At 58.3% G+C, this 115,343-nt stretch carries 105 protein-coding genes and 2 tRNA genes (1 of these 107 only partly in view); 48 read left to right on the top strand and 59 right to left on the bottom strand.

All coding sequences use genetic code 11. The features are described from left to right. From ectB to GRX64_RS15970, 7 genes are all read right to left on the bottom strand, one after another. Positions 1–617: the 5' portion of a diaminobutyrate--2-oxoglutarate transaminase gene (ectB, locus tag GRX64_RS16000; RefSeq protein WP_166268739.1), read on the bottom strand. Its footprint begins 655 nt before the window's first position; only the first 617 of its 1,272 coding nucleotides appear in the window; it begins with the start codon at positions 615–617; its stop codon lies off the left edge, out of view. Positions 618–727: 110 nt separating this feature from the next. Continuing rightward, the gene (ectA, locus tag GRX64_RS15995; RefSeq protein ID WP_166268738.1) at positions 728–1,249 is read right to left on the bottom strand and encodes a diaminobutyrate acetyltransferase; all 522 of its coding nucleotides are present in this window, start codon (positions 1,247–1,249) and stop codon (positions 728–730) included. A 140-nt stretch (positions 1,250–1,389) separates the two neighbouring features. Then, positions 1,390–2,343, bottom strand: coding sequence for a hypothetical protein (locus GRX64_RS15990; protein WP_166268737.1), 954 nt, complete (start codon positions 2,341–2,343; stop codon positions 1,390–1,392). An 8-nt stretch (positions 2,344–2,351) separates the two neighbouring features. Then, positions 2,352–3,761, bottom strand: coding sequence for a sodium:solute symporter family transporter (locus tag GRX64_RS15985; RefSeq protein WP_166268736.1), 1,410 nt, complete (start codon positions 3,759–3,761; stop codon positions 2,352–2,354). Positions 3,762–3,788: 27 nt separating this feature from the next. Further along, on the bottom strand, positions 3,789–4,751 hold the full coding sequence (locus tag GRX64_RS15980) for a radical SAM protein (RefSeq protein WP_166268735.1): 963 nt from the start codon (positions 4,749–4,751) through the stop codon (positions 3,789–3,791). A gap of 2 nt (positions 4,752–4,753) precedes the next feature. After that, positions 4,754–5,593, bottom strand: coding sequence for a DUF547 domain-containing protein (locus tag GRX64_RS15975; protein WP_207308821.1), 840 nt, complete (start codon positions 5,591–5,593; stop codon positions 4,754–4,756). Continuing rightward, positions 5,590–7,782, bottom strand: a complete 2,193-nt coding sequence (locus GRX64_RS15970) for an FAD-dependent oxidoreductase (protein ID WP_166268734.1) — start codon at positions 7,780–7,782, stop codon at positions 5,590–5,592. The genes GRX64_RS15975 and GRX64_RS15970 overlap by 4 nt, the downstream gene beginning before the upstream one ends. An 86-nt stretch (positions 7,783–7,868) precedes the next feature. On the opposite strand from GRX64_RS15970, the gene GRX64_RS15965 reads away from it, so the two are divergent. The 3 genes from GRX64_RS15965 (at position 7,869) to GRX64_RS15955 (ending at position 9,281) form a co-directional block, all read left to right on the top strand. Then, positions 7,869–8,582, top strand: coding sequence for an RNA polymerase sigma factor (locus GRX64_RS15965; protein WP_235937714.1), 714 nt, complete (start codon positions 7,869–7,871; stop codon positions 8,580–8,582). Then, positions 8,576–8,836 carry a zf-HC2 domain-containing protein gene (locus GRX64_RS15960; protein ID WP_166268733.1) on the top strand — a complete coding sequence of 87 codons (261 nt, stop codon included), beginning with the start codon at positions 8,576–8,578 and terminating at the stop codon, positions 8,834–8,836. The genes GRX64_RS15965 and GRX64_RS15960 overlap by 7 nt, the downstream gene beginning before the upstream one ends. Positions 8,837–8,969: 133 nt before the next feature. Further along, positions 8,970–9,281, top strand: a complete 312-nt coding sequence (locus tag GRX64_RS15955; RefSeq protein WP_166268732.1) for an EthD family reductase — start codon at positions 8,970–8,972, stop codon at positions 9,279–9,281. 140 nt (positions 9,282–9,421) lie between these two features. Here GRX64_RS15955 and GRX64_RS15950 read toward each other — a convergent pair whose 3' ends face one another. Beyond that, positions 9,422–10,114, bottom strand: a complete 693-nt coding sequence (locus GRX64_RS15950; RefSeq protein ID WP_166268731.1) for a TVP38/TMEM64 family protein — start codon at positions 10,112–10,114, stop codon at positions 9,422–9,424. A 498-nt stretch (positions 10,115–10,612) separates the two neighbouring features. Here GRX64_RS15950 and GRX64_RS15945 point away from each other — a divergent pair, with 498 nt between their 5' ends. The 4 genes from GRX64_RS15945 (at position 10,613) to GRX64_RS15930 (ending at position 14,827) form a co-directional block, all read left to right on the top strand. Next, on the top strand, positions 10,613–11,635 hold the full coding sequence (locus tag GRX64_RS15945; RefSeq protein WP_166268730.1) for an amino acid ABC transporter substrate-binding protein: 1,023 nt from the start codon (positions 10,613–10,615) through the stop codon (positions 11,633–11,635). A gap of 97 nt (positions 11,636–11,732) precedes the next feature. Beyond that, positions 11,733–12,920, top strand: a complete 1,188-nt coding sequence (locus GRX64_RS15940; protein ID WP_166268729.1) for an amino acid ABC transporter permease — start codon at positions 11,733–11,735, stop codon at positions 12,918–12,920. Then, the gene (locus GRX64_RS15935) at positions 12,920–14,005 is read left to right on the top strand and encodes an amino acid ABC transporter permease (protein WP_166268728.1); all 1,086 of its coding nucleotides are present in this window, start codon (positions 12,920–12,922) and stop codon (positions 14,003–14,005) included. Before GRX64_RS15940 ends, GRX64_RS15935 begins: the two co-directional genes overlap by 1 nt. 111 nt (positions 14,006–14,116) lie before the next feature. Further along, positions 14,117–14,827, top strand: a complete 711-nt coding sequence (locus GRX64_RS15930) for an amino acid ABC transporter ATP-binding protein (protein WP_235937728.1) — start codon at positions 14,117–14,119, stop codon at positions 14,825–14,827. 179 nt (positions 14,828–15,006) lie between these two features. On the opposite strand, the gene GRX64_RS15925 is transcribed toward GRX64_RS15930, so the two are convergent. Next, the gene (locus GRX64_RS15925) at positions 15,007–15,630 is read right to left on the bottom strand and encodes a YbhB/YbcL family Raf kinase inhibitor-like protein (RefSeq protein ID WP_166268726.1); all 624 of its coding nucleotides are present in this window, start codon (positions 15,628–15,630) and stop codon (positions 15,007–15,009) included. A 303-nt stretch (positions 15,631–15,933) separates the two neighbouring features. Here GRX64_RS15925 and GRX64_RS15920 point away from each other — a divergent pair, with 303 nt between their 5' ends. Together GRX64_RS15920 and GRX64_RS15915 are read left to right on the top strand one after the other, a co-directional pair. After that, positions 15,934–17,244: an NAD(P)/FAD-dependent oxidoreductase gene (locus tag GRX64_RS15920; protein ID WP_166268725.1), complete on the top strand. Its 1,311-nt coding sequence runs from the start codon at positions 15,934–15,936 to the stop codon at positions 17,242–17,244. Positions 17,245–17,388: 144 nt separating this feature from the next. Further along, on the top strand, positions 17,389–18,354 hold the full coding sequence (locus GRX64_RS15915) for a sterol desaturase family protein (protein ID WP_166268724.1): 966 nt from the start codon (positions 17,389–17,391) through the stop codon (positions 18,352–18,354). A gap of 2 nt (positions 18,355–18,356) precedes the next feature. Here the strand turns inward: GRX64_RS15915 and GRX64_RS15910 are convergent. After that, positions 18,357–18,430: transfer RNA gene (locus GRX64_RS15910), tRNA-Gly, on the bottom strand. A gap of 142 nt (positions 18,431–18,572) precedes the next feature. Between GRX64_RS15910 and GRX64_RS15905 the strand changes: the two genes are divergently transcribed. The 4 genes from GRX64_RS15905 to GRX64_RS15890 all read left to right on the top strand — a co-directional run bounded on the left by GRX64_RS15905 (position 18,573) and on the right by GRX64_RS15890 (position 22,418). Continuing rightward, on the top strand, positions 18,573–20,300 hold the full coding sequence (locus GRX64_RS15905) for a potassium/proton antiporter (protein WP_166268723.1): 1,728 nt from the start codon (positions 18,573–18,575) through the stop codon (positions 20,298–20,300). Beyond that, positions 20,297–21,301, top strand: a complete 1,005-nt coding sequence (locus GRX64_RS15900) for a CobW family GTP-binding protein (RefSeq protein ID WP_166268722.1) — start codon at positions 20,297–20,299, stop codon at positions 21,299–21,301. Before GRX64_RS15905 ends, GRX64_RS15900 begins: the two co-directional genes overlap by 4 nt. A 149-nt stretch (positions 21,302–21,450) precedes the next feature. Then, on the top strand, positions 21,451–21,924 hold the full coding sequence (locus GRX64_RS15895) for a L,D-transpeptidase family protein (protein WP_235937727.1): 474 nt from the start codon (positions 21,451–21,453) through the stop codon (positions 21,922–21,924). A gap of 212 nt (positions 21,925–22,136) precedes the next feature. Next, positions 22,137–22,418 (top strand): Lpp/OprI family alanine-zipper lipoprotein, encoded by a 282-nt coding sequence (locus tag GRX64_RS15890; protein ID WP_166268720.1) that lies wholly within the window; start codon positions 22,137–22,139, stop codon positions 22,416–22,418. A 78-nt stretch (positions 22,419–22,496) separates the two neighbouring features. Here the strand turns inward: GRX64_RS15890 and GRX64_RS15885 are convergent, their stop codons facing one another. The 7 genes from GRX64_RS15885 to GRX64_RS15855 all read right to left on the bottom strand — a co-directional run bounded on the left by GRX64_RS15885 (position 22,497) and on the right by GRX64_RS15855 (position 30,164). Further along, positions 22,497–23,252, bottom strand: coding sequence for a slipin family protein (locus GRX64_RS15885; protein WP_166268719.1), 756 nt, complete (start codon positions 23,250–23,252; stop codon positions 22,497–22,499). A 79-nt stretch (positions 23,253–23,331) separates the two neighbouring features. After that, positions 23,332–24,747 (bottom strand): NfeD family protein, encoded by a 1,416-nt coding sequence (locus GRX64_RS15880; protein WP_166268848.1) that lies wholly within the window; start codon positions 24,745–24,747, stop codon positions 23,332–23,334. A gap of 145 nt (positions 24,748–24,892) precedes the next feature. Beyond that, entirely contained in the window at positions 24,893–25,951 is a 1,059-nt protein-coding gene (locus GRX64_RS15875) for a L,D-transpeptidase family protein (RefSeq protein WP_235937713.1), read from the bottom strand. A gap of 39 nt (positions 25,952–25,990) precedes the next feature. Next, a complete protein-coding gene (locus GRX64_RS15870; protein WP_166268718.1) occupies positions 25,991–26,560 on the bottom strand; it encodes a TMEM165/GDT1 family protein in 570 nt (189 codons plus the stop codon). A gap of 236 nt (positions 26,561–26,796) precedes the next feature. Further along, positions 26,797–28,188: a DHA2 family efflux MFS transporter permease subunit gene (locus tag GRX64_RS15865; RefSeq protein WP_166268846.1), complete on the bottom strand. Its 1,392-nt coding sequence runs from the start codon at positions 28,186–28,188 to the stop codon at positions 26,797–26,799. Positions 28,189–28,216: 28 nt separating this feature from the next. Further along, on the bottom strand, positions 28,217–28,642 hold the full coding sequence (gene slyA / locus GRX64_RS15860) for a transcriptional regulator SlyA (protein WP_166268717.1): 426 nt from the start codon (positions 28,640–28,642) through the stop codon (positions 28,217–28,219). A 220-nt stretch (positions 28,643–28,862) separates the two neighbouring features. Next, positions 28,863–30,164, bottom strand: coding sequence for an MFS transporter (locus GRX64_RS15855; protein ID WP_166268716.1), 1,302 nt, complete (start codon positions 30,162–30,164; stop codon positions 28,863–28,865). Positions 30,165–30,456: 292 nt separating this feature from the next. Between GRX64_RS15855 and GRX64_RS15850 the strand changes: the two genes are divergently transcribed. The 3 genes from GRX64_RS15850 to GRX64_RS15840 all read left to right on the top strand — a co-directional run bounded on the left by GRX64_RS15850 (position 30,457) and on the right by GRX64_RS15840 (position 34,445). After that, positions 30,457–31,362 (top strand): helix-turn-helix transcriptional regulator, encoded by a 906-nt coding sequence (locus GRX64_RS15850; protein ID WP_166268715.1) that lies wholly within the window; start codon positions 30,457–30,459, stop codon positions 31,360–31,362. A 50-nt stretch (positions 31,363–31,412) separates the two neighbouring features. Further along, positions 31,413–33,173: an ExeM/NucH family extracellular endonuclease gene (locus GRX64_RS15845; protein WP_166268714.1), complete on the top strand. Its 1,761-nt coding sequence runs from the start codon at positions 31,413–31,415 to the stop codon at positions 33,171–33,173. Between the two features lie 192 nt (positions 33,174–33,365). Then, positions 33,366–34,445 (top strand): AraC family transcriptional regulator, encoded by a 1,080-nt coding sequence (locus tag GRX64_RS15840; RefSeq protein ID WP_166268713.1) that lies wholly within the window; start codon positions 33,366–33,368, stop codon positions 34,443–34,445. A gap of 103 nt (positions 34,446–34,548) precedes the next feature. Here the strand turns inward: GRX64_RS15840 and queE are convergent, their stop codons facing one another. Next, the gene (gene queE, locus GRX64_RS15835; RefSeq protein WP_166268712.1) at positions 34,549–35,205 is read right to left on the bottom strand and encodes a 7-carboxy-7-deazaguanine synthase; all 657 of its coding nucleotides are present in this window, start codon (positions 35,203–35,205) and stop codon (positions 34,549–34,551) included. Between the two features lies 1 nt (position 35,206). Beyond that, positions 35,207–35,872: a 7-cyano-7-deazaguanine synthase QueC gene (queC, locus tag GRX64_RS15830; protein ID WP_166268711.1), complete on the bottom strand. Its 666-nt coding sequence runs from the start codon at positions 35,870–35,872 to the stop codon at positions 35,207–35,209. Positions 35,873–36,047: 175 nt separating this feature from the next. On the opposite strand from queC, the gene GRX64_RS15825 reads away from it, so the two are divergent. Next, a complete protein-coding gene (locus GRX64_RS15825) occupies positions 36,048–36,572 on the top strand; it encodes a 3'-5' exonuclease (RefSeq protein WP_166268710.1) in 525 nt (174 codons plus the stop codon). A 63-nt stretch (positions 36,573–36,635) separates the two neighbouring features. Here GRX64_RS15825 and GRX64_RS15820 read toward each other — a convergent pair whose 3' ends face one another. Next, on the bottom strand, positions 36,636–36,866 hold the full coding sequence (locus GRX64_RS15820; RefSeq protein ID WP_166268709.1) for a hypothetical protein: 231 nt from the start codon (positions 36,864–36,866) through the stop codon (positions 36,636–36,638). Positions 36,867–37,623: 757 nt separating this feature from the next. Between GRX64_RS15820 and GRX64_RS15815 the strand changes: the two genes are divergently transcribed. Next, the gene (locus GRX64_RS15815) at positions 37,624–37,896 is read left to right on the top strand and encodes a hypothetical protein (RefSeq protein WP_166268708.1); all 273 of its coding nucleotides are present in this window, start codon (positions 37,624–37,626) and stop codon (positions 37,894–37,896) included. Between the two features lie 26 nt (positions 37,897–37,922). Here GRX64_RS15815 and GRX64_RS15810 read toward each other — a convergent pair whose 3' ends face one another. The 3 genes from GRX64_RS15810 to GRX64_RS15800 form a co-directional block, all read right to left on the bottom strand. Beyond that, positions 37,923–38,336 carry a response regulator gene (locus GRX64_RS15810; protein ID WP_166268707.1) on the bottom strand — a complete coding sequence of 138 codons (414 nt, stop codon included), beginning with the start codon at positions 38,334–38,336 and terminating at the stop codon, positions 37,923–37,925. 45 nt (positions 38,337–38,381) lie between these two features. Next, complete coding sequence (locus tag GRX64_RS15805; RefSeq protein ID WP_166268706.1) at positions 38,382–38,933, bottom strand: hypothetical protein; 552 nt, start codon at positions 38,931–38,933, stop codon at positions 38,382–38,384. Positions 38,934–39,010: 77 nt separating this feature from the next. Continuing rightward, positions 39,011–42,526 carry a hybrid sensor histidine kinase/response regulator gene (locus tag GRX64_RS15800; protein WP_235937712.1) on the bottom strand — a complete coding sequence of 1,172 codons (3,516 nt, stop codon included), beginning with the start codon at positions 42,524–42,526 and terminating at the stop codon, positions 39,011–39,013. Between the two features lie 149 nt (positions 42,527–42,675). Here GRX64_RS15800 and GRX64_RS15795 point away from each other — a divergent pair, with 149 nt between their 5' ends. Beyond that, a complete protein-coding gene (locus GRX64_RS15795) occupies positions 42,676–43,704 on the top strand; it encodes a hypothetical protein (RefSeq protein WP_166268705.1) in 1,029 nt (342 codons plus the stop codon). A 6-nt stretch (positions 43,705–43,710) separates the two neighbouring features. Here GRX64_RS15795 and GRX64_RS15790 read toward each other — a convergent pair whose 3' ends face one another. Beyond that, positions 43,711–43,959, bottom strand: a complete 249-nt coding sequence (locus GRX64_RS15790) for a hypothetical protein (RefSeq protein ID WP_166268704.1) — start codon at positions 43,957–43,959, stop codon at positions 43,711–43,713. 212 nt (positions 43,960–44,171) lie between these two features. Here GRX64_RS15790 and GRX64_RS15785 point away from each other — a divergent pair, with 212 nt between their 5' ends. Continuing rightward, on the top strand, positions 44,172–44,516 hold the full coding sequence (locus GRX64_RS15785) for a hypothetical protein (protein WP_166268703.1): 345 nt from the start codon (positions 44,172–44,174) through the stop codon (positions 44,514–44,516). On the opposite strand, the gene GRX64_RS15780 is transcribed toward GRX64_RS15785, so the two are convergent. After that, the gene (locus GRX64_RS15780; RefSeq protein WP_166268702.1) at positions 44,490–45,803 is read right to left on the bottom strand and encodes a serine hydrolase domain-containing protein; all 1,314 of its coding nucleotides are present in this window, start codon (positions 45,801–45,803) and stop codon (positions 44,490–44,492) included. The two genes, GRX64_RS15785 and GRX64_RS15780, sit on opposite strands and share 27 nt — an antisense overlap. Before the next feature lie 277 nt (positions 45,804–46,080). On the opposite strand from GRX64_RS15780, the gene GRX64_RS15775 reads away from it, so the two are divergent. Beyond that, complete coding sequence (locus GRX64_RS15775) at positions 46,081–46,899, top strand: M90 family metallopeptidase (RefSeq protein ID WP_166268701.1); 819 nt, start codon at positions 46,081–46,083, stop codon at positions 46,897–46,899. On the opposite strand, the gene GRX64_RS15770 is transcribed toward GRX64_RS15775, so the two are convergent. Next, the gene (locus tag GRX64_RS15770) at positions 46,860–48,425 is read right to left on the bottom strand and encodes a sensor domain-containing diguanylate cyclase (protein WP_166268700.1); all 1,566 of its coding nucleotides are present in this window, start codon (positions 48,423–48,425) and stop codon (positions 46,860–46,862) included. The genes GRX64_RS15775 and GRX64_RS15770 overlap by 40 nt on opposite strands. A gap of 212 nt (positions 48,426–48,637) precedes the next feature. Here GRX64_RS15770 and ybaK point away from each other — a divergent pair, with 212 nt between their 5' ends. Beyond that, the gene (ybaK, locus tag GRX64_RS15765) at positions 48,638–49,108 is read left to right on the top strand and encodes a Cys-tRNA(Pro) deacylase (RefSeq protein ID WP_166268699.1); all 471 of its coding nucleotides are present in this window, start codon (positions 48,638–48,640) and stop codon (positions 49,106–49,108) included. Positions 49,109–49,175: 67 nt separating this feature from the next. On the opposite strand, the gene GRX64_RS15760 is transcribed toward ybaK, so the two are convergent. From GRX64_RS15760 to GRX64_RS15720, 9 genes are all read right to left on the bottom strand, one after another. After that, on the bottom strand, positions 49,176–51,419 hold the full coding sequence (locus GRX64_RS15760) for an NADP-dependent isocitrate dehydrogenase (protein WP_166268698.1): 2,244 nt from the start codon (positions 51,417–51,419) through the stop codon (positions 49,176–49,178). Positions 51,420–51,743: 324 nt separating this feature from the next. Beyond that, a complete protein-coding gene (locus tag GRX64_RS15755) occupies positions 51,744–53,735 on the bottom strand; it encodes an acetoacetate--CoA ligase (RefSeq protein ID WP_166268697.1) in 1,992 nt (663 codons plus the stop codon). Positions 53,736–53,743: 8 nt separating this feature from the next. Continuing rightward, positions 53,744–54,523: a 3-hydroxybutyrate dehydrogenase gene (locus GRX64_RS15750; protein ID WP_166268696.1), complete on the bottom strand. Its 780-nt coding sequence runs from the start codon at positions 54,521–54,523 to the stop codon at positions 53,744–53,746. 14 nt (positions 54,524–54,537) lie between these two features. Beyond that, complete coding sequence (locus GRX64_RS15745; RefSeq protein ID WP_166268695.1) at positions 54,538–55,902, bottom strand: TRAP transporter large permease; 1,365 nt, start codon at positions 55,900–55,902, stop codon at positions 54,538–54,540. Then, entirely contained in the window at positions 55,902–56,534 is a 633-nt protein-coding gene (locus GRX64_RS15740) for a TRAP transporter small permease subunit (protein WP_166268694.1), read from the bottom strand. Before GRX64_RS15740 ends, GRX64_RS15745 begins: the two co-directional genes overlap by 1 nt. Positions 56,535–56,640: 106 nt before the next feature. Beyond that, positions 56,641–57,708 (bottom strand): TRAP transporter substrate-binding protein, encoded by a 1,068-nt coding sequence (locus GRX64_RS15735; RefSeq protein WP_166268693.1) that lies wholly within the window; start codon positions 57,706–57,708, stop codon positions 56,641–56,643. A 461-nt stretch (positions 57,709–58,169) separates the two neighbouring features. Continuing rightward, positions 58,170–59,618, bottom strand: a complete 1,449-nt coding sequence (locus GRX64_RS15730) for a sigma-54 interaction domain-containing protein (protein WP_282433954.1) — start codon at positions 59,616–59,618, stop codon at positions 58,170–58,172. Positions 59,619–59,859: 241 nt separating this feature from the next. Next, positions 59,860–61,986 carry a 3-hydroxybutyrate oligomer hydrolase family protein gene (locus tag GRX64_RS15725; RefSeq protein WP_166268692.1) on the bottom strand — a complete coding sequence of 709 codons (2,127 nt, stop codon included), beginning with the start codon at positions 61,984–61,986 and terminating at the stop codon, positions 59,860–59,862. A gap of 318 nt (positions 61,987–62,304) precedes the next feature. Then, entirely contained in the window at positions 62,305–62,970 is a 666-nt protein-coding gene (locus GRX64_RS15720) for a hypothetical protein (RefSeq protein WP_166268691.1), read from the bottom strand. Positions 62,971–63,481: 511 nt separating this feature from the next. Between GRX64_RS15720 and GRX64_RS15715 the strand changes: the two genes are divergently transcribed. Then, positions 63,482–64,180: a Crp/Fnr family transcriptional regulator gene (locus GRX64_RS15715; RefSeq protein ID WP_166268690.1), complete on the top strand. Its 699-nt coding sequence runs from the start codon at positions 63,482–63,484 to the stop codon at positions 64,178–64,180. Between the two features lie 241 nt (positions 64,181–64,421). Here the strand turns inward: GRX64_RS15715 and GRX64_RS15710 are convergent, their stop codons facing one another. After that, on the bottom strand, positions 64,422–64,781 hold the full coding sequence (locus GRX64_RS15710) for a DUF6164 family protein (protein ID WP_166268689.1): 360 nt from the start codon (positions 64,779–64,781) through the stop codon (positions 64,422–64,424). A gap of 121 nt (positions 64,782–64,902) precedes the next feature. On the opposite strand from GRX64_RS15710, the gene GRX64_RS15705 reads away from it, so the two are divergent. From GRX64_RS15705 to GRX64_RS15690, 4 genes are read left to right on the top strand one after another with little or no spacing between them, the layout of a single operon-like run. Further along, positions 64,903–66,354 (top strand): DUF2868 domain-containing protein, encoded by a 1,452-nt coding sequence (locus tag GRX64_RS15705; protein WP_166268688.1) that lies wholly within the window; start codon positions 64,903–64,905, stop codon positions 66,352–66,354. Then, entirely contained in the window at positions 66,351–67,781 is a 1,431-nt protein-coding gene (locus GRX64_RS15700) for a GTPase/DUF3482 domain-containing protein (RefSeq protein WP_166268687.1), read from the top strand. The genes GRX64_RS15705 and GRX64_RS15700 overlap by 4 nt, the downstream gene beginning before the upstream one ends. Before the next feature lie 50 nt (positions 67,782–67,831). Further along, positions 67,832–68,221, top strand: coding sequence for an ectoine synthase (locus GRX64_RS15695; RefSeq protein ID WP_166268686.1), 390 nt, complete (start codon positions 67,832–67,834; stop codon positions 68,219–68,221). Between the two features lie 42 nt (positions 68,222–68,263). Then, the gene (locus tag GRX64_RS15690; protein ID WP_235937711.1) at positions 68,264–69,505 is read left to right on the top strand and encodes an MFS transporter; all 1,242 of its coding nucleotides are present in this window, start codon (positions 68,264–68,266) and stop codon (positions 69,503–69,505) included. A gap of 173 nt (positions 69,506–69,678) precedes the next feature. Here GRX64_RS15690 and GRX64_RS15685 read toward each other — a convergent pair whose 3' ends face one another. The 8 genes from GRX64_RS15685 to GRX64_RS15650 form a co-directional block, all read right to left on the bottom strand. After that, on the bottom strand, positions 69,679–70,854 hold the full coding sequence (locus tag GRX64_RS15685; RefSeq protein ID WP_166268685.1) for a type III PLP-dependent enzyme: 1,176 nt from the start codon (positions 70,852–70,854) through the stop codon (positions 69,679–69,681). Positions 70,855–71,201: 347 nt separating this feature from the next. Next, entirely contained in the window at positions 71,202–72,068 is an 867-nt protein-coding gene (locus GRX64_RS15680; RefSeq protein WP_166268684.1) for a substrate-binding periplasmic protein, read from the bottom strand. Between the two features lie 155 nt (positions 72,069–72,223). Next, positions 72,224–74,701: an ATP-dependent helicase HrpB gene (gene hrpB, locus GRX64_RS15675; RefSeq protein ID WP_166268683.1), complete on the bottom strand. Its 2,478-nt coding sequence runs from the start codon at positions 74,699–74,701 to the stop codon at positions 72,224–72,226. Between the two features lie 108 nt (positions 74,702–74,809). After that, complete coding sequence (locus GRX64_RS15670; protein ID WP_166268682.1) at positions 74,810–75,472, bottom strand: SCO family protein; 663 nt, start codon at positions 75,470–75,472, stop codon at positions 74,810–74,812. Positions 75,473–75,483: 11 nt separating this feature from the next. Then, positions 75,484–76,395 carry a heme o synthase gene (gene cyoE, locus GRX64_RS15665; RefSeq protein ID WP_166268681.1) on the bottom strand — a complete coding sequence of 304 codons (912 nt, stop codon included), beginning with the start codon at positions 76,393–76,395 and terminating at the stop codon, positions 75,484–75,486. Then, on the bottom strand, positions 76,392–77,438 hold the full coding sequence (locus GRX64_RS15660; RefSeq protein ID WP_166268842.1) for a COX15/CtaA family protein: 1,047 nt from the start codon (positions 77,436–77,438) through the stop codon (positions 76,392–76,394). The genes cyoE and GRX64_RS15660 overlap by 4 nt, the downstream gene beginning before the upstream one ends. 67 nt (positions 77,439–77,505) lie before the next feature. Next, positions 77,506–78,126: a hypothetical protein gene (locus GRX64_RS15655; RefSeq protein WP_166268680.1), complete on the bottom strand. Its 621-nt coding sequence runs from the start codon at positions 78,124–78,126 to the stop codon at positions 77,506–77,508. A gap of 15 nt (positions 78,127–78,141) precedes the next feature. Beyond that, positions 78,142–78,858: an SURF1 family protein gene (locus tag GRX64_RS15650; protein ID WP_166268679.1), complete on the bottom strand. Its 717-nt coding sequence runs from the start codon at positions 78,856–78,858 to the stop codon at positions 78,142–78,144. A 51-nt stretch (positions 78,859–78,909) separates the two neighbouring features. On the opposite strand from GRX64_RS15650, the gene GRX64_RS15645 reads away from it, so the two are divergent. Next, complete coding sequence (locus GRX64_RS15645) at positions 78,910–79,113, top strand: twin transmembrane helix small protein (protein ID WP_166268678.1); 204 nt, start codon at positions 78,910–78,912, stop codon at positions 79,111–79,113. 9 nt (positions 79,114–79,122) lie between these two features. Here GRX64_RS15645 and GRX64_RS15640 read toward each other — a convergent pair whose 3' ends face one another. The 4 genes from GRX64_RS15640 to coxB all read right to left on the bottom strand — a co-directional run bounded on the left by GRX64_RS15640 (position 79,123) and on the right by coxB (position 83,435). After that, positions 79,123–80,010, bottom strand: a complete 888-nt coding sequence (locus tag GRX64_RS15640) for a cytochrome c oxidase subunit 3 (RefSeq protein WP_166268677.1) — start codon at positions 80,008–80,010, stop codon at positions 79,123–79,125. Positions 80,011–80,026: 16 nt separating this feature from the next. Then, on the bottom strand, positions 80,027–80,608 hold the full coding sequence (locus GRX64_RS15635) for a cytochrome c oxidase assembly protein (RefSeq protein WP_166268676.1): 582 nt from the start codon (positions 80,606–80,608) through the stop codon (positions 80,027–80,029). 14 nt (positions 80,609–80,622) lie between these two features. Next, positions 80,623–82,206, bottom strand: a complete 1,584-nt coding sequence (gene ctaD, locus GRX64_RS15630) for a cytochrome c oxidase subunit I (RefSeq protein ID WP_166268675.1) — start codon at positions 82,204–82,206, stop codon at positions 80,623–80,625. Between the two features lie 104 nt (positions 82,207–82,310). After that, positions 82,311–83,435 carry a cytochrome c oxidase subunit II gene (gene coxB / locus GRX64_RS15625; protein ID WP_166268674.1) on the bottom strand — a complete coding sequence of 375 codons (1,125 nt, stop codon included), beginning with the start codon at positions 83,433–83,435 and terminating at the stop codon, positions 82,311–82,313. Positions 83,436–83,786: 351 nt separating this feature from the next. On the opposite strand from coxB, the gene GRX64_RS15620 reads away from it, so the two are divergent. The 7 genes from GRX64_RS15620 (at position 83,787) to GRX64_RS15590 (ending at position 90,877) form a co-directional block, all read left to right on the top strand. Then, positions 83,787–85,121, top strand: a complete 1,335-nt coding sequence (locus GRX64_RS15620; protein ID WP_235937710.1) for an MATE family efflux transporter — start codon at positions 83,787–83,789, stop codon at positions 85,119–85,121. A 163-nt stretch (positions 85,122–85,284) separates the two neighbouring features. Next, positions 85,285–85,932: a hypothetical protein gene (locus GRX64_RS15615; RefSeq protein WP_166268673.1), complete on the top strand. Its 648-nt coding sequence runs from the start codon at positions 85,285–85,287 to the stop codon at positions 85,930–85,932. A gap of 126 nt (positions 85,933–86,058) precedes the next feature. Next, positions 86,059–86,724, top strand: coding sequence for a cupredoxin domain-containing protein (locus GRX64_RS15610; protein WP_166268672.1), 666 nt, complete (start codon positions 86,059–86,061; stop codon positions 86,722–86,724). Between the two features lie 41 nt (positions 86,725–86,765). Then, positions 86,766–89,093, top strand: a complete 2,328-nt coding sequence (locus GRX64_RS15605; RefSeq protein WP_166268671.1) for a putative bifunctional diguanylate cyclase/phosphodiesterase — start codon at positions 86,766–86,768, stop codon at positions 89,091–89,093. Between the two features lie 17 nt (positions 89,094–89,110). Further along, positions 89,111–89,968, top strand: a complete 858-nt coding sequence (locus GRX64_RS15600; protein WP_166268670.1) for a DUF3034 family protein — start codon at positions 89,111–89,113, stop codon at positions 89,966–89,968. 20 nt (positions 89,969–89,988) lie between these two features. Next, positions 89,989–90,423 (top strand): group I truncated hemoglobin, encoded by a 435-nt coding sequence (locus GRX64_RS15595; protein WP_166268669.1) that lies wholly within the window; start codon positions 89,989–89,991, stop codon positions 90,421–90,423. A gap of 67 nt (positions 90,424–90,490) precedes the next feature. Next, on the top strand, positions 90,491–90,877 hold the full coding sequence (locus GRX64_RS15590; RefSeq protein WP_166268668.1) for a DoxX family protein: 387 nt from the start codon (positions 90,491–90,493) through the stop codon (positions 90,875–90,877). On the opposite strand, the gene GRX64_RS15585 is transcribed toward GRX64_RS15590, so the two are convergent. Continuing rightward, positions 90,874–92,721: a sensor domain-containing diguanylate cyclase gene (locus tag GRX64_RS15585; RefSeq protein WP_166268667.1), complete on the bottom strand. Its 1,848-nt coding sequence runs from the start codon at positions 92,719–92,721 to the stop codon at positions 90,874–90,876. The genes GRX64_RS15590 and GRX64_RS15585 overlap by 4 nt on opposite strands. Positions 92,722–92,887: 166 nt before the next feature. Between GRX64_RS15585 and GRX64_RS15580 the strand changes: the two genes are divergently transcribed. After that, complete coding sequence (locus GRX64_RS15580; protein ID WP_166268666.1) at positions 92,888–93,109, top strand: DUF1653 domain-containing protein; 222 nt, start codon at positions 92,888–92,890, stop codon at positions 93,107–93,109. Positions 93,110–93,399: 290 nt separating this feature from the next. On the opposite strand, the gene GRX64_RS15575 is transcribed toward GRX64_RS15580, so the two are convergent. Further along, on the bottom strand, positions 93,400–93,660 hold the full coding sequence (locus GRX64_RS15575; protein ID WP_166268665.1) for a YheV family putative zinc ribbon protein: 261 nt from the start codon (positions 93,658–93,660) through the stop codon (positions 93,400–93,402). Between the two features lie 70 nt (positions 93,661–93,730). Then, the gene (prlC, locus tag GRX64_RS15570; RefSeq protein ID WP_166268664.1) at positions 93,731–95,776 is read right to left on the bottom strand and encodes an oligopeptidase A; all 2,046 of its coding nucleotides are present in this window, start codon (positions 95,774–95,776) and stop codon (positions 93,731–93,733) included. A 151-nt stretch (positions 95,777–95,927) separates the two neighbouring features. Here prlC and GRX64_RS15565 point away from each other — a divergent pair, with 151 nt between their 5' ends. The 3 genes from GRX64_RS15565 (at position 95,928) to GRX64_RS15555 (ending at position 97,903) form a co-directional block, all read left to right on the top strand. Continuing rightward, positions 95,928–96,461 carry a gamma carbonic anhydrase family protein gene (locus GRX64_RS15565; protein WP_166268663.1) on the top strand — a complete coding sequence of 178 codons (534 nt, stop codon included), beginning with the start codon at positions 95,928–95,930 and terminating at the stop codon, positions 96,459–96,461. Positions 96,462–96,483: 22 nt separating this feature from the next. Beyond that, positions 96,484–97,251: a TerC family protein gene (locus GRX64_RS15560; protein ID WP_166268662.1), complete on the top strand. Its 768-nt coding sequence runs from the start codon at positions 96,484–96,486 to the stop codon at positions 97,249–97,251. Between the two features lie 196 nt (positions 97,252–97,447). Next, on the top strand, positions 97,448–97,903 hold the full coding sequence (locus tag GRX64_RS15555; RefSeq protein WP_166268661.1) for an Hsp20/alpha crystallin family protein: 456 nt from the start codon (positions 97,448–97,450) through the stop codon (positions 97,901–97,903). Positions 97,904–97,928: 25 nt separating this feature from the next. Here GRX64_RS15555 and GRX64_RS15550 read toward each other — a convergent pair whose 3' ends face one another. The 8 genes from GRX64_RS15550 to GRX64_RS15515 form a co-directional block, all read right to left on the bottom strand. Continuing rightward, positions 97,929–98,246: a PA4642 family protein gene (locus GRX64_RS15550; RefSeq protein WP_166268660.1), complete on the bottom strand. Its 318-nt coding sequence runs from the start codon at positions 98,244–98,246 to the stop codon at positions 97,929–97,931. A 117-nt stretch (positions 98,247–98,363) separates the two neighbouring features. Next, complete coding sequence (locus tag GRX64_RS15545) at positions 98,364–99,197, bottom strand: flagellar motor protein MotB (RefSeq protein ID WP_166268659.1); 834 nt, start codon at positions 99,195–99,197, stop codon at positions 98,364–98,366. A 4-nt stretch (positions 99,198–99,201) separates the two neighbouring features. After that, entirely contained in the window at positions 99,202–99,975 is a 774-nt protein-coding gene (locus tag GRX64_RS15540) for a MotA/TolQ/ExbB proton channel family protein (RefSeq protein WP_166268658.1), read from the bottom strand. A gap of 59 nt (positions 99,976–100,034) precedes the next feature. Further along, a complete protein-coding gene (gene aroE, locus GRX64_RS15535) occupies positions 100,035–100,868 on the bottom strand; it encodes a shikimate dehydrogenase (protein ID WP_166268657.1) in 834 nt (277 codons plus the stop codon). Then, positions 100,858–101,784: an oxygen-dependent coproporphyrinogen oxidase gene (gene hemF / locus GRX64_RS15530; protein WP_166268656.1), complete on the bottom strand. Its 927-nt coding sequence runs from the start codon at positions 101,782–101,784 to the stop codon at positions 100,858–100,860. The genes aroE and hemF overlap by 11 nt, the downstream gene beginning before the upstream one ends. 10 nt (positions 101,785–101,794) lie before the next feature. Further along, entirely contained in the window at positions 101,795–102,370 is a 576-nt protein-coding gene (gene tsaC / locus GRX64_RS15525) for an L-threonylcarbamoyladenylate synthase type 1 TsaC (protein WP_166268840.1), read from the bottom strand. A gap of 30 nt (positions 102,371–102,400) precedes the next feature. Further along, positions 102,401–103,714 carry a DNA-processing protein DprA gene (gene dprA / locus GRX64_RS15520; RefSeq protein WP_166268655.1) on the bottom strand — a complete coding sequence of 438 codons (1,314 nt, stop codon included), beginning with the start codon at positions 103,712–103,714 and terminating at the stop codon, positions 102,401–102,403. Positions 103,715–103,853: 139 nt separating this feature from the next. Continuing rightward, the gene (locus GRX64_RS15515) at positions 103,854–104,873 is read right to left on the bottom strand and encodes a LysM peptidoglycan-binding domain-containing protein (RefSeq protein ID WP_166268654.1); all 1,020 of its coding nucleotides are present in this window, start codon (positions 104,871–104,873) and stop codon (positions 103,854–103,856) included. A gap of 318 nt (positions 104,874–105,191) precedes the next feature. Here GRX64_RS15515 and def point away from each other — a divergent pair, with 318 nt between their 5' ends. The 9 genes from def to GRX64_RS15470 all read left to right on the top strand — a co-directional run bounded on the left by def (position 105,192) and on the right by GRX64_RS15470 (position 114,849). Further along, positions 105,192–105,695: a peptide deformylase gene (def, locus tag GRX64_RS15510; protein ID WP_166268653.1), complete on the top strand. Its 504-nt coding sequence runs from the start codon at positions 105,192–105,194 to the stop codon at positions 105,693–105,695. Positions 105,696–105,839: 144 nt separating this feature from the next. Then, complete coding sequence (fmt, locus tag GRX64_RS15505; RefSeq protein ID WP_166268652.1) at positions 105,840–106,775, top strand: methionyl-tRNA formyltransferase; 936 nt, start codon at positions 105,840–105,842, stop codon at positions 106,773–106,775. A gap of 2 nt (positions 106,776–106,777) precedes the next feature. Then, positions 106,778–108,079 carry a 16S rRNA (cytosine(967)-C(5))-methyltransferase RsmB gene (gene rsmB / locus GRX64_RS15500; protein WP_166268651.1) on the top strand — a complete coding sequence of 434 codons (1,302 nt, stop codon included), beginning with the start codon at positions 106,778–106,780 and terminating at the stop codon, positions 108,077–108,079. Between the two features lie 40 nt (positions 108,080–108,119). Then, positions 108,120–109,493 carry a Trk system potassium transporter TrkA gene (gene trkA / locus GRX64_RS15495; RefSeq protein WP_166268650.1) on the top strand — a complete coding sequence of 458 codons (1,374 nt, stop codon included), beginning with the start codon at positions 108,120–108,122 and terminating at the stop codon, positions 109,491–109,493. A 17-nt stretch (positions 109,494–109,510) separates the two neighbouring features. After that, positions 109,511–110,959: a TrkH family potassium uptake protein gene (locus tag GRX64_RS15490; RefSeq protein ID WP_166268649.1), complete on the top strand. Its 1,449-nt coding sequence runs from the start codon at positions 109,511–109,513 to the stop codon at positions 110,957–110,959. Positions 110,960–111,100: 141 nt separating this feature from the next. Then, the gene (glyQ, locus tag GRX64_RS15485) at positions 111,101–112,069 is read left to right on the top strand and encodes a glycine--tRNA ligase subunit alpha (RefSeq protein ID WP_166268648.1); all 969 of its coding nucleotides are present in this window, start codon (positions 111,101–111,103) and stop codon (positions 112,067–112,069) included. Between the two features lie 2 nt (positions 112,070–112,071). Further along, positions 112,072–114,153, top strand: a complete 2,082-nt coding sequence (glyS, locus tag GRX64_RS15480) for a glycine--tRNA ligase subunit beta (RefSeq protein ID WP_166268647.1) — start codon at positions 112,072–112,074, stop codon at positions 114,151–114,153. 8 nt (positions 114,154–114,161) lie between these two features. Beyond that, on the top strand, positions 114,162–114,701 hold the full coding sequence (gene gmhB / locus GRX64_RS15475; protein ID WP_166268646.1) for a D-glycero-beta-D-manno-heptose 1,7-bisphosphate 7-phosphatase: 540 nt from the start codon (positions 114,162–114,164) through the stop codon (positions 114,699–114,701). A gap of 71 nt (positions 114,702–114,772) precedes the next feature. After that, a tRNA-Pro gene (locus GRX64_RS15470) sits at positions 114,773–114,849 on the top strand. Positions 114,850–115,343: the final 494 nt, after the last annotated feature.

Raw genomic sequence — 115,343 nt, 5'->3', positions numbered from 1 at the left:
CCCTGTACCGCTTCTACAATCACGGCCGCTGGCAAATCGCTGCCCGATGAATTGTCGGATAACAGCTTGTCCATCATCTGGACGGTGTCCACGGCGTCGCCGTAGTAGCCACAGTAAGGCATAAACTCAACACTGCTCAATGGCACACCGGCACCACCACGGTGGTTTTTATTGCCAGTGGTGGCGACCGCGCCCAGAGAGACGCCGTGAAAGCCATTGGTAAAGGAAATAATGCCATCCCGGCCTTTCACTTTCCGGGCCAGCTTCAGGGCGGCTTCGACACAGTTGGTGCCGGTCGGTCCGGTGAACTGCATTTTATAGTCCAGCCCACGGGGGTCAAGAATGTGCTTCTTGTAGGCTGTCATAAAGTCATGCTTGGCGGTGGTCCACAGATCCAGACCCTGGCTCACGCCATCGTTCTCGATGTATTCCAACAACGCTTTTTTCAGCACATCGTTGTTGTGCCCGTAGTTCAGCGACCCGGCGCCTGCCAGGAAATCGAGATATTCTTTACCATCGTCGGTATACAAGTGGGCGTTCTTGGCCCGGTTAAAGATGGTCGGAAACGCTCGTGAATAGACGCGTACCTGGGATTCGTTTGATCTAAGAAATTCCATTGTCTTGCCTCTTAGCATAATAGGTTCGAGGTGAATACGCGGGGCCAGACCGGTATCGGTCGCAGTCTGGACTCCGCGCGTTTAAAAAAGCCGTCGGTGCGGGCCGCGTCTCAGCGGCTGGCCGGCTTGGTGAAAGGCCCGATTCGGAGCAGGAACTCGGAGTCATGAATGCCCCCAAAATGGGTGCCTTTCTCAAAGTGTTCGTGGTATTTCAACTCGGCGCCCATGTCCCGGGCAAAAGAGCGAAACAGGGCCCAGGACGCTTCGTTGTCTTCCGTGATCGTGGTTTCCATGTGCGTGACATCCTGGCACGCCTGGCGACCCACAATTTCTTTCAGCATCCGTTTGGCCAGACCCTGGCCACGACCTTTCTCGTGCACAGCAACCTGCCAGACAAAAACGGTGTCGGATTGTTGGGGAGGGATATATCCGGAAATGAAGCCGACCATGTCGCCTTCTTTTTCCGCGGCCACGCCGGTGTCGGCGAAATGACTGCACTGCAGAAGGTTGCAGTAAATCGAGTTAGGGTCCAGCGGGGGGCATTCAGCCACTAGCTGGTGAAGTCTGAAGCCATCATCCTTATTCGGTACGCGGAGGGTGATGGCGGTGGTATTCGAGCCTTCATTTGTCATGTTGTGATCATTGCGCCTTAAAAAGTTAGGGCCAAATTATATAGACCTCAAAATAAAAATCAAATGGCAAGGTCTGAACAGGACGCCCAACCGAGCCAAGCCGCCCCTTAATCATAGCCGCTGTCCAAAAAAGGTCCAAATCAAAAACAGAGCCCGGACGGGCTCAGGTCAGCACCCGCAAGAATGCGCTCCCGGTAGGATATCGCCGCGTCGGAGTGTGCTGGCCACAGCTGGTCAAAACGCTCCAGCCAGGCCGACTGGTCGTACGCCACTGGCACCAGCGCCAGCGACATCGCACCGCCCGAAAGGCTCGCGACGCAGTCTTCGGGAGGACCGGACCAGGCCAGCCGGGTTATTAAACCTCGGTAATCTCCGGCCAGGTTGGCCATGCCAGCGGCACCATTGTTCAGCACCCAACGGGGGCGGCCCGCCACATTACCGGACCAGATCAGCGGCAGGCAGGTATGACTGCAAACCATCACATCGGCGTCGGTTTGACGGAACCATTCCGCCACTTGCGCCTGATTGCCCGCGCGGAAGGACTCCTGGGACAGCCCCCAACCGGCCAGCGACTCCGGATCGCCATGCAACGCCAAAACCTTTAGGCCACCAAACATCAGGCAACGCCAGCGGGCCAGGCTTGCCAGCCGCCTCTGAATTTCAGGGTGGCCAGCGGCCACCGCTTGTAACCGCAGCATGATTCGGTTCGATCGCTCGACCACAGCGTTGTCGACCGATTCGGGATAAGCACAGCCGCAACCGGCACCGTCACTGGGGTGGGCCAGCTCGTACTCAACATTGCCCAGCATGGCGTCATGGTCAAGAACCCGCCGGTTGATAACCTGAAACAGTTCGTCGTCGGCGTTGAACCAGTTAAAATCACCATTAAACAACAGCTTCACCCGACGCCCGATGGCCTGCTCTGCGGCGGCCATCCGTTCAACCTCATCAAGCGCGAAAGGGTTGCCATACAAACCTCCGATGACATACAGCACATCGTGGTCGCATGTCTCCGGCTGGCTACAGAGCTGGCCAGGCCGGTAACGGTAATGAAGCGGACAGGTGCGCCCCTCAGTCGTTGCAGTGTCGGTCATCGCCGGCCTCAGTGGGTGGACTCCGACGGCTGCGGCACCTGGCCGACCAACCGGCGAACAATCAGGGGGAGGAAGAACCCGGCCGTACACAGCAGGAAACCGTAGGCATTAACGCCCAGCAGTGTGCCGTATTTACCTTCCCCGACGGCCCAACTCGCGGGAATCAGCCCGGTTGCGAGCAACAGGCCCAACGCAATGCCGGTCCAGAAGCTCAAATGAAAACTCCAGGGCGACCATCGGGTAAACCCGTAGAACAGGAACACCGGCGCCAGGCCCATCACCATGGTGCCGGAGATAGTGGTGGCTTTCAGGATGTCGGTACCGGCAAACATCGGCACATTGCCCAGGATCGAAAACAACACCATCACCACCGCACCGACACGCATACTGGGCAACCGGTCCGCCGTCCCCCGAACCAGTTTGGGCAGGTCCACCGCCAGCGATTTGGCCAGCGAGGTAAAGGTGGAGTCCAGTGTTGAGCCCGCCGAAGTCATCATCACCACACTCATGAAAAACAGCGCCGTCAGCCCCATCGCCTGACCGACCGCCGCCGGGGCATTGCCGGCCGACTCAATGCCGTTGAGCTGGGCGTGCACGCCCACCAGGCTGAATACAAACACCGCCACAAAGCCTAATAGTCCGGCCACGACAAAGCTTTTCAGCATGGTTTTTTCGTTGTTCACAAACCCCCGGTCGGTCATTACAGGGTCGTGAAACGGGTAGCTGAAGATTTGCAGCCCGGCCACCAACAGCAAGTCCATGCCGGCATTGAGCTTGAACTCACCGGTGGTCAATAAGGTACTGGTGTCGTTAGCGGGAATGATGAGGAACAACACCGCACCGACAAAAAATACGAACACCACAGCCTGAATGACGTCGGTGAAAATCGAGCTGCGCAATCCGCCTTTCAAGCTGTAAGCAAGGGTGAATAACGTGAACACCATGGCGGCGGTGTAATATTCCCAATCACCGGGCAGACCAAAGTAGCCGCCGACAACCGCGGTGTTGCTCCAGACTTCGTTGTAGAGGCGAATCAGAATCGCAACAGCAAAACTAAGGGAAGCCAAGCGACCGAAGCGGGACGTCAGGAAGTCCTGCAAGCTGGTGGCCCCGGTCTGGGTCCGGATCAGGTAGATAACGTAGCCGGCGACTGGAATCGAGAGCCAGTAAGTGGCATAGGCGAGCCCCCCTACCACGCCATAGGCGGCGCCCAGATTGGCCGCATTGGTGACCGATTTGGCGAAGATCCAACTGATAAAAATACTGGCCGTCAGTGACCACTGACCGACCGGGTTGCCATGGTCGTCGGCGCCTTTGTAAAAAGACGCCGCGTTTTTACTGCGTGGTGACAGCCAGTACATGATGATGCCGTAGACCAGCAGGAACCCCCAAAACAGGCTGGCTTCTGAAAATGACATTGTCTTTATTCTCCTCGGTATAAAAATCTAGACGGGTGCAGAGCAACTCGCGCCAAATCGATAGCAGGAAAAGCAGCGGTGATGCCGCAGCATAATGCGTTCGTCCATACTTTCCCTCAAGGTGCCCCCGAGATCGTATTCCGGGTCGTCATCCACCAGCGTGCAGGCGTAAACCCGGACCTTATTGCCTTTTTTCACCAGCATGCGCGTGTAGGTACACATGAAGTGCGCGCGACTTTCCCTGGTCGGGTACTTGTCCATGCAGCTTTCGGTGATTTCGGGGCTGCCATCTTCCGAGCCGGGCGTGCCCAGGTCGGGAAACGCGGTAAACGCCAGATTTTCAGGAATACCCCAGGCCCGGAATATCGTCCGGAAGGCCGCTTCGACATCCGCCACGACTTCGTTGTCGTCCGTCTGGCGAGCGATCGATACCTTAAAGCCTTGCTCATGCAGCCAACGGATGCCCTCCAATGCTTTATCGAAACTGCCCTCGCCCCGATCAATGTCGTGACGGACAGCGTCGGGGTAGTCCAGACTGACCCGGAAATGAATAGGAAATGGGTTAGCCAGCAACGGCAACACTTGATGAGTGCGTTTCAGCAGCGGGTCGGTGGCGTTGGTCAGCACGAAACAGGGCCGGTGCTGGCTGGCGTAATCCAGGATGTTGACGAAGTCCTTGATCACGAAGGGCTCGCCACCGGTAAATGAAAACTGCTCCACGCCCATTTCCAGCGCTTCGTGAACAAACGGCTTCACATCGTCCAGCTTCATCCCGGGTATGCGGCCATCACCGGGGTGGGAGCCCTCCAGACAAAACGGGCAAGCCAGATTGCAGGCGGTTCCGGTGTGGATCCACAGCTCTTTGAGCCTGTCCGCATCAATATAGCCCCGTGAGTCGCCGTTTTTTGTGTGCGTCCAACTATCCACGGCGCGAGGCGCGACCACCTCAGCCGCTGGAATCCGACGCGCGGTACTGTCATTAAAAGCCATACTTACTCCGTCGCTTGAGATACATCGTTTAACGCCCAGTCATAATCCAGGTACTCGATATCCGCGCCCTTGACCACCAGTGCCGGCGGTGTCGCGCCGGCGCTCAGGCGCTCCAGGTGGGCCATCAGAAACTCTCGTACGCCGCCGGGGTAGCCACTGCGCGCATTCCAGTCATCGCCGTACCACTTGAAAATGGACGATACTTCAAAGGTTTTTGCCGCACCGACATACCGGTTTCGGCTTTGATCCGCCATAAACCGGTTGACCGCCCGGGTCAGCTGGGCGTCCAGTTGGTCTGCCACATAGGCGCTATCCGCCAATGCCGGGCAACCTATGGATGCGCAGTTAACGGCCATGTGGATGCGCGGTTCCACGAACTCCACGCGGATCATGTCATGTTCCACCTCATCGAGTGACCGCTGCTGGCCACGCAACGAAAAGAACGTATTACGCCACGGTGAGCTGAACAGCCCCCCCAGGTCCTTGATGGACTCAAGGTCCGGGTAGGCGTCAAGAATCAAGTCAACGGTGAAGGCATTGTAAGCGTTGATCAGAAACGCAAGTCGCTGACTGGCACTCCATGCCTGGTACTCGGCCTCGGTGACTCCGGATAGTGTGTCGAGATAAGCCGCCAACTTGCTTCGATCGGCGACGAAGTCGGCGTAATTCACCTCTGACGCCACACCGCCACGGACCCACACGACGTGGGCCTGCAACAGCGCATTCCAGGCCGCATGCTGATGATCAAAGTCCTCGGCGCGGACCAGGCTGGCGAGCAGGGCCAGGCTCAGGCCCATCACCCACCGCCTGACGGTTACCGCCCTGATGTTGATGAGACTCACAGTTCACCTCGTACCGCCTGAGCGGTGTCTGATGAGTCCTTACCACGCCGCCAGCCATGCAATTTTTCCAGCAGCCGCAGAATACCCTGCGGGGCGTTGGCTTGTTTCCACTGACCCGCAGTTGCCTTGGCCGCTTCGTTCCAGGTCGGGTAGGGGTGGATGGTGCCGAGAATCTTGTTCAGGCCCAGGCCATGCTTCATGGCCAGGGTGAATTCGCACAGAATTTCGCCAGCCTGGGGGCCGACCACAACGGCACCCAAAATTTTGTCTTTCCCCTTCGCCGTCAGCACCTTGATAAAGCCCCCGGTCCGACTTTCGGCGATGGCACGATCCAGTTCGCCCAGATCATAGCGGGTGACGTCCACCGCAACGCCCTGGGTTTTTGCTTCGGCCTCGCTCAAGCCAACACGGGCCACTTCAGGCGCCGTAAATGTCACCCAGGGCATCACCCGGTAATCCACCCGGAAGCGTTTAAACTGACCGAACAGGCCATTCACCGCGGCGTACCACGCCTGGTGAGCGGCAGCGTGGGTAAACTGGTACGGTCCCGCAACATCACCACAGGCAAACACGTTGGGGTAAACCACACTGAGGTCCTCTCCCACCGGTACGGTGCCATTGGGCTCCGGCTCAATGCCCAGTGCCTGCAGGTTGAGCCCTGCAGTGTTACCGGCCCGGCCCACCGCCACAATGACCTCATCGAACGGGATACGTACCCGGTTACCGTTGTGCTCACAGTAGGCAACCTTTTCGCCGTCCTCGATGGCGAATTCAGCGGCCTTATGAGACAGCAGTACCTCAACGCCATCCGCTTTGAACGCCTGTAACACAAACTCCGACACATCGGTGTCTTCCTTGGCCAGCAGACGATCAAACATCTCGACCTGGACAACGTGGCTGCCGAGCCGGGCAAAGGCCTGACTCAGCTCACTGCCAATGGGACCGCCACCCAACACCAGCAAGCGCTCGGGCTGGGTCTCCAGCTCCCACAGCGAGTCCGACGTCAACGGGCTCATGTCCGCCAGGCCTGGAATCGGTGGCACCGCTGGCTGGCCACCGGTCGCAATGATAATACTGCGGGAGGTCAGTCGCAGTGTATTGCCGTCCGAGGTCGTGACCTCCACTTCCCAGGGGGATACGAACCGCGCTTCACCGGAGATGCACTCGACCCCCAGTTTGCGATAACGCTCGGGCGAATCGTGCGGCTCCACTTCCGCAATCACCCGCTTGACCCTGCTCATGATCTTGGCAAAGGAGCCCTTCACCGGCACCGCCTCCAGGCCATAACGCTCGGCATGACGCAGGGTATCCGCGGTTTTGGCGCTCTGGATCAGAGCCTTGGAGGGAACGCAACCGGTATTGAGGCAGTCGCCGCCCATTTTGTGTTTTTCAATCAACACCACTTTCGCTTTCACGGCCGCGGCGATGTAAGCCGACACCAAGCCCGCTGAGCCACCACCAATGACCAACAGGTTGTAATCAAACGACGTCGGCCGGTCGAAGTTGCGATACACGCGGCGCCGACGAATCAGCCCGATAACCACTTTCGCAATCAACGGGAACAGCCCCAACAGTGCAAACGAAATCAAGACACTGGGGGAGGCCACGTCACCGACTGATTTGATTTGCGCGAGTTGGGTGCCGGCATTCACATAGACAAAGGTGCCCGGCATCATCGCGACCCAGCTCACCAGCGCGTAGGTACGCAGCTTCATGCCGGTGAGGCCCATGGCCAGATTGATCAGGAAAAACGGAAACACCGGCACCAGACGCAAGGTTGCCAGATAGAAAGGGCCGTCCTTTTCGATGCCTTTATCCATGCGGTCGATGGTGTCCGCGTAGCGACGCTTGAGGGTATCCCTGAACAGGAACCTTGCCGCCAGAAACGCCAGCGAAGCGCCGATGGTGGAGGCCACCGATGCCGCACCCAGGCCGTAAAGGTTGCCGAAAAAGGCGCCCGCCGCCAGTGTAAGGATGGTCGCGCCCGGCAGCGACAACGCGGTCACTGCGATGTAGACAACGATGAATCCGAGCAGCGCCCCCAGCGTGTGACTGGCGATCCATTGATTGATCTCGGCCTGGTGGCGCTGGAGATTCTCAAGGGTCAACAGATTGTGGCCATCAAACGCTATAAACACGGCAATCAACGCTACAATGACCGTAAGGATCGTTATTTTCTTCTGATTCATGGGCTCACCTGGACGAATAAATAGGTCTACGGTTGCCATCATAGACACTTGCGCTACCCGAGCGTTACAGCTACGGGTCAAACTTTATGAAATCGTTACAACTGAGTGACGGAACTTTTACCAACAAATACGGACAAAATCCCGAATCGAATCAATCGCCTCCAAAAAAGGTTCGGCGCATGGAGCAGGCCGCGGATATCACAGAAGAGTCTCAACTGATTGAGCGTCTGCAGCGCGGTGATCCCGCCGCGTACCGAGCCGCTGTGCGGGCCTACACCCCAGCCATGCTGGCCGTGGCGCGGTTTTATCTCGACCGTGACAGCGCGGAAGATGTGGTGCAGGACAGCTGGGTCGCCGTGGTCGGTGCCATCAAGAAGTTTGAACGCCGCTCCGGTTTGAAAACCTGGCTCCATCGCATTGTGGCCAATCGCGCTAAAAACCAGTTACGGCACTCGCAGCGGGAAATCAGCACCGACTTCGGTGACGCGCTGGAGCCCGCACTCGCGGCCCGATTCGCCCGCAATGGGCGCTGGGCCACGCCACCACCCCTGACCACCATTGCATCGGCCGAGGCACTGATGGAAAACGGCGCACTCAGTGACTGCCTGGACAAACACCTGGCCGACCTGCCCGAAAAGCAACGCTCCGCCTTGATGCTGTATGAAGCCCACCGGCACAAATCCGACGATGTCTGTAACATTCTGGATGTCAGTGCCTCTAATCTCCGAGTCCTGTTACACCGAGCCCGACAACGGATATTTCTTATGATTGAGACCTTTCAGGAGACCGGCGAATGTTGATGTGTCGCGATCTGGCGATCGTTGCCAGCGATTACATCGATGGCAACCTGGGCGCCGTCGACAACCTGTCCGTTCGTATGCACTTATTGATGTGCCGGCATTGTCGCTCGTTTATTGGCAATTTACGCAGCAGTATCCAGTTGATGCGGGGTCACTCTGACAACGTTCTGGATGACCGCCTGGCCCGCCGCCTTGACCGGGAAATCGACAAGGCTCTGCAAAGTAAGAGCAAGGGGGGGCCGGACAAGGACTGAGGCAGGCAATCGACAGGGGCGTTGATCAACCAAAGTTGAAAGCACCCAAGCCCAATAAGCACCAAAGTCGCATGTTTATTTTGGGCGCACCCGTGCCTCATGAACATCATCTCAAGCCAACAGGATTGTCGTCATGATCAAAGTCAGTGTTCTCTATCCCAAAACCGATTTCTGCTCGTTCAACATGGATTATTATCGCGACACCCACATGCCGCTGGTGGAGCAGAAACTGGGCGCGGCCTGCACCCGTGTCGCCATCGAACAGGGCCTGACCGGCGCGGCACCGGACCAAAGCCCGGCCTACGCGGCCATGGGGCATCTGTACTTCGACACTGTGACCGCGTTTCAGCAAGCCTTCGCACCCCATGCCGATGCGATCATGGCGGACCTGCCCAACTTCACGAATATTGAACCGGTGATCCAGATCAGTGAGGTTATTCGCTAACGCGAACACCCGATAGTGGAGACTTCGACGCGTCGTCTTAGGGTCACATCTACCCACCGACGCTAACGGTGCCTTTCGATGGCCTCCCCATTGCCTGGGAAGCCACAGGAACCTAGCACATCAGGTGGTGATCCCGCGGATCATGGTTCGGACTTACCCAGCCAACGCGCGAGCAACGCGCTGTGCCGCTTTTGCAGGTAATAGGGCGCAAGCGACATGGTGAGCAACAATACGCCAGCGGCCAGCGCGGTGATCAGGGGGTGGAACTCGAAGGTCTGACCCAGTCCTGCAAAAACGAAGGTCATGGGCAGCATGCCAATCAGCGACGCCAGCAAAAATCGTGTCAGGGTAATGGCCGTCAGACCCGCCGCGTAACTGATCAACGCAAAGGAAAACAACGGAATCAGGCGGGTCACCAGTACGGCCCAGAACAGCATCGGTTGAGAGACCCCGGGTGAGAACACTGGGTTGTGGCGCAAGCGGTCGCTGCAATAGTCCCGGCCCAATAAGCGACTGGCACCAAACGCCAGGGCCGCTCCGATCAGCGCCCCGACAACCGCGATCGCGGTGCCTTCCAGTGCACCAAACGCCAGACCCGATGCCGCACTGATCGGCAGCGTTGGAATCGGCCCGACAATCACCGCGATCACCATCATGGTCACCAGCAGCGCCGGACCCCATGGCCCCTGGCCTGACAACCAGCTGGCAATTTTGCCGGGGGACAGCGTCTCCGGCATACCCAACCGGGCAAGGATCAGCCACAGGACCGCGACAGCGGCCGCGAGCCCGGCCACAAACACAAGATTAAGGCGCCAGTTAGTAGGAGATTTCATCGCCAGAACATAACACGCAGACCCGCCAGTCCCCAGTCCAAAATAACAAACTATCGGCTGGACACGGTTGAGCGGCCAGTGTCAGACCAAGAGTATTGAGTCCCTCTGTTTTGCCTGCAACGGTGGCCGGGCTGTCACGTCCCATCGTGCTTAAAAAACCCGGCTAAGCCTTTGAATTTGGAACCGCACCGCAAGACTCTGAGACTTAAGTATTAATTTTCCTGCAATTATTTAAACCTCGACTAATATATTCCAGAGGTCCTTAGAAAAGGCATGTTTTGCTTCTGTTGTTGCTCAAGTATCGAACCGAGGCGTCAGTAAGCCTGAATTAGCGCACCATCAAGGGTCGGTTTCTCAGGTACGATGCAGCGGATTCATGCTCAGGTAGCAAAACAGAATTTTTCTTCCTATAATAATCAAGGGCTTACTAGGCTTGGCTTGAGCCTTGCTACGACGCATGTGTTTTTGCACACAATCGAATCTCGGAGACTTACTATAATGAAGAAAAGAACATCACTCGCTGCAATTACCGCATTGACCGGCGCCATGCTGGCAAGCAACGCCATGGCCGCAACGACGCTGGAAAGCGTCAAAGAGAAAGGCCATGTGCAATGTGGTGTTACCTCCGGCCTGCCGGGCTTCTCACAGCCTGACGAAAAAGGCAGCTGGACCGGTATCGACGTTGACACCTGTCGTGCCGTAGCCGCCGCCGTGTTTGGCAGTGGCCAAAGCGCTGAATTCACTCCGCTGACCGCCAAAGAGCGCTTTACCGCGCTGCAGTCCGGTGAAATCGACGTGTTGACTCGGAACACGACCTGGACGCTGACTCGCGATACCTCTCTGGGTTTGAACTTTACCGGCGTTAACTACTACGACGGTCAGGGTTTCCTGGTTAACAAGAAGCTTGGAGTCGATATGGCCTCTCAGCTTGATGGAGCTACCGTATGTATCCAGGCAGGTACAACCACGGAGCTGAACCTGGCGGATTACTTCCGCACCAAGGGCATGAAGTTCAACCCAATCGTATTCGATACGTCTGAGCAGACGGTGCAAGGCTTTGCCGCGGGTCGCTGTGACATGCTGACCTCGGATCGCTCACAGCTGGCCGCCTTGCGAAGCAAGCTGAACGATCCTTCAAGCGCCAAGATTCTGCCTGAAACCATTTCCAAGGAGCCGTTGGGTCCTGTGGTACGTCAGGGTGACGACCAGTGGTTCAACGTCGTCAAGTGGGCACTGTTTGTTCAGATCAACGCCGAAGAGCTGGGTATTACCCAGGCCAACGTTGACGATATGAAGAAATCAGACAACCCATCAATCCAGCGCCTGTTGGGCACCACCGGTGACATGGGCGAAAAATTGGGTCTGTCGGCAGACTTCGGTTACAACATCATCAAGCAGGTAGGCAACTACGGCGAGATGTACAACCGCAATGTTGGCCCAGGTACGCCGTTGGATCTGGAGCGTGGCATCAACGCACTCTGGACTGAAGGCGGCATCATGTATGCGCCACCAGTACGTTAAGACCCGAGAGTAAAAACTGAGCTCCAATCCTCTCAGCGGGGGTTGGAGCTTTTGATCTCAAGAATCTCCCAAAAGAGATGCATTTCGGGTTTATTGTATGACGAACTCTAAAATGAACGTTGAACACCCCCGAAGTCGGCCCTGGAATGACCCAAAGGTTCGGACGCTGGCGTTCCAGACGATCGCCATCGCCGCCGTTTTTTGGTTCGGCTGGGCACTGTTTCAGAATACCCTGAACAATATGGAAAGCCGGGGCATTAGCACCGGCTTTGGCTTCCTTGATCAATCCGCGGGCTTTGGCATCATCATGAGCCTGATCCCTTACGATGCCACCATGTCCTATGGCCGCACGTTCTGGGTTGGCCTGCTCAATACCTTGCTGGTGTCTGCCATGGGCGTGGTTACCGCCACCGTGCTGGGCTTCATCATCGGGGTTGCCCGGCTGTCCAGTAACTGGGTTGTTTCCAAACTGGCGCTGGTTTATGTCGAAACCATTCGCAACATCCCGCTGCTGCTGCAGATATTCTTCTGGTACTTCGCTGTATTGCGGAGTTTGCCGTCGCCCCGCATGAGTGTGGACATGGGCGGCCTGGTGTTCCTGAACAACCGCGGTCTGTACTTGCCCGACCCCATTGCGGAACCGGGCTTTGGCTGGGTGACCGCCGCCGCCGTTATCGCAATTACCGCAACGGTGGTGATGCAACGCTGGGCCAAGAAGCGACAACTCAAAACCGGCCAGTTATTTCCAAGCTTCCGGGTTGGGCTGGCCGTGGTGGTTGGCTTGCCGTTATTGGCCTACCTGGCCACAGGCGGACCGGTATCCTGGGAAATTCCGGCCCTGCAAGGCTTCAACTTTGGCGGTGGTATTACCATCATTCCAGAGCTGGCAGCGCTGTGGGTAGCCCTCTCCCTCTACACGGCCAGCTTCATCGCCGAGATTGTCCGCTCCGGTATCCTGTCGGTCAGTCATGGCCAGACGGAAGCGGCCGGCGCCCTGGGCCTTCGGTCTGGGTTGACCCTTCGTTTGGTGGTTATCCCCCAGGCGATGCGAGTCATCATTCCGCCGCTCACCAGTCAGTACCTCAATCTGGTCAAGAACTCGTCATTGGCCACGGCCATCGGCTACCCGGACCTGGTCGCGGTCTTCATGGGTACAACCCTGAACCAGACGGGACAAGCGGTTGAAGTAGTGGCCATTACCATGGCGGTCTACCTGACCATCAGTCTGGTGATTTCGTTCTTTATGAACATCTACAACCGCGCAGTAGCGCTGCAGGAGCGATAATGCCCCGTCCATCGGAATTACCGCCCATCAAGGAAATCGGCGCCATCGGCTGGATGCGAAAACACCTGTTTTCGAGCTGGTACAACACCGTCCTGACCCTCGTGTCCGTGTATCTGATTGTCACGCTGATCGGTCCATTACTGAACTGGGTCGTCTTTGAGGCGACCTTTGCCGGGTCGTCGTCATCGGACTGCAAAGGCGAGGGCGCTTGCTGGCTGTTCATTGGCCAGCGCCTGAACTTCTTCATTTACGGCTTCTACCCCGACGCACTGCAATGGCGCGTGGACGTCATGTTCGGTTTGCTGGCCGTGGCATTCGCACCGCAATTCATGGAGCGTTTCCCTGCCCGCAAATACTTTGGCCTGTTCGGTATGACCGGCCTGCCCCTCATTGGCTATTTTCTGATTCCTGGCGGCTGGTTTGGCCTGGAAGAAGTGCAAAGCAGCAAATGGGGTGGCTTGATGCTCACGCTGATCCTGGCCTATGTCGGTATTTTGGCGGCATTGCCACTGGGCACCGTGCTGGCGCTGGGCCGACGCTCCGACATGCCGGTGATACGCGGCATCTGTGTCGTGTTCATTGAAGTCTGGCGCGCCGTGCCCCTGATCACCGTGCTGTTCATGGCCTCGGTCATGCTGCCGCTGTTCCTGCCTGAGGGCATGAACTTCGAAAAGTTGATGCGGGCTCTGATCGGCATCATTCTCTGGCAATCAGCGTATATGGCCGAGGTGGTGCGTGGCGGCTTGCAAGCGATTCCCAAGGGCCAGTACGAAGCCGCCAGTGCGCTGGGGTTGGGCTACTGGAAGAAGATGGGGCTGATCGTGCTGCCACAAGCGCTGACGCTGGTCATTCCCGGCATCGTGAACACCTTTATTGCCCTGTTCAAGGACACCACCCTGGTTCTCATTATTGGCCTGTTCGATATTTTGGGTGCCGTGCAGTCCACCATCACCGACCCGGCCTGGCAAAACGTTGCCATTGAGGGGTATGTGTTCGTGGCATTCTGCTTCTGGGTCTTCTGCTTCGGCATGTCCCGATACAGTCAAAATCTTGAACGTAAACTCGACACCGGTCACAAAACCTGACGGAAGATCACCATGATCGAATCTACTCTTAACACTGACGACAAGGCGCCGAAGAGCCAGTCTCTTGACTCAACCAAGCGCCCCGAATCGACCGTCATCAAGGTCGAGGACATGCACAAGTGGTACGGCAAGTTTCACGTACTGAAAGGCCTAAACCTGGACGTTGCCCAAGGCGAACGGATCGTCATTTGCGGTCCCTCCGGCTCAGGTAAATCCACCTTCATCCGGTGCATTAACCGGCTCGAAGAGCATCAGAGGGGCAAGATAATCGTTGACGGCGTCGAGCTTACTGATGACCTGAAGCAGATCGATAGCGTGCGACGGGAAGTGGGCATGGTGTTCCAACACTTTAACCTGTTCCCTCACCTGACGGTGCTCGAGAATTGCTGCCTGGCGCCGCTGTGGGTTCGCAAGATTCCACGTCGCGAGGCCGAGGCGATTGCGATGGAATATCTGGAACGGGTCAAGATCCCGGAACAGGCGCATAAATTCCCGGGCCAATTATCGGGTGGTCAGCAACAGCGCGTCGCCATTGCACGATCGCTGTGCATGAAGCCCAAAATCATGCTGTTCGACGAACCCACCTCCGCGCTGGACCCGGAGATGATCAAGGAAGTGCTCGACGTCATGGTTGAACTGGCGGGCAGTGGCATGACCATGATCTGCGTAACCCACGAAATGGGCTTCGCCAAGACCGTGGCCGATCGGGTAATTTTCATGGATCAGGGTGAGATCGTCGAAGTGGCGCCACCCCATGAGTTCTTCGAAAACCCGCAGGAAGCCCGGACACAACAGTTCCTCAAGCAGATCCTGCACCACTGAGGATGGCGGCCGCGCGATCCGCTTGCCTAGCCGCCGATGTTGGGGCGCGGTTAACGGGCGCAGAGGGCCATGCGCCGATACCCCGGCTGGGACTCAAACCCGAGCGCCTTGCCCCTGACCTGAGTGAGGGGCAAGGCGCTCGAATCAGGTAATGCAGCGCCTGACACCCCAGGGCCGTATTATCGCAACGCCGGGTTGAGGGTATAGGTGCCGGTTGTTCGGGCACTGGCTAATACATGACCGGACATGGCCTGCCGCACGGCTTGGCCATCAAACTCATCCCCCAGCCCAAGTGTGGGCACATCCAGGGCATACACTTCAAAATGGTAATGATGGATCAGCTCATCGTTCCAGGGCGGACAGGGGCCGTCATAGCCGCTGTAGGTACCGGCCATATCGGGGTTGCCCGCCAGAAACTGCGTAAAATTATTGATCCCCCGGCGCCCCAGTGGAGCACTTTGGGCGTGCTTCCCTTTTGGAATCACGCCGTCGCTGTCCTCGCCTTCGGGAATACGGGTGATATTGGCGGGTATGTCCACCAGCAGCCAGTGGAAGAAATCGACACGCGGAATCTCTTTCGAGACCACTTCCCCTTCCTGATTTACAGTGTCGGCGATACTGGGTACATCGGGGTCAAACATTAATACGACAAAACTTTGGGTGCCCTCGGGGGCGTCGGTCCATTCAACTTCCGGGTTCCGGTTGGGCCCGAAATGCATGTGACTGTCCGGGTTGAAGACCCCGAAGGCAAACCGTTCCGGAATGGGCTGGCTTTCTGAGATACCCTTTACGTTGATGTTCACTTCAGACTCCTTTTCAAATGTTGGCAGCGGGCGGTTGCTACTGGCTGTTTTTTTTTAACAAGCCCGTGACGACGATGTCCAGTACCGTGACCGGATTGTTCGAACCCTCCCATCACGATACGATAGCCCGGCCCTTTGTGGATGAGGCCCCGTTGTCCGCCGGCATGTGCCCACCGGTCACGGGAGCCACGTCTGGCATCGCCGATGGCTGCAATACAAGCATTCACAGCGTCTCAAGTCGAGAGAGCCAAAAACTTTGCACAACCAGAGCTTTTGCCTGTCTTTACTTACAGGATAGCTGTTATGGAAACGTTGCATCACATTGTGGTGGTCGGCGGTGGCGCTGGCGGCCTGGAACTTGCGACCCGTCTTGGCAACAAACTCGGGAAAAAACAAAAGGCCCGAATCACGCTGGTTGACGCTGTGTTGACCCATGTGTGGAAACCCTTGCTGCACGAGGTTGCGGCCGGGTCCCTGGATGCCAACGCCAACGAAATCAATTTTCGCGCCCACGCCCGCCAGCACCACTACGAATTTCAACTGGGCCGTATGTCGGGGCTGGATCGAGACGCCCGTGAGCTCACCCTGGAGCCCTTTTACGATGAAGACGGTACTGAGGTAGTACCTGAGCGTTGCCTGCCCTATGACACCCTGGTGATCGCCGTAGGCAGCACAGCGAACGACTTTGGCACACCTGGCGCTCAGGATCACTGCCTGTTTATCGATAGCCTCGCCCAGGCCCGGCGTTTTCACAACCTGATGCTGAACGCCTTTCTGCGTAAAAATTACGACGCCCGAAACGGCGACAACCATGAGCTGCCGATCACCATCATCGGCGCCGGGGCCACTGGAGTGGAACTGGCCGCCGAGCTCCGGCTGGCATCACGGGAACTACCGGTTTACGGTATGAGCAAACTGCAGCCTTCGGATGTGACCATTACGGTGATCGAGGCGGCCGACCGTATTTTGCCAGCGCTACCACCCCGACTGTCCAAGGCCGCTTCACGGGAATTAGAGCACCAGAATGTGCGGGTGCTGACGGGTCAGCCGGTCAGCGAAGTGAAGCCCCAGACCGTGGTGTTGCGGGACGGCACTGAACTCGACTCCACCATGACGATCTGGGCAGCGGGCATCAAGGCACCGGCATTTCTGGCCAACCTGACGGGCCTGGAAACCAATCGCAGCAACCAGTTGCAGGTGGAGCAAACCCTGCAGACCACGGTCGATTCAAACGTCTTTGCCTTTGGCGACTGTGCCGCGTGCCCACAGCCAGATTCGGACCGGCCGGTGCCACCCCGAGCGCAAGCCGCCCACCAGCAAGCCGATACCCTCTTCAAGACACTGGTCAATCGACTCGACAATAAAGCTGCGGTGCCTTTTGTCTACAGCGATTACGGCTCACTGATCAACTTCAGCCGTTACACCACGGTCGGAAACCTGATGGGCAACCTGTCCGGCCGCAGCATGTACATTGAGGGCCGCGTGGCGCGGTTGTTCTACCTCTCGCTGTACCGCATGCACCAGGTCGCCCTGCACGGGTTGCTCCGTACCGGCGTCATCTGGCTGATGGACCGAATCAGCCGCGCCATGCACCCGCGCCTCAAACTGCACTAATGCCACGCGGTGAATCGTGCCGTTAACCCGACGAGACACTGGCTCCGTGGCGGGATTGGTCAGGCAATTGGTCGGAATCGGTCAACGCAAAAACGCGAATTGAGTGCGATACTGGGTGTCATGAGTCGTTTCCGAGTCTGATCTATGACACCCACACCGCTGACCGACATACTCGGTTTTGACCCTCACCTGGTCACACTGGCGCTGGCGCCGGCCTTTCTATTGGCCATGGCTGCCGAGTTCTGGCACTTGCGTAATCACCGCCGCAAGTCGCCCGCCAATCCGACATCCGTCCACCATTCATCCGCTGACTATTCGTCCGCTCACTACACCTGGGCCGACACCCTCAGCAACATCACCCTGGCGGGGCTTTATCAAGCCAGCGACGTGCTGGCCGCCTTGCTGACCGTTGTGGTCTACAATGCTTTTTTCGATATCCGCCTGTTTGATATTCCGTTCAATGCCTGGACCGTTGCCCTGTTGTTCGTGGTGCAGGATTTCTTCTACTACTGGTTCCATCGCGCGCACCACCGCGTTCGGCTGTTCTGGTGCTCGCACGTAGTGCACCATTCCTCGGAAAAACTCAACCTCTCTACCGCGTTTCGACAGAGCATCACCTACCCAATTACCGGCATGTGGCTGTTCTGGCTACCCATTGTGCTGATCGGATTCCCCCCGGAAACCGTTATCTTCACGGTCGCCATCAGTCTGGCTTACCAGTTCTTCATCCACACCCAAACCGTCGGAAAACTGGGGCCACTGGAATGGCTGCTGAACACGCCTTCCCATCACCGGGCCCACCACGGCCGCAACGGCGAGTACATTGATCGTAACTACGGCGGCATCCTGATCCTCTGGGATCGACTGTTCGGCACCTTCGTCGAGGAGGAGGCACGCCCGGACTATGGCATTCCACGACCCATCCGCACCCATAACCCATTGGTGCTGAATTTCCATGAATGGAAGGCTATGTTTGCGGACCTGAGCCGGCCAGGCCTGAGTTTGAAACAGCGCGTGTTGATGGTCTGCGGGCCACCGGAATTGAGCCACAGCCACCAGGATCTGGACAGTACGGAGGTGGAATCGAAGGGGCAGCAGGCACAAGCCTGATTTGGAGCGGGTGAAGGGAATCGAACCCTCGTCTTAAGCTTGGGAAGCTTCTGCTCTACCATTGAGCTACACCCGCCGCTCACTGCCACCACACTATAGGCCTGCCCGGATTATCCAACAAGCGCAGACCAAGATCTTTTTTATGGGGCCACAACGAAGACACCATGACCCGGCGAATCAAGCTGTTATGATGAGGTGACGACGCAACCGGAGCCCCCATGCCTACCACCGTGATTCTTCTCGGCGCCCTCATGTTGGTGATGAGTATTTTGCTCAGCCCGCTCTCCAGTCGGCTGGGATTGCCGGTGCTGCTGATTTTCCTGGTTGTCGGCATGCTGATGGGGGAGGACGGCGCCGGTGGCATTCGTTTTGATGATTTCAATCTCGCCTTTCTGATCGCCAATCTGGCGCTGGCGGTGATCCTGCTTGATGGCGGCATGCGCACCCGGGCGGAAACCTTCCGCGTTGGCCTCAAGCCAGCCCTGGTGCTGGCCACCATTGGGGTACTCATTACCGCCTTGCTGGCCGGACTGACGGCCTACTGGTTGTTTGATCTGCACTGGCTGACGGCGCTGCTGATCGGGGCCATTGTGTCGTCCACCGATGCGGCGGCAGTGTTCTCGCTGTTGCAAGGCCATGGCCTGCACCTGAACGAGCGGGTCAGTGCCACCCTGGAAATTGAGTCCGGTAGCAACGACCCGATGGCCATTTTCCTAACCCTGATGCTGTTAATGATCATCGAGAGCCAGGGCGTCGGATCGTTGTGGAACAGCTTGCTGTTACTGGTGCTGCAGTTTGGTATTGGCAGTGCCGTCGGGGTGCTTGGGGGCTTGGTGATTGTCGCAATGGCCAACCGGATGCGCCTGACCCCCTCACTGTACCCATTGCTGGTGGTCGCCGCCGGCATGTGCGTGTTTGCCGGCGCCAACGAAATGGGCGGCAGTGGCTTTCTTGCCATCTATCTGGCCGGGGTCGTGATCGGTAACCGCTCGGTGCGCATGATGCCGATGATTTTACAGGTGCACGATGGCCTGGCCTGGCTGGCCCAGCTGTGCCTGTTCCTGATGTTGGGACTGCTGGTGAGCCCCAGCGAGCTCTTGCCACTGATCGGCGGCGGGCTGGTGCTGGCCCTGGTACTGATTTTTGTCGCCCGACCGCTGGCGGTGCTGATGACGCTCTGGCCCTTTGGATTCAACCGGCGCGAGCTGGCCTTTATCAGCTGGGTTGGCCTACGCGGGGCGGTGCCGATCGTGCTGGCACTGTTTCCGGTGATTGCGGAATTACCCGAAGCCCGCCATATTTTCCACATTGCCTTCTTCGTGGTGCTGGTGTCGCTGGTGGTGCAGGGCATGTCCCTGGCGCCGCTGGCCCGCATGCTGAAGCTGGAGGTCCCCGCCGGCAACGAGCCCTTCCGCCGTCTGCCGCTGGATGTGGCGGCCGCGGGCGATCATGAATTAATGCTGTTTCCGCTGCGCGGAGAGCCATGGCAGAGGGCGCGGCCACTGAGCCAGCTGAATTTGCCGGACAACACAGCCATTGCCGGGGTCTTCCGAGACCGTACCTGTCACCAGCCGGAGCCAGACATGACGGTGTCCAGCGGTGATGTGGTCGCAGTCTTCGCGACACCTTCTGTTCTCGGTGAGTTGGGCAAATCCCTGTCTGGCCGCCACGTGCCCAAGCACCTCGCGGAACGGGCGTTCTTTGGCGACTTTGTACTCAATGGCGACGCGTTGCTGGGGGATGTCGAGCAAGTGTACGGTATTGAATTCGATGAACTGCCACCGGAACTCTCACTGGCCGCCTGCTTTGCCCGCCGGACCAAGGGCCACCCGGTGGTGGGCGACAAGGTGGTCGTTGGTCCGGTCACTCTGGTGGCAAGAGCCACCGAGGCCGACCAGGTGACCAAGGTTGGGCTTAAAATGATAGAAGAGAAACGTACCCCATGATTCGATCCGCCATCCCCACTCACCTGGTACTTGGCTTTCTCGGCGCCGGCAAAACCACCAGCATTCTGCATTTGCTGAGCCAAAAGCCCGAGCATGAGACCTGGGCCGTGCTGGTCAACGAATTTGGCGAGGTCGGCATCGACGGTGCGTTACTGGCAGGCCAGGGCGCGGTAATCAGCGAAATCCCCGGCGGTTGCATGTGTTGTGTCGCAGGAGTGCCCATGCAAGTGGGCCTCAACCGCCTGATCGCCGAGGCGAAACCCGATCGTCTGTTCATAGAACCCACGGGGCTCGGTCATCCGGCCCAAGTCATTAACACCCTGACCGGAGAGTTTTACGCTGGCGTACTGGCGTTAAAAACGGCCGTGTGCCTAGTGGATCCGAGGCGTCTGGACGACCCCAGGGTGCGGGAAAACCGCCAGTTCCAGGATCAGGTAGCGGTCGCGGACCTGTTGATTGCGAATAAGACAGACGTAGCCAGCCCCGTGCAACTGCGCGCATTTGATGATTGGGCCGCAACCTGGCAGCCAGCGAAGCGCTTGGTCGCTCATACCCACCATGGGCAAGTGGATTTGGCTTGGCTGCTGGATGATTTTGGCAAGCGTGCCAGCCGTTTTCCTCTCAGCCACCAGCACCCGGCCGCCGCCTCTGCCATGACCAAAGAAGCTCTATCCGTGGAATTGAAACCCTGGCAGTGCATCGCCAGTCAAGGGGAAGGCTATACCAGTGTGGGCTGGCGCATTCACCCGGCTCGGGTCTTCGATGCTGAGCGGCTGTTTAACCTGGCCCACGATGCTCGCCTGGAACGAGTGAAAGGTGTCGTTCGCACCACGGTAGGCTGGCTCTCAGTGAACGCCGTTGATGGCGCCGTGACACTACTTGATGCGCCTGCGGGCAGCGAATCCCGACTGGAGATCATCAGTCCGGCGCTGGACGTCTCGGTGCTGGATAAACATCTTTACGCCAGTCTTGTCAGCACAACAAACGGACAACATCCGTAACAAAGACCCAGTTCGCGAAACTCGGCGACTGTGCTATAAACTGTCGTAATCTTTAAATTAACTATTGGTAAGTTATGCTTTCAATTCCCCACCTCCCAAGGTTCTCTGGTGCGTGCCTGGCCGCGCTGCTGATTGGCTTGATGCTGTCAATGCCGGCTGCCGCCTCGGAACTCAATGTCAGTGCCATGCAAGACGGCACATCGGTGAACCAGGTACTGATTCGCAAGCAAGAAAGGCGTCTGTACCTGATGTCCGGGGAAGACGTAGTACGCAGCTATCGAATTGGTCTCGGGGACAATCCGACCGGACACAAGTTGTTCGAGGGTGATGAGCGCACACCAGAGGGCCAGTACACGCTGGACTGGCGCAATTCCAACAGTGATTACTACAAATCCATTCACGTGTCCTACCCCAATCAACAGGACCGGGCACTGGCCGAGGCCTGGGGCCTGGACCCCGGTGGATCCATCATGATTCACGGCCTGCCGAACGATGCCGGCGACCTGGCTTTTGCGTTTGTCGGCCTGGACTGGACGGATGGTTGTATTGCAGTCAGCAACGAAGAAATGGATGAGATCTGGCAACTTGTCGCCGATGGCACTCCCATCAAAATTTTGCCGTAATTTTAATCTGTTAATGAATCCGCTTTAAGTTTCCTTACGTTTATGTAATTGGATACGAACTTTTACGTATCCGCGGTTAACATTTCATTGCAGAGTGCTCTACACTGTTGTTCGATTCCGGTAACGTTTGTTGGCCGGACCGTCGACAGGACGTTGGCACACAAAGACTTCTGCGTCACAGGAAGTAAAACGACTAACTAGGGGATTTGAACATGCGTAAATTGACGATCGCTGGAATTGCACTGGCTACAGCACTGACTGCTGGCTGTGCCACCACAGACCAAGGCGCGCTGGACGAAGCAACCGCTTCTGCCAACTCTGCTGAGCAAACTGCGGACAACGCACTGAACACCGCGAACAGCGCCCAAAGCCGCGCCAATGCAGCAATGCAGAAAGCTGAACAGGCTCTGGCCGCTGCGATGGCAGCTCAGAAAGCTGCTGACGAAGCAAATGAGCGCGCCAAGCGCATGCTCGAGCGTTCAAGCCAGAAGTAATCTGGTGGGTAATGCAAAAAGGCCGGTTATCACCGGCCTTTTTTTATGCCTGCGCCCCCACATGATCAGAGCTTGCCGCTAGGATTTTTGGTCTTTCACCAGACTGCCGATCATATCGATGGGCAGCGGGAATACGACCGTCGATGTATTACCGGTACTCATATCGGCCAGTGTCTGAAGATAACGCAGCTTCATCGCTCCTGAATTCTCGGACATGACCTTTGCCGCCTCCAGCAGTTTATGAGAGGCCTGCAACTCGCCTTCGGCGTGAATCACCTTTGCCCGGCGCTCACGTTCGGCTTCAGCCTGACGGGCAATAGCCCGAATCATCGACTCGTTCAGGTCCACGTGTTTAATTTCCACATTGGAAACCTTGATACCCCACTCTTCCGTTTGAGTGTCAATGATCTCCTGGATATCCTCATTCAGCTTGTCGCGTTCCGATAGCATTTCATCCAGGTCGTGTTTACCCAACACCGACCGCAAGGTTGTTTGCGACAGCTGACTGGTTGCAGAACCAAAGTCTTCGACCCGAATGATGGCACGCTCCGGATCCACAACACGGAAATACAAAACCGCGTTTACCCGCACTGTGACATTGTCCTTTGAAATTAAGTCCTGACTGGGTACATCCAGGGTAATCACCCGTAAATCCACCCGCGTCATTTGCTGGATACCTGGAATCACGATAATGAGCCCCGGTCCTTTGACACCCTGAAAGCGTCCGAGAAAAAACACCACGCCGCGTTGATACTCCGGCAGGATTCGAATCGCCGATCCAAGAATCAGCAGCACAATCATGATTGGTGCGAGATACGGAAACAGACTGCCCATAGCGAGACCTCCTTTGTTGAGACATCATCGGCCTCGTTCCGATCAGGGGGGGGGGTTGCGGGCTTGCCCGTTGGCGCCCTTACCGTGATCGAGCCGTTGTGTCAGGTACAACCCGAGCTGTCAGCCCGTCGATGGAATCCACCTTTAATCGCTGGCCATTCGAGACGGGCCCGGGACTGACCGCTTTCCAGCGCTCGCCGGACAAAAGCACATGGCCAACGTAATACTCATCCTTTGGCGTAAACGACTCCAGGGCCGTGGCGGACTGGTGCAACGTATGCTCCACACCACTGACCGGATGGTGCCTTCGAAGGCCCACAAAACGGGTGATCGTCCATAACATAAAACCACCGGCAACGGCGGCTGTGCCACCTATCACGGGCAATGAAATCTGCTGATTGGTGCCGTCCATGAGAATAATGGACCCGACAATGAACGCAACGATGCCGCCCACACCCAAGATGCCAAAACTGGGCATGAACGCTTCCCCCACGATAAAGGCCAGGCCCAGAATGATCAGCGCGAGCCCGGCATAGTTGACCGACAGGACCTGGAAGGCAAAGAGCGCCAGCAGTAGGCAGATGGCACCAATAACACCAGGAAACAGATTACCCGGGCTTGAGAGTTCGAACAGGATGCCATAGAAGCCGATGATCATCAGAAAGTAGGCAACATTGGGATCGGTGATTACAGACAGCAGGCGAGTCCGCCAGTCCGCTTCGACACGCGTCAGCACCAGATTCTGGGTTGAGAGCGTTCGACGACCCTGCGCCATCACCACGCGACGCCCATCAAGCTGGCGCAACAAATCGTTTATGTCGGTCGCCACCACATCGATAACGTTTTGCTCCAAAGCTTCACGCGCTCCCAGATTAACGGCCTCGCGCACAGCTTGCTCTGCCCAGTCGGCGTTGCGGCCATGATGGTTCGCCAGTTCGCGGATATAGCTGACAGCGTCCTCAAGCACCTTGCGCTCCATAGGAGAGCCGCCCCGGCGTTTGTCGGGCTTTGAGTCAGTTGATTTGGACGGGTCGGATTGGTCGGTTTGTTGATCTGGCGGTGGTTCGGACTCTTCCTTCGGCGCGCCGGGGAAGCCCCCCATTTGCACCGGTGTTGCCGACCCGAGGTGAGTTGCCGGAGCCATCGCCGCCACGTGGCTGCCATAAAGGATATAGGTCCCGGCACTGGCGGCACGGGCGCCCTGAGGAGAAACATAGGTAACCACGGGGACAGGAGAGGCCAGCATGGCTTTGATGATGGCCCGCATCGACTCCATCAGACCCCCCGGAGTATCAATGCGCAGAATAACCAACTCGGCGTCTTCCTGTTTGGCTCGCTGAATACCGCGAACCACATAATCCATTGTGGCTGGTCCAATGGCCCCGTCAACGGTCAGCACCAAAGCCGTGTGACGAGAACGTTCCTGAGCCAGCAAGGAATACGACAGCAACAGCGCACCCGATAACAAGCATAGGAAAACGGCGGCCAGCCACATCGGGGGTCGGCTTGGGATTGGCCATGATGGAAGTGAAGTCGTCTTCACCGCAACCTCCCTGGAATGTCCCTGCGCCAGGCAGAGACTCCATCAATGATCTGGTACTACCTTTTCAATACGGCGGAAGCCCTCTGTTGGCGCCGCATTAAAACAGCAATTTGACCGGCTGTTCCGCGGTCTCGGCAGGAGACTGGTTGGTGATACGACCATCCGCTGGTGAGATGTCCGCCGCCACCTGCGTCAGGCGTTCACCGATCATCCTGGGGATTCCGTCCGCCTGTTCCACCGCCAGTTCGATCGCATGACGCTGTATTTCAACGCCAGACTGCTTAGCCCTGAAGGCCTCCAGGCGCTCACTGACCTTTCGCCACAATTCATTTTTGACAGCGTCGCTGTAGTCTTCGTCAGGCCGATGAACCTCCAGCCATACCTCTTTGCCTTGCATGCCTATCTTAACGGGCTGATTGATGACCTGAACCGACGTGCCCTTATCTACATCATAGACAAATCTTTTGATATCTTCGTTATACATTCGAAAACAACCGTGACTGACTTGCATCCCGACACCGAACCCTTTGTTGGTGCCGTGAATCAGATAACCCTTCTCACTCAGCAACAGGGCGTGGGAGCCCAACGGATTTTCTGGTCCCGGTGGAATCATCCGGGGCAAATAGTCACCGTCTGCCTCATACTCAGCCCGCACACTGTCCGGCGGGTACCAGGCGGGAGACTCCAGGCGCATCGTCACCCGGGCGTCGGTCAGCGGCGACGGATTGTCATCGGTGCCCACTCCGACCGGATACACACTCACGGTGCCCTTGTTGAAGTAATACAGGCGGTACTCCGCCAGGTTGATCACAATGCCCTCGCGTTTCACATCCGGTAACACGTATTGTCGAGGCAGGGTGATTTGGGTGTCCAGGCCCGGAAGCCAGGGGTCCACCCCGGGATTGGCTTTAACCAACTCCAGATAGCCCATACTGATCTGGCTGCCTATTTCGGCAAAGGTGTCTTCATAGACGGTTCTCATTACCCCCAGGCCACCGACCAAATCACCCTCTACCTTCCAGGACGGCACTCGGCTTTCGAGCGCCTCTGGCTCCGGATTTGGGTTCGGCTCCGCTGTAGCCTCTTCGCCATAGCCTGGCCGGGCGACCACCATGATCACCAATGCCAAAGCCCAGACGCTCTTACTCCAAACCATAGTATCTCTTCCAACCTGTCCCATCTTTGGGCGTGTCCGTCAAAGTGAGCGCAACGCTGCCCATACCGTAAAGATCGCCAGCACCGCGAACAGCACACTTGCACCAATACGCGCTGTTGCCAATGGTAGCCGTTCCATCAACCATTTACCCGCCATAATAACGGGTACGTTTGCTGCCAGCATACCAATGGTTGTACCTACTATCACCCAGAACGTGGCATCGTAACGCGCGGCCAGCACCACCGTGGCAATCTGGGTTTTGTCACCAATCTCGGCCACGAAGAACATGATCGTGGTGGCTGCGAAGGCCCCGAGGCCGAGAAGGCCCGAGTCCTGGGCAGAGTCTTTGTCGGGAATCAGTAACCACAGTGCAATGGCGACGAAACTGGCCGCGACAAACCACAGTAGCCAATGGTCTGGAACCAACTGCGCGAGCCAGGCACCGAACAACGCGGATAGGCCATGGTTAAGCAGGGTTGCCACCAGAATGCCCAGAATAATCGGCGTGCGATGAGGAAACCGGCTGATCAGAAAAAGCGACAGGAGTTGGGTTTTATCACCGATTTCGGCAATAAAGACCGCCGCAGTTGAAGCGAGTAAAGCGTCCATAGTGGATTCCAGGGCGGATAGTCAGACAAGAGGCAACGCCATCCTCCGCCCATGGGAGATGGGGTTACCCCAGGTCTTGTCAGTCCTTGCGCAATCAGCACGCAAACGCACGGGACGTGATGGCCATGGGGATGTGCCCCAAGTGTGTTGACCAGCACCCACTGGCGTATAGCGGCCAGTGGAGACTACTCCCCTGAAGGAAGCCGTATACTAATTAATCGTCACAAAAAACACAATCAGTCACGTATCCGCCACACTGGCCAGACCGCCAGCACGACAAAGCCCGCCACCAACCACCAAGCCGTGTGAAAGGCCCCAATGGTGGGCAAACCGTTGGCATGGTCACCATACTCCAACGTCAGCGCGACAATATTGATGCCATAGGCTCCGCCCAGTTGGCGGGTGAAGTTGATGGTGCTGGAGCCATGCCCCAGCTCGTGCGCTTCCAACGGGTTGAGCGCTCCGGTAGACAGTGCCGGTAACATGAAGCCCAGGCCGATGCGGCCAACAATCGTCCACAGCGCCAGCCAGAAAAAGCCCAGGCTAATGTCCGACATGGCAAACAACAACGCGGAGGCCGCAAACAGGGCCATGCCAAACGTGATCAGCAACCGCGGACTGCGTTTGTCAGCCATGCGACCCGCAATCGGAAACGTCACCCCGAGCGCAATACCCGCTGGCAACATCAGCAAACCGGCATCGGTGGCAGAGAAGTCAAGCGCAGTCTGCACAAACAGCGGAATCAGATAGGTCGACCCAAACAGCGCCAACCCCAGTGCAATGGCGCCGATATTGGCGAAAAGAAAACTTCGGCGCCGCAGCAACTGCAATTGTAAAAGCGGATGTTCTGTCCGGCGCTCTCTCCGTACAAACAAGGTCAGGGCTACCAGCGCAACCGTACCTCCGACCATAATGAACATTAGGTTCCCGGCCGGGGACTGCAGCCGGTTTAACGCATCCAGGCTAGAGACAATGGTGAGCGCCAGCAGCAGAAACCCTTTCAAGTCAAACGGGTAAGACAGCAAGGGGGCAACAGGACGGGGTAAAAACTTCCACACCATGAACACGCCAAACAGGGTCACCGGCGCGGGCGCGAACATGACGAAACGCCAATCCAGCTGGTCCACCAGCACGCCGCCCAACACCGGCCCCAATGCAGGCGCCAGAATCACACCCATGCCGTAAATGCCCATGGCCTGGCCCCGACGCTCTTTGGGGAAGATGCGAAACACCAGATACATGGCCATGGGCTGCATCAAGCCGGCAAATGCGCCTTGGGCCACACGGGCAGCAATCAGGGTTTCCGGCGTGGGACTGAAACCACCCACCATCGACACCGCACTGAACAACAACATCGCCGTTGCCAAGGTTTTTCGCAGGCCAAAATGGTCCAGCAGCCAGCCCGTGGTCAGCATGGTCGTTGTCATGGCGGCAATAAAGCCGGTCGCCAGCCAGTGCGCCTGACCCTGGCGGATACCAAATTCCGTCATGATGTCCGGTAAGGCAACGTTAACGATGGTGGCGCTCAGCACCGTGGCCATCGTCCCCAGCATGACGGTGGCTACGGCAAACCAGCGCCAGCGTTCACCGTAGCGGGCGCGCAGGGCTTCTAGAGAATGGTCAGACAGGGTCCCCCCCCTGATGAGGGCAACCCGATTATTTCAACCGGTCGCCATTCACCATGATTGTATTAAAGACCTTCAGTGCAACATCAATGTCGTCTTCACTGACGCCTTCGAGCATTTCGTCCCGGAGGCTTTTGGCCCGATCATTGAGGTCGTCCATGAACGATTCGCCCGACTCGGTCAGGTGAAGCCTGCGCGCGCGGCGGTCATTCTGACAGGGGCGGCGTTGAATCAGGCCTTGCTCTTCGAGGCTGTCCAGCAACCGCACCAGGGTAGGGTTTTCGATGGCCATCAAACTGGCCAGCTCACGCTGCGTGAGGCCTTCACCACCACGCTGCAGGTAGACCATCGTGGTCCAGCGCGCCTGGGTGACACCCAGGTCCTTCAAGCGCTCATCGAGCAGTTTTCGCCAGCGGCGCGTTACCCGAGCAACGGCAAACGGGAACTGATCTCTCATGGCTTCGCGCTCCATAAACACTCTCTTTTGCTTAAAACATGATGAAGGATTAATACTAGTAAGCTAATCATTACAATGAAAACAGAAAAGGAAGTGCAAGCTATATCAGGGAATACCGAAAGGCATCCATCCCAATTGCCCGTCCGGGACGGCAGCCAGACAGAAGGTTACGGTCGGACGGCCAGCCGTGACCGTCCGACCCAGGGTATCCAACCACGACCTAACCGGTGCTCCGGAGCCCGTCGTGATACGGCACGTCTCCGGATCCGGGCGCGATCTCGGGTGAGACTCGGAAATGCTCATTACGCGGATCAATTTCCACCAGCACCGTAGATGACTGCGGCATCGCCGCCACAAAATGCTCCTGCGCAGCCACCGGCACATCGTAGGTTGTCTTGATCTTGTAGCTCGTGAACAACGCCAGACCCAGCAGCACCGCAGCGTTGCCAAAAAAGAGCCCCTGGGGACCCACCAGACTCACCACTTTGGCCATGACGATCGGCCCGATCACACTGCCGATGCCATAGCTCAACAACAAGGTCGCACTGGCCGCAACGATGCGATGGTGCTCCATCCGGTCATTGGTAATCGCCACGGCAATGGGGTAGAGCGTGGCCGACATCCCCGTAAAGACACCCACAGCGAGCATCAACAGCCATAGCTGGCCAGGCCCCAACAGCGCGGCGGCAGTACCTGCAATAGCCGCAATCAACGCGACCCAGCACATTACCTTACGGCGATTAAAGCGATCACACACCTGGCCCAGGGGCCAGGCCAGCAGCATGGCGGCGACAATCGCCGTCGCCATGAAGACAGATACCTCTGACACGTCCATCCCGACCAGAGTCGCGTACACCGGACCCAAGGCGTAAAACGAACCGATCAGCACGCCACAAATCAGCGACCCTGCAACCCCTGACGAAGACTCTCGAACCAGGGTGAAAAACGACATGCGCTCGACCGCATCGATAGGCGGCGCGTCCATTCGGGTCAATGACAGTGGAATCAGGGCCAATGTCAGCAGAATGGCCGCCAGCGTAAATGGGGTGAAACTGGCAGGATCACCCAGGTTGACAATCAACTGGCCGCCCGCTGCCGACAGAAAAAACACGATCTGATAAACCGCAAACAGCGCGCCCCGGTTTGCGTTTGTGGCCCGACTGCTGAACCAGCTTTCGATCACCACCAGCACCCCGGCCATGCTGAACCCGGACAACCCGCGTAAAAATGCCCAGAAAACCGCCGACACCGCCAGCGGGTATAGTAGGGCGGCCACCGCAGCCACCGCCGCAAAGACCGCAAAAGCCCGAATGTGACCAACCCGCTCAATCACCCGGTTAACGTACAAAGTACCCAGCACAAAACCGATGGAGTAACACACCAGCACCCAGCCAATGGTGGCCGGATCGATGGATTCAATACTCATCCTGATGCCGAGCAGCGTCATCAGGAAGGCATTACCGCTGACCAGCAATACAATACTGAGCAACAACGCTGACAGGGAGGTGACCATGCGGGTCATCCGACGTACTCCAAGACCGGGCCGATGAAAATTTCTGGACGTCCCACGAACATAGCAGGCAATGGCCGAAACGCCGAACGTCGCATTAAAGCAGCGCCGGTCGTCCGACACCATTACGCACTTGCCGAGACACCGGCCTGGTGCCAGGTCGTGCCTTCTGTGACGATTTATTTAACATTGTTTTACATTAATGGGTCGTAACTCACGACGCCCCGGCAAAGCTGATAATATGGCCTTCCTGATCAAGGATTGTTCAGATTTTCGTCAGCCAACATGAATAGAGCCCATCGTCATGAAGAAAACGGAATGGCCCATCCGCTGGGACCTGCTACTACGCTACCGACTTATTGAGATCATCGCGCTCTGGGAAGGGCGGCTGACCACCAATCACATCTGTCACGGGTTTGGCATCGGACGACAACAGGCGTCCAAGGATATCAACACGTACCTCCGTGAACTGGCGCCCGACAATCTGGTCTACGATCGGCATCTCAAGGGCTATGTGCCCTCGCCCGAATTTGCACCGGTCGTGACCCAGGGCCACTCCGAGGAATATCTTGACTTGCTGGCCCGCAACGATGCCCTGAGCCAGACCTTTGAAACCCTGAATATTGGTCTGCCGAACAGCACCGTTCTGCGAATGCCGCGCCGTCTGGCGGAACCGTCGGTGGTCCGGGCCGTGGTGGCGGCTACTCGCCAGGGCAAGCGCCTGGATGCGGAGTACTTCTCACTGAGCCAGCCCCAGGGCATGCAGCGAATCATTGAGCCCCATACGCTGGTCTACAGTGGCCAGCGCTGGCATGTCCGGGGCTGGTGTGAGCGCTATGGTGAGTATCGGGATTTTGTCTTAAGCCGGTTTCGAGGCACCCCGACCATCCTGAATGAACGCAACCGTCACACGATCCACCAGGACGATGACTGGAATCGCAACGTCACCATAGAGTTACGCCCCGATCGTCGTTTGAGCACGGATCAACAGGCCATCATTGCCAGTGATTACGGTATGGACAACCAAAGGCTCAAGCTGGAAACCCGCGCCGCTCTGGTGCGGTACTTGCTGAGCCTGGCCGGTATTCGACCTCACTGCACGGACCCCGACCCCCTGGTGCAACAACTTGAGCTGGTGAACGTGGACGCGCTTGCACCTTGGCTGAACGTTCGAACGACCTCGCGTGAGGCGCTGGCGGAAAGCTGTTAGGCTGACCGCGATGGTCCGGGCCACCGGACCCCGCTCTCAGGTTGCCCCCTATGCGTGCCATGCGCTATACCCTGGCGTTGTTGATAATGGTGATGACGGCAATAGCGGCGGTACCGCCAGTCCTTGCCGCCGACTGCCACACCCCTGTAACGCCAATTTCCCAAATCCAGGGAAACCGGTCTGAGTCCCCCCTACAGGGAGCCTGGGTCACGGTCCGTGGCGTCATCACCCTGGATACCCGGGCTCAAGGCTTCAAGGGTTTCTATCTGCAACAGGCGGATGGCGAAACCGATGACGATCCCAGCACCTCCGAAGCCCTGTTTGTGTACACCTCACGTCCCACTGGTGCCACCGGCCATCAAGTCGAGGTCACCGGGCGGGTCCGGGAATATTACGGTCTGACGGAGGTGGTCAACGTCAAAATCCTGCGCGACTGTGGCCCGGCGCCGATGCCTACGGCCCAGCCCCTGAGTCTGCCGTGGCCTTCGGCCGAACCTCCTGAACGCTTCGAAAACATGCGCGTGCGTTTCACCCGGGCATTGACCGTGATTGACCACCACAATCTGCACCGCTTTGGCGAACTGACGCTGGCCACTGAGACCCAGTTTGTGCCCACCCAACGCCTGGTCCCGGGCCTGGAGGCCGCAGCGCTCGCGCAGGTGCAGGAACGCCAGCGGATCATCCTGGATGACGGCAGCGGCCAGAAATACCCGAGCCCGATACCCTACCCACTGCCGGCACTCACGATGAGCCGCACCGTTCGCACCGGCGACCGGGCATCCAAACTAACCGGCGTTCTCGATTACCGGTTCGGTGCCTGGCGCCTGCAGCCGGATTCCAGCCCCCGCTTTGAGTCTGCCAACCCGCGTCCGCCGCCACCGCCGCGCCCATCAGAGTCCGCCGTCAGGGTGGTCGCGCTGAACGTGGAAAATTATTTTAATGGCGATGGCAACGGCGGCGGCTTTCCAACCCCCAGAGGAGCCCAGAGCCAGACCGCCCTGAAACACCAAACCGCTCGATTGGTGGCCGCATTGACCGCTCTGGATGCCGACTTGCTGATACTGGCTGAAATTGAAAACGACGGCGACCACCCGGACAGCGCATTGGCGCAGCTGGCCGCCGCTCTGGGACCTGACTGGCAGTGGGTCCGCACAGGTCCGGTCCGGGATCGTCGCCTTATTCGCAGCGCTATGCTGTACCACAGCCGCCGGCTCGCAATCGCCGATCTTACCCGACCGGCGCTCGCACAGCCGTATGATGGACCAGGCCGCCATCCCGTCGTGCAGGACTTCAAAGTGACTGCAAGCGGGGATATCGTGCGGGCCGTAGCGGCCCATTTTAAATCCAAAAGCTGTCGCGGGGCGCAGGCCGCCGACCGTGACCAGAACGATGGCCAGGGTTGTTATGCCTCGACACGGCTAGAGCAGGCCCGGGCCCTGAGTCGGTGGCTGACGCGCTTACCAACGCCGGCCAGATCGTTGGGCACCCTGATCGCCGGAGATCTCAACAGCTATGCCAGGGAAGCGCCCTTACAGCATCTCGCGCGGGCCGGCTATCACGACCTTGTGGGCCAGCGCCAGGGCCTCACCAGCTACAGCTACCGCTTTCGTGGTCGCGCCGGCACACTGGACTACGTCCTCGCCAAAGGCACGGTCAATCAACGCATCATCGGTGCCCGGCTCTGGCACATCAACAGTGATGAGCCCGCCGCATTGGGTTACCAGCGTTGGCAGCCGGACGCCGCCGGGCCGACGCATCTACCCTGGCGTGCCTCCGACCACGACCCCGTGGTGATCGATATGGCGCTCTGAACCGCTCCTGCCCATTACGCCTCCGAAAGGACCACGCGACTGCACTGAATACCTCCCGGTGATTGGCAGCGATTGGCTTTTGCACCCAGCATGCTTGTCAGCGCGGTCATGGGGCGCCTGGCCCTATCGCGTCATACTGCTGTTTTACGATGACGATTTTACGACGACAATAACGGGAACGAGGGTAGGGTCATGGGTACCTCGACATCGCGGCAACAGGACTTGGGGCTACCGGCCATCTACCTGTATTTACTTGCCAAACTACTGCGCACCACCGGCGTTGACGATCGCTTACTGCTGCAACAGGTTAGCCTCGACCCGAATCGGCTGCATTCAACTGAGCGCCGAATTGCACGCTCCCAGGCCAGCGAGTTCATCACCCGCGCGCTGATCGAAAGCGGTGAGCCTGGGCTGGGCATACTGTTGGCGAACGAGCTGCAATTGCCGCTGCACGGCGCACTGGGAAACGCTGTGATGAGCAGCCGCACGCTGGGTGAGGCCCTGGATCTGATGACGCGATTCCTGACCTTACGTGCGCCTCAGTTGAGCATTGTCCGGCAGCAGGAGCCCGACCGGGTTGTATTCCAGGTCAGATGTGGGATTGATCTCGGTCCGCTCCAGGGATTTATGATGGACGCCACGCTGTTCGGTTGCGTGGTGATGGGCACCCAACTACTGGGCACTCCGGTCAGCGGCGCTTACGTCAGACGGCGCGGACGCGAGCCGGGTTACTTTCAACGCTTCCGACACCAGATCCCGGTGCCGGTTGAGTACGGTGCGGATGACGACGCCATCGTCGTTCCGGCCTCGGAGCTGGCGTCGACCCTGCGTTTCAGTGACGAGCAACTGGCGGCGTCATCACGGGCCCAGTGCGAGCAAGCGCTGCAGGCACTGACCGCCGATGCGGGCTTTGGCACCCGCGTACGCCGGGTGATCGAGGCCAGCCATCCATTCCCGCCGAAGCTCGCGCGCGTCGCCAGCACTCTGTTTGTGTCCGAGCGCACATTGAAGCGGCGGCTGCAAGAAGAACACCACAACTTCCAGACCCTGGTCGATCAGGTTCGGCTCGAGCGGGCACAGGAATTACTGGTGGGTACCGGCACGAACCTGGGTCAGATTGCGGAAGCCCTGGGCTACGCCGATGCCGCCAACTTTACCCGCGCCTTCAAACGCTGGACCGACACCAGTCCCAGTCAGTACCGCCATCACCGCCTCAGCAGCGTGAGCCTCGAACCCGGGCCGCCTGCGCGACCGCGTGGTGCCCACGCCTGACGACCGCAACGCCTTGTGGTCTGGCGCCGGATGCTCCATCGGCCGATGCCTTCCTGTGTGCGCAATGAGTGGCCATTAATTAAAGTATGAGGCAGCCAGGACGCTAGTCGATGCCAATCAATTTGTGCATTTGCAACGTCAGGCGCCAGCGAGGGTGCGCCAGGCAGTAGTGGGTCGCTTTCTGGGTATTACTCTGTTTGAGCGGGTCACTGCCGTTCTCCGGTACCGTGGGCGAAGCCATGGGGGAGAGAAAGCGATGTTTGGCTTCAATGTGCTCAAAGGCGTCCGGCGGCGCCAGCCGTTGTGGAAACACCAGCTTGAGTTCATCGCAACGGGTTATCAGCACCTCGGCGTTGGCTTTTGGGCTCACACACAACCAGTCAATACCGTCGGGTGCCGGCAGGGTTCCGTTGGTTTCCACGCCGACTTCAAACCCGCGTTGGTGAAACGAGTCCACCAGCGCTTCATCCAGCTGCAACAGCGGCTCGCCTCCGGTGCAGACCACATAAGGCCGCCCAGGCGCGTCTGGCCAAAGAGCGGCAACGTGGTCCGCAAGGGCTGCGGCGGTGGCAAATACCCCGCCGTTCTGGCCGTCGGTGCCGACGAAATCGGTGTCACAAAAGTCACACACTGCCGAGGCCCGGTCCGCTTCCCGACCATTCCATAGATTGCATTTGCTGAACCGACAAAAGACCGCGGCACGACCGGCCTGCGCACCCTCGCCCTGCAACGTATAAAACGCCTCTTTGACTCGGTACATGTCAGCCGGCTCCTTCGTAAATCAGTGGATCTTCAAGACCGTGCGCCGCAAAAGCTTCCAGCCGTTCGACACAGGACCCGCACCGACCGCAAGCGTTATCGCGACCGTTGTAGCACGTCCAGGTCTGACTGTAATCCAGCGCCATGGCGACGCCGTCGGCCAGAATCTGGGTCTTGTCTGCGCGGATGTATGGCGCTTCTATTCGCACCGGCTGGTAGTTGGCGACCTGGCAGACCGCGTTCATTTTTTCGACAAACTCGGGGCGGCAGTCAGGGTAGATGGCGTGGTCGCCACCGTGGGCGCCGTACCAGACCGCTGCGGCCTTGACAGTGACCGCGTACCCCGTCGCCAGGGACAACAGGATCATGTTTCGATTCGGCACCACCGTCGATTTCATGCTGTCTTCGGCGTAGTGGCCTTCGGGGATGGCAATATCATCGGTCAGGGATGACCCTGCCATGACTTCATGCAGGGCGGTGATATCGATCACCCTGTGGGGGATTGCCAGCGCCTTGCACACCGCCGCGGCACAATCCAGTTCGCGCACGTGGCGTTGGCCGTAATTGAACGACAATGCATGCACGTTGAAGCCGTCGGATAACGCTTTATGAAGCAGGGTAAACGAGTCCATGCCCCCCGAATAAATAACCACCACTGTGTCTGACATACAGGTCAAAAGCTCTCGTTATTTCTGTTCATGGATTCGGCCATTCGTTCGAGACAACCACGCTCGGTTTTAAGCCAATGGACATATTGTAACAGTGCAGTGACAGTATAGGTTCGCGTCCTTTGAACGAGACGGTTACACTTTGCGATTACCGAACCGACAAAAACTGTGTGGTATGACAGCCCTGACCAGCCCAGCCTTTATTGATTTTGAGGCCTCAAGCCTTGACCTGATTGCCAGTTACCCGATTGAAGTGGGGGTTTGCATGCCCGACGGCACTCTACACAGCTGGCTGATTCGCCCCCACGTATTGTGGCTGGACTGGTCGGAAAGTGCCGAGCAGGTTCATGGCATCGCGCGTGCCACGCTCGAGCGGGATGGAACGGAAGTGCGTGAGGTGGCTCAGGCACTGAATGAATTGCTGGAAGGCCAGGTCTTCTGCGATGCGTGGACGTTCGACAGTTTCTGGTTACATCGGCTCTATCGTGCGGCCAACGCCACCCCGACGTTTCAACTGGAATCCATTTCCGTACTTCTGACCGCACCGGAGGTTCAGCACTGGTCCTCGACCCGCCAACAAGTGATCGGGGATCTGGGCCTGCCAATCCATCGCGCTGCCAACGACGCCCTGATACTGCAAAAAACCTGGCACCGGGTCACCATCGCCTCGCAGCAGACCGATCAAGACGTCTCAAGCTGAACCGGCGCTCAATCCACTGGTTATCTGAGGCGGGTGGCAAGAAGCGCACAGCCCAAGCCGTTATTACGCTGCACTGGCTTTATTGGCTAACCATTCCAGACCATCGCGCAGGGTTTGCAGCGTCCAGCAGGTAACCACGACCATCAGGCCGGCACCGACTGCGGTAAAGGCGAAATCAGCGCCCACTTCCTGGCTTTGCGCCAACACCAGATAAGCCATTAATACTGTTACGAGAAATATCTCGATATAAAGGTGATTGCGGAACTTTTGACGGGGTCCGTTGTGTTCAGACATGTGGTGTCAATTAACCTCTCTCAAAATTAGTTAGTAGCCTAATTATCGCTGATTGAGGATACTTTGGCTGTACGAGCTAGCCGCTACGAAGTTTCCGAGATATATTCCAGGGAGCAAAAAAAAAGCGCAACCGAATCCGGAAGCGCCTTATAAAGGAGAGATCCACACAGCAATCGCTGTCGAAGCAGATTGATGTGCTTTGCACAACGTAAAACACGTGACGGGACGGATTATGATTCATTCGTCGAAAGGCCGTCTGTAGGGGTTTGCCGAAACCGGGCCACAATCCGGGCCTACCACCCGATCGGGTCCAATGCCTGGCATCTCCATGGCCCGCCTATTGACCGACTAGGTAACAGTGACCACTTGAAAACCCACACCCAAGCGATACACTGACCCTGACACTAAGTCATCGAAACAGCCGGTGAAGAAAGGCCTGACGGGGCGCATCGAGCGGCTGGCCAAGCCCCAGAGGCGGAATTGAATTCGATGGTCTCTTATGCACACGTTTTACCGGAATCCAGAGCTATGCTGAAAATTCTCAACTGTGCCGACACTCGCCCAGGCACCACTGGTGTTATGGGTTGCGTGACGCCATCTGCCCATCGGGGTGTTTCGGCACGAGTAGTGGATAACTAACGGCTTTCGGTCAGTGCCCGGGAGCCACAGAGCGACCGGGTCAGCTTCTCCGCGATCAGCCCCGGCGCTAAAAGGCCCGGGGTTTTTTATTGCACCCGCAGACAGTAAGGAGAAGGTCATGAAAAGACAACCGAATCAAAGGGCCGCCAACCAGCCCTCGCATCAACGGACCGGACCGATCAAACGCCCGGCAAAACTGCCCCTGCTGGACGCCATCTGTCAAAAGCTGAATCAACGCGTCAATCTGGACGATGAGCAGCGCGTACTCGGGCTCTATGAACGGGGCTGGATCTTCAATGGCGTGCTGGGCAACCTCGACGGTGCCGAGGCCCGCTATGTCAGAGCCCTGGCGAACCGTTATGACTCATGGATAGCGCGCCAGGTTGCCTGAGCACACCCACAAGGGGCTGAACGGGTTTAATGCTGCCGGTTCAGCCCTTTAACCATTTGCATGTCCGTGCCGTGCATCATCACGTAGTTGTTCACCACATCGTGAATTTTTTCCAGTGAGTAGGGTTTCACCACATAACCGTTGGCACCGGCACTGATGGCCTTCTGAATGCTTTCAATCGAGTCGTCCGCCGTCACCAATACGACGTGCTGTTGCGCATTGACCGCTTTAAAGTCCGCCATGAGATCGTGGCCATTACCGTCCGGCAACCCCAGGTCCAGCATCACTATGTGGAAGTGTTCGGCCGCATACTGGGCCTTGCCGCAGGCGGCATCGCCGCACTCGGTTACCTGCGTGGCACCGGCTTTGTAAAGCATGTCTCGCAATAACTCTCGCATGGTGGGTTCATCTTCTACCACCAGCACTCTCAAATCATCCATCACGTTGTCTCCGATTTTGGCTGTCCACTGGAACTGTGCGCTGATTCATAAACCATGGCCACCATTGGATCGACTGGGAATGGCCAGCGGTGCATGCTGAGGCGTGAGCTCCTGGCCACTGCGGGCGCTTGCATCGTGGTCCGGGGTAACCGTGACCTCCTCACCGGCCTGGACCAGCATGTTACTGATGGTGATGGCGGTCGTGTAGAGTGAAATGGCGACGATGAGCAGAATCGGCTGAACAAAGGCCACAAATTGTGGCACCTCCTGATCACCAACGATACTCAGGATAAGAATAATGGCCGGCCCAAGCACCACAAACAGCGTCAGGGCGATGAAGAAGACAATGCGCTCCTTGAAGCGCCCGAGGTCTTTGTCACTCACCAGCCCCAAAACAAATTTACCGATCGCCAGTCCCGCCAGAATCGCGGCGGCAATGCTGAAATCAGGTCGTAGCAACACCTGAGCCAGTTCGCCGTCCCACAGTCGCTGCATGCAGATAACCAGAAACGGAAACATCACGAACAAGACGTCGGCGTAGGTGCCGTACATCATGCTAAGTGATTGGCTTTCGCGGCGGTAATTGTTCTCACTCATTGGCCTGTTTTCCTGTGCTAAAACGGTACGATATGCATCAATCGTGTCGGCGTGATTCACCGGACGGATTGCTGTGACTACTCGGTGGCAATGGGTGCCAAAGCCTGTTCAATTTGTTCGGTTAATAAGGTTAGCTGGGCCCTCACGCTGGCGATGTCTGGCTCGGCGAGCCTGAGACACGCTTCAAGATTGCCGGCCTGCTCCGTCATTTCCGGATAGCCCATGGCGCCGGCGGTGCCCTTGATCTGGTGGGCTTCGGATCGCAGTTGCGGGTAGTCGCCGGCCGCCAAGGCCAGATTCATGCGTTGTTGGCGCTCTCGTAGGCTTCGGCAAAATTGCTCGGTGAGTGGCTGCAAGTCAATCCGCTCCGGAGCAGCGTCAGGCTCTGTGGCCAATACACGCGCCAGCAAGGCCTCCAGATGGCCCTGATCGATGGGCTTGATCAGCACGCCATCACACCCTGCGTGCTTCAGCGCGTCTACTTCCTGCTGATCGCCAGCTGTAAACGCGATGATCGAACGGCGGAATCCTGTTTGCCGCAGCATGCGCGTGGCCACTACCCCATCCATACCCGGCATATGCCGGTCCATCAGAATCAGGTGATGGGTCTCCGATAGCGCCGCCTTAACGGCGGCCTCACCATTGGCAACGCAGGTCACCGTCAAACCGTAGCGGCTCAGCATGCGTTCAACCTGACGGCGATTATCGTCATTGTCTTCGGCGACCAGCACACTGCCATGAAACTGACGTACCTCCGCGGGCGAACCGCGGTTGTCTTCCGGCAGATAACGCGCCAAAACTTCATAGAATCGCTGCTTATCGATTGGTTTGGCCACATGTTCGTTACAACCGGCCATCCGGTAATCATCGATATCCTCCGCCATCACATTGGCCGTCAACGCGATGACCGGCGTGTTGATGCCGGCTTCCCGAAGCGCCGCAGTGGCATCCCGGCCGTTCATTACCGGCATCTGAATATCCATCAGGATCAGGTCATAACGATTGTGGATGGCCGCGTCCAACGCTTCGGCACCATCGGAGACATGCGCCAGTTCGGCACCGGTGCGGGCCACCAGCAGAGAGACCAGTTTGCGGTTCACCTCATTGTCTTCCGCACACAGGATTCGACCCTGCAGTCGAGGTGCCACCACCATGGGAAGCTGGCGCCGGCGCTGAGTCAACTCTGAGGCGTCCCGTAAAAAATGAATCGCGGTGAGGGGCCCTGTGGCAATACTGACCTCAAACTCGCTGCCCTCGCCGTAGGTGCTGTTCACCGCAATCGATCCGCCGAGCAGTTCCGCAAGCCGTCGGGAAATGCTCAACCCGAGCCCGGTCCCGCCGTATTGTCGTGCAATGGCGGCGCTGCCCTGGGCAAAGGGGTCAAACAACCGCCCAATCTGTTCCGGCTTCATACCGATGCCGGTGTCCACCACCCGGGCAATGAGCTGCTCGGCATTGCGCTCGCAACGGATTGTCACGGTAATTGACCCGTTTTCGGTGAATTTAAGCGCATTTCCACACAAATTAATGATGATTTGCCGAAACCGTGTAGGATCGGTGAGGATTTTTTCCGGCAACGGAAAATCGCAGACGATGCTGAATCCTAATCCCTTCTCCCGGGCGCGGGGCACAAAAAATGCCCTCACTTCGTCCAGCAGTTCCGGCAAATTGACGGAGACCACATCGACATCCAGCTTGTTGGCATCGATTTTTGAATGATCGAGGATATCGTTCACCAGGTCGAGCAAATGGCGCCCGCTGCGCACCACCGTTTCGGCGCTGCTGCGCTTTTCATCCGGCGTCAGATCACGGTCCAACAGGGCCTCACCATAGCCGATGATGGCGGCCAACGGCGTACGAATCTCATGGCTCATATTAGCCAGAAACTGACTCTTGGCCTGGGCGGCGTTGCGGGCCAGATCCTTTTCCATGCGCTCATGTTCACGTTCTTTTTCAATTTTCTGGCGCTGATGCCGCTCGGTGGCGTCAATGCAGGTGCCCTCAAGGTGGAGTGGGGCACCGTCGGAATCGTACACGGTATGGAGCGAGATGGTGGCCCAGCATTCCTCGCCCTGATGGTTGTAGTAGCGCGCCTCAATTCCTTTCAGAATGCCCTTGTGCTCTAACTGGTCGACCACCCAGCGCCGCATCCGTTCATCCGCGAAACAGGTGTCCAGCACGTCCAGTTGCTGATCCACCAGCTCCCGGTTGCTGCTGTACCCCATTAATGCCGCCATTGCCGGGTTGGCGGTAATAAAACGGCGGTGCAGTGACATTTGGAACACGCCCTCAACGGCGTTATCGAACAGCGACTGATAGCGCCTCAGGTTGGCCAGTGCTCGCTCGCTCCAGCTCAGGGCTTCGCCCTGCACCTGCTTGATGCGATCCGCGAGGGCAAATGAGAACAGAATGATTTGCGCCGTCAGCCCGATCTGCGGGGCGTAGGTGGTGAACACATTCAGCGGCAAATAGCCGATAACGGTAAGGGCATAGAGCCCGAAACCGCTCAAGGCGGCGGTCCAAGCAAAGAAATAGGCACGGGCGGCAGGGTTGTAATAGGTCCAGGCCAGATAGCTCACCACGATCATGATGGAACACAACATGATCGACCCCAACACGATCCACTCCATCGCAATGTGGTAGGGAATGAACAGGCTGAGCACAAACGTCAGCACGACCGAGTAAAGGCACAACCGGATAATCTGATCGAGATCGGCGGATTTTTCTTTGGTTTCCAGCAGCGACCGCGCCATCAGCAAGCCCCAGAACCAACTCATCAGGATCTGATAATGAAGGTACTGTTTGTGAAGGAAAGCCGGACGCTCATCCAAAAGCTGAATACCATGAACCTGCTCGGTGCCGATCATGACCGTTGCCGATACCAGGTACAGCACGTAGTACACGTTACTGCGTTCACGCACCGACACGGCAACGAACAGGTTGTAGGCCAGTATCGCGAGAATGCTGCCCAGCAATATGCCACGCACGGCCTCATCTACCGAGACCTTTTCAATGTAGCGATCCGGATTCCAGAGCGTCAGGGGCAGCCGGAAGGTGTTGAGCGTATTGACCCGCAAGTAAATCCGGGTTTCCTGGTCGGGGGAGAGCTGCACCTTGAAGGTGGGGTTCGGCAACGCCAGATCACGCTGCTGCCAGTTGTCTTCATAACCGGCCTGACGCTGGTCAATCAACTGGCCATCCCGAAGCACATACAACTCAACCTGATCCACCAGCGGCAGGGTTAACTCCAGAATCCAGTCGGTGCCGGTGTGGGTATTGTCAGAATGAAGGTCGAAGCGCGTCCAATAGGACGAATCGGTGTAGCCGAAATTGAGCATGCCGCCCTGATGCCGGGTGAAAGGGTGGCGCTCTTCGTCGCGAATATCCTCAAGGGTCAGCTCATTCTTCGGGTCTTCCAGATACCATACGCAGGAAGCAAGATCGTAGGAACTGACATTTGGACTGATGACGACGACGGAGTCCTCACAGCGGTCTTTACCGACCACCGCCGAAGCATTCAGACTCAAACCAGCCAGCACGATGTTGGCCACGATCAGCCAGAACAGGCTGAATCGTCGTTCCTGTTGCTGCAAAATGTGATCTCCACGCGGGCAGGTGCCTGAATTATTGGTTATTGTCGTGTCTCGTCAGGCCGGAGCATTATTATTTTGGGTTTCGCCTCGCTCCGTCGCGCCTTACTTTAGCGCGTTATCCTATTGTTCGCATCTCAGGGACGTTTGAAATGAACCACCATCACAGTTTGGCAATTTTTTCTTTGGCGTTCCTCGCGCTAGCCGGTTGTGGCAACGACAGCAACGACAGCGCCTTCAACCCTGCCACCAACGTCGACCTGGTGTTTTCCACGTTTGACATCACCGAACCACTGGAGCAAACCCTGCTGTGGGACTTTTACCGTGGGGTCGAACCGGCGCCGGGCCAGCCCGACCGGGCCTTTGAGTTAGCGGCCGCGCTACGGCAGCAAAGTGGCGAGTTCATTGTTGCAACGCCATCCGACGAAGACCCAACCCGGTACATCCGCGTTCGCAACCCACTGGACCTGATGCATCAGGTCATCGGTGAAAACGCCGTTACCAACTTCAATCAGGGCCGCTCGGAAATCAGCCGCTTGATTGACCAAAGCAAGCCTGGTGAATTCAACACCACCACCAATAACGTTAGCATCCGGTTCACCGACCAGTCGGCGATTGTGACGGAGGCACCCTCGGCGGACGCGGTCTGGCACTATCCGATTCTTAAGTGGAGTTACACCCCTGACAAAGCCGACAACGTCATCCGCGTGATTCAGTACCGAGGCGTGAGTGACGGGGAGACCTCGACGACCTCACCCAGCGCCACCTATGGCTCGGAGTTTACGTCCAGGGATTTCAGTGAATTCGGTTATAACGCGCCGGTGCGGGCGCTCGCAACACTCGTCATCGAAGGTGAGCGGGAGTTGGGACTGACCCAGGAGTTTGCCAATGCCAGCACGGACTTTCTGATCATTGATGGCACGGCGATCGGCAACCGCAATGAAGCGGGTGGCCCGGATTTCGAGTTTGCCGGCGGAACGGTCGACTGCGCACGGGTTGAACTGGACTACGCCGCCCAGACTCTGGTCCTGTACTTATCCCACAATCAGCCACCCAGACTCGATGAAATCCCGGAAGATCCTGCTGATCCCGACGCAACGGTCGCTAATCCTGATTATTGCGCCAATCTCGAGAGCGCTACCGACAGCTACCAGACCGTGGTGATTGGAGACCGGGCCTGAGACAGCTCAGTTGGATCCGTTGCCGGCCATGCCCCAGTTTTTCATGAAGCCTTTCTTACGATCGATCATGCGCTCGTAGGTGGTAATAATAATGGCGGTGTGCGGGGCCTGGATCAGTCGAAGGGTCTCAATACGGCGCTCCAGGCGCTCCACTTCGTCACTTAACCGACGGCAAACATGGGTACGGACGCTGTCATGCTGGTCAAGGTGAACGGGGCGGGCGGCGGACGGCCGGGTATCGAGAGGTGTTTCCATACAATTCTCATCCGTTGAGGTGGCGTGTCTGAGCCGGGACAGCCTTGTCGCCCGGTTTCGATCTTCGATATTCTGCACAACTGTCTAACAAAGCGCAATAAATGTGAATAGATATTCATCTTATCGCAGAGGGCAGCGGCGACCTCACGTTGCAAGCCCTGCTATAGTTCCTGCAACCGGTCCCGAAATACGACTCGTCGGAGCAGATAGCCATGAACCAAACCTCAGTTGCCGATACGCTACGGGAATACCTTTCCCTGCTTGAATTACTTGATGACGCATACTGGGAGGCCGGTAGCATTGCGCACAAGGACATGATTTACGACATCATCAGCATCTTCAGTCAGGAGGTGGCTGAACTCAACAAACTCAGCATCATGGACCATCACTACCCGTACGAAGTCATCACTGAAGGCATTCGTCGAGTGGTGCCAAAACTGGAGCGACTGGATGACTACCGCGAAGATGTCATCCAGCGCACTCAGACGCTCACCGACTTCCGCGATATTTTGTCGTCCGTGCTGGGCATCCTAGAAGCGCAGTTGCGCACCGTCTGATTCCGCCGCCATCAACGGGCGCTGGCTTTCCGGTATCAGCGGAAACTCTTGGCACACGGTGTAAACAAACCGCACCAACGCGGGCAAGTGGTGCGCCACAATGGGCAGGCCGGTGTTCAGCAGGCTGACCGATATATCCCGGGCGGAATCCGCCCAGCAGAGTTTATTGATCAAGCCGACGTGGCCGAATGCGTGGCGGCTCTGTTGCCCCCACAACCCGACCGGATTGCCGCCGAGCATCAAGCCGGCACTGAAGCGCATCGGTATCATCATGGTGCGATCAATCTGCAGCGAACCATATTGCTGAATCGCCCGCCGCACGGTCATCGGATCACAGATGCGCTTGCCCTGCCAGGTGCCGCCGTTCAGCATCATCTGGTAAAACCGGCCCATTTCCTCGGCAGTGCCACACAGGTTGCCCGCAGGAATCACGGCCTCCTGGAACCGCGGATCATTCACGACCCGTTCCACAGTATTGATGTCCCCGCCCAGCGCACGGTTCACGACCCAGGACACCGGAAATCTCGGCGTTGGGCCGGTGGCATAGGTCAGGGCCAAGTCATTCACGTGTGCGGGGTCAATGCCGTAGGTGAACCAACGCATGCCCATGGGCTTACGAATGTGATCGTCCAGAAAGGTTTCGATCGGCTCACCGGTCACGCGCTCCAGCACACGCTGCAACACATATCCCCCGGTAATGGCGTGATAGGCCACTTTCGCGCCGTCCACTTCAACCGGCTGCGCCTCGCACAATAACCGCCAAATTTCATCTTTGTGCCACAGGACGTCAATCGGGGTCTCTCTGGGAATGGCGGGGATGCCGCCACGGTGGGACAGAATCTGATGGATGGTAATGGTGCGCTTTCCGGACTGGGCAAATTCCGGGCAATAATAGGACACCGGGTCCAGCAGGTTGATCCGGCCCTGCTCGGCGAGGATATGGATCAACAACGCAGTCACCGCCTTGGACGCGGAAAAGTAGCAAATGGGGGTGTCCGTGGTCATCCGCACTTGCCTGGCATTTTTATCGTCTTTGGGCCCATTGCCCGCGGCGTGGCCCAGTGCCCGATGCAGTACCTGCTCGCCCCGGTGACGCACCGACAGCTGAATGCCCGGATGGGTCCCGGTCTGGTAGAGACGTTCAACGCTGTGCCAGATCGCGTTAACGGAGTCCTCGCTTACACCCACCGCGCCGGGGTTTTCGCCCGCCACATCCCGGTAGGTGATCGGCGCCAGGTCAGTGGCTACTGCGCAGGTATTCAGAGCCCGACGGGCAATTCGATTCATCAAGTACACCTTGGTTCTGCCATTGTTATGGTTGTGTGCCTATTATTCTAGCGGGTCATCGATGTTACATTGGCTGCAACCCGGGGCAACGACCGTCATTGCCTCAATAGGGCCTGTCGCACGGTCAGAGCATGCCGCCAGCGTCGCAAGCCACCTTTGGCGCACGCTCGACTGACGCGCACCACCGTTCAAGCGCACCACCACGAAGCCTCCCATACCGGGAGTGCCCATGCTGGCGCATTCATGATGGCGTATTCATAACGGAGAGTACCACCGTATGCTTGGTTATGGACTGACCGTTCTGGCGATTCTGGGATTGGCCGTTTACACACTCTTCCTTCACCGTCGCTGGCGCCGTCGTCGCATCAGCCGCCGGTCGTTTCCGGAGCATTGGCGTCAGAAGCTGGACGATAGCATGGCGCTGTATGGCAGACTGCCCGAACAAGAGCGTCAGCAGTTGCACCAGCATACGATGCTGATCCTGGACGAAGTCAAATTTTATGGGTGTGCCGGACTGACCGTCACCGAACCGATGAAATTGCTGATCGCCGCGCACGCGGCCCTGCTGATCAACCGGTTGTCGATGGACTATTACAGCAGCCTGCAAGCCATTCTGGTATACCCCGGCGCCTACCGTGCCCTGGTTGACGTACGGGACGGGCCGATCGCCGGTACAACCGAACAAAGCCGGCTCGGCGAATCCTGGCAACAGGGTCGTGTGATCCTCGCCTGGGAGACCCTGAGCCAGGAAGCCGCCGATCCCACCAGCGCCTCCAATGTGGCGCTGCATGAATTCGCCCATCAGCTCGATCAGGTCGATGGCGCCGCTGATGGTGCCCCACCGCTGTCGTCCGGGCAAGCTGCCGCACACTGGCAAGCGGTCTTCACCGACGCCTGGCAGCGCCTGAGACTTCGCCACAGCAGTGACGGTGTGATTGATCCCTATGGCGCCCAGAATCCGGCGGAGTTTTTTGCCGTCGTCACCGAGGCCTTTTTCCTCAGGGGTCAGCTTTTGCGGGATGAGGAGCCTGAGCTGTACGAGTGCCTGACGCGTTTCTATTGCCTGACGCCCGCCGACTGGGCTCCGCGAACCTGATTGCGACCCGCCTTTTTGGCGTCATACATGGCCTGGTCCGCGGCATGGCACAGCGCATCCGCATTGTCTCCGTGATCGGGGAACACCGCCACGCCGACACTGATCGTTAACGACAGTGTGGTGTCGCCCCCTAAGACAATGGTTTGTTGCGCCACCAGGGCCCGCAACCGCTCAGCGGTCTCCAGCGCCTCCGGCAACTCCATTTCCGGCAACAATACAACGAACTCCTCGCCGCCGTAGCGGCCAATCGCATCGACACTTCTGATGCTGCTGGCCAACCGCTTACAGATGTCTGTCAGCACCTGATCACCCACCGCATGACCGTAGTCATCATTGACCGCTTTAAAATGGTCAATATCGATCCACAGCAGAGCAAGGTGTCGGTGGTAACGAGCCGATCGGCTCACTTCTTCCTGCAGCAGGCGCGTCATCTCCCGGCGGTTGTAAAGTCCGGTCAAGGTGTCGTGGGTGGCCAGCCGGGATAGCTCCTGTTCCAGCGCCTTGCGTTCCGACATATCAAGGATGATGCCTTCCAGCACCAGTTCGCCATTGTCTTCGACGGCCCGGCCCCGCTCCCAAACCCATACCAGCCGGCCGTCCTTGCGGATCAAGCGATACTCCAGTGAAAACGATTCCGCACCCGCAATCGCCTCTTCTACCGCCCGAATCACCTCAGCGTTGTCCTCGCTGAAAATCAAGTCGACAAAGGCTTTGTCCCGATTGTCGAGCAGCTCTTTCGGCTCGTACCCCGTTAACTCAAGGCACCCACTGGAGATGAATTTCATGGTCCAGAACTCATCATACAGGCAGCGATAGGCCATACCTGGCAGATTATCCATCAACGTGGTCAGTTGACGCTCGCGGGCTTTTAGCCCGGACTGGGCTTCATGCTTGTCGGTCACATCCATGCCAATGGCAATGGACCCCACCAGCACCCCCTCTGCGTCAAAAATACATCTCGAATTCCAGGATATAATTCGCGTTAAGCCTTCACGGGTGACGATGCGGGTTTCATAGTCCTCCACCTCCTGATTGTCCGTCAGAATGGCGCCCGCCAGCGCAGTGATTTCGGCGCGATAGGACTCATCGGGGTATAGCCAGGCCCATATATCGTCGCCGCCAATCACTTCATGACTCGGATAACCGCTGATTTTTTCAGCCGCCTTGTTCCACAACAGCACATGCGCCTGCGGGTCGAGCACGTTGATCCAGACACTGGCGTTATCAATAACGTTTTGCTGGAACTGGCTGAGGAGGCGAATTTCCTCGCGCTGATGCTGGTGATTCAAGGAGCGCTTCTGTTCCTGTCTGAACTGGGGCAACAACACAAACAGCAACACCACTGCGGTGGCGACCACGAAGGCCAGCCCTTTATAGGTTTGCACACGAGTGAGTAAGTCCGGGTCGGTAAACCAGGCTTTAACCATTGCGTCGGAGAAAGTGATCCAGATGACGCCGGCAATCAGGTAGGCCAGGACAATCCACATTGATCTTTTCAGTGGCGAGCGATCTTTACTCTTATCCATCCATTGTATTCTCTGAGCACATAAGTTGTTGCCGATGCAGGGCGCGGGGGGGGCTGCAACAGTGAAGTGACGTCATTTCCTAACAGAACCATAGCCAGCAAAAGGGCGTTAGTCGAGCGTAAAGCGCAACCACAGGCTGGCCGGCGGTCGATTCCGGCACTGGCGTTATCGTACTATCCTATTACCGGTCCCACACAACGAGTCGCCTATCCATGACGCCCGCTATCAACGCCGCAAAAAAGGCCCAAATTGCCCACACCGTCCACGAATACCAGCACGATGTCGCCAGCGAATCTTATGGCCTGGAGGCGGCTGAAAAACTGAACCTGGATCCCCGGCAGGTATTCAAAACGCTGGTGGTGTCGGTGGACGGTAGCTCCCTGGTCGTGGCGGTGTTGCCGGTGTCGGCCATGTTAAGCATGAAGCTCATCGCCAAGGCCGTCGGGGGCAAGAAGGCGGTTATGGCGGAAAAGGCTGCCGTTCAGCGCTCATCCGGATATGTATTGGGCGGGATCAGCCCACTGGGGCAAAAGAAACCACTCACGACTGTCATCGACGTGACTGCCCAATCGTTTGACACGGTGTTTGTCAGCGCCGGTCGCCGGGGACTGGAGATCGAACTGGCTCCGGGAGCCTTGGCCAACCTGACGCGAGGGCAATTCGCCGACGTGCAGCAGCCATAACTAACCCACAAAAAAACCCGGAGGGCATGACTGCCACCCGGGTTTTGGGCTCAGGTGAAGAAGCCTGTTACTTCACCTGAGCGCGAGCTTCCGCCAAAATTCTGTTCAGCGTTTTGCTCGGCTGCATCACTTCACAGACCTTTTCCGATGCGGGGTGATAGTAGCCACCAATGTCCGCAGGGCTGCCCTGAATCACGCTCAGCTCTTCCAGGACCTGGTCCTTGTGGCTCTCCAGCTCCTCCGACAACTTGCCGAAGAAGGCCTTCAGGTCCTGGTCTTCGTCCTGGTGAGCCAACTCTTCCGCCCAATAGCGCGCAAGATGGAAGTGACTGCCTCGGTTGTCCAGCTCACCGGTCACCCGCGAAGGCGATTGGTTATTTTCCAGCAGACGGCCGGTCGCGTTATCCAGAGTCTGTCCCAGCAGTCGGGCGCGCAAATTACCCTGTTTCTCACCCAGCTCTTCCAGCGATACCGCAATGGCCAGGAACTCGCCGAGGGAGTCCCAGCGCAGGTGGTTTTCCTGCAACAGCTGCTGTACGTGTTTCGGAGCAGAACCGCCCGCACCGGTTTCATACAGGCCGCCACCGTTCAGCAACGGTACCACGGAAAGCATTTTGGCACTGGTGCCAAGCTCCAGAATCGGGAACAGATCGGTGAGGTAATCCCGCAGCACATTGCCGGTGACGGAGATGGTATCCAAACCGCGAATCAAGCGCTCCATGGTCCAACGGATCGCGCGAACCGGGGACTTGATCAGGATTTCCAGGCCCTCGGTGTCGTGGTCCTTGAGGTACATCTGTACTTTCTTGATCAGTTCGGCATCGTGGGCGCGTTCGTCATCCAGCCAGAACAGCGCGGGCATACCCGATGCACGCGCACGGTTGACCGCCAGCTTGACCCAGTCGCGAATCGGCAGATCCTTGGTCTGGCACGCGCGCCAGATATCGCCTTTCTCCACCTTGTGCTCGGTCAGGGTGCGGCCGTCTGCGTCGAGAATGCGGACGATGCCGTCTTCCGGAATTTCAAAGGTCTTGTCGTGAGAGCCATACTCTTCGGCTTTCTGTGCCATCAGACCGACGTTCGGGACGGTTCCCATCGTGGTGGGATCAAACGCACCGTGGGTTTTGCAGAAGTTGATGACTTCCTGGTAAATGGTGGCGTACGTGCTCTCCGGCATAACCGCTTTGGTGTCTTTTAACTTGCCATCACGCGCCCACATTTTACCGGAGTTGCGGATCATCGCCGGCATCGAGGCATCCACGATCACATCGCTGGGTACGTGCAGGTTGGTGATGCCTTTCACCGAATCCACCATCGCCATTTCGGGGCGGTGTTCGTAACAGGCATGCAGGTCTTCCTGAATTTCTTCCTGTTTCGATTCCGGCAATGCCTTGATTTTCTCCATGACACTGGAGAGGCCGTTGTTGGCATTGACCCCGAGTTCATCGAACAGCTCACCGTACTTGTCAAACAGCTCTTTGTAGAAGATCTTCACTGCATGACCAAACACGATGGGGTGTGAGATCTTCATCATGGTGGCTTTGACGTGCAGCGAGAACATCACACCGGTGTTCTGACAATCTTCCAGGGCGTCTTCAAAGAACTTCCGCAGAGCCTTGCAGCTCATAAACATGCCGTCGAGTACTTCGCCTTCCTGCAGTGGCAGCTCTGATTTCAGAACCGTTTGCTGGCCCTTGGTGTTTTCAAAAACGATACGGGCGTTGGTGGCTTTGTCCAACGTGATGGACTGCTCACTGGAGTAGAAATCCCCGCCCTTCATGTGGGCAACGTGGGTACGCGATGCGGGGCTCCACTCACCCATGGAATGTGGGTACTTGCGCGCAAACGCTTTGACCGCGGCCGGCGCCCTGCGATCGGAGTTGCCTTCGCGCAATACCGGGTTAACCGCACTGCCCAAGGTTTTGGCGTATCGGTCCTTGGCGTCTTTTTCTTTGTCGGTCTCCGGGCTTTCCTTATAGTCAGGAACGTTATAGCCCTGGGACTGCAATTCTTTGATCGCGGCCCGCAATTGAGGAATCGAGGCGCTGATGTTTGGCAACTTAATGATGTTGGCTTCAGGGTTCTTGGTGTATTCACCCAGCTCTGCCAATGAATCGGGAACCCGCTGATTCTCGTCCAGGTATTCCGGGAAAGTCGCCAGAATGCGCGCCGCCAGCGAGATATCACTGGTTTCAAATTCAATACCGGCCGGCTTAGCGTAGGCTTCCAGAATAGGGAGGAGTGACCGGGTCGCCAGTGCCGGCGCCTCATCGGTCAGGGTGTAAATAATTTTGGATTTTGATGTGGTCATTTTCGTCCTCAGGCAAATGTGTCAGTTCAGGACGGTCAGGGCAATCTCTGGCGTCTTGTGAACATCAGAGTAAAGCAAAGACTGATTACGAACTTATGAGAAGGCTGTAAAGATACCAGTTTTTGAATCCTTTTGATTAGGATTTTAGTCTAATCAGCGTGGAATGTTACGAATCCCACCACCAAACAAACGTCGGCGGCCCAATTGTGCGGCCCTCAACCGAGCGGGCGAACGGCACCTCCATGACCGCCGGCCCCGAGGTTGGCGGGAGGAGATCAGCGGGTGGCAAAAAGTCTGCGGGATTGGTTATGCCACCCCCTTCCGTCATTGGCTGGCCGGCAACAAGCCCGTCTCCGCCAACCGGTCGCGAATGGCGTCGAGCGCTTCCGGGTTGGCCAGCGCATCACGGTTATCGCTGCGGGCAGCGCCATTCAGCAGCCGTGCCACGGCGAGTTCAACTTTTTTGCCACTTCGGGTGTAGGGAATATCGGTTACGGCCACGATATGGCGCGGCACATGCCGCGGACTCGCCCCTTCACGAATACGGGTTTTCAGACGTTTGATTACGTCGTCGCTCAAGTCGTCGCCGTTTGCAGGGACGACCAGCAACACCACCTCAACGTCGCCTTCGATCTGACGCCCTACCACCAGACTGTCCTTCACGGCCGCTTCGGTTTCGACCTGACGGTAGATTTCCGCGGTGCCAATACGGACGCCGCCGGGGTTCAACGTGGCATCGGACCGGCCATAGATGATGGCGCCGCCATGTTCGGTGAATTCAATGAAGTCGCCGTGGGCCCATACCCCCGGGAAGGTATCAAAATAGGCCTCGTGGTAACGGGTGCCCTCCGGGTCATCCCAGAAACCGACCGGCATTGACGGCAATGGTTGGCGACACACCAACTCGCCACGACCGTGGTCCAGGGCATGGCCGTCCTCGCTGTAGGCAACCGCATCCACGCCCAGCAACCGGCACTGGATTTCACCACGGCGCACCGGCAGCAGGGGCGTACAGCCCACAAAGCAGCCACAGATATCGGTGCCGCCCGCAATGGAGCCGAGCAGGACCTTCGGGGCTCCCTGGCGGTAGACCCAGTCGTAGTCTTCCGGCAATAGCGGCGAACCGGTCGAGAACAGTACCCGCAGAGGGGACAGATCCAGGTCCGTTGCCGGCGCCAGCTCGGCCTTACGGCAACCCGCCAGGAATCGGGCGCTGGTGCCAAAGTGGGTGACCCGCTCATCGGCCACCCGCTGCCACAGACTGCTCAGGTCCGGGTATCCCGGTGAGCCGTCGACCGTCACCACGGTGGCGCCGGTCAACAGCGCAGACGCCTGCCAGTTCCACATCATCCAGCCACAGGTGGTGAAGTAGAGAAACCGATCGCCAGGGCCGACATCACCATGCAGCATCAGCTCTTTGGCGTGGTTGACCAGCAGGCCCGCCGCGCCGTGAACAATGCACTTGGGTTTGCCGGTGGTGCCCGAGGAATACAGGATGTACACCGGGTGGTCCGGCGGCAGCGGGGTGAACGACGGTTGATCACCGTCACCCTGAGCCAGTGCGGCTTCCCAGGTCGTTACCTTGGCCCCGGCGAGCGGCGGCTGTGCCGGCAACTGCTGGATGCTGACCACGCATTTCAGGCTGTCCAGACCCGCAACCAGATCGGCAAACTCATCCTGCCGCGCAAACACCTTGCCGCCGTAGCCGTAGCCATTCACCACGATCAACGCCGTCGGCTCGATCTGGCCAAAACGGTCCAGAATGGCGCCCACGCCGAAATCCGGTGATGCCGAACTCCAGATCGCACCCAGGCTCGTCGTCGCCAGCATGCCGACCATGGCTTCGTAACCGTTGGTCACCACACCGGCGACACGATCTCCGGTCACCACGCCCTGCGCCCGCAAGAAGGATTCCAGCGCGCCGACGTCGGCCTTGAGCTGCCGGTAGCTGCGCCGCAATACCGGGCGTGTCTCACAATGGGCGACCACGGCTTCCTGATCCGCCTGCTCGCCGTCGGCCAATCGCAGCAGGTTTGCCGCAAAATTAAGCCGCATACCCGGAAACCACTCTGCACCGGGCATGCCACGCTTGCCCAGAACACGCTGGGCGGGGGTATCGCAGCGCAGTTGGCAATAGTCCCAAATGCTCTGCCAGAACAACTCCAGCTCGCTGACAGACCAGGCATGAAGGGCGTGGAAATCGGCAAATGAGCCATAACCCTGCTGCTCCAGCCATGCCATATACTGTCCCATCTGGCAGTGCTTCAGGGTGGTCTCTGTGGGTGTCCAGACCACCTGGCTTTGTGCGTTGTCCATGAAAACTCCTATTGCATGTGCCAGCCGTGGCTGACCACGACGGACTGCCCGGTCAGTGCTGCCGACGGAAACGCGGCCAGGTGGACGGCCAGCTCTGCGACATCGTCGAGTGTCGTAAATTCACCATCAACCGTGTGTTTCAGCATCACGTCGCGGATCACAGCGTCTTCAGAAATGCCCAGTTCCCGCGCCTGCTCTGGAATCTGCTTTTCCACCAGCGGGGTGCGGACAAAACCGGGACAAATGATGTTGCTCGTCACCCGGTGTTCCGCACCCTCTTTTGCCACCGCCCGGCACAGGCCGAGCAGGCCATGCTTGGCCGTTACATAAGGTGACTTTAAAGGCGATGCTTCCATGGAGTGGACCGAGCCCATATACAGCATACTACCCCCGCCGCGTTGATACATCTGACCAAGCGCGGCACGGGTCAGCAGAAAGGCGCCGTTCAGGTGCACGTCGAGCACCTTGCGCCAATCGCTGTAGGCCAGCTTATGGACCGGGTCAATGTGCTGGACCCCGGCGTTGGCCAGAGCAATATCGAGACCTCCCCAGTTGTTCACAACGGACGCCACTCCGGCCTCCACCGCCTGTTCATCCGTGACATCCATGACCACAGCCATGGCCGTGCCGCCGGTGGCTTGGATAGCCGCCACGGCGTCATCGGCGCTGGCCCGGTCCAGGTCTGCGACTGCCACCAGAGCGCCCTCGCGGGCGTAACGTTCGGCAATGGCCCGGCCAATGCCCCGGCCGGCGCCGGTGATCAGTGCAATGCGATTTTCAAGACGCATGATATTTAGTCTCCTCAGTCATACGCAACGCTGGGCAGCCAGGTTGCGATCTCTGGTATCAGAAACACCGTCACAAGTGCGACCAGCTGAATAATGATGAATGGCACAACGCCCCGGTAGATATCGGTCACCTTGATTTCGGGCGGCGCCACACCTTTGATGTAGAACAACGCAAAACCGACCGGAGGTGTCAGGAAAGACGTTTGCAGGCACATGGCAAACAGAATCGTAAACCACACCAGGTCAAAGCCAAGTTGCTGCACCACTGGCGCCACCAGTGGCAGGATAATCAGGGTGATTTCCACCCAATCCAGGAAGAAACCCAGGAAAAACACCGCCAGCAAGATAGTCAGGACGACTCCGTATGGGCCGAAGGGCAGTCCCAACAGGGCACCCTCAATGACCTGATCGCCGCCCAGCCCCCGCAGGACCACGGAGAACGCCGTCGCCCCGAGGAAAATCGCGAAGATAAAGGCCGAGGTCCGGGTGGTCTGGTACAGTGAGTCCTTGATCACCGCCAGCGTCAGACGGCCCGACAGTAGGGCCAGCAACAGCGCACCCAGAGCGCCCACACCGGAGGCCTCGGTCGGCGTCGCGAGACCAGCGAAAATCGAGCCGAGCACGCCCAGGATCAGCGCAGCTGTGGGAAGCACGGCCTTGAAAACGTCCCAGATCACGCTGGGACTCACTTTCGCCAGCCCCTCCGGAACCGGCGCAATGTGTGGCTGAAACAACGGCCGCAGAATGGCATACAGGACGTACATCGCGCCCAGCATCAGGCCCGGCAGGAAGGCACCCATGAACAGATCGCCCACCGAGGCCTCTGGCACAGCCAGCCGGTCTGCCATCAACACCAGCATGATTGAGGGCGGAATCAGAATTCCGAGGGTGCCCGTGGCACACGCGGTACCGACCGCGAAGCCTTTGTCGTACTTGTTTTCCAGCATCACCGGCAGCGACAACATCCCCAGCAGCACCACGGAGGCGCCGATGATGCCCGTGGTGGCCGCCAGCAGCACGCCAATGACGATTACCGTGACGGCCAGACCGCCCCGGACGGCACCAAACAGCTGCACCATGCTTTTCATCAGTCGCTCGGCGACACCGGATTGGTCCAGCATGATGCCCATGAAAATGAACATCGGCAGGGCCACCAGGGTGTCGCTGTTAACAATGCCCCAGATCCGTTCGGGTGCAAGACCCATGGATGAGGAGTAGTCAAACCAGAGGCTGGCACCGAAATTTTCAACCGCGATAACACCCACCAGCGTCCAGACCACTGCAGTACCGCCAAGCACCCAGGCCACGGGGAACCCGGTTATCAGCAATGCCCCGAAGGTCATAAACATGCCAATTACAAAGAGGGTTTCAAGTTCCATCAGGCAGCGTTCCCTTTCGAGTCAGTGTCGGGGATAACCGGCTTCGGGAATCCAAACAACAGTGCGGTGACCTTAAGCAGACGGGACAACGCCGCCAGGGCCAGCATAATAAATGACAGCGCCAGTACCGCCTTGAGCACCCATCGGTCGGACAAGCCGGCGGGCGCCGGACTGGTTTCGCCAACTTCAAAGGCGCGCATGGCGTAGGGCACCATTTCGTAGATGCAGATGGCCAAGAACGGCAGCAACAGTAGCAGAATACCCAACAGCTCGACCCAGCCCTGGCTTCTGAGGCTGAGCCGCTCGTGGATCACGTCAACCCGGACATGGTCATCCACCACCAGGGTATAGGCCAAGCCCAGCAGCCAGCCGGCCCCGGCCAAATGCCATTGCAGCTCCTCCAGCATCACCGAACCCTGGCCGAAGGCATACCGGCCGACAACGGCCCAGATGATAATGCCGGTCACGACCATCCAGAGCCAGGATGCGCCCTTGCCAATGGCGGACAGCAGCCCGTCGATAAGCTGGCTCAACCTCGTCTGTGGTAATTTAGTGTGATGATGAATTAATTCGTCTGCGTCGGGCAGGGACCTACGCCCATGTTCCGACGAACTTTGATCAGACACCGCCATGGATGTGCTCCTCGCCTGGCAAGCCATTATTACAAAATGCTGATGGCCCCGAAGGACCATCAGCACAGGTCACTGGTGTACCGGCGATGGTGCCAGTACGGCGAGCTTATTTATCCGCTTCGCCCAGATCGCTTGGCAGGTAGGCACGGCTGTCCCAGACCTTGTAAGACTCCATGAACGCCTGCTGGCTTTCATAGGCTCGTTTGAAATCCTTGTCCTTGGAGGCTTCTTCTTCAAGCACTTCGTCGGTCACCGCTTTCAGCTGACGCAACACATCCATGGGGATCTGATCGGCTTGAACACCCCTGGCCTGGAAACCCGCCAGTACGGCACCGTTTTTATACTCGCCTTCCGCCAGACCGCGAGTGGTAGCCGCCGTACAGGAGGCTTCAACCAGCGCTTTTTGTGCCTTGGTAGCCCTGTCCCACTCGCCCTTGTTGATCAGCATGTACTGGGCCGTAAACTGCTGGTGCCAACCGGGGAAGAGGTTGTATTTGACGATCTGGTCAAATCCGAGGATCTGATCGATGGCGGGCATGGAGAATTCCGTGGCGTCGATGGTGCCCTTCTCCAGTGCCTGATAAAGCTCTCCGCCTGGCATCATGGTGACCGAGGCACCCAACCGCTCAAGTACCTTGCCGCCGAGGCCGGCGAAACGGATCTTCATGCCCTTGTAGTCTTCGAGGGTTTCGATCTTGTTGGCATACCAACCGGCAGTTTCGGGGCCGATGATGCCGCACAACTGGGCATAAACCTTGTAGCCCTTGTTGGCATAGACTTCCTGCAGCATCTCGTGACCGCCACCGTAGTAGTACCAACCGATGTACGCCCACGGCTTCATGCCAAACGGCACGGCCGCGAACAACGGAACCGCTGGGACCTTGCCCTGGTCATAGCCAATCCAGGTATAGCCAGCAGACACTTTGCCATCCGATACGGACTGCAGGATGTCGAACGGTGGCACCAGCTTGCCCGGCTCGTAGACCCGAACCTCGATGCTGCCGTCTGAGGCGGTGGTGAGGTTATCCGCCACCCAGGCTGCCGGTGAGCCCAGGCCTGGCAAATTGGTGGCAAAAGCAACTGGCATTTTCCAGCGTAAATCTTCGGCGACTGCCGATCCTGTGGTAAGCGCAACCGCGGTCGCGATCCCGGTGAGAGTTTTGACGAGTTTCATTGGTTAAGTCCCCTAAGTATTGTTGTTGTATACAGACCACCGACCCGTGACATAACAGGCCTGATCTGAGTTTAGTCCGGCAACGCAGGAAACCAAATCGACGTGGAATTAACAGACCCTTGAAGACACGACTGTGGCCGCAAATCACCCCATTACACGGTATTCGAGAAAGCCACCTATCGGGGCTGTATGCCACGTACCGCATGTCTGGGAACTCAACCACATCAGGCTGTTATTCAAAGGTTTAATAAATCCGATCGCTTGCGTCAGGCTTGTTGTCTGCGTTGTTCCGACGTCTTGCGATCTGGACAATGCAGACCCCGTGCCAGACATATTTTTTTTATATTTATCAACAAGATGAATTTTTTTCTATTATTTAAGCAATCGAATTTGTACTGTTATCCGGACACATTCAGACATAGGTCGTAAGGGATTGTACTAATACCCGGACATGCGTCCGGTTAACCGGACATCTTGGCGAGTTTTTCGTAGAAAACGGACCGGGAAATGCCCAGCATCTTGGCCGCGCGCGTGCGATTACCCCGACACGTTATCAAGGCATCCTCAATGGCCTGGGCTTCCGCCGCGGCCATGGTCTGGGATAGAAGCCGCACTTGTCGGGGCGCCAACGACGAGACGGACCGGCTGCCACTGCGGGGCAAAACCTTGAAAATAGCATCCGCATCCAGAATGCCAAGGTCCTCGCCCATGGTCAGCGCGCGCTCCAGTACATTACGAAGCTCCCGGATATTGCCTGGCCAGTCATAGGTACTGAGTGCGGCCACCGCAGCGTCGGTGATTTCACCGCGCAGATCCAGACCCTCGCACACCGCCTCGAGTATGGCTTCACAGAGGATACCCAGGTCCTGTAGGCGATCACGCAACGGCGGGATGGGGATTTCAAGGACATTGAGCCGATAATATAGATCGGACCGAAAACTGCCTTCGGCCATCATGGCTTCGAGATTGCGACTGGTGGCGGCAATGACCCGGACATCCACCTGCTGAACTTTGTTGGAGCCCAGGGGCTCAATTTCACCCTCCTGCAATGCCCTGAGCAATTTGGCCTGCAGGGTCAACGGCATGTCTCCGACTTCGTCGAGAAACAGGGTACCGCCATTGGCCAGCTGGAATTTGCCATCGCGGGTACGTCGATCCGCACCGGTGTAGGCGCCAGGTGCCACACCAAAAAATTCGGCTTCCAGCAGATTCTCGGGTACCGCAGCCACGTTAACCCCGACAAACGGCCGGTCCGCCCGGCCGGAGATGGAATGAATGGCCTGGGCCAGCACCTCCTTACCGGTACCCGTCTCACCCAAGAGCAATACTGGCATGTCTCGACCCGCCGCCAACCGGGCTTGCCGCTTTACCTCCAGTGCGGCCGGACTCGCGCCCACGAAATCGCCCAGGCTGTAGCGAGTACCGCGAGCGTGCCGGGCCAGCGCCTTGCGCGCCGCAGCCAGGTCCTGATGTAAGCGACGGTATTTACTCACCAGTGGGGTCAGTGGCTGCAAGTCGTCGTACAACACGAACGCAACCGCTCCGATCACCTCACCCTGATCATCAAAAAAGGGCAACCGTGTCACCACCAGCTGCTGGGTTTCATGCTCCATGATATCCAGCAACAGCGGGTTGCCGGTTGCCACCACCTCAGGCATACGGGTGTGCGGGATCACCGGTTGAATGGGCTGGCCAATGACCGAGTCCGGATCCTTGATTCCAAGCAACGCGGCGTAGCTGGCGTTGATCCAGGTAATCCGTGACGCCTGGTCCACTGCGATGGCGCCGGCACTGGCCTTCTCAAACATCGGAAACAGCGCCTCTATCAGATCCCGGGTCAGACCGCTGCGGTGATTGATCAAGAAAGGCTGCATAGTGGGTCGCTTACCGTCTGGCGTTGAATGTTTCATGGGTCTGACTCTGCGATGGTTACCCGACACAATGGATGACTGTTGCAGGCAGTATAAGGGGCCTGTCGGTTTGGGCAAACACGGCAGGCCTCGCGCGTTACCGCCGACGCCTGCCCGGTGGCTCGTCACACTACCATAACCGACAGTCACCCACCGGCCGTTACCCGAAACGGGGCAACCGCCCTCCAAACGGCAAGATCAGGACGGTCTGCCCTGATCCTGTTGTTCTGCGGCGGCTCGATTAGTCCGGAATACGTACCTGATTGTCTGCAAACTCTATCCGGTCGGCGGTATCCGGCAGGGCTGGAATGTCCGGGACCTGCGCCGTGGTGAGAGGAGGCGCACCGGCACCCCGTGGCGTGGTGCGGATCACTTGACTGGGCGGCAAGGGGGTTTGCTCGGTCAAGTGCCCATACATCAGGTCAAGTGCCTGAAAATAGTAGCGATGCAGCGGTATATATCGTTCGTTAAAGCCCCCCAGACCATTCAGAACGTCGAGATGGTGAGCGTTCAGAACTTCATAGTATCGCAAGCCACTGTCGGCACCCTCGACCCGCCGGTTCAGTCCGAAGTACGGACGCGAAGTATGGTTGATCGGCAAGATGGCATCGGCGCGTCCTGTCACAATGATAGCTGGCTTACCGCCCAGATCGCCGGTGGCCCGAATTGCCTCAATGCCGTCCGCAATTCGGTCTGACTGGGTCGCGGCGACGCCAATCAGATCGTCACCGCTGGCCGCGTCCTGCCCCAACGCCAGTGACCGCAGGCACAGCAACGCATCAAGCCCGTAATCCTGCAAGCCGCTGCCGGCCGAGGTGCTGACTTTAAGATCGGTCGGAACACCTCCCGCGGCGTTGTCATAAATCAGGCTGACGCCTCCCGTTGGGGGAATACCGTTGCTGGTGGCAAACAGAGCGGCTTCCTGGGTCGCAGGCAAGGGCACCACTGCGCCTCCCGCGCCACTGGCCGCCAGACTTAGATCGCAGACTCGCGCGTCCACACCGAAGCGCCCATAGGCATTGGCGTAGGTCATGGATATGCTCTGAGCCACCGCCAAGCCGAAGTGGCTGGGCGCCAACAAATTCTGTTCCGGCTGGATCCCCACCTCCTGCTCCAGAATGCGAAGGGCATCCGCGGCCCGGGCATCCAGATCGGCCCCGGTCACCAGGCCCTGGGCCGCAAGGCTGCTACAGGCGTTTTCATTGATGGTGACGTTGTTGAGGATACTGTTGAACGGGGCATCGTCGCGCACCGAGGGTGCCCGATTGGCGCAGCCCTGATACACCGCCAGCGCAGTGGTGTAATCAAACAGACTGCGGCTGTGCTCGGTGATGACCGGACCCGCGCCCTGGCGGATGGTAAAGCCGGTGTCCACCACCGGATTGACGTTCGGTTCCGACACCGCAACCCCATCGATCAGTCCGCGGGTATCCTGTTCCGCAGCGCGAATCGACGCGCCGCCACCGTTTGATACGCTGGAGGCGATGACCAACGTGTTCTCCGGCACCAGGGTGATGATCCGGCCCCGATCCGACGCAGTGCCGAATTGCTCATTGAGAATGTACAAACCAAATTCAATGGATCGCAACACGTGCAAACCCCAATCCGCTTCCGGGTTGGCTTGGGAATGCGCATGCTTGAACGCCAGACGGTCCGGGTACAGATTGTTGAATTCGGTGCGTTCAGCCGTCGTAAGATCCGCCCGGAACTGAGTCGCCACACTCTCGTCGTTACTGAGCTGGCCGGCAAGCGTTTGCGCGGTATTGGTGGCCAGATTGTGTGACCCGGTACCGGTGCCTTTGTCGGTGTAGACCACTGCACAGCCTTTTTTCAGGCCCCATTCACCGGCGGTGCCAATGGCGCCGTATATACCGCGGGAGCCGGACGATGGTGCGGTGACCATGCAGGCGAACTGAGGATCAAAGGTGTCCGGGATCTGAACCATCACCGATAACGGCACCGAACCACCATCGATAAAGGCCAGGAACTCGCCTCCCCCAATGCGACCTTCGGCGTCAGCGGCGCCCACTTGCGGACCAAACAACGTGCCGTATCCCCCGCCCGCAGAGGTATCCACCAGGGCTCGGTAATTGTTGTAAATGGCCAGTGTCCGCAGTTCATCCACCGTCGGGTTGAGGGCATCGGCAAACGCCGGCGGAGTCCCACTGGCCAATCCTGTGGCGCCTGAGCCACCGGTCAGTAGATCGTTGGCATCAACGGGGTGCTGGCGGGCCTGAATCGCTCCCATGACAAAATCGGGACGCTGATTCAGCGTAGGGTCGTCGTTATTGTTGCTATCGTTGCAGGCGGTCAGACTGAGCGCGACACACGTCCCAGCCAAGATCGCGAGCGGGGCTCGGATCGTCATGGTGGCTTCCTTCCTGTCATTGTTTTTGTTGGAATCAGGCAACTTGTGACTGCAATCAAACATCGTGCAGACAGTGCACCTGGGAAACTACCTATGCGGCTCTTGTGCCAACTTAATTACTTGTTTAAAACCATTTAGTTAGGGGTATTCACGCTGACAGCCACAAGTCGCCGTCCGGAGATCCGGACAGCCGCAACCACGAACACGTCGAATAGCAGTAACAGTAACCGTGCAAGTACAAGCCTCACAGGCAGAAAACGAGACTGTCCGACATTACGGACATCGTCCCGCAATCCGGACGATCGCCGGATGAACGATTCAATCGTGGCGACGGACAAGGCGCCGTCGCATCACATGAATCAGATGACTCAATAACTCCCGGGCTTCGGCATCATGCAGGTGACGAAATTTTTGCTGGAATGCTCGCCGCGCACCGTCATCGTCGCCGGGGCCAGATAAATCCTCGGGTTTATGGTCCAGGTACTGGCAGCCCGCCAGGTGTGCCTTGATTTCGGTATCAATCAGCCGTGTCAGCAGGCTGTCAATTTCCTCGTCGTAAAACGGGCGCAGTTCATTGATCTTCGATCGCGCATCCAGGGCGGCGTTCCGTGATGACAGCCGGGTTTCGCCGGGAGGCTCATTGCTTTCAACCGCGAGCAGGAAAACACCCAGTTTTTCGTGCAGGGTCCAGACCAGGGGCCAGATTTTTTCGCAGGCGTCTTTTTCGAGCAAAAACTGCTCCGTCAGGATGGGGTTGTCCAGCGTGGGGGGAACCTTGACGCCGTCAGGCGGTTGCACCCGCGCATCACCCAATTCCCGCCAGAGTGTATCCAGGCGCTTTTTTTGTACCTCCTGATCGGAGCGAGTCAGCAGGTTCATCCGCACCACCAGCACCAGCGCGACAACGATGACGACGATGACACCCAGCAGGATAAGGGCACTGTATTGTTGACTGAAAAAAGCGGATAACGGATCCAGTTCCATGGAAACCCTCAAGCGTCACTCAGGGCACACACAGGTGGCTGCCCCCGAATTCAAATTTTTACAGCCTGGACTCAGTGTCGCACAAATACCGTCGTTACGGGAGCGCGCGCCGGCCAACCCTCGGGGGGCGCTGGATGTTACCAGTTGATGCCGCCGCATATCTCATTGCCACCGGTTCGATACCCTGTCGGGGCAATGGCTGCCCGCACTCGAGGCGTGGGTTGCGGGTAAAAAAAGTATACACCCCCACATACCTGGGCCTGGAGGCTCAAGTTCGGTCAGCCGTTAAACTCGGCAATCGTGGCAATAAGAGTACAGACGCTGCCGAGGCAATGAAGCGCATGCTAACGATGCCTCCAGGCAAGGCCAGCGCCAAGACTGGCGTGGTTGCCGAGCGGCTTATCGATTTTATCGCTTGGCCAAAATGATATAAGTCATTTTGAGGCTTGGGGTGATCATGGAATAATCACAGGCCAACCAATTCAGCGTTCGCCCAATATGCCGCATGCCCATGACTGATACCCACCACAAGGCCAACCCGCTGGCGTCTGCTCCGTGTTTGCTTGGCCAGGAAGACAATGCGGCCATGCCAGCAGCCACCTCGCCTGAAAGCCTGGTTTTACTCAATAGCCTGAGCCGGGTTTTTGGCCTGCGGTTGACTGACGACCCACAGAATCTCAATAATCGATTTCTGGCTGAAGTCGCGGACCTGTTCAGCAAATCCGCCATGGACGCGGAAACGGTTCTGGAAAAACATGAGCGCCCCTGGCGGCAGGTCTATCTGGTACAGCACGGGGTATTGCGACTGTTCCGCGAGTCTCCAGCGGGTAAAGTCGCCATTCATCATTTTTTTACCGAGGGCGATATGATCTGGCCGGTTTTCGGGCGCAGTCGGACCGCCCGGAACACCCTCTGCCTGACACCCGTGACGCCTTGTACCCTATGGGTGGCGGATTTCAGCACTTTTCGATCGACCATTCGTTCCTACAGCGAGGGCCGCTGGGCACGCTTCGCACTGGCGCTGACCGAGGAACTCGCCGAACTGTCCACCATGCGGGAATTCCACAAACAAACCCTGCCCGCCCAGGACCGGTATGACATGCTGGTACAGGACTACCCGGAACTGATCCGACGCGTACCCGACTTTCTGCTCGCGGCCTGGCTCGGGGTGGCACCGGCCACCTTCTCGCGGCTCAAGCACAAAGACTGAACCCACTCACGCCCCGTCTGTTGGGACAACGGCAGGCACGCCTGTTGTGATCGCCCCCGCTGGCCGCACTCAAGTCCCTCTGGCCGGTGCACCCTCGCGTCGGTTCCTTGTCTGCAAATCGGGACTGTGGCTATTCGTTTCAGCCGTTTCCCGACCCGTGGTGAGGCCGTGCGAAGAGCACGACATCATTGCGCCATGGCTTGTCGCCTAAGATCACCACTGCAGCTCGTCACTGTTTTCACTACAGCGTCAGGTAGGGAGCGAGGGTCAGGGCCGCAATCACCACAACAGCCAGACAAACCGCCAGCATTGTGACTGGGCGCTGCCGAAATCGTTGCCAGACCCCGACGACACGTCCCGCGTGTCGGGCCTGCGCGTACGCCTGGCGCTGGGTGTGCTGGCGTTCGCGCTGATACTCGGCCAACAGCGCTCTGGCCCGTTCCGCCTGGTCCGGATCATGCACCCAAAAACCGCCCATGCTGATGCCCCAGCGGCTCGGAGGTGTTTCATAGTAGGGCACGTCATGGGCCTCGAACAGGTCACGGATTTCATCCGCCTCATCATCGGGCACATGTCGGAGATTCATCAGGTGGTGAGGCATAGGCAGATCGGACGTCGCGTAAAGGTGTTCTTTATCCTAGCATTTACCCATCCCATTGGCTTGGCGGGCCGACGATGGATCAGGTTACACTCTTGAAGACGACCCATGCTCAGGACCCTTCATGCCTAAGGATTTACTGACATTACTACTGGATTTCGATGACCAGGTTCGCAAAGATCAAGCGCAGCCGGCGGCGTTTCTGCATCGCCGGGATCGCAAATTTGCCCTGGCCTGTCAGGCCGAAGGGCAGCGCCCCAGCCCCCGGGCCTGGCTTCGTTACGTCAATGCCGTTACCGCCCGTCCCAGCCCCACTCGTCGCAATGACGCCCGGCTGACATTCTGGCACCGCTGCACTGTTGGATTCGCGGCGGTGGGGGCGATGCTGGGCGTGATCACCATGGTCGGGTTGTTGTTCTACGATGGTACCAACCAAATCAACATCACGGTGATGCTGGCCTTCGCGGCTCTGCAGCTGTTATTGGCGCTGTTAACCAGTGTCCAGGCCCTGATGGGCTGGCAACCCTGGGGGCTGCTGATGGAGCGCATCAGCAGCCGGCTGGGTTATTCTCCTGCAACGGGCTCCGCTCTGCATTCGTTGCAACCACAACTGATGGCCCGCGCCGCACACACCGGCGGGCTCGCGTTCGGCATCACCGGTGTGCTGACCTTGATCGTGCTGGTCGTTGTTCAGGATCTGGCGTTTGGCTGGAGCACCACGCTGAACACATCGCCCGAAGCCTTTCATCGTTTCATCCGGTTCATCGCGCTTCCCTGGCAGGACTTATGGCCGACCGCATCACCGTCACTGGATCTGGTGGCAGACTCGCGGTTTTTCCGCATCACAGAAGGCAGCGTTGAAACTGCACCGGCCCGCTGGGGCGAATGGTGGCCGTTTATTGTGATGACCTGGCTGTGTTATCTGGTGCTTCCGCGTCTGCTGCTGCTGGCCTTCGCGAACGGGCACCTTGGCGCCCGGGCGCGGCGTCAATTGGCACGCCACCCGGGCTTGGCGGCGCTGCAGTACCGCATGGAAACACCCGCCCTGGACACTGGCAACGCTTATTCCGACGCCAAGGACCAACCCGATCTGGCCACCACCGCCGCCGTTCACCCAGTGCCCAGCGCCTGCGTGATCATCCGCTGGGCGCATGCAGGCGCCGATACGGCGCCATGGTCCCATTCCGAGACACATCCCGAGCCCGCCCTCAACCTCACGGCCGGTGGCTCGGCCTCCCTGGTTGACGACCGCCAAACGTTGCGCAGGGCAGGGTTGCAGCTGTCGTCGGACCCCCGCAAGGCGGTGCTGGTGGTCACCCGGGCCTGGGAGCCGCCAACGGGGGAGTTGGCCGATTTTCTGGCTGAAGCCCGACAGAGCTGGCCGCAAGGCGTGCGGTTGGCGCTGTTACCCGCCAGCGTCGATCCGACTGGCCAGCCTCCCCAGCACCAGCTGTCGCAGTGGTTGAGGTTCGCCGAGCGACAACAGGACCCATTGATTTACGTGTGTTCCGCGCATGCCCCCGCAGCGCCGGGGCATTGCGATGCCACCGGACATACCGCCGGGGAAGTGCAATGAGCGCAGCGCCTGTTTTCGCCGCGGTCGGCCACCCGAACAAGGGCAAATCCAGTGTCGTGGCGACCCTGTCTCAAAACGATGCCATCGCCATCGCGTTGGAACCCGGCACCACCCGGCACCGTCAGACCTACCCGCTGACCGTGGACGGGGACACCCTCTACACGCTGGTCGACACGCCCGGCTTTCAGCGTCCACGCCGGGTGCTGGCGTGGCTTGAAGCACACAGCCTGACGGCCTCGGATCGAGCGGAAACCGTCGCGGCCTTTGTGACCCAGCACCGTGGCCATGATGATTTCCACGACGAATGTGAATTGCTGGCGCCTGTGCTGGAGGGTGCCGGTATTATTTATGTGGTGGACGGCTCCGTGCCTTACAGCGCCGAGAACGAGGCGGAAATGACCATCCTGCGCTGGACTGGTCAGCCCAGCCTGGCGCTGATCAACAGCATTGGTCCGGACGACTACAGCGACACCTGGCAAGCGGCTTTGGGTCAGTTTTTCCAGGTCGTGCGTCGTTTCGACGCCGTGCGGGCGCCGTTTGATCAGCACCTGAGTCTGTTAAAAGCCTTTGGTCAGCTTGAGCCCCGCTGGGAGCAACCCCTGGAGCGAGCCGTCCAACACCTTCAGGAGCAACGCCTGCGTCGCAGTGAGCAGGCCTCCGGTCTGATCGCCACGGCCCTGGAAGACATGATGCTCTGGCAGGAGCAACGTATCCTGACGGCCACTCAGGCGACGGATCAAAGCAAAGATGCGCTCGTCAACAGTCTCCGCGAACGCTGGTACCTTCACCAACGCCAGCGCGAGCAAAGCCTGCGCCTGACCATTGAGCACCTGTATCAACACAACCGCATTCAGCGCCAGGAAGCCGAACTGACCTGGCACAGCGACCACGATCTGTTTAGCGAAAACAGTCGGCAGGTCTGGGGGGTGAGCCGTACCTACCTGACCACGGCCGGATTTGGCGCCGGCGCTCTTGGCGGCGTTGGAATTGATGCCCTGACTTTTGGCGCCTCGTTCGGCACCGGGGCACTGATAGGTGGGTTGATTGGCGCCGCCGGCAGCTACTTTTACGGTGACCGGCTGACTTTGTCGGCGCTGAAAATCGGCCCCCTGCGCGACGGCCTGCAGACCGCCAGTTTTGGTCCCGTACAGGACAGCCAGTTTGGTTACATTGTACTGGGTCGGGCCATCGATCACTGGTGGCACATCAGTCGCCGCAATCACGCCGGGCGCGAGCTGCTGGATCTGGCACCGACCGAATCCCACTGGCTGGAACAGCTTGACCGTGACAGCCGCAATACACTGCAGCGATTTTTTGATAAATGTCGTAAAAACAATAACCTGGATGATGAGATCCGGCAACGGTTAAGACACGCCATTGAAGCCGCTTTCGCCGCCTACGACGATTGGCGGTTGAACAGTGCCTAACAGGAATGTTTATACTGAAGCGCTAGCCACTCCAAAGAATGGGGAATACCATGAAAATAGTCAGAGTACAGGACATTATTGGTACAGAACGGGAAGTTGAAGGACCAGGCTGGACCAGCCGGCGGTTATTGCTGAAAAAAGACGGTATGGGCTTTTCCTTCCACGAGACCATCATTCCGGCAGGTGCCGAACTGAATCTCTGGTACAAGAACCACCTTGAAGCCGTTTACTGCGTCTCTGGTAACGGCTCCATCACCGATCTCGCCACCGGTGAAACCCACGAGATTACCGATGGCACGCTGTATGCCCTCGATAAGCACGACCGCCACACCCTGCGAGGCGGCACTGAGGACATGCGTCTGATCTGCTCCTTTAACCCTCCGGTCACCGGCCGTGAATCACACGATGCCGATGGCTCTTACAATCTGTCAGAAGACTGATCCTTCCAATCAGGTTCCCGACACAACCTGCGGGAATCTGCCTTGAGTAATTCCACACCGGCTCAGCCTCAGACCACCAGCTTACTGCTGGTGGCTCTGTTGTTGTGGCTGACCGGTTTGTACCTCCGCATTCCCATGCTGGTGGCCCCGGCCCTGGCGCCTTATGTCGCCGATGAGTTGGCCCTTACCCAGGCCCTGACCGGCGCCCTGACCACGCTGCCGGTGCTCATGCTGGCCATTGGGGCGATGCCAGGCTCGCTCGCCATCTCCCGTATTGGTCCTCGCAATACCCTGGCGCTGGCACTGGTCATCGTGGCCGTTGGCTCCGCCAGTCGAGGCCTGGCCCCCAACACGGTCGTGTTGATGCTCACCAGTACGGTCATGGGGCTGGGCATCGCCATGATGCAGCCTGCCCTGCCAGCCTTGCTTACCCGCTGGCTCCAACCCCAACATCTGGCATTAGGCACCGCTGTTTATATGAACGGCATGCTGATGGGAGAATTTATCGGTGCCGGAATCACCCTGCCCATCGTCATGCCGTTGCTGGAGAACAGCTGGCGGATGACATTGCTGGCCTGGTCGTTACCCGCCTTGATTGTGGCGGCCTTGTTGTTTTTACCGATCCGGGAGCTGAACCGCCCACTCAACCGACCCGAGTGGCTGCCGGACTGGAGCAATCCTTTGACCCTGCGACTGGGCCTTTTACTCGGCAGCTCGGGCTCGCTGTTTTTCGGGGTCAACGCCTATATGGGGAACTTGCTGGCCCAGCGCAGTGAACTGGGCCGACTCGACGACGGGCTGTTCTGGTTCAACTTCGCCCAGGTTGCCGCCTCCATGGTGATGTTACGCATGGCTCGGCGGTGGGTGGGCCGTAAAGCGATGATTGTGTTCATGAGTGTCGCCAGTCTGACCGCCCTGCTGGGCGTCATTCTGACCTCGGGCTGGCTCAGTATTGCGCTGGCCGTCAGTATGAGCTTTACCGCCGGGATGATGCTGATCCTGCTGGTGGCCCTGCCACCGTTGCTGGTCGCCAGCAAGGACACCGGACGATTATCGGCCGGTAACTTCACGGTGGGTTATACCCTGTCGTTCGGGATCCCTATGGTGGGCGGTCTGGTAGCCGATGCCGCCGGGGATACCCGCTACGCCTTAGCCACCATGCTACTCTATGGCGTGCTGGTGCTGCCCATCGCCTGGACCCTGAACATTCGTCGCCCGCCTGACACTCCGACAGCAACCTCAAACCAAGCCAGCACCCAGCCTGCAGACATCCCCGAAGGCTGATGGATTGCCCGACGCATCCGCCGGTCATCGATCTTCACAATCGCCCGTCGACTTCAAGCCCCGCGCCTCACAGCCGTCCGCGGAAAAGGCTCACCGGTACGAAAAAGCAAACGGTTATGCAACGGTTAAGGCCGGGACGCTCTCCCACAGTGCCCCGGGTCAGCCGGACAGTTTCAGACGTAATAGTCTTTCAGTGGCGGAAAACCGTTGAACTCGATGGCACTGTAGGTGGTGGTGTAGGCACCGGTGGAAAGCCAGTACATGCGGTCACCAATGGCCAGATTAAGTGGCAGGCCGTACTTGTAGTTTTCGTACATGATATCGGCACTGTCACAGGTCGGGCCGGCAATCACCACGTCTTCCAGCTCTCCGGATTTCTCGACAAAGATCGGAAACTTGATCGACTCGTCCAGGGTCTCGATCAAACCGGAAAACTTGCCCACATCGGTATACACCCAACGGTGCAATGCGGTCCGCGATTTGCGGGAAATCAGCACCACTTCGCTGACCAGTATGCCCGCGTTTGAAATCAGTGACCGACCGGGTTCAATGATGATTTCGGGAAAGTCAGTGCCGAAATCTTCCCGGATAAAACGCTCAATCTCTTCCGCATAAGTCTTCAGGTCATTGGTCCGGGTGATGTAATTGGCCGGAAATCCACCGCCCATATTGATCATCTTCAGCTCAATGCCGTCTTCATCTTTCAACCGCTCGAAGATCACTTTCACTTTACCCAAAGCGGCATCCCACGCGCCGATTTCACGTTGTTGCGAACCCACGTGGAAGGACACACCGTAGGGCACCAGGCCCAGGTCACGCGCCAGGATCAGCAGGTCCATGGCCATGTCGGTCTGGCAACCAAATTTGCGGGACAGCGGCCAGTCCGCGGTCAGGGTACCCTCGGTCAGTATGCGCACGTAGATCTTGGCGCCGGGCGCGGCCTTGGCAATATTGCGCAGGTCCGCTTCCGAGTCGGTGGCGAACAGGCGCACACCCTTCTCAAAGAAGGTCCGGATGTCCTTGCTCTTTTTAATCGTATTGCCAAAGCTGATGCGGTCCGGGGTGACATCGTGGGCCAGGACCTTTTCCAACTCATAGACCGAGGCGATGTCGAAATTAGACCCTTTATCCCGCAGCATGGTCAGAATTTCCGGCGCCGGATTCGCTTTGACGGCGTAATAGACGCTGGCGTAGGGAAAGCCTTCCACCAGCTCATCGTACTGACGGTCAATGGTCGCGGTATCGATCACCACAAACGGGGTATCTTTGGTGTCTGCCAGTGCTTTGATGCGGCTAAAGGTGGCCGAATCGTAGTAGTCAGAAATCTTGATGGATGTCTGGTCGGTCATGAAGGGTGGGTTCCTGCCAAGAAAAAATGAACCAAAAATAGAGGCGACTCACCTAAGGAACCTCTGATTAAGTCTATTAGCGCATCCGGCTCACCCTGAAAGCCGGAATCAGGGCGAACTTTGCGGGCTGGCTGGTTGGTTGCCTTTCAAGAAAGCTCAACGCTTGCAGAATCGGCCATAGACTTAATCGGAGGTTCCCTCAGTGGGGACACCCCGTTATGGCGCGAATTTAGGGCTTTTCCGGGCGCCAGGATATGCGCATATCTACCCATCCCAGGCGACCTTAGGGGGGCTGACCATGGCATGAAACTGGCTGGATTTTTGGGGCGTATTGAGCAATGGCGAGGTCAGTCGCCGGCGACCTCGTACTCACCGCGTTCAAAGGCAGCAAAGTAGGTCTGGTAACGCCCGCTGTCCTGGAACTGTCGCAGGCGCTTGTTGAATTTTTTCACCAGGGCGAGGCTGTCTGGTCCCTTTCGCGGAAACAGCATAAAACTCTCGTTTTCCAGTACCGGTTTGGGGTGATGGGTGATTTGGGCAACTTGCTCGGGCTTCAGGTCCCGGCGCAGGGTAAAATAGCCAACGTTGATCTCTTCGGGAAATACATCAATGCGACCAATCAGCAAGCGCAGGAAATTCTGCTCATCCGAGGCAACCCGTTCGAGCTTGAATAATTCCGCCTCCGCCGCGGCGTCAAACTCCGGACCGTAGCTGTAACCAAGACCGCCGCCGATGGTCAGACCCACAAGGTCACCGTAATGTTGCCAATGGAAGCCATCACCCTTTCGGTGAAAAAACACGAACTGTTCTTTCAGCACCGGGTCGCTGTAATAGAAATCGTTTTCCCTTTCCGCCTTGTACATCCAGACCGCTGTCGCGTCCCGCTGAACCTTCGCAGCTTCGCGGTAGGCCCGGTTCCAGGGCAGAAAATGAAAACTGACTATGTAGCCTTCGGCGGCAAAAATATCGCTGATGAGGTGGGCGATGAAGCCATGGTGCTTCTGGTTCTGGGCGATGAACGGTGGCCAGTCACCGACACTGACCTGCAAATGGTTGTCGGCGGCCAAGACGCTGACCGGAACACACGCAATGCACAACACCAACCAACATAACCGTATCCGCTTCATTGTAGCGTTCAACCCTTTCTCCCCATTGCCGGGTCGTGTATCGAAAATGCCGTCGCCACAGTATAGCAACGCCGCGGCTTGAGCCATGATCGGCCCGATCGGCCCGGCCCCGACCTCCGACAGCACGCTGTCAGCGTTTGCGAATCACCCTAAAAGCGCCCAGGCACAGCCCCTGGATTTATTGACAGGGATATCGGTGCTGCCCCCAGGGTCCGCGTTCCGATCCGGTTCAGTGATCCGGATCAAACGCCCTGCTTTTTGGTGCCTCGCGTTGCCTCCGCACTGAGCGGGTCTTCCGGCCAGGGGTGCTTGGGATAGCGGCCGCGGGTGTCCTTGCGCACACCGGGATAACCGTTTTGCCAGAAGCTGGCGAGGTCGGCGGTCACCGCCAGCGGGCGCCGGGCCGGCGATAGCAAATGGATTACCACCGGCACGGTGCCATTGATCACACAAGGTGTGTGCTGCCAGCCAAACAGCGATTGCAGCTTGGCGGCCAAGACCGGGCCACCGTCGGCCGTGTAATCGACGGGCCGGGAGTCGCCGGTCGGGATGGTGAGCGAGGCCGGTGCCAACTGGGCAAGGCGCTGCTGCTGATCGTAGTCGAGCAGACTGGTCAGTGCTGGAAGTAAGTCCATTTGCTGTACCTGACTCCAGCGTGTCATGCCCGCCAGAAACGGCAGCAGCCAGTGCTCGAGGGTCGCCAACAATTCAGTGTCGCCAACCTCCGGCCAGTGATTCGGCTGATGGTGACCGATCAACGTCACCCTGGACCGCCACTGGATGGTCACTGGCGTCCAAGGCAGGCTGCACAAGCCCTTGTGCCGGACCGCCGTCAGCAGTCCCCGCTCAACCTGGGCTGCGCTCAGGGTTGGCAACACCGTTTCCGATAGCACCAGTTGCCCCAACCTTTGCTGTCGACGAGCCACCACCGTACCTCGGCTGTCATCCCAAACCGCCTCTTCCACCGTCTCGATGCGATGACCCAGGTCCTGTTGCAGTACCGCCAGGGACACCGGCGCGGCCAGGTAAACCGTCGCCTCCCGGGCCTGACCGTCCAGTTCCGCCGTGGCGAGCCAGTCAAAGCGCGCCAGGCTATCGTCATCTCGCAAAACCGCGCCGCGGCCATTGCTGAGCCGGTATCGGGGCGCCTCTCCCGGTCTTTTACAGGCGATCCGATCGGGGTAAGCAAGTGCTAACAGACGCCCCACCTCGTCAGCGGAAACAACCGCCGAGCGGTCTTGTTGATTGGCCGGGCGCCACCGGGCGGCGGCTCGCCGAATTGATTTCAGGCGTCCGGCATCCACCTGGGGGGCCGGCTCCTCGTTCCGCAGTACGCGGACGCGCTGGTGCATGTCCGCACCGTGGGAACGACCCAAAATATCACGCTCTTCCAGCAAAGCCGCCAACTCGGCCGCCAGATGAGGCCAGCCCAGGTCACGACCGCACAGAATCATGTGGGCCAGGCGCGGGTGGCAACCCAGCCGACGGGCGGCTTTCCCCGACGCCGTGATCGCGCCATCAGCATCCAGGAGCCCGAGCCACTGCAATAAAGCGACCGCTTGCTGCCAGTGGGCTTGCGGGGGCAAATCAATCCAGGTCAGCGCCTCGGGGGAGCGGGCGCCCCATTGCGCCAACTCCAGCACCAGGGGGGTTAAATCGGCCTCCAGTATTTCCGGCACGGTGAAATCCGCCAGACTGAACTGATCGGCGTCACTCCACAGCCGGTAACACGCTCCGGCTTCGGTTCGCCCGGCGCGCCCCTTGCGCTGGTCGGCGGCGGCTTTCGACAACCGTTTGGTGACCAGCCGTGTCATGCCGCTGTTGGCATCAAAGATTGCCCGGCGCTGCTGACCGCTGTCGATCACCACGCGAATCCCTTCGATGGTCAAACTGGTTTCCGCAATCGCCGTCGCCAGCACCACCTTGCGCTCGCCGTCCGGCGCCGGCGCAATCGCCCGGTCCTGATCCGCCGCACTCAGGTTGCCATACAGTGGCGCGAGCCGGCAGTCGGTTGGCAATTGGCCACGCAGGGTCTGCTCGACCCGGCGGATCTCGGCAACACCCGGCAAAAACACCAGTACCGAGCCGGTTTCCGAACCCAGCGTTGTTAAAATACAGGCTGCAACCGCGTCCAATAGTCGCCGGGGGTTCGCAACCGGTTGATAATAGGTCGTGACCGGATACGCCCGGCCATCACTGCTAAGCACTGGGGCATCGTCCAGCAACCGGGCGAGGGGTGCGGTGTTGAGGGTGGCCGACATAACCACCACCCGGAGATCATCGCGCAAGGCTTGCTGGCATTCCCGCACCAGCGCCAGCCCAAGATCGGCCTGCAGCGAGCGCTCATGAAATTCATCGAACACCACCGCCGCGTAATCCTCCAGGGCAGGGTCGGCCTGAATCATCCGCGTCAGAATGCCTTCGGTCACCACTTCGATTTGGGTATGGGGTGAGGTACGGGAGTCGAGCCGAGTTCGATAACCGATGGTGTCGCCGGGCTGCTCGCCCAGTTGCCGCGCCATGAAGCGCGCCGCCGACCGTGCGGCCAGGCGGCGGGGTTCCAGCATCAGGATTTTTTTCTGTTGGCGCCAGCCCGTGCCCAGCAATGCGGGCGGCACACGGGTGGTTTTACCCGCACCCGGCGGAGCCTGCAACAACACCGTGGTGTGGTGGTCCAATGTGGATATCAGGTCCGGAATCAGGGCATCAATAGGCAACATGGGGGCTGACCGATCGCAGGGCTGTGGTTTGACGTACCGGGGCCGGTGCTGCTTTGGCGCAGTGGGGGGGGGCAAACCAGCGATACGGACGCCGGTCGTGGCATACCTTCACTTCGCTCTGGGGTGCTGCGACTTGCGCCACTGATAAATACGCTCAAAGGCTTCGGCGACCGCTTTGGGATTATGCGGCGGCTGTAGAACCGCAACCATATTGCCGTCCGGGCCAATCAGCGCGAGGTGCCCGCTGTGGTCGACATAAGTGACGCCATCGCTTTCCCGGTGGACGAACACCGCATTGAGACTCTTGGCCAGAGCCCGCAGTGCTTCCAGGTCCCCGGTCAGGCCGTGGAAGTCCTCACCGAAGAAATTCAGGTAATCCCGAAGCTTGTCTGGGCTGTCGTTGGCGGGATCGGCGCTGATCAACAGATATTCCGGCTGCGGCAGGTCAGCCGGAATCAAGGCATCGGTTTGCCGCAGCATCGCCATGGTGGCAGGGCAAATATCCGGGCAATTGGTGTACCCGATGAAGGCAAAGGTCCAGTGACCCGTCAGATCCGCTTCGGTTGCCGCCTTACCGGTTTCGTCGGTGAGCTGGAAGGGTGTAACCGGTCGCCCCTTGTCGTAAACGAACGTATTCATGGCACTGAGATCCGGCGCAGGTACGGGCTCCTGGTCTGACGCCTTCATGACCTGCTGGGCGACCACAAACCCGAATATAGTGACCACTAGGAGGATCAGGGCTATGACCGTGCGTTGGATCGGGCTGCTCATGGTGTCTCCGGTTAGAAAAAAATGAAATGATCGACCAGCAAGAATACAAACAGCAGCATCAGATAGGTGATCGAATACTTGAAGGTTGCCATCGCCACTTTACGGTCATCGCCGCGGAGCAAACGCACAGAATACTGCAAAAAGCGCAACCCCAGCGCCAGCGCCCCCACCAGGTAGATCGGTCCGGACATGCCCGTAACAAATGGCAACAGACTGACGGCAAGCATCATCAGGGTGTAGAGCAGGATGTGCAATTCGGTGTAGCGATTGCCGTGGGTGACCGGCAACATCGGAATGCCCGCCTTGGCGTATTCTTCCTTCCGGTGGATCGCCAGCGCCCAGAAATGGGGGGGCGTCCAGGCAAAGATGATCAGCACCAGCAACAATGCGTGTCCATCAATCTGACCGGTCACCGCCGTCCAGCCCAGCAGCGGCGGCATGGCGCCTGCCAGCCCGCCAATAACGATGTTTTGGGGGGTCGCCCGTTTCAGGAACAGAGTGTAAACACCGGCATAACCGACCAGCGACGCCAGCGTCAGCCAGGCGGTCAGAACATTAACCTGCCACACCAGCACCAGCATACCCGCCAGGGCTAACGACGTGGCAAACACCAGCGCGTCGAAGGGGCTGATTTTACCCGTTGCCACCGGTCGTTTGCGGGTGCGGGCCATCACGGTGTCGATTTTCTGATCCACAACATGGTTAATGACGGCGGCTGCGCCGGCAAGCAGGGCAATGCCCATGTTGCCAAACACCAAAACCGACCAGTGGGGCACACCCGGTGCCGCCAGTAACATCCCGATCACGGCGGTCAGCATCATTAATGCCACGACGCGGGGTTTGGTCAGCTCCAGAAAATCCCGCCAGGAAACCCGCTTTGTGGGGTTATCTTCGAGGGCAACGGTGTGGGCTTGCTCACTCATGCAGTGGCCTCCTGAGTTATTGTTGTTGTGTTGGTTCTGATCGCGCCGGTGTAGCGCCAGCCATGCAATCGCCAAAGTAAATTGATAATGCTCAATAACAGCCCTGCACCCATGGCATTGTGGGCCACCGCGACCGCCAGCGGCAGGTGAAAGGCCACATTGGCCAGTCCAAGCAGGATCTGGGCCGTGAGCGCCAGCCCAATCAAAACAATCGCAGGTCGGTACGGCGTATCGCCGAGGCTCCGCCACAATGCCGCAAGCAGGGCGATAAAGTAAACCAATACGATCATGGCACCTACCCGATGGCTGATGTGAATCGCCACCCGGCCGTCAGCCATCAGTTGCCCGCCCAAATAGTTGGGCCCGACCGCCTGGGTCACATCGAACCCGTGTTGAAAATCCATTTCAGGCCACCATTCACCCTGACAGGTTGGCAGCTCCGGGCAGGCGACCGCCGCGTAATTGGAGGCCGTCCAGGCCCCCAGGGCGATCTGCATGATAACCAATACCAGGCCACCATAAATCCATGGCCGCAGCCGCGTCAGCGCGGCCCCATTGGCCGGGTCCGGCGCCGGTCGCCTGGCCCGCAACCGCAACGTTAACAAGGTCAACAGGCTCAGTGTCGTGAAACCACCCAACAGGTGCAGCGCCACCACTTGTGGCCAAAGCTTCAAGGTCACCGTCCACATGCCAAATGCGCCCTGCAGCATGATAAACCCGGCGAGGAATAGCGGCAATTTGACCGGCAGTCCGGCTTTTCGATGCCGAATACCGTACCCGGCCAGCGCAAATACCAGCAGTCCGAGGGTGCCGGCGGCATAGCGATGAATCATTTCCGGCCAACCCTTCGCCACATCCACCGGGGATTCCGGAAAGCGGGCCTCGGCGATGGCAATATGAGCATCGGTCTGAGGCACGGAGAGAAAGCCATAGCAGCCTGGCCAGTCCGGACAGCCCAGACCGGCATCCACCAGCCGTGTCCAGGCCCCAAGCATGACCACAACGACCGCCAGCAGGGTGGCAATAAGAGCCCCACGGCCCATCAGGTGAAAGCAGTCGGTTGGATGTGCGTGTCTATTGTTCACCGGTCAGCCTCAGGTTAGTCAGGCGTTAGCCTATCTGTGACAGTTTCATCAAGTGTTTTAAATCTTTCAGCATATCTTTACCCGAGTGACGGCTGTCGTATCGCATCATGACATTACCAAACGGGTCCACCAGTAACAGCACAGGCGCCCGGTTCGGCCGGACCTCACTGGACCAGGCCGGCGCTTGACCGTCGCTCGTCAGGCGCTCCATCGTCGCGTATTCACTCGGCCAACGGGCTTGTAACTCTGCCGGCATTTGCTCCAGATACGCTGCACGGTTCATGCGATCGGCGTTTTTACCCAGGGCGATATTGACCTGGCGTGCCAAGTACAGCAGTTTCTCGCAATCGGCCTTGCAGTCTTGAGCGGCGACCAGCATTAACCATTCGGCGTTTTCACGCTCAGGACCAAACCGAGCCGCCAGGGGACTCCCGTTAGCGCTGATCAGCCCGAGTTGAGCCACCGGCACCGCCGGCTGGATCAATTGCCCGTTATTGCTGTAATCGGTCGGGTTAAACCAGCCGGTGTAGTACATAACGGTTGCCAGCAGCATCGGTCCGAAGCCGACGGCGAACAGCAACAGTGCGATTTTTCGTCCCCGGCGTATTTGTTCCGGTGACGGTGGTGTACTGTTTTTTTCAGCCATGGAATGTCTCAGGTCCTACGTCATTTTTCGAAAACTGGCAACCAGCGTCAGTATGATCAGTGCCATCGCCAGTGAAAACCACTGCACAGCATAGCCGTAATGTGTCTGCGGGCCCATCACATCCGGCGCCCAATCCGCCACAAAAGCGCCGGGTTGCTCGCGTCCCGACAAGCGCACCAAACCGTCGGCGAGATCTTCTTCCTCGGCCCTTGCCTGAGCGGTGGACAGCGACTGAACGCGTTTCGGCCACTGGTGTTGTTCTGCGCGTTCCGCCAACACCGGCGGTTCCGGGAATGCACCGATACGCCCCTGCAGGCTGACCAGCCCGGTTGGCGTTGAGAACTCGGGTAGTTCACTCCGGCGCTGCTTGCCTGGCAGCCAACCACGGTTGACAACAACCGGCGGGCCTTGCTCAGGGTAAAACACACTCAGCACTTCATACCCGGGCACACCTTCCCGGGTCCGATTATCCAATAGCCAGTGATAGCGTTGCGAATACTGCCCGACCAGTGCGACCGGCTGGTCGATCTGAAGGCCTTGTTGCAGATGCTCGGCCCAGCTGAGCGTCTGCGACTGCTGTTGCCAACGGTCCAGCAACGCCTGTTTTTCCGAGGCCCGGTCCAGTTGCCAGCGCCCCAATCCCAGCAGCACGGGTAGCAAAATTCCGGTAAAGACCAGCAGTCGCCAGTCCCAGACCCAACGGCGATGCGTTTTCGATTTCTGGATGGTCATGCTCTGCTATAGTGACCTTTGATACGGCTAACCCGAACCGGAGACTCGTTCATGCTTAAAGTCGCAATTGTGATTCTGATGTTAGCGGTTATCGTCAGTCTGTTTAGTGGGCTGGTGTTTTTGATCAAGGATGGCGGCAAAACCCAGCGCGTCGTCAATTCACTCGCGGTCCGGGTTTGCCTGAGCCTGCTGTTGCTCGCACTGATTCTGGTTGCTCTGTGGCATGGGGATCTGTCGTTGAACCCCACGCCTTAGCCAAGCCGCTTACAGGACGTAGACAAACACAAACAGGCCCAGCCAGACCACATCCACAAAATGCCAATACCAACTGGCCGCTTCAAAGCCAAAGTGCTGTTCCGGCGTGAAATGGCCTTTCATGATACGGATGAGCATGATCGTCAGCATCAGGGTTCCCAGAATGACGTGCGCGCCATGGAAACCGGTCAGCATGAAGAACGTGCTGCCATAGATGCCAGACCGCAGGGTCAGGTTGAGATGGGCGTAAGCCTCAAAGTATTCATAGGCCTGAACCGCGACAAAGATCAGCGCCAGCGCGATGGTGGCTGCCAGCCAGATTTTTACCTTGGCCCGGTTTTCATGTTTCAGGGCGTGATGCGCCACGGTCACAGTGAAGGATGACGATACCAGCAAAATGGTGTTGATCAGTGGCAGGTGCCATGGGTCGATTATTTTCTCGGGTGCCGGAAAGGCTTCCGGGTCCGGATTATTCAGCAATGGCCAGGTCGCCTGGAAGCCTTCCCAGAGCATGTTACTGCTGCCTCGGTCACCTTCGCCACCAAGCCAGGGCACTGCAAATACCCGGGCATAGAATAAGGCCCCAAAGAAGGCCGCAAAGAACATCACTTCAGAAAAAATGAACCAGCTCATACCCCAGCGAAACGACCGATCCATCTGAGGGCTATAGAGTCCGGAGCGGCTCTCGCTGATGACAGTGCCGAACCAGCCAAACAGCATGTAAGCCATGATCAGGCTGCCGATTCCAAAAGTGATCCAGGCCCCGGAGGTCGATTCCCCCTGAGAGCCATTCACCATGATAGACGCTACCCCATACAGGGTGGTCGCAAGCCCGACGGTGGCGATGATCGGCCATTTGCTCTGTTCGGGTACATAGTAAGTCTGGTTTGTCGCCATGACAGTCTCCGACGGCTTATCCGTTATCGTTTGTTGTTATCTGGGTCTGTTCCGCTGCCGACACGGCCGCTGGATCGCTCTGGTCGTACAGCGTGTAGGACAGGGTCAATTTATGGATTTCTGCGGGTATCGCGGCATCCACGATGAAGACCAGTGGCATATTGACCGATTCGCCCGCCTCCAGTTTCTGCTGGTTAAAGCAAAAGCACTCCGTCTTGTGGAAATAAAGCGTGCCCTCGGACGGTGACAAGCTGGGGACAGCCTGTGCGGTCATGGCCAGGCCGGTAGGATTCCTGGCGAAGAAATTGACCGTGGTGGGCTCTCCCGGATGGACCTTCACGCTGGTCACCACCGGACGAAATTCCCAAGGCATCTCAGGGCCATTCTGGGCCACAAACTGGACGGTGATGGTGCGATTGTCATCCCGTTCCAATACCGTCGTGCTCTCGTAACGGCCCTGGGTTTTGCCATTAATTCCCAGGGCCTCACAGAACACGTCGTACAGTGGCACCAATGCAAAACCGAACGCGAACATACCCACCACGCTGGCTAGACACCAGCCCACAACCCGAGCATTGGAACGTCGCTGTTCAGTCATGATGGCGCTCCCGGCTATTTAATTTCCGGCGGTGTGGCAAAGGTGTGGTAAGGCGCTGGTGACGGCAACGTCCATTCCAGACCTTCCGCGCCCTCCCAAGGCTTGGCCGCCGCTTTTTCGCCACCGCGTACACACTTGACCACGATAAACAGGAACAGCAGCTGCGTGGCGCCGAACATGAAGGCTCCAATGCTGGACACCATATTGAAATCGGCAAATTGCAGCGCGTAGTCCGGGATTCGTCGCGGCATGCCGGCAAGGCCCAGGAAGTGCATGGGGAAGAACGCCAGATTCATGCCCACGAACGACAGCCAGAAATGCGTCTGCGCCAGGGTTTCATCGTACATGTGGCCGGTCCACTTCGGCAGCCAGTAGTAGGCCGACGCGAAGATGCCAAAGATTGCACCCGGTACCAGCACATAGTGGAAGTGCGCCACTACAAAGTAGGTGTCGTGATACTGGAAGTCCGCTGGTGCAACAGCCAGCATCAAGCCGGAAAAGCCACCAATGGTGAACAGGATAACGAACGCCACCGCAAACAGCATCGGCGCCTCGAAGCTCAGCGCGCCACGGAACATGGTGGCAACCCAGTTGAACACCTTCACACCCGTGGGCACCGCAATCAGCATGGTGGCGTACATGAAGAACAACTCACCGGCCAGGGGTATGCCGACCGTGAACATGTGGTGCGCCCATACCACAAAGGACAGCAGCGCGATGGCGCCCACCGCATACACCATTGAGGCATACCCGAACAGTGGCTTGCGGGAGAACGCCGGGATGATTTCCGAGACCGCACCGAAGGCCGGCAGGATCATGATGTAGACTTCAGGATGACCAAAGAACCAGAACACGTGCTGGAACAGCACCGGGTCACCACCACCGGCAGCGTTAAAGAAGCTGGTACCGAAGTTGATGTCCATCAGCATCATGGTGACCACCCCGGCCAATACCGGCATAACGGCGATCAGCAAAAAGGCGGTAATCAGCCAGGTCCAGACGAACAGTGGCATTTTCATCAGCGTCATGCCCGGCGCCCGCAGGTTCAGGATGGTAGCGATGACGTTGATGGCACCCATGATCGAGGACACACCCATGATGTGCACCGCGAAAATGAAGAACGTGGTGCTCGGTGGTCCGTAGGTGGTCGACAGTGGCGCGTAGAAGGTCCAGCCGAAGTTAGGCGCGCCTCCCGGCATAAAGAGCGTCGAGATAAGAATCAGGAACGCCGCCGGCAGCAGCCAGAAACTCCAGTTGTTCATCCGTGGCAGCGCCATGTCAGGCGCGCCAATCATCATGGGAATCATCCAGTTGGCCAAGCCCACGAAGGCTGGCATCACAGCACCGAACACCATGATCAAACCATGCATGGTGGTCATCTGGTTGAAGAATTCCGGCTCCACAATCTGCAGTCCGGGCTGGAACAACTCGGCGCGGATGACCATCGCCATCGTGCCACCCAGCAGGAACATGGCGAAGCTGAAGATCAGGTACATGGACCCGATGTCTTTATGGTTGGTGGTATACAACCATCTGGTAAAGCCCTTGGCAGGACCGTGATGATGATCCTGGGCGTGGGTATCGATGACCGCACTCATGAAGAACCCCCTAGCCGCCTGATGAAGCTTGTCGGCGCTGTTTATAGTAGCTGGAGAAGACGTCAATGGGAGCCAGGATGACGTTCATCCGGCTCCCAGCAGCGTTACTCCTTATTTTTGTAATCGAACACTTCTTTCGGTGTGACCATTTCACCGGTGTCATTACCCCACGCATTCCGCTCATAGGTAATAACCGCGGCCAAATCCGCTTCGCTGAGCTGTTCACCAAAAGCCTGCATGGGCGAGCCAGACACCCCGTTGACCACCACATCCAGGTGGGCGTTCATATCTTCGATGGCAATGCGACTGCCTTTCAGCGCCGGGAAAGTCGGTGGCATGCCCTCACCATTGGCCTGATGACAGGCTGCGCAGTTGGTGTTGTATACACCTTCGCCCCGCTCCATCAGCTCAGCCAGGGTCCAGTCTTTGCTGGTCAGTTCGCGCTCACGCTCGGCGCTGGCCACCTGTTCCGCAACCCAGGCATCGTATTCGTCCTGCGGCACTGCTTTGACCACCACCGGCATGAACCCGTGAAGGCGACCACAGAGCTCTGTGCACTGACCGCGGTAGATGCCCGGCTCGTCGATGCGGGTCCAGGTTTCGTTGATAAAGCCCGGGATGGCGTCTTTCTTGACCCCGAAGGCAGGCACCCACCAAGAGTGAATGACATCGTTGGCGGTCACCAGGAAGCGGATTTTCTTATCCACCGGCACCACCATCGGGTTGTCCACTTCCCGCAGGTAATGTTCGTTCTTCTCCACGCGGTTGTAGATTTCATCCTGAGGCGTTGTAGTGTTGGAAAAGTAACCAAATTCCTCATTGATGTAATCGTACTTCCACTTCCACTGGTAGCCGGTCACCTTGATGTCAATGTCCGACTCTTCGCTGTCGTACATATCCATGAGGGTCGCTGTGGCGGGGATACACATGAGCACGAGGATCACGAATGGTATGATGGTCCAGAGGATCTCCACCACCGTGTTTTCATGAAAATGTGCAGGCTTGCTGCCTTTCGACTTGCGATGGGCAAAGATGGACCAGAACATCACGCCGAAGACTACGATGCCAATAGCAACGCAGATCCACAGGATCGTCATGTGCAGACCATAAATCTCATTACTGGTGCCGGTTACCCCCGGCGCCATGTTTAACGTCCAGTCCGCCATTGCCTGGCTGGATACCAGACTCGCGCCCAGAAGGGCGCCTGCCCGCTTTGCGTGCACACGCATAACGTGTCTCCACAGAGTATTGTTCTTGTCATGACAGCAACAACCCGTCATCAGGCAGCCGGGAAAACAGCTATCGCCCGAAGGTCGGCTGGCGTGTCCGTATGTTCTGCGTGACACTTCCTACTTCAGGAAGTATTGCTTCCCGATCCCTATTGCCCGATGAGTGCTCGCACACACTCAACTGACGAGGAGCGGAAGTCTTTTCACGAATTAATCGAGGCCCAGTATAGACAGAGGTGGGACAAAGTCTCAAAACATTGGTTAAAATTTAACTGCCTTTCAAACCGCCTGCTTATAACTAAAGCGCCTATACAATACTTTTGTCGCATCCCGACGGAGCCCCAAAACTTGATGAACACACCCGCACAATGGTCTGTGTCCCCTACGGATCAGCGCCTCTGGGCCCTGGCATGGCCATTGATGTTGACCAACCTGACCGTGCCGCTACTGGGACTTGTGGACACTGCCGTTCTTGGCCATCTTGAGCGTCCGGAATACCTGGGTGCTGTCGCGATTGGCGCCAATTTGTTCACAATTCTGTTCTGGACCTTCGGATTTATGCGAATGGGGACCACCGGTTTGGCCGCTCAGGCCTATGGTCGCCAGGATGGTTTTGGCCAAATCGCCTTGCTCGCACGCTCGGTTATTCTCGCAGTGGTTATCGGCCTGTTACTGATTGGCTTTCATCAACCGTTGATTGACTTTGGGCTGGCGCTGATGAACCCCAGTGAGGACGTCGCAAGGCTTGCTGGCGATTACGCCGCGATCCGGATCTGGAGTGCGCCGGCGGTACTGTGCCAATACACCCTGGTGGGCTGGCTGATCGGAACCCAGAACCCCCGTGGCCCCATGCTCATGCTCATTGCGGCCAATGGCCTCAATATTGTCCTGGATGTCACGTTTGTGACCGGTTTGGGCTGGAACAGCCAGGGCGTCGCCTTAGCCACCGTGTTGGCCGAGTACTCTGCAGCAGGCGTGGGGTTTTGGCTCGTACTCCGTCGATTGCCGACGGAGGTTCGGTTTAACCATGCTCTGCTGGGTTCCCTGTCAGACTACCTCAGGCTGCTGAACGTCAACCGTTACATCATGGTTCGCACGGTGACCCTGTTGCTGGTGCTGGCTTTTTTTACCGCCCAGGGCGCACGCCAGGGTGATATTGTTCTGGCGGCCAACGCTGTCCTGATCACCTTCCTGCTGGTGATTTCCAATGGCCTTGATGGGTTTGCCAACGCCGCCGAGGCCCTGGTTGGTGAAGCCGTCGGGCAAAAAAACCGCCACCAGTTCAAGATGGTTTGCCGCTCCGCTACGCGTTGGTCCTTATGGGGTGCCGGTCTGTTTACCCTGCTGTTTGTGCTGGCCGGGGAGACACTTATCCACCTGCTGACGAGCATAGAAGACGTTCGGATCGTCGCCCACGCTTACCTGCCCTGGCTCTGGACACTGCCTCTGGCCGCCGTGTGGGGATTTTTACTGGACGGCATCTTTATCGGCGCCACCCGCACCCGGGACATGCAAAACTCGATGCTGGCCTCCGCTGTGCTGGTGTTTCTCCCGGTCTGGTGGCTGACCACCGCCTGGGGCAACCATGGCCTTTGGTTCTCTTTGATTTTCCTCATGTTAGCCAGAGCAGCCAGCATGGGCTGGTTGTTTTTCAAACACACGCGGCGGGGTACCTGGTTCGCTTAAGGCATTACACTCAGGCAGGCCGTAGAATCTCAACTACACTAATCGGAAACGGCAGGCATTACGTGGTAGCCAGCCCGTACCTGCTTGCGTGACTAACGATTGCTGACGGATAGCGGGAGGCGCCTTGCGACCCTATTCAGTGCATACTTCGGCATCCCCTGACATGACACCAGCGGCTGTATTAAACATCATCGCCCAGGCCCGCCGGCAGGAAGCACGGTCCGGTGAGTTTTTGCGACAAATGCGAAGCCGGGCTGCAAGCCTACCGGACAGTATTACAGTGGAAGGCTATCAACCGGCCACGTGCCTCTTTCAGTTCGCGGTTGAATACATTGAAATGGCGCCCCGCTTGATCGAGTGCGTCGACGCCTGTGCCAAGCAAGCCGGCAAATCAGCGCTGTTCGCCCCGTTTATTCGCGCCGCCACCCGCTATTTTACTCAACCCTCCATACTGCTGGCGCGCTACGATGGCCTTGATGGCCTGCTCATCAAGGCGTACCTGTGTCATCGACTGATGGAAGAGATGTACGAGAACAACCGCTCCACCCGGAGCAGCCAACTGGTGGATGTTGAGGCCACCCAGGCAAACCTGCTTGCCCATCAGCTCATTGGCGAACCTTTTGCCAATGAGCTGGACCAGTCCATTACCATCACCGTGGTTCAGATTGCCGGATCGCCGGATTACTACGAACTGAATCTTGATCCCTTTGTATCCGAGGTAAAGCACGCCGCTTGGGACTGGATGCGTGAATATTGGGAAAACCTGCTGATTCGAAACCATATTCACTTTATGCTGGGACCAAAACCATGAGGGCATTCAACCGGCAAGCTCCTTGATAGGGTTTACACTCGTGAGGGCGTCACCTGCCTGTCGTAATTTTCGACTTTGCACACCAGCCGAGTTAGCCTAGTCACTTAAAAAAGCACGGAACCTTACATGCTGTCTAATGGTCACTTTGGTTTGCTTGCCGCTTTTATTCTGGCGCTCGGAACGCCGTTGCAGAGTTTCGCAGGCTCTGTCTCGCTTGAATTTTACGATCAATCCACCGGCAAGCCGCTGCCTGGTGTGGTGGTGACTGCTGACAACGGTATGACACCCTCACCAGCCACTGCTGAGATGGCGCAGCAGCAGCGTGCGTTCGCCCCCCATGTGCTGATTATCCCGCAAGACACAACGGTGTCGTTTCCAAACCGGGACAACACCCAACATCATGTGTATTCCTTCTCGAAGCCCAAGCCGCTGAACATTGAGCTATACGCCGGTCAGCCCGAGGCGCCCATTCGATTTGATAAAACCGGCATCGTTGAGCTCGGCTGCAATATTCACGACAACATGCAGGGTTTTATTGTGGTGACCGACAAAAGCCAGGCGAGCCGTTCTGGAGATGACGGCATAAGTCAGTTTGAGTTGCCAGACGATAGCCTGGAGGGCGGCCTGAATGTTGAAATCTGGCACCCGAGATTGCGCAACAATACCACCAGTCAATTCATTACGCTGACGGGACCATTTCCAATCACACAAACGCTAACATTGGATGTTATGCCTGAGAAAGCGCCCCGTTCTGGCCTGGAAGGCCTGCAAAAGCGCTTCCGTGATCTCTAATGAAGACATGGTTTCCGACTCCGGGTTTTAGAGGCCGCCTGATGTTGGCGATGCTCTCGTCGGTTGTCATCACCAGCATCAGTATTGCTGGGGTCATGATGTTTTATCTGTTCGAAGAAGAAGAAACCCGCGCCGCCAAACAGCTGTCCATTGCCGAAGGCATTGCGATGGAAGTGATTGATCGGCGGACCGAGTTGTTGATCTCAAACTTGCGAATCGTTGCCGACGATTTCGGATTCAAATCCGCCATCGCAACCCGTGATACCCCCACCATCACCAGCGTTCTGGCTAACCACAGTGCCCGCGCCGGAACCGGCCTGGCCATGCTGGCAGACAACAGCGGCACGTTGATTGCCAACCTGCAGGGACTGGAGAATGGCACACCATTACCCTTTGCCAACCTGCTCGCCTCAGCACAGGAATCGGGCTCGGCCGCCGAAATTGTGAGCTGGCAAAATCGAGCTTACCAGATTCTGATCGTGCCAATTCAGGGCCCTGGCCTGCGGGCCTGGCTGGCGGCCGGTTTTCCTTTGAACAATGCGTTTGCGGAGTTTATTGGCGATCTGACCGGCACTCAGGTCGTATTTGAGCGACGCCAGGGTGGTGAGGCCATGATCCTTGCCAGTAGCCTGCCACAACGCGCCCTGGATCAGGAATTGTTGTCCCAGTTCAACAAGCTGAATGGGGCAGAGCTGGTGGATAGTAATCGCTATTTTATCCAGTCCCTGAACCTCAAGTCAGGGTCCGACGGGTCCATCCACGCACTGTTATTAAGCGATCGGGCCAAAGCACTGGAGACCTACTACCAACTCGCGCTTGAAATGCTGCTGCTGGTATTGACCGCGCTGTTCATCGCCGGCGTTTTGGTGGTGCTGACGGCCAGAGCGCTGGGGCGTCCGGTATTGCAACTGGCCAACTTTGCCGCGGCCATTGGTGAGGGCCGCTCCGTTCAGCCCCCAGATCTGCGTACCGGGGGCGAGCTCAGAACTCTGAGCAAAGCGCTCAATGACATGTTGCTTCGAATCCGCGAACGGGAACACCGGATCAGGCACGACGCGATTCACGACGACCTCAGCGGATTGCCAAATCGCAAGGCCATTGAGTCCGAACTGCGTGACTGGTTTTCAGAGCACCGCAAGGGCTATCTGGTGGGCATTTCGCTGACCGATTTCAAGGCATTGAATGAGACCTTGGGTTACAGTTTTGGCGATCAGGCTCTGCTCGCCATCGGGCTTCGACTGCGTGGTCAGTTGCCGATAAACTGTATCTTCGGCCGTACCGGCGGCAATGAGTTCATTGCGCTGTTACCGGTCGAGGATGAATCGTCGTTACGCTCATTGCTGGCCCGCCTGAGAAGCCACGCCGAGCTGCCCGCGGTGATCAGCGATACCCCCATTAATCTCAAACTGCACATGGCCATTCTGGAACTGCCTGCCGATGCCAGCACGTCGGATGAAGTTCGGCGCCGGTTGAGCCTGACCCTGGGGCGGGCAGCTCACGCTGAAAACCACATGGCGTTCTACCGCCCGGGCGGTGATGAAGATCACCTGAAGGAACTACGCCTGATACGCGATCTGCCCAACGCCCTGAACGATGGGCATATGTACATGAATTATCAGCCTAAAGTCAGGTTTGGCTCGGCTACGTTTACACAAGTCGAAGCCTTGATTCGGTGGCGACACCCGGAGCTGGGCTTTATCAATCCAGAGGAATTTATCCGGTTGGCCGAGCGTTCCGGTCAGATTCAGGAGCTAACCGGCTTTATCCTGCGTCGTATTGCACGGGATACCGCGGATTGGCATAAGAACGGTCTGGATATTGGGGTGGCCATCAACCTGTCGGCACTGGATTTAACCAACCGAAATCTGGCTGACGAGATCCACACCGTATTCAAGGGCTGGCACGGTCGTATGAACAAACTCACCTTTGAGATTACGGAAAGTGCCGTCATGGCGGATGCGGGCGTCGCCACCCAAGTCCTGGAGCAGCTGCGGTCGTTGGGCGTCAGGTTATCAGTGGACGACTTCGGGACCGGTTATTCGTCATTGGCCCAATTGCGCCAATTGCCCGTACACGAACTGAAGATCGACAAGTCCTTTGTGCTCAACCTCGGCAGCCAACCTCAGGATCAATTGATCGTCAAATCCACGATCGACATGGCCCACGGTCTGGGCCTGAGCGTGGTGGCGGAAGGCATTGAGAATGTCGAGAGCTGGCAGCTTTTGCAGGGCTGGGGCTGCGATCTGGCGCAAGGGTTCTTTTTGGGCCGGCCGATGGTGTCGACAGACCTGACGGCCTGGGCGCAGACATTTGAGACCCGCGCCGCTGAGTTGACTGTCGAGCAGGCGAGTGCGAATTCATCAACATGAGACTGGTGGGAGCAGTAATGAAAAGACTTTTGCTGGCGTGGATCACCCTGGCGCTGCTGACCACCGGACACGCGCTGGCGGCACCCGGGAGTCGGCTCTGGGCAACCGGGGGGGTCACCTCCATAGAAGGCAGCGCCGGCGGCGGTCTGGTGCCGTGGGCGTTGCTCAGCGGGTACGCCAGCGACCAGGAATGGAGTGGCACGCTGGCACTGTCCCAGGCCAGCGTGGATGACTACACCGTGAGTTTCACCGGAGCGTCGATCAACTGGCACAATCGCGTCGAACTCAGTGTCGGTCGTCAAACCCTGGACCTGGATACCCTCGGCGCCGCGCTCAACGAGGATGAACTCACGCAAGATATCTTTGGCGTCAAGGTCCGGCTCTGGGGTGACGTGCTGTACAGCCCCTACGGCCAGTGGGCCGTGGGCATCCAGCACAAGCGTAACCGTGAATTTACGATTCCGTCTGCGGTAGGGGCGCGGGACGAGACCGGCACCGACCTCTACCTTGCGGGCAGCAAATTATTCTTCGCGGCGGCCTTCGATCGCAACGTGCTGGTCAATGCCACCCTCCGCGGCACCAAGGCCAACCAGGGTGGCTTGCTGGGCTTTGGCGGCGACCAAGGCGATCGCTACGATATGCAGCTTGAATCGAGCGTTGGCGTGTTTCTTGACCGACGCTGGCTAACCGGCGTGGAGTATCGCCAGAAACCCGACAACCTGAGTTTCGCCCGTGAAAGTGATTGGTGGGATGTATTTGTCGCCTGGGTTCCCAATCGCCACCTGGCCATTACCGCAGCCTGGGTGAATCTGGGAGACATCGCCGGCCTGAAAGACCAGCAAGGTGCCTATCTGTCGCTTCAAGGCAGCTTTTAATCAATGCAGGGAACTCGACTATGACCTCCTTTAAACATCTGATGGTGATGGCTGTGTTGCTCTTCGCGGTCGGCTGCCAAAGCCTGAATCAACCGGAACCGGACAGTCTGTACGAAGATTTAGGCCAGCGTGCTGGCATTGCCCAAATCATCGAAGATATGCTGTACGGGGTGGTGGATGACACTCGCATCGCCTTCCAGTTCAAAGGCGTAGACATCGTGGAGCTTCATCAGGGCCTGACCGACCATATCTGTCAGCTCAGCGGCGGCCCGTGCACTTACAGTGGCAGGGACATGCGAGAGGCTCACAAAGATATGAATATCACGGCCACCCAGTTCAATGCACTGACCGAAAACCTGATTCTGGCGATGGAAAAGAACCGGATTTCGACCAGCGCCCAGAACCGCCTGCTTGCCCGGTTGGCACCGTTGCATTCAGAGGTGCGCAACTTATAACCTGGTAATCTGGTGCGACAGACGCTGGAACACACGCCAACCAATGCCTGACAAAAAGGAGACCCCGATGTTGGAAAACGCTGATCTTGGTAAGCTCATCATTCGCTTGACCCTCGGCGGACTCCTGCTGTTTCACGGCATTGCCAAGCTGTTTCATGGCGTCGGCTTTATTGAGGGGCTGTTGGCCGGTCATGGCATTCCCGCTGTGTTTGCCTACGGTGTGTTTGTTGGTGAGGTCATTGCCCCAATCATGATCGTTCTGGGCTACCAAACCCGAATTGGCGCCCTGCTGATTGTCTTCAACATGCTGGTGGCATTGGCACTGGTGCACAGCAATGAACTGATGACGCTGAAAAGTAGCGGCGGTTGGGCACTCGAACTGCAGGGGTTCTTCCTGTTTACAGCTCTCGCGCTGATGTTCCTCGGGCCCGGGCGTTACAAACTGAAAAACTAGCCTCCTGTCTGCGGCGAAACGGTGTCATGGCGGTAAGTCATGACCCGGTTTCTTCCGCTGGCCTTCGCTTCGTACAGTGCCTCATCCGCCCATTGAATGAGCCTGTCCGGCGCCAGGTTAGCGTCGGGAATGAGACTGGCAACACCCACACTGATGTGAAGCTGCACCCGGCGCGTCTGCTCCGGCAGCTCGATGGGCGTGTTAGACACCTTGTCCCGCAAGCGTTCGGCGACTTTCTCGGCACCGTACAACTCCGTGTGCGGCAACAGAACGGCAAATTCCTCACCGCCGTAACGCGCCACCAGGTCGCCTTCCCGACCGACCCCGGTCTCGCACAGGCGGGCCAATTCGACCAGGCAGGCATCACCACTCAGATGCCCCAGTTCATCATTGACCTTCTTGAAGTAATCAATATCCAGGATCAATAAGCTCAACGGCGCGCGTTGACGCACGGCGCGGCGCCACTCGGCCGCCAGCTTCTCATCAAACCGGCGTCGGTTGGCGATCCCCGTGAGCCCATCGGTCAGCGACATAGCCTTCAGGCGCTCATTGGCGAGTGTCAGGGCGTCCGTACGCTCGGCCACGCTCGCCTCCAGGGTCCGGTTGGCCTCATGTTCTATCCGAAGTGCGTCTTCCTGAGCCAGTTGACGGCGTCGCCGCTCAAGGTTGATACGGTAAGCGAGTGCAACCGACAGCAAGATGACTTCAAACACCAACCCTACCTGTGAGCCATATTCAAACAACGGAATACGCGGCAGCAATGCCAACTTGCTCAGGGTCTGGGCGGTGTACCCCAGCAACAGCAACGCCAGCGCAGGCGTGTAAAAGCGAGCGAGAATATCCCCGCGATACCAGTTGAACACACCAATGGCCAGCATCACTGGTGACGCCACAAAGGCCGACACAATCACCATGTATAGGGTCAGGTTGTAAGGGAAAAAAGGAATCATCACACAGTTCAGGGCGCCCACGGCCATGATGATTCGGCACGCCCTCAACGGCCAGCCACCGGTCATGTGCAGACGTAAAAACCGTTGTGTGAAGCCCGACACGGTTATCAGGTTAAGCGCTAGCAGCGTCACCAGCAGCGGGTTGTTCCAAGCCGGTTGGTTTGGCCACAACCACTGAAACGTCAGGCCATGAATACTCAGCAGGCTGAGGCTGTTGGTTACAATGCTGAGCACATACCACAGGTAAGCTGAATCCCGGACCACTAAGAAAATCAGCGTGTTAAACAGTGTTAAGGCGATCATGATACCGGCAAACAGCATCTGCCAGCCGTACGAACCCTGGTCGTCGCGGAGGAATTCGGCGCTGCTGGTGACTTCCACCGGGACCTGCAATGCGCCATCGGTCTGTATCCGCACATAACCGGTCACCGGGCCATCCTCTCGGGGAACCGCAAAGACGAAGTGCCGGTGGTAAATAGGCCGGTCGGTGAACGGCCGCTGATCGCCGGTATGGTAGTCCACAATGACGTTCTGATTAAAAACCCAGTACACGTCCACATGGTCAAGTACCGGGTAGGCGACCTCAAGTACCCGGTTAGCTGCGACCGGTGGAACCGTGACCCGCAGCCAGACCACGTCGCTGGTGAGGCCAAAATTCAGGGTCTGTGACGGATCAAAACGCTGCCAATTCAGGTCCGGCGTCGCCGTTTGAAGCGCCTCAAGGCTGCTGATAGCCGGGTCGGTCATCACCCATTCAATGATCGAAGCAGGAGGTTGACGGGCGGCGCCATGGGCCGGGGTTGCCAGCGTCCAGGCCATCGCCACCAGAGTCAGCAGCCGCCAAACACCCGACAATGTTCGTGGCGAAGAATCGGAGGTATAAAATTGACTCAAAATTCATCCTGTCTTGCTACGATGATTTAAAATACCTGTCGATGACACGGGTGGGCATGTGGGATTGTGCTGTTCAGGCGCTTGTCTGGGAGTATAGTCCTCCAGTGCCGCGTCGTCGCTGGCATCTTTGATACGGTCACACTAGGGAATGGAGCTGGAGAACCCTATGTCAACAACAGTCAAACCCGGGCACTACCGACATTATAAAGGTCAGAAGTATGACGTGATCGGAGTCGCACGGCACAGTGAGACCGAGGAGCCCATGGTGGTTTACCGCTGCCTGTACGGTGATTTCAGTCTTTGGGTTCGCCCTCTCGCTATGTTCTGCGAGACGGTGGAAGTGGCCGGTGAGCAGGTGCCGCGATTTTCGTACCTTGGCAACGAATAAGGTCAACCGGGCTTACGGTTGCCTGCGTCCGTGTATCCCCATCACCCGGCATGGTCCGCCTCAAGCCTGCCCGTACTTGTGAATTGTCTGCCAGCAACACCGGAGTGGTGCCGTCGACTGGTGGGAGAAAGCGGGTGCGTCACTGAGGGGATGCAAAATCCGCCGCGTGCGCGGATCGGTGCGGCCTTTGGGCAGGCCACCTTACGGACACTCTGGCACCGGGGCAGGGGGCGCACGCTCCCGACATCTGGCGTCAATCGGCGCGGTGCATGGATGCCCGGTCAGAACCCTCATTCATCGGTATTGTCTTCGTCGGCCCCGGCCTTGAAAAAAACCACCTGTTTGACCGTATGGTCCTCTTCATTTTTTCGCTTGTTGACCCGAGTCTCGATCTCCGCAGCCGACTCATCCAGTTCGGATTTCTGGTCGCTGAACCCGCACGCGACGCATTCCCGGAACTGACCTTCGTCGTTGGTGAACATCATGATCTTGTCCATCTCCGCACAACGGGGGCATACGGCTCCGGCAATGAAGCGTTTTGGACTGCTCATACACTAACCTCTTGGTGACAACACTGCGGGCACCGCTACTGGCAGTGTGCAGTGCCCACGTATGTTCGGCTCAGGCTGCTTGCGGGGTGATCCCGGTATGCCGAAGCAAGGCATCAACCCTGGGCTCGCGGCCCCGAAACGCCTTAAACAGCTCCATGGGTTCTTGTGAACCGCCCCGTTCCAGAATGTTGTGCAGGAACGCCTTGCCGGTTTCGGGGTCAAAAATGCCCCGTTCCTCGAACAACGAGAACGCATCCGCTGCCAACACTTCCGCCCACTTGTAGCTGTAGTAACCGGCCGCATAACCGCCGGCAAAAATGTGGGAGAAACTGTTCGGGAAGCGGTTGAACGCCGGTGCCTTGACCACCGCAATCTCATCGCGCACCTGACGGTGCATGTCGAGCGGGTTGGTGGGCGCGGTGTCTTCAAACTCAGCGTGCAGGCGGAAGTCGAACAACGAGAATTCAAGCTGTCTGACCATCTGCATGCCCGACTGGAAGTTCTTGGCCGCCAGCAGTTTGTTCAGCATGTCTTCCGGCAACGGCTCCCCGGTTTCATGGTGCTGCGCGATCAACGCCAACGACGCCGGATCCCAGCACCAGTTTTCCAGAAACTGACTGGGTAACTCCACCGCATCCCAGGCCACACCGTTGATACCGGATACCTCGGCAACCTCGACCTGAGTCAGCATGTGGTGCAACCCGTGGCCGAACTCGTGAAACAGTGTGGTTACCTCATCGTGAGTCAGCAATGAGGGCTTCCCGTCCACCGGCGGAGTGAAATTACAGGTCAGAAACGCGACCGGTAATTGCAGGTGGCCCCGCATGTCGCGCCAGCGCACCCGGCAATCCGCCATCCAGGCGCCGCCGCGCTTACCCTGACGGGCAAACAGGTCGAAGTAGAACCAGGCCACCGTCTCATCATCACGCTTGATGCAGTAGGCAGTGACATCCGGATGCCAGGTTTCGACCTCCGGTTGAGCCTCGATCTGAACCCCGAACAGACGCTCAACAACGGCAAACAGGCCAGGCACCACGCGGTCGACCGGGAACCATGGTCGCAGCGCCTCAGGCGAAATATCGTAGCGCTGCTGACTCAGTTTTTCGCTGTAATACCCGATGTCCCACGCTTCCAATTCCTCAACACCATGGGTCTCGCGGGCAAACGCCTGCAAGTCTGCCATGTCCTGCTCGGCAATGGGCTTGGATTTTTTCGCCAGCTCGTTGAGAAAACCGAGCACCTCGTCCTCACTGCGGGCCATCTTGGTGGCCAGCGAGCGCTCGGCGTAGTGTTTGAAACCCAACAGTTGGGCCAGGGCATGACGGCGCTTGAGAATTTCCGCCATGACCGGGGTGTTATCCCAGGTGCCAGCATCCGGGCCCATGTCCGAGGCCCGGGTCACAAAGGCTTCGTAGACGTCACGACGCAACGCACGGTTGTCGCAGTAGGTCATCACCGGGTAAAAGCTGGGGAAGTCCAGGGTAATCAGGTAACCCTCCAGGTCACGCTGCTTTGCCGCCTGGGCGGCACCCGCCAGCGCCGTTTCCGGCAACCCCGCCAGTTCGCTGGCGTCGGTAATATGCCGCTGCCAATGCTGAGTGGCGTCCAGCACGTTGTCGCTGAATCGATTGGAAAGTTCCGCCAGTTCGCGTTTGAGATCGGCGTAGCGGGTTTTTTGCTCCGGGGGCAGGTCCACACCCCCGAGGTGAAAGTCCCTCAGGGTATTGTTAATGGCTTTCTGCTGGGCTTCATCAAGCCCGCTAAAGTCATCGCGGTCCGCCAGTTTTTTGTACGCATTGCACAGCTCGGTGTTCTGGCTCAGCTCAGTGCTGTATTCGGTCAGCTTTTCCAGACAATTTTTGTAAACCGTGCGCAGCTCGTCGCTGTTCATCACGCCATTGAGGTGAGAAATCACCGACCAGGCATTGTTCAGACGATCCTCCAGGCCTTGCATGGGCTGCGCCAGAGTATCCCAGGTGGGGTCCGGCTGACTGGCCAGGTTCTGGATCTGCATACGATTATCGCTGAGAATCTGGTCAATCGCCGACTCCATGTGCTCGGTTCTGACATGGTCAAAGCGTGGCAGAAGCTCGTTGGTCAGCAGCGGATTGTTCATAGGACCCCTTCTCAGTATTTAGGATGTCAGGTAATTTAGAGAATCTCTGGCAAGCGGCCAATCACCTAATATTGATGGGACAGCACCTTGCCAGAAACTCCCTTCGATACATTCAAGGTATCGATTCATGTGCGATACAAGGGTATATGTAATGGCGAATGTTCGATCTCACAAGGGTACCACGCCAAATTTTGGTTCGCGCACCTGGGTTGACCCCAGTGCCGTAATCATTGGCGATGTCATACTCGGGGAGGACTGCTCCGTCTGGCCGATGACGGTGATCCGGGGCGACATGCACCGCATCCGTATCGGGTCTCGGTGCAGTATTCAGGATGGCTCGGTACTCCACATTACCCACGCCAGCGATTTCAATCCCGGTGGCTGGCCACTCACCCTGGGCGACGATGTCACCGTCGGCCACAAAGCCCTGCTCCATGGCTGCACCATCGGCAACCGGGTACTGGTGGGCATGGGCAGTATCATCATGGACGGCGCCGTCGTCGAAGACGACGTTATCGTGGCCGCCGGTTGCCTGGTGCCCCCCGGTAAAACCCTCGAGTCCGGCCACCTCTACGTTGGCAGCCCGTGTAAACAGGCACGCGCCCTGAGCGACGACGAACGCGGGTTTTTCACTTACACTGCGGCCAATTACGTACGCCTCAAAAACGATTATCTTTCAGACTAAACTTACACAGGAAGCTGTCTTCATGGAATGGTTCACGTGGATCAACAACCCGGAAGCCTGGGTCGCCCTGGCGACGCTGATTGCCTTGGAAATCGTGCTCGGCATCGACAACATTATTTTCATCTCCATCCTGGTTGCCCGTTTGTCGGCCCACCAGCGCAATAAAGCCCGCCTGATTGGCCTTGGGCTCGCCATGATCACCCGCGTCATGCTGCTGTTTTCGCTGGCCTGGGTCATGACCCTGACCGCCCCGTTGTTTACGGTTCTGGCGCAGGCGATCTCAGGCCGGGACGTGATCCTGATTCTGGGCGGGCTGTTTCTATTGGGTAAAAGTGTGCATGAGATCCACAACAGTCTGGAGGGCGAGGAGGAACACGGCGGCGCCGGCCGGGCGACCGCCAGCATGGCCGCTATCCTGGCGCAGATTGCGGTTATCGACATTGTCTTCAGTCTGGACTCGGTGATCACCGCCGTCGGCATGGCCGACGATATTGCGGTGATGGTCATCGCGGTGATGGTGGCCGTTGGGGTGATGATGGTGGCGGCCAAACCCATCGGAGAATTCGTCGACGATCACCCCACCATCAAGATGCTGGCCCTGAGTTTTCTGATACTGGTCGGCGTGGCGTTGTTGGGTGAAGGCTTTGATATGCACATTCCGAAAGGCTACATCTATTTCGCCATGGCGTTCTCGTTCGGGGTCGAGATTCTCAATCTGCGCACCCGCAAAAAAGCCGCCGACAAGGTTCACCTGCGTCGAAAATTGGCGGACGACGGGTCCGTTTCATAGCGTCAATGAGGTCGTGGCTAACGCCTGAGTTGTCCACGGCCTCATTTCCCACCCTTGAAATTCTTTTCCGTGGTCCTATTGTCGAGAATAAGCAGAGTTCACGGACAGACCGTCCAGTAGGCGCCACTGAGATGGGACGTTCCGGGAGCGAAGCTGAAATCAAACCATGATCTCAGGTTCGTAGGAGGAATTTCTCATGACCACATTCACACGTTGGAACCCAATCGGCGAATTCGAGGATTTGCTGGATCGCTATAATCGTCAGTTCGGTTTGGCCCGCACGAATGGCGAACGCGAGGGCAGGGACCTTATTCGCCGCAGTGATTGGGCGCCCGCCGTTGATATCCGGGAAGGTAAGGACCTCTTTGTTATCGAAGCGGAATTGCCAGGGCTGACCAAGAAAGACGTGAAGGTGACCGTGCACGAGGGTGTGCTCAGCATTGAGGGCGAACGCCATCAAGTGGAAGCACAATCCGATGAGAAGCTGCATCGGACCGAACGCTTGTATGGCAGCTTCTTGCGCCGCTTTACGTTGCCGGACAATATCGACGAATCCAGCATTCAGGCCCACTTCAAGGACGGTTTGCTGTCACTGTCCCTGAAAAAGGCCGAACCCGTCCAGCCCAAAGCCATCGAGGTCGAAGTTCACTGACCTGATGGCAACCGCGAAGCCGGGTTTACTGCCCGGCTTCTGCGGCCGTCTTTGCACCGGCGGCTTGCAACGCCTTGGCGTATTCCACACTGCGGCGGTGCTGCAGAATATGGTCAAGAATGGTTTCACCGTTTTCGTTGGTGCCATTCAAATCACGCCCGGCGGCGGTAAAGAAACCGATGAAGCGCTCAAAATCCCCCGCTCGCATGGCTTGATATGCCTTGATCAGGACGTGGAAATCCGGATTGATGCGGGCGTCATAAGGGCTGAGAAACAGGAAACCTTTGACCCGCTCATCGCTCCATTCTTCGCCGATTACTTTTGGTTTTTCCGGTCCGCTCATGGTGTCACTCTTAGTCTGCGTGTCATTCAAAGGGGCGACAGTATACCGACCCGACAGCGTTTTGTTTATACGAATTGCCTATGAGGAGCATACCAGAGGTCATAAGCCCAGCGGGGGCTAAGGCAGGATCTCGACCGGTAACTGGCTGCTGGAGGTGGCCGGGTCACAGGCCGGATCACGAATCGCTATCTCGACCCGACGGTTGCGTGACCGGTTCTCAATGCTGTCGTTGGGGACCAGGGGGTTGGTCTCAGCGCGACCGGCCGCCGTCACCCGATCGGCCGATACCTGACGGTTCAGCACCAGTTCATGGACCACAGACACGGCGCGGGCGGCCGACAGATCCCAGTTGGACCGGTAGCGGCTGCTCACGATCGGCCGGTCATCGGTATAGCCCGCCACCATCACCTCACCGGTGCAACTGGCCAACACGCTCACGACGCGTTCAATAATCGGGATCATGCCGTCTTTGATGGTGGCCTGGCCAGACCTGAAAGTGGCGCCTTCGGAAAACCGGATCACCACCTTCTCGGTATCGTAATTAACGGTCAGCGCATCGGCGGCAACCTCCGGCTCCAACTCGCTGATCAACCGGGAAGCAAGATCGACGATCCCTCCGGGCACTTCCGTAGGTGCATCCAACTCGCTGCGCTCATCAATGAATTCCGGTACTTCAACCGTCGCCGGCGAGGGTTCGGGCAGTGACACCGTGTCGCTTTCAATCAGGGTAATAGGTGACCCACCGAGGCTTGGATCCAGTACGTTGCTGCTACCGAACGCCACCGCCATCGAGCCGGCCATGGCACGGTATTTCTCAATATCCATCTCGGCAAAAGACAATAACAGTATAAAAAAGGTCAGCAGCAACGTGGCCAGATCGGCAAACGTCACAATCCACGCCGGCGTGCCGTTTCCCGCTTTCCGACGACGGGGCGGTCGGAGTGCGGCCACCCGCTTATACCTCCCGCTCTCCGGCCAGCGCTGCCCGCTGGTCCGGAGTGACGAACGACGACAACAACTCGGTCATGACCCGTGGATTCTGCCCCTGCATGATGTTCTGGATGCTGGTCGCCACCAACAAACGATTGCGCTGTTCGTCTTCCGCTTTCAATTGCAGTTTGTCCGCCAGGGGCAGCGCAATTAACTGGGCGATGAATGCGCCATACAGGGTGGTCAGCAGCGCAATCGCCATTGCAGGACCGATCGAAGCAGGGTCGTCCAGGGTGTTCAGCATCTGGACCAGCCCCACCAACGTGCCCAGCATGCCGATGGCCGGCGCCGACTCACCGATGCCGCGGAACACTCGTTCGGCGACTTCGTAGCGTTCCATGGTTTGCTGGATATCCTGGGCCATGGCCTCCTCAATAAGTTCCGGAGGATGGCCGTCAACACACAGGTTGATGCCCTTTTGCAGGAACGCGTTCTTGGTCAGGTGGCTTTCGAGCCCCAGAATCCCCTCTTTGCGAACCAACCGCGCCAGGGCGCTGACTTCCTGAATCAATCGGGTAGGGCTTTCCATACGGTCGGTAAAGGCGGTGGCGAAGGCGAGGCGAAAAGCCCCCAACACCGAAGGCAGGCGAAACTTCACCAGGGTCACCGCAAACGTGCCGCCCAGCACGATCGCCAACCCGGGCAGGTTGAGGAACGTTAACAGCGAGGCATTGGCCAGCATCGCCAGTATTACGATGACCACACCAGCGACTAACCCGACCAGGGTCAATATATCCATGGGTAAGCCTTACCTCTCAACGGGAAACATCCGCTAAAGCGTAGCCTATGTGAGCTAAATCAGCCCACCGTATCTCGCAACGCTGCCATCACCGGCGCCGTATCGGGCCGCACGCCACGCCACGCCTGGAAGGATTCAGCGGCCTGCTCAATCAGCATACCAAAACCGTCCAGGGCCCGGGCCGCGCCCGCCTCCAGAGCCCAGCGGTTGAACGCCGTCAACGTCGGCGCATACATCATGTCGTACACCGTGGTGTCCGGGCCAACAACCGCCGGGGCAATGGGCGGTACGTCACCCTGCAAGCTCGCACTGGTGCCATTGATAATCAAATCAAATGCGCTGTCCGGACCGTCAAACCCGCAACCTGTAAGTTCAGTGTCAGCTCGGTCTGCCGCAAACAGATCCGCCAAGGCCTGAGCTTTCGCAGCGGTGCGGTTGGCAATCACCACGGCCGCAGGCCGCTCCGCCAGCAACGGCCCCAATACACCCCGCACCGCACCCCCGGCACCCAGTACCAGAATACGCTGGCCCGCCAACGGGAGCTGATGATTATGCCGCAAGTCCCGGACCAGTCCGGCACCGTCGGTGTTGTCCGCCGTCAGCACGCCTTCGCTGTCCAGATAGAGCGTATTGGCCGCGCCCGCCTTCTCGGCGCGCCAGGTGCGTCGGGCCGCCATTCGCCACGCCTGCTCCTTGAAGGGCACGGTGACATTGAGGCCTCGCCCACCCTGACTGAAAAAGGTCGTAACCGTGCTCTCGAACCCGTCCAACGGCGCCTGAATGGCCGTGTACTCCACCGCCTCGCCGGTCTGCTCGGCGAACAGGCTGTGAATGCGGGGAGATTTGCTGTGGCTGATCGGGTGGCCCACCACGGCGTAGATATCATTCGCCATGGTCTGCCTCCAGCCAATCGCGGGCGGTCAGGAAGTGTTCCGTTAGCCGGGCCTCTTCGCTGCCCGGTTCAGGCGCCCGGTTGTAGTCCCAGCGCACCAGCGGCGGCAGTGACATCAGAATCGACTCGGTGCGGCCGCCGGACTGCAAACCGAATAACGTGCCGCGGTCATACACCAGGTTGAACTCGACGTAGCGCCCACGCCGGTAAAGTTGGAAATCCCGCTCCCGGTCACCGTAAGGGTGGTCCTTGCGGCGCATCACAATGGGTTCATAGGCCTCAATAAAACTGCTGCCTACCGCCCGCATCAGGGCAAAATCCCGATCAAAGTCGCCACTGTTGTGATCATCAAAAAACAACCCTCCGATACCCCGGGGCTCTTCCCGATGGCGAAGGTAAAAATACTCGTCACACCAACGTTTGTAATCCCGATACACCTGCTCACCAAACGGGTCACAGGCATTTTTGGCGGTCTTGTGCCAGTGCGCGCAATCGGCATCAAACCCATAGTAGGGCGTCAGGTCGTAGCCACCGCCAAACCACCAGACCGGCTCACTGTCCGGGGGGGTCGCCACGAAAAAACGCACATTGGCGTGCGCGGTCGGCGCGTAAGGGTTCGTTGGGTGCATCACCAACGATACCCCCATGGCTTGCCAGGGCGCCCCCGCCAAGTGCGGCCGGTGGGCGGTTGCCGACGGCGGCATGGTGGCCCCCATGACATGCGAGTAGTTGACGCCGCCTTTTTCGAACACCGCGCCATCCGTGATCACACAACTGATGCCCCCACCACCTTCGGGCCGGGTCCAGGATTCCTTTTCAAACGTCTTACGCTGATCCACTGCGGATAGACGCTCACAGATCGTGTCCTGCAGGGTCAGTAAATACTGACGAACCGCTTCGATGTCGGGTAATGCCATTGGAAATCTCCTAACGAAGCCAGCGGCCGGTGGCAATATCGACGATCTGGCTGGGTTTATTCTGTCCGCCCAACGCCCCGGCAATCAACTGGTCGATGCCGGCGCCAAAATACCCGCGCACCTGCCACGGATGACGAGCCGGCTGGCGGCCGGCAGGGTTGCAGGAAGTGGAGACCAGTGGGTGTCCCACCGCATCACACAACGCCTGCACCAGCGGGTGGGCACTGACCCGTACGGCAATGGACGAATGGGCGCCGCGGACTTGGGCCGGTATCTGGCCTGCCACGTCTGGCAGCAGGCAGGTCACCGGTCCGGGCCAGTACTGTATAGCCTGGTTGCGTTGGGCGTCATTGAGCGGGGTCAATAAAAACTGAATTTGTTGCACGGAGGCGGCCACCAGAATCAAGCCCTTATGCTCGGGACGCTGCTTCAGCGCCAGCAGCCGCTCCACTGCCGCCGGGTTCCAGGGATCACAGCCCAAGCCCCAGACCCCTTCGGTGGGGTAAGCAATCACACCTCCGGCCTTGATCGTGTGCCGGAGCTGGCGCTGGCGCCAAGGAGATAAAACGGTTGTCGTACGGTTCATCGGCTCATCATTTTCGTTGAGTTGCATGGTTCAGACAGCCCTCAAAAAGCCCCCGGGAGCGGAATCCACCAGGCCTTCGACCTCAAGCAGCAGTAGGGATTGCATCAATTGATCGGCGGGCAGGCCGGTCAATACACACAGCGCATCCGTCGAAACCGGATCATACCCTAATGCCTTTAGGACCGCGATTTCGCGATCATCGAGATGGGTTGACAGGCGTTGATCCGGGTCCGTACTGGCCGGCCCCGGGACCGTTACTGCCGCGGCTTCACCCGATCCCGGCCCGATCCCGCCCGACGCCGGAGACCTCGGGAACACACGCGCGCTGAACCCGTGTTTCGGCGGGTCCTTCAGAGTTTGTTTAACCGGCGAATTGGGGGCATTCTCGGTCCGGTCGTGGGACCACCAGGCTGTAAGCTCCTCTTCGATATCCTGCACCGACTCAACCAGCTTGGCGCCCTGGCGAATCAATTGATGACAGCCACGCGCCAGCGGGTTGTGAATCGACCCGGGAATGGCAAACACTTCACGCCCCTGCTCCAGTGCCAGTCGGGCGGTAATCAGTGACCCGCTTTTCGGACTGGCCTCAACCACCAGCACCCCGCGACTCAAGCCACTGATGATCCGGTTACGCTGGGGAAAGTAGGCGGCTTTGGGCGGCGTCCCCGGTGGCAGGTCAGACACAATGGCGCCGTGGTCCGCGATCCGAGCGGTGAGGGCACCGTGTTGTCTCGGGTAAATCACATCCACCCCGGTGCCAATGACCGCCACGGTCGGGTAGCCCGCATCCAGCGCGCCAGCGTGCGCCGCGCCGTCGATGCCGAGCGCCAGCCCACTGGTCACCAGATAACCCTGCTGGCTCAGTGCGGCGGCGAAGTGGCGGGCATGATCCAGCCCCCCACGAGTGGCGTTTCGACTCCCAACCATGCCGAGTTGCGGACGGTTGAGCAAGCCCGAGTCACCCTTCACATAGAGTGCAAGTGGGGCGTCGTGGATCACCCGCAAGGCATCCGGATACGTGGCACACCCCCAGGTCACCAACTCAATGGCGTCACGCCGACATTGCTGCCAGATGCTCGCCACCCGGGCCAGTCCGGCATGGCATGCATCACGAGCTTGCCACGCGGCAATCATGTCACACGTCGCCGGGTCCAGATTCAGGGCTTTGAGTGTGGCGTAGCCTATGCTCAGCAGCTCTTGGGGCGAGTCCAGATGGTCACGTACCGCCTGCCAACGCCGCACGCCCATCCGGGGCAGTCGGGAGAGCACCAGCCAGGGCGCCTGCGGGTCGTCAAACAATGAGGCAACAGCAGGAACGCTGTCGATGGATTCGGGTCGGGGCATGATCTGTCCTTTGATCGTCGGGGGCCATCCTGGCGTTCGACCGGTCGGGGCCGGTCATAAAAAAGCGGCAGCCGGTGACCCGACTACCGCTTATTCTGTTGCTTGCAAAGCCTCACTCACCGCCGCTGGGGGCAAACGCTCAGGGGTTGCGTACCTGGTCACCAATGGTCAGTGGCCGGGATGCTTTCAGCACCAAGCCGTAGCTGAGCTTTTCATAGGTCTGAAAGACCATCAACAGACCCGCCCGTTCGGCGGGCAACTCGATGGTCTCACCCGTCACCGGATCGCGGACCAGGTTGCCACTGCGGAACACCGCCAGCACATTGCCCACATCCAGACCTTCACGGGTACCGCGGTTGATCACCACCACATCGTACTGGCCGATCTGAGTGACACCGCCATCGACCGAAATCATCTCACCTTCAACGTCGTTTTCCGGTGCGCTTGGGGTGAACGTGGTATTGATAGCACGGTCTTCGCTCACCAGCAGGCGGTCGCCAATGCGGACTTCCTCGCTTGAACGCTTGAGCAGGACGGTCAGTACCTCGCCACTGTCAGCGGTCACATCACCTTGGGCAATGGCACGGGCTTCAAGACCGAGAAACTCATTGGTCTCGGGGTCCGTGTACACGTTGCTGCGACGGAACACACCCACTTTATTGGCAGGTTTGTCACCCCGGGCGTAGATCTTGTCGCCGGCCCCGGTCACGATACGGCCGTCTTCACCCTCCAAGACATAAGGGGCACCTTCCAGCAGTTCCGCGGTCACAATACGGGTATCCGTCAGGAAGCTGCTGATGGCATCCAGAGGGATCGCAGGAATGGGCGTATCAATAGGTTGCGAGCGCACCTGCGGGGACAGTTTCACGACCCCGTTACTGGCCACCTTGGTGATTCGTTGCTTACCACCGATATAGACCAGCGCCAGTTCATCGCCGGGATAAATCAAATGGGGGTTACTGACCTGGGGGTTCACGTGCCAGATTTCCGGCCAATACCAGGGATTGTTCAGAAACCGGGATGAAATATCCCAAAGCGTGTCACCTTTTACGACGGTGTACCGCTCGGGGTGGTCGGACCGGAATTCAGGGCCGGCCGCCTGCGCCCAGGTAGTTATCAGCAGCATAGTTGCCGCCAGAGCGTACAGCAGTTTCCTCATTGTCTAAGTCCTTGATCGCGTGCCTTTATCGTACGGTTCTGTCTCTGCATCCAGACCGTTTAAACGGAATTATTACTCTACTATAGAAGAAGTCTGGCAAATTGTGATGTTATCTTTTGTTCTTCCAGTAAATTCTATCTATAACTGCTCAGTTTGTACTCAATGGCCAAGATAAGGGATAATAGAAGTATAGCGTTGAGAACTCACTTGAATATTTTTCTCTCGTCCCGACCATCATAGTTACGACGCAGGGAAAATGCGCAGTACACCGTCGCATTTCAGTGATGATACCGAAACCCGATTAAGACCAGATGAGCCATGATTTTAGACATTCTTGAATTCCCGGATCCCAGGTTGCGCACCGTCGCCAAGCCGGTAGAAACGGTAACGGACGATATCCTCAAGCTCGTCGACGATATGTTTGAGACCTTGTACGATGCGCCGGGCATTGGCCTGGCCGCCACGCAGGTGAACGTGCACAAACAGGTGATCGTTATCGATTTGTCGGAAGACCGTAGCGAACAACTGGTGCTGATCAACCCGGAAGTGGAAGTACTGGCCGGCGACTATCAGGAAATGCAGGAAGGTTGTCTGTCTGTCCCGGGTTTCTACGAGGAGGTCACGCGCATTGACCACGTTCGCCTCAAGGCTCTGGGGCTGGACGGCGTACCCTACGAGCGAGAAGTCACCGGCTTGCTTGCGGTGTGCATCCAGCACGAGATGGACCACCTCAAAGGCAAGCTGTTTGTTGACTATCTCAGCCCGCTGAAACGGACCCGTATCCGAAAGAAGCTGGAAAAGCAGCACAAGATTCGCGCCTGACGCCGATTCAACACGGTATTCAAACAACGAGTCTCAGACCGGGCGGACGCCCGGTCTTTTCGTATCCGGCCACAGCGACCAACACGGGGTTTACCCATCTTTACAGGCGCAACCGACTCAATCATTCAGACAGGATCCACGACCGTGCGCATTGTTTTTGCCGGAACGCCCGACTTCGCTGCCACCGCTTTGCAGGCATTGCTTGCGCATAACCACCAGATTGTCGGGGTCTACTCGCAACCGGACCGGCCTTCGGGTCGCGGACGCAAATTAAGCCCCAGCCCGGTCAAACAAGTCGCGCTGCAAGCTAACCTGCCTGTGTTTCAACCCGAAGGACTGAAGTCAGACGAGGCCCAGGCCGAACTGGCGGCATTACAGCCAGACCTCATGATTGTCGCCGCCTATGGCCTGATCCTGCCGCGAGCGGTGCTGGACATACCACGCCTGGGTTGCCTGAACATCCATGCCTCCCTGTTGCCACGCTGGCGCGGGGCCGCCCCGATCCAACGTGCGATTGCCGCCGGAGACGCCGAAACCGGCATTACCATCATGCAAATGGCTGAAGGTCTCGATACCGGTGACATGCTGGTCAAAATAGCCACGCCAATCTGGCCCGATGATACCGGCGGCCGTCTTCATGACCGGCTGTCTGACCTTGGCGGTGATGCCATCCTGCAAGCCTTGGCGGGTCTGGAGGCAGGTGCGTTGAGCCCAGAACCGCAAGATGACGGCCTGGCCTGCTACGCCCACAAGCTCACCAAAGTGGACGGGCACATCGACTGGTCCCGGTCGGCAACCGATATTGACCGCCAGATTCGAGCCTTTCACCCCTGGCCCGGCACTTACGCCGACCTCGGAGAGGACCGCCTCCGTATCCATCAGGCCTCCGTGCTTGCCGACACCAGTGGCAAGCTGCCTGGCACCGTCATCGCCCGGGCACGCCAAGGCATCGATATTGCCTGCGGTGAGGGCAGCCTGCGAATTGAACAACTCCAACTGCCGGGGAGTCGTGCGCAGTCGGTCAGCGATCTGATCAATGGCGGTAAGCCATTACTCATGCCTGGCCAGGAGTTACGTTGAGTATGACGCACGTTGATCTTCCCGTTCGCGCCCTGGCCGCCGAGATTTTGCTGGCGGTTGAGAATGGTCAGTCACTGTCTCAGTGCCTGCCGCCTCGCCTGGCCGGCGTGGCCCCAAGCGAACGCCCGGAATTGCAGGCCCTGTGCTATGGCACCTGTCGCTGGTTTCACCGTCTCGATGCGGAATTGCAGCAACGGATGAAAAAACCGCTGCGCAAGCCCGACCGCGTGGTGCACCATCTGATGCTGGTGGCGTTGTTTCAGTTGCGTCACAGCCAACACGCTCACTACGCCATCCTGAACGAAACGGTCGAGGCCTGCCGGGCACTCGACAAACCGCACCTGACCGGCCTGGTCAACGGCGTATTGCGAGCCGCCGAGCGGGAAGGCGAGCCGGCAGTGTCCGGCCCCGCTGCCCAATACAGCCATCCCGACTGGATGGTGGAGAAGCTTCGCCACAACTGGCCCGATACCTGGCAACAGATACTAACGGCGAACAACGCGCAAGCGCCCATGACCCTGCGGGTGAATGCCAGCCAGATCAGCCGTGACGACTATCTGCAGTGGTTGCAGGACGCCGGCCTGGAGGCCACGCCGACCCGTTATGCTCCCTACGGTATTCAGCTCACCAAACCCTGCGGTGTAGACCGGTTGCCGGGTTTCGCCGATGGTGCGGTAAGTGTTCAGGATGAAGCCGCCCAACTCTGCACCACGCTGCTGGACCTGGCCCCGGGGCAGCATGTGCTGGATGCCTGCGCCGCCCCGGGCGGGAAAACCTGTGCCATTCTGGAGCAGTGCCCGGACCTGGCGGCGGTGACGGCGATTGACCAGTCTGCCGATCGGTTGCCCAGGGTGCAGGAGAACCTTGACCGGCTGGGACTTTACGCCACACTGAAAGAGGCCGACGCCGCCGATACCTCACAGTGGTGGGACCGGACACCGTTTGATCGTATTCTGGCCGATGTGCCCTGCAGTGCCAGTGGCGTTATCCGCCGCCATCCGGACATTAAACTGTTGCGCCGGGAGGCCGATATCACGCCCTTGGCAGGATTGCAGCTGAGCATTCTGTCGGCGCTGTGGCAAACCCTGAAACCGGGTGGGCGACTGGTGTATGCCACCTGCTCTGTCTTCCCCCAGGAGAATCACCGTATAATCCAGCGGTTTCTCAAACAACAGGCCGATGCCCGCCTGTTGGAACCGGTGCTCAGTTGGGGCATCGATACCGGTTTTGGCCGGCAGCTGCTGCCGGACGCCGAATCTCACGACGGCTTTTTCTATGCGTGCCTTGAGCGTGTAGACGAATGAAGGGATCGATCATGTTCTCGTCCAATCAGGTAGTTGCGACATGAAAATCATCATTCTCGGTGCCGGCCAGGTCGGCGGCACGCTGGCGGAAAATCTCGCCAACGAAGCCAACGACATCACCATCATCGACAGCGACGGTGTTCGCCTGAGGGAACTTCAGGACCGGCTCGATATTCGCACGGTCCAGGGCCGGGGCTCTTACCCAACGGTGCTGCGACAGGCCGGTGCGGAAGATGCGGACATGCTGATCGCGGTCACCAACAGCGATGAGACCAATATGGTCGCTTGTCAGGTCGCCTACTCGCTGTTTAAAACCCCCACCAAAATCAGCAGGGTGCGTGCCAACGCTTATCTCGCCCGCAAAGAGCTGTTCGGATCCGGTGGTTTTCCAGTCGACGTACTGATCAGTCCTGAGCAAGTAGTCACCCAACACATTACCCGGCTGATCGAATACCCCGGCGCCTTGCAGGTACTCGAGTTTTCCAAGGGTATGGTGCGGCTGGTGGCCATTCGCGCCACCAAGGGCGGGCCACTGGTCGGTCACGAACTGTCATTCCTGCGCTCCCACATGCCCAAGACCGAAACTCGGGTGGCTGCGATCTTCCGCAAGGACAGGCCCATTATTCCCCAGGGCGACACCGTGATCGAGGACGGTGACGAAGTCTTCTTTATCGCTGGGGCCGACCACATCCGTTCGGTCATGAGCGAGCTGCAACCACTGGAAAAACCTTACAAACGGGTGTTTATCTGCGGCGGCGGCAACATCGGCCAGCGACTGGCACACCGTTTGGAAGGCCGCTTCCAGGTCAAATTGATTGAGCGCAACCGGGAACGCTGCGTGATGCTCTCGGAGAGTCTGCGCAAAACCATCGTGCTGGAAGGCAACGCCGCCAACAAAGACATCCTGCTGGAAGAAAACATCGAAAGTACCGATGTCTTTTGCGCCGTCACCAACGACGACGAAGCCAACATCATGGCGTCCCTGCTGGCGAAACGGCTGGGCGCCCGGAAAGTCCTGACCCTGATCAACAACCCCGACTACGTGGACCTGATTCAGGGGGGCGAGATTGATGTCGCGATTTCACCCCAGCAGACCACCATCGGTAGTCTACTGACCCACGTGCGCAAGGGTGACGTAGTCAATGTTCACTCCCTGCGCCGGGGCGCCGCTGAGGCGATCGAGGCGATCGCCCACGGCGATCATCGCTCCTCAAAAGTGGTCGGCAAGCGGTTGGATGAGATCACCTTGCCGGAAGGCACCACCATCGGGGCCATTGTCCGGCATAACGAAGTATTGATTGCCCATGACCACATCCGGGTCCAACCCGATGACCATGTGATTCTGTTCCTGGTGGACAAGTCCCGAATCCGGGAAGTTGAACGGTTGTTCCAGGTCGGATTGACCTTCTTTTGATCAGGGCTGTCTGATTCATGCGCTTGCCGGTCATCGCCAAAATATTGGGTATTCTGATGATGCTGTTCAGCATCACCATGCTGCCGCCCCTGGGCATCTCATTGCTGTTCGACGACGGCCAGTGGCTGCGGTTTCTTGACGCCCTCGGCATCGTCGCGGTCAGTGGTCTGATTGTCTGGTTGCCCTTTCGCAACGTGGCCGGCGACTTACGGGTACGGGACGGCTTCCTGGTCACCACGTTGTTCTGGGTGGTGCTCAGTATGGCGGGCTCGATTCCGTTCTATCTAAGCAACAACGCCCCCTATACCTTTGTGGATTCGCTGTTTGAAGCAGTCTCCGGCCTGACCACCACCGGTGCCACCGTCATCACCGGTATCGACTCGCTGCCGGAATCCATCCTCTGGTATCGCCAGCAGCTGCAGTGGCTGGGTGGCATGGGCATCATCGTATTGGCGGTGGCGATCCTGCCCATGCTGGGCATCGGGGGGATGCAGCTGTACCGGGCGGAAGTGCCCGGCCCCGTCAAGGACAACAAACTCACACCCCGCATTGCCGAGACCGCGAAAGCGCTCTGGTACATCTACGTTGCCCTGACCCTGGTGTGTGCCTCGGCCTACTGGCTTGCCGGCATGAGTTGGTTCGACGCCATCGGACACAGTTTTTCCACGGTCGCCATCGGGGGGTTTTCCACCCACGACGCCAGTATTGGGTATTTCGACAACGCCGCCATTGAGATGATTGCGGTCGTCTTCATGTTTCTCAGCGGCGCCAACTTCGCCCTGCATTTCATGGCCTTCCGCCAACGCAATCCGCTGCTGTACTGGCAGGACCCGGAATTCCGCTTTTACGTCGCGGCGCTGTCGACGGTCAGCATCATCACCATAACGATCCTGGTGGTCACCTCCACGCTCGATCCGTTCACCGCCATCACCAAGGGCATGTTCCAGGTTGTCTCCATTGCCACAACCACCGGGTTCGTGACCTCCGACTTTTCCCAGTGGCCCAGTATGCTGCCGTTCCTGCTGTTCATCATGGCATTTATGGGGGGGTGCGCAGCCTCCACGGGAGGCGGCATGAAGGTGGTCCGGATCCTGCTGATCTACCGCCAGGGCTCCCGGGAAATCAAGCGCCTGCTGCACCCGAACGCGGTCATCCCGGTCAAGCTGGGTAACCGGCCGGTTTCTGATCGGGTGCTGCAGGCGGTGTGGGGATTTTTCTCCGTGTATATGGTGATGTTCCTGCTGATGCTGTTGATCCTGCTGGCGACCGGGCTTGATCAGGTCACCGCCTGGACCGCCGTCGGCTCCGCCATCAACAATCTCGGCCCCGGCTTGGGGGAGGTCACCTACCATTACGGCGATCTGAACGACGTAGCCAAATGGGTGCTGTGCTTTGCCATGCTGCTGGGCCGGCTGGAAGTCTTTACCCTACTGGTTTTGCTGACCCCGGCGTTCTGGCGTCGCTGATATCTGCGCCACACCCCACAGAAAAAACCACAGACTTAGAAATAGCGAGTCGAGCAGCGTATAATACCCGCCTTTCGAGGCGCGGCCGCCAAATCGCCGCGCGACACACAGACAGCTCAGCAGGCAATCGTTGTGACAGACATGGCAACAATCGATGCAAGTAAGGACATACACACCTTTCAGGGTCTGATCCTGGCTCTGCAGAAGTTCTGGGCGCAGCATGGCTGCGTGGTGCTTCAACCCCTGGATATGGAAGTCGGCGCCGGTACCTTTCACCCCGCCACGTTTTTGCGCGCCATTGGCCCGGAAACCTGGAACGCCGCCTATGTCCAGCCCAGCCGTCGTCCCACCGATGGCCGTTACGGCGACAATCCCAACCGCCTGCAACACTATTACCAGTTCCAGGTGGTGTTGAAACCGTCACCGGACAATATCCAGGAACTGTATCTGGACTCACTCAAGGCCTTGGGTCTGGACCCGCTGGTTCACGACATCCGCTTTGTGGAAGACAACTGGGAATCACCCACCCTGGGCGCCTGGGGTCTGGGATGGGAAATCTGGCTGAACGGCATGGAAGTCACCCAGTTCACGTACTTTCAGCAAGTGGGCGGCATTGAGTGCTACCCGGTTACCGGCGAGCTGACCTACGGCCTCGAGCGCATTGCCATGTACCTGCAGGGCGTCGACAGCGTCTACGATCTGGTCTGGACCGAAGGTCCGGACGGCGTGGTCACGTACGGCGACGTGTTTCACCAGCAGGAAGTGGAAATGTCGACCTACAACTTCGAGCAGGCCGACACCGACTTCCTGTTCCACAGTTTTGATGTCCATGAGCGTGAGAGCAAGCGCCTGATTGAGTCCGGTTTGGCATTGCCTGCCTATGAGCAGGTGCTCAAGGCGTCCCACACGTTCAACATGCTGGACGCCCGGCACGCGATTTCAGTGACCGAGCGCCAGCGCTTTATTCTCCGCGTCCGGACGTTGGCCCGCGCCGTAGCTCAGGCTTATTTCGACAGCCGTCAGGCCTTGGGCTTTCCGATGGCACCGGCTGCCCTGCGCCAGGAAATGCTGGCGAAGGCTGAATCCGAACTCGAGAAAGGAAACGCTTAATCATGGCAACACAGGATTTTCTGGTCGAGCTGGGCACTGAAGAACTGCCACCCAAGGCCTTGAAAACACTCTCCGAGGCCTTCACCCGTGGCATCACGCAGGGTCTGACCAACGCCGGCATTAAATATGGCAAGGTCGAAGCCTTTGCCGCGCCCCGACGCTTGGCGGTACGTATTCGTAAACTCGCGGACGCGCAGCCTGACAAGGCCGTTGAACGTCGTGGCCCGGCGGTGAAGGCCGCCTTTGACGATGCCGGCAATCCGACCCGCGCCCTGACCGGTTTCGCCACCTCACAGGGCGTGACCCCGGACCAGCTCGATACCATGGAAACCGACAAAGGCGCCTGGGTCGTGTACCGCACGGTCGAGCAGGGCAAGCCGACGGTGGATTTGCTGCCCGACCTGATTGAACAGTCCCTGGCGGCGCTGCCCATTCCCAAGCGCATGCGCTGGGGTGCCCACAAAACCGAATTCGTGCGGCCCGTACACTGGGTGCTGCTGCTGCTTGGCAACAAGATCATCGACGCCCCCATTATGGGCCTGACGCCCGGCAACAAGACTCGCGGCCATCGCTTCCATTGCCCGAAATCGTTGATCATCCCAACCCCCAACGACTACGAAGTCGTATTGAAGAAAGAAGGGTGGGTGATTGCCGACTTTGCCGAACGTCGCGAGAAAATCCGGGCCGGAGTTACCGCCATCGCCCAGCAGCAGGGCCAGGGCAACGCCGTTATTGATGACGATCTGTTGGACGAAGTGACCTCGCTGAATGAATGGCCGGTGCCATTGCTCGGCCGCTTTGAAGAGCGCTTCCTCAAAGTACCGGCGGAGGCGTTGATCTCCTCCATGAAGGAGCATCAGAAGTACTTTCACGTGGTGGACGGCGACGACCGCATGCTGCCGCTGTTCATCACGGTGGCCAACCTGGAAAGCAAAGACCCGGCTCAGGTCATTGCCGGTAATGAGAAAGTGATTCGTCCCCGCCTGTCGGATGCCGCCTTCTTTTATGAGACCGACCTGAAAACACCACTGGCCGACCGGATAGAACGCCTGAAACCTATCGTATTCCAGGACAAGCTCGGCAGCCTGCACGACAAATCGGTCCGCGTCGCCGCGCTGGCGAAACGCATCGCCGATGCCATTGGCAGCGATCCGGCATTGGCTGAGCGCGCCGCCATGTTGGCCAAAACCGACCTGGTCACCGAAATGGTGCTGGAATTTACCGACCTGCAGGGCATTATGGGCCAGTACTACGCCCACCATGACGACGAGCACAACGATGTCGCCCAGGCCCTGAACGAGCAGTATCTGCCGCGCTTTGCCGGCGACCAGCTGCCCGCAACCCTGACCGGCTGTGCGGTGGCCATCGCTGACCGCCTGGACTCACTGGTCGGGCTGTTCGGCATCAACCAGCCACCGTCCGGAACCCGCGACCCATTCGCCCTGCGCCGGGCGTCGCTGGGGGTGCTGCGCATCATCATTGAACGCCAGTTGCCGTTGGATCTGCAGGCTTGCTGCGAGTGGGCGGCGGAAAACTTCCATCAGCTCACGGCCAACGAGCCAGCCTCTGCGGTGGTGGATTACATGCTCGAGCGTTTCCGGGCACATTACGACGAGCAGGGCATTGGTGCCGAAGTGTATCTTGCCGTGCACGCACGCCGGCCGACCAAGCCCCTCGATTTTGACCAGCGTGTCAAAGCAGTCGAGGCCTTCCGCAAAATGCCGGAAGCCCAGGCCCTGGCGGCGGCGAACAAGCGGGTGTCCAACATCCTGACCAAACAGGGTGGGGAACAGGTCGGCGAAACCGTCGACCCGAGCCTGCTGCAGGACAGGGCGGAAAAGGCCCTGGCCAGCACGGTGAGTGAGCAATCGGACGCGGTGCTGCCGCTGTTCGAGAAAGGCGATTACAGTGCCGCCCTAGCGTCACTGGCAACCCTGCGGCAGCCGGTGGATCACTTCTTTGAAGAAGTCATGGTGATGGCCGACGACGATGCCATACGAAACAACCGGCTGGCGCTGTTGAACCAGCTCCGGAACCTGTTCCTGCGCGTCGCGGACATTTCCCTGCTGCCGGCCGCCGGCTGACCCCCGCCATGCTGATCATTCTGGACCGGGACGGGGTCATCAACGCGTATGACGGCCACTACATCTGCTCCGTGGATGAATGGCACCCGTTGCCCGGCAGCATCGACGCCATTGCCCGCCTCTGCCAGGCCGGGCACCGGGTCGCCATCGCCACCAACCAGTCCGGCATTGCCCGGGGCCTGTACGATGTGCCCGACCTCGACGCCATGCATCAACGGCTGAACGCGTTGGTGTCGGCGATCGGTGGTCGGATCGATTTTATCGCCTACTGTCCGCACCACCCGGACGATGGATGCGACTGCCGCAAACCCAAGCCCGGGTTGTTGTACGCCATCCAGCAGGCCCTGGCTCTGCCGTCGCTGGCGGGCAGTCTGATGGTGGGGGACAGCCGCAAGGATCTGGAAGCGGGCCTGGCGGGCGGCTGCAACGTGGCCCTGGTGCGTACCGGCAATGGCCGGGACACCGAGACCCATTTGCTCAAACGCCCGCTGGCCGGCGTCAGGGTCTTCGACGATCTGGCCGCCCTGGTCGACGACCTCATCGCGTAAGCGATGCGCTCAGGCCCTGGGGGTTGAGAGGCTGGCATTCAGTACTATGATCAGTATAATACCGACCACATCGGCGTATGGCGCAGCCTGGTAGCGCACTTCGTTCGGGACGAAGGGGTCGCAGGTTCGAATCCTGCTACGCCGACCAGCTTTCTCTCCCTGTTTACGCCGCCTTCCGTGTATTTCTTTGAGTCCGGATTTATTTTATACCGTGGTTGCGCGATGACAGAGTCACGGCCTTCATACCTAAACAGAAAAAAAACACCGTGGTTATTCACACTTACCGGCCTGACCTGCGCGTCAGCGATCGGACCACATGATCAATTGCCCGCGCCGAGGTTTTCCCTCATCATTGATACCTAGTGAATCCTCCCCACAGACGAAAGTCCTCACTCTACTTTTTCCTTGTAGCCTCGGGTGAAAGCCTCATTTAAGAATCGATAATACGGTCTTTGTAACCCCACATTTCGATGTAACCTGGCCTTTGGTGTGCTTTAAAGTGCTGGCCTGTACTGGTCGTATTTTCAATCTCTTTGAAGTGACTTTCCACAAGGATGGTCTGGAACAACGGCGCCTGCAGCCGACGCGCATTCACAGCTACGTCACAACGGCACTTCTTTTCGTAGTTGAAATGGTTCATGG

The organism is Marinobacter caseinilyticus, assembly GCF_011074955.1.
GTDB classification, from domain to species: Bacteria; Pseudomonadota; Gammaproteobacteria; order Pseudomonadales; family Oleiphilaceae; genus Marinobacter; species Marinobacter caseinilyticus.
Note: the sequence above shows the minus strand (reverse complement) of the source record. Positions and strands in the feature narration are given on the sequence as shown.

Coding starts and splice junctions, on each gene's coding strand:
- GRX64_RS15810 (WP_166268707.1), bottom strand. CDS start 38,336: ATGGATGATTTGAGAGTGCTGGTGGTAGAAGATGAACCCACCATGCGA.
- GRX64_RS15885 (WP_166268719.1), bottom strand. CDS start 23,252: ATGGGCAGTCTGTTTCCGTATCTCGCACCAATCATGATTGTGCTGCTG.
- GRX64_RS15540 (WP_166268658.1), bottom strand. CDS start 99,975: ATGGATATATTGACCCTGGTCGGGTTAGTCGCTGGTGTGGTCATCGTA.
- GRX64_RS15950 (WP_166268731.1), bottom strand. CDS start 10,114: ATGAAATCTCCTACTAACTGGCGCCTTAATCTTGTGTTTGTGGCCGGG.
- coxB (WP_166268674.1), bottom strand. CDS start 83,435: ATGCGTGTGCACGCAAAGCGGGCAGGCGCCCTTCTGGGCGCGAGTCTG.
- GRX64_RS15965 (WP_235937714.1), top strand. CDS start 7,869: ATGAAATCGTTACAACTGAGTGACGGAACTTTTACCAACAAATACGGA.
- GRX64_RS15770 (WP_166268700.1), bottom strand. CDS start 48,425: ATGGATAAGAGTAAAGATCGCTCGCCACTGAAAAGATCAATGTGGATT.
- GRX64_RS15875 (WP_235937713.1), bottom strand. CDS start 25,951: ATGGTTTGGAGTAAGAGCGTCTGGGCTTTGGCATTGGTGATCATGGTG.
- GRX64_RS15695 (WP_166268686.1), top strand. CDS start 67,832: ATGAAAATAGTCAGAGTACAGGACATTATTGGTACAGAACGGGAAGTT.
- ectA (WP_166268738.1), bottom strand. CDS start 1,249: ATGACAAATGAAGGCTCGAATACCACCGCCATCACCCTCCGCGTACCG.
- GRX64_RS15880 (WP_166268848.1), bottom strand. CDS start 24,747: ATGTGGCTGGCCGCCGTTTTCCTATGCTTGTTATCGGGTGCGCTGTTG.
- GRX64_RS15745 (WP_166268695.1), bottom strand. CDS start 55,902: ATGGAACTTGAAACCCTCTTTGTAATTGGCATGTTTATGACCTTCGGG.
- GRX64_RS15705 (WP_166268688.1), top strand. CDS start 64,903: ATGCCTAAGGATTTACTGACATTACTACTGGATTTCGATGACCAGGTT.
- GRX64_RS15890 (WP_166268720.1), top strand. CDS start 22,137: ATGCGTAAATTGACGATCGCTGGAATTGCACTGGCTACAGCACTGACT.
- GRX64_RS15740 (WP_166268694.1), bottom strand. CDS start 56,534: ATGGCGGTGTCTGATCAAAGTTCGTCGGAACATGGGCGTAGGTCCCTG.
- GRX64_RS15915 (WP_166268724.1), top strand. CDS start 17,389: ATGACACCCACACCGCTGACCGACATACTCGGTTTTGACCCTCACCTG.
- GRX64_RS15960 (WP_166268733.1), top strand. CDS start 8,576: ATGTTGATGTGTCGCGATCTGGCGATCGTTGCCAGCGATTACATCGAT.
- queE (WP_166268712.1), bottom strand. CDS start 35,205: ATGTACCGAGTCAAAGAGGCGTTTTATACGTTGCAGGGCGAGGGTGCG.
- glyQ (WP_166268648.1), top strand. CDS start 111,101: ATGGCAACAATCGATGCAAGTAAGGACATACACACCTTTCAGGGTCTG.
- GRX64_RS15580 (WP_166268666.1), top strand. CDS start 92,888: ATGTCAACAACAGTCAAACCCGGGCACTACCGACATTATAAAGGTCAG.
- gmhB (WP_166268646.1), top strand. CDS start 114,162: ATGCTGATCATTCTGGACCGGGACGGGGTCATCAACGCGTATGACGGC.
- GRX64_RS15855 (WP_166268716.1), bottom strand. CDS start 30,164: ATGACCCGCATGGTCACCTCCCTGTCAGCGTTGTTGCTCAGTATTGTA.
- GRX64_RS15645 (WP_166268678.1), top strand. CDS start 78,910: ATGCTTAAAGTCGCAATTGTGATTCTGATGTTAGCGGTTATCGTCAGT.
- GRX64_RS15900 (WP_166268722.1), top strand. CDS start 20,297: ATGATTCGATCCGCCATCCCCACTCACCTGGTACTTGGCTTTCTCGGC.
- GRX64_RS15735 (WP_166268693.1), bottom strand. CDS start 57,708: ATGAAACTCGTCAAAACTCTCACCGGGATCGCGACCGCGGTTGCGCTT.
- def (WP_166268653.1), top strand. CDS start 105,192: ATGATTTTAGACATTCTTGAATTCCCGGATCCCAGGTTGCGCACCGTC.
- GRX64_RS15660 (WP_166268842.1), bottom strand. CDS start 77,438: ATGGGCCGTGGGGCTCTTATTGCCACCCTGCTGGCGGTCGTTGTGGTC.
- GRX64_RS15650 (WP_166268679.1), bottom strand. CDS start 78,858: ATGACCATCCAGAAATCGAAAACGCATCGCCGTTGGGTCTGGGACTGG.
- GRX64_RS15685 (WP_166268685.1), bottom strand. CDS start 70,854: ATGACCGACCAGACATCCATCAAGATTTCTGACTACTACGATTCGGCC.
- GRX64_RS15755 (WP_166268697.1), bottom strand. CDS start 53,735: ATGGACAACGCACAAAGCCAGGTGGTCTGGACACCCACAGAGACCACC.
- GRX64_RS15870 (WP_166268718.1), bottom strand. CDS start 26,560: ATGGACGCTTTACTCGCTTCAACTGCGGCGGTCTTTATTGCCGAAATC.
- cyoE (WP_166268681.1), bottom strand. CDS start 76,395: ATGAGTGAGCAAGCCCACACCGTTGCCCTCGAAGATAACCCCACAAAG.
- GRX64_RS15640 (WP_166268677.1), bottom strand. CDS start 80,010: ATGGCGACAAACCAGACTTACTATGTACCCGAACAGAGCAAATGGCCG.
- GRX64_RS15560 (WP_166268662.1), top strand. CDS start 96,484: ATGGAATGGTTCACGTGGATCAACAACCCGGAAGCCTGGGTCGCCCTG.
- ctaD (WP_166268675.1), bottom strand. CDS start 82,206: ATGAGTGCGGTCATCGATACCCACGCCCAGGATCATCATCACGGTCCT.
- GRX64_RS15935 (WP_166268728.1), top strand. CDS start 12,920: ATGCCCCGTCCATCGGAATTACCGCCCATCAAGGAAATCGGCGCCATC.
- GRX64_RS15615 (WP_166268673.1), top strand. CDS start 85,285: ATGACACCAGCGGCTGTATTAAACATCATCGCCCAGGCCCGCCGGCAG.
- GRX64_RS15720 (WP_166268691.1), bottom strand. CDS start 62,970: ATGGAACTGGATCCGTTATCCGCTTTTTTCAGTCAACAATACAGTGCC.
- GRX64_RS15590 (WP_166268668.1), top strand. CDS start 90,491: ATGTTGGAAAACGCTGATCTTGGTAAGCTCATCATTCGCTTGACCCTC.
- GRX64_RS15700 (WP_166268687.1), top strand. CDS start 66,351: ATGAGCGCAGCGCCTGTTTTCGCCGCGGTCGGCCACCCGAACAAGGGC.
- GRX64_RS15635 (WP_166268676.1), bottom strand. CDS start 80,608: ATGACTGAACAGCGACGTTCCAATGCTCGGGTTGTGGGCTGGTGTCTA.
- rsmB (WP_166268651.1), top strand. CDS start 106,778: ATGACGCACGTTGATCTTCCCGTTCGCGCCCTGGCCGCCGAGATTTTG.
- GRX64_RS15710 (WP_166268689.1), bottom strand. CDS start 64,781: ATGCCTCACCACCTGATGAATCTCCGACATGTGCCCGATGATGAGGCG.
- hemF (WP_166268656.1), bottom strand. CDS start 101,784: ATGGCATTACCCGACATCGAAGCGGTTCGTCAGTATTTACTGACCCTG.
- trkA (WP_166268650.1), top strand. CDS start 108,120: ATGAAAATCATCATTCTCGGTGCCGGCCAGGTCGGCGGCACGCTGGCG.
- hrpB (WP_166268683.1), bottom strand. CDS start 74,701: ATGTTGCCTATTGATGCCCTGATTCCGGACCTGATATCCACATTGGAC.
- GRX64_RS15565 (WP_166268663.1), top strand. CDS start 95,928: ATGGCGAATGTTCGATCTCACAAGGGTACCACGCCAAATTTTGGTTCG.
- GRX64_RS15980 (WP_166268735.1), bottom strand. CDS start 4,751: ATGGCTTTTAATGACAGTACCGCGCGTCGGATTCCAGCGGCTGAGGTG.
- GRX64_RS15715 (WP_166268690.1), top strand. CDS start 63,482: ATGACTGATACCCACCACAAGGCCAACCCGCTGGCGTCTGCTCCGTGT.
- GRX64_RS15595 (WP_166268669.1), top strand. CDS start 89,989: ATGACCTCCTTTAAACATCTGATGGTGATGGCTGTGTTGCTCTTCGCG.
- tsaC (WP_166268840.1), bottom strand. CDS start 102,370: ATGAACCGTACGACAACCGTTTTATCTCCTTGGCGCCAGCGCCAGCTC.
- ybaK (WP_166268699.1), top strand. CDS start 48,638: ATGACGCCCGCTATCAACGCCGCAAAAAAGGCCCAAATTGCCCACACC.
- GRX64_RS15820 (WP_166268709.1), bottom strand. CDS start 36,866: ATGTCTGAACACAACGGACCCCGTCAAAAGTTCCGCAATCACCTTTAT.
- GRX64_RS15970 (WP_166268734.1), bottom strand. CDS start 7,782: ATGAATCAGAAGAAAATAACGATCCTTACGGTCATTGTAGCGTTGATT.
- GRX64_RS15655 (WP_166268680.1), bottom strand. CDS start 78,126: ATGGCTGAAAAAAACAGTACACCACCGTCACCGGAACAAATACGCCGG.
- GRX64_RS15515 (WP_166268654.1), bottom strand. CDS start 104,873: ATGAGGAAACTGCTGTACGCTCTGGCGGCAACTATGCTGCTGATAACT.
- GRX64_RS15805 (WP_166268706.1), bottom strand. CDS start 38,933: ATGAGTGAGAACAATTACCGCCGCGAAAGCCAATCACTTAGCATGATG.
- GRX64_RS15490 (WP_166268649.1), top strand. CDS start 109,511: ATGCGCTTGCCGGTCATCGCCAAAATATTGGGTATTCTGATGATGCTG.
- GRX64_RS15990 (WP_166268737.1), bottom strand. CDS start 2,343: ATGACCGACACTGCAACGACTGAGGGGCGCACCTGTCCGCTTCATTAC.
- GRX64_RS15555 (WP_166268661.1), top strand. CDS start 97,448: ATGACCACATTCACACGTTGGAACCCAATCGGCGAATTCGAGGATTTG.
- GRX64_RS15815 (WP_166268708.1), top strand. CDS start 37,624: ATGAAAAGACAACCGAATCAAAGGGCCGCCAACCAGCCCTCGCATCAA.
- GRX64_RS15790 (WP_166268704.1), bottom strand. CDS start 43,959: ATGGAAACACCTCTCGATACCCGGCCGTCCGCCGCCCGCCCCGTTCAC.
- GRX64_RS15825 (WP_166268710.1), top strand. CDS start 36,048: ATGACAGCCCTGACCAGCCCAGCCTTTATTGATTTTGAGGCCTCAAGC.
- GRX64_RS15550 (WP_166268660.1), bottom strand. CDS start 98,246: ATGAGCGGACCGGAAAAACCAAAAGTAATCGGCGAAGAATGGAGCGAT.
- GRX64_RS15940 (WP_166268729.1), top strand. CDS start 11,733: ATGACGAACTCTAAAATGAACGTTGAACACCCCCGAAGTCGGCCCTGG.
- GRX64_RS15730 (WP_282433954.1), bottom strand. CDS start 59,618: ATGAAACATTCAACGCCAGACGGTAAGCGACCCACTATGCAGCCTTTC.
- queC (WP_166268711.1), bottom strand. CDS start 35,872: ATGTCAGACACAGTGGTGGTTATTTATTCGGGGGGCATGGACTCGTTT.
- slyA (WP_166268717.1), bottom strand. CDS start 28,642: ATGAGAGATCAGTTCCCGTTTGCCGTTGCTCGGGTAACGCGCCGCTGG.
- GRX64_RS15845 (WP_166268714.1), top strand. CDS start 31,413: ATGCGTGCCATGCGCTATACCCTGGCGTTGTTGATAATGGTGATGACG.
- GRX64_RS15785 (WP_166268703.1), top strand. CDS start 44,172: ATGAACCAAACCTCAGTTGCCGATACGCTACGGGAATACCTTTCCCTG.
- GRX64_RS15610 (WP_166268672.1), top strand. CDS start 86,059: ATGCTGTCTAATGGTCACTTTGGTTTGCTTGCCGCTTTTATTCTGGCG.
- GRX64_RS15575 (WP_166268665.1), bottom strand. CDS start 93,660: ATGAGCAGTCCAAAACGCTTCATTGCCGGAGCCGTATGCCCCCGTTGT.
- GRX64_RS15775 (WP_166268701.1), top strand. CDS start 46,081: ATGCTTGGTTATGGACTGACCGTTCTGGCGATTCTGGGATTGGCCGTT.
- GRX64_RS15780 (WP_166268702.1), bottom strand. CDS start 45,803: ATGAATCGAATTGCCCGTCGGGCTCTGAATACCTGCGCAGTAGCCACT.
- glyS (WP_166268647.1), top strand. CDS start 112,072: ATGGCAACACAGGATTTTCTGGTCGAGCTGGGCACTGAAGAACTGCCA.
- GRX64_RS15680 (WP_166268684.1), bottom strand. CDS start 72,068: ATGGCTCAAGCCGCGGCGTTGCTATACTGTGGCGACGGCATTTTCGAT.
- GRX64_RS15750 (WP_166268696.1), bottom strand. CDS start 54,523: ATGCGTCTTGAAAATCGCATTGCACTGATCACCGGCGCCGGCCGGGGC.
- GRX64_RS15945 (WP_166268730.1), top strand. CDS start 10,613: ATGAAGAAAAGAACATCACTCGCTGCAATTACCGCATTGACCGGCGCC.
- dprA (WP_166268655.1), bottom strand. CDS start 103,714: ATGCCCCGACCCGAATCCATCGACAGCGTTCCTGCTGTTGCCTCATTG.
- prlC (WP_166268664.1), bottom strand. CDS start 95,776: ATGAACAATCCGCTGCTGACCAACGAGCTTCTGCCACGCTTTGACCAT.
- GRX64_RS15725 (WP_166268692.1), bottom strand. CDS start 61,986: ATGACGATCCGAGCCCCGCTCGCGATCTTGGCTGGGACGTGTGTCGCG.
- GRX64_RS15955 (WP_166268732.1), top strand. CDS start 8,970: ATGATCAAAGTCAGTGTTCTCTATCCCAAAACCGATTTCTGCTCGTTC.
- GRX64_RS15895 (WP_235937727.1), top strand. CDS start 21,451: ATGCCGGCTGCCGCCTCGGAACTCAATGTCAGTGCCATGCAAGACGGC.
- GRX64_RS15930 (WP_235937728.1), top strand. CDS start 14,117: ATGCACAAGTGGTACGGCAAGTTTCACGTACTGAAAGGCCTAAACCTG.
- GRX64_RS15620 (WP_235937710.1), top strand. CDS start 83,787: ATGAACACACCCGCACAATGGTCTGTGTCCCCTACGGATCAGCGCCTC.
- GRX64_RS15600 (WP_166268670.1), top strand. CDS start 89,111: ATGAAAAGACTTTTGCTGGCGTGGATCACCCTGGCGCTGCTGACCACC.
- GRX64_RS15605 (WP_166268671.1), top strand. CDS start 86,766: ATGTTGGCGATGCTCTCGTCGGTTGTCATCACCAGCATCAGTATTGCT.
- GRX64_RS15850 (WP_166268715.1), top strand. CDS start 30,457: ATGAAGAAAACGGAATGGCCCATCCGCTGGGACCTGCTACTACGCTAC.
- GRX64_RS15905 (WP_166268723.1), top strand. CDS start 18,573: ATGCCTACCACCGTGATTCTTCTCGGCGCCCTCATGTTGGTGATGAGT.
- GRX64_RS15670 (WP_166268682.1), bottom strand. CDS start 75,472: ATGAGCAGCCCGATCCAACGCACGGTCATAGCCCTGATCCTCCTAGTG.
- GRX64_RS15840 (WP_166268713.1), top strand. CDS start 33,366: ATGGGTACCTCGACATCGCGGCAACAGGACTTGGGGCTACCGGCCATC.
- aroE (WP_166268657.1), bottom strand. CDS start 100,868: ATGGCGAATGATATCTACGCCGTGGTGGGCCACCCGATCAGCCACAGC.
- GRX64_RS15985 (WP_166268736.1), bottom strand. CDS start 3,761: ATGTCATTTTCAGAAGCCAGCCTGTTTTGGGGGTTCCTGCTGGTCTAC.
- GRX64_RS15760 (WP_166268698.1), bottom strand. CDS start 51,419: ATGACCACATCAAAATCCAAAATTATTTACACCCTGACCGATGAGGCG.
- GRX64_RS15920 (WP_166268725.1), top strand. CDS start 15,934: ATGGAAACGTTGCATCACATTGTGGTGGTCGGCGGTGGCGCTGGCGGC.
- GRX64_RS15795 (WP_166268705.1), top strand. CDS start 42,676: ATGAACCACCATCACAGTTTGGCAATTTTTTCTTTGGCGTTCCTCGCG.